This window comes from Nostoc parmelioides FACHB-3921 (genome assembly GCF_014696625.1).
Taxonomy (GTDB): domain Bacteria; phylum Cyanobacteriota; class Cyanobacteriia; order Cyanobacteriales; family Nostocaceae; genus Trichormus; species Trichormus parmelioides.
In genome coordinates this window covers 1-85,130 of the sequence record NZ_JACJQL010000032.1, presented here as the reverse complement: position 1 = coordinate 85,130, position 85,130 = coordinate 1, and the positions used below count along the sequence as shown (strand labels likewise).

The following is an 85,130-nucleotide window of genomic DNA, read 5'->3' as shown; positions in this document are numbered from 1 at the left end:
CAAGATTTAGGCGTAGTCAAAGCCCTACGAAAACCAGTCTTCAAGCTGGATCTATCCCCTTTTCCTGCACCCTCTTGACAAATGTGCAATTACTTTAACCTCTCACGGATGTGACAGTAGACAATGTATTTTTGTCGAAACATCATCATTTAAATATTTGAGTCACCAATAAATAATCTATTGATAGAGTAGACCATCCATCTGCTGATAGAGGAAGTATAAAACTAATTATTTCCTACGACCGATTTGCAAATCGATTAATAATTTAGAAAATACTTAATACTAGCATTTTATATTTTACTGATTTTTATGGCAAAGCCCATTGAATTTACTTTATTTGCACCCTATAACAAAGGAGCAGCATTAATTGCCTCATTTTCCGATTGGCAAGAAATTCCTATGCAAAAAGGTGATGATGGTTATTTTCGCACAACCGTTGAATTAGAAGATGGTACATATCAATATAAATTTCGTGTACAAACAAGATCATGGTTTTTTGAAGAAGATCAATGGGTCGATGTTACAGACCCTTATGCTACTGATATTGATGAATTAAGTGGTAAAGATAATGGCATCATCAAAATAAAAGATGGTGAAAAAATTGTTGATACATATGTTTGGCAACATGATGATAAACCTTTACCTGCTGACCATGAATTAGTCATATATGAATTACACGTAGGTGACTTTTCTGGTGGAGAGGATGACCCCTATGCACGGGGTAAATATAAGCACGTTATTGAAAAATTAGATTATTTGTGTGAATTGGGTATCAATGCTATTGAGTTATTACCAGTAAAAGAATATCCAGGTGATTATAGTTGGGGTTATAATCCTCGCTATTTCTTTGCTACCGAATCCAGCTATGGTTCTACAGCTGATTTGAAAAAATTGGTTGATGAATGCCATCAACGAGGTATTCGCATCATTATGGACGGGATTTATAACCACTCAGAAGCATCCAGTCCATTAACACAAATTGACCATGACTATTGGTATCACCATGAACCCCGCGACCCTGATAATAACTGGGGGCCAGAATTTAATTACGAACACTATGATGAAAATTTAGAGACTTACCCAGCAAGAAAATTTATTGGTGATACAGTCAGATATTGGGTCGGAGAATATCATCTAGATGGCATTCGCTACGATGCTGCAAGGCAAATAGCCAACTATGATTTCATGCACTGGATTGCTCAAGAAGCCAAGAACACTGCCGGGGCAAAACCATTCTATAATGTTGCTGAACACATCCCAGAAACCACCAGCATTACTAATCTAGATGGGCCTATGGATGGATGCTGGCATGATAGTTTTTACCACACCATTAAAGCTCATATATGCGGTGACACCTTCGATTTAGAAAACCTCAAAGATGTCATTGACCCTAAACGTCAAGGTTTCTTGGGTGCAACTAATGTTGTGAACTATCTCACCAACCATGACCATGACCATATTATGGTGGAGCTAGGTAATCGAGAAATTTTTCACGACGAAGCTTTTAGAAGGGCTAAACTAGGAACTGCGATTTTAATGACAGCTGTTGGTGTACCTTTGATTTGGATGGGAGAAGAATTCGGCGAATATAAACCCAAACAACAAGACCAATCTAAAATTGATTGGACACTCTTAGGTAATGATCTTAATCGTAGTTTGTTTGATTATTACAAAGGATTGATTGGGTTACGTAAGAATAATCACGCCTTGTATACCGAAAATATTGATTTCATCCACGAAAATCCAGAAGCCAAGGTATTAGTCTACAGCCGTTGGAATGATGAAGGTTCTCGTGTGGTAGTGGTGACGAATTTCTCCAAAGATTTCCTCGCCGGCTATCATGTCCCTAATTTCCCCTCTGGTGGTACATGGCATGAGTGGACTGGCGATTATGATGTTGAAGCTGGTGATGATGGTATCATCACTGATATCGGGCCTTACGAAGCCAAGGTATTTGTTTGGCATTGACATAGCACAGTATCTATAGGGTGGGCATTGCCAGCCAAAAGTATGATACCGTAGGCGATGCCCTACCTATATTTCAGCAATCAAATGCTCATCCTAAAAAGGATAAGTCAGACATTATACCAAGTGAAAATTCAAATGTTATAACCCCGACTTGTTAACAAGTCGGGGTTATAAACCCTATCAGAACTGCATCACATTACTTACTTAGATTTGCTTTCTGAAGTTGTAGCAATCATTTTTGCAGCATTTTCTTCACTTTCGAGAATACCGAACTCAATCAGCAACTCTTCTAATTCTTCCATTTCAATTGGGGTAGGAATCTTCAAGTTTTCGTTGTTGATGATTTTGTTAGCCAAAATCCGGTATTCGTTACCTTGGTTGCTGTCAGGTGCGTATTCGTTAACTGTCATCCGGCGCAACTCAGCGTGTTGAACAATGTTGTCGCGGGGTACGTAGTGAATCATTTGGGTGTTCAAACGTTTTGCCAGAGTTTCGATAAGTTCGATTTCTCTGTCAACGTTACGGCTGTTACAAATCAAACCGCCTAAACGTACACCACCAGTGTGTGCATATTTCAAAATACCACGAGCGATGTTGTTAGCAGCATACATCGCCATCATTTCGCCTGATGTGACGATGTAGATTTCTTGCGCTTTATTTTCGCGGATAGGCATTGCGAAACCACCGCATACAACGTCGCCTAATACGTCATAAGATACGAAGTCAACGTCTTGGTAAGCGCCGTTTTCTTCTAAGAAGTTAATGGCGGTGATGATACCACGACCAGCGCAACCTACACCGGGTTCTGGACCACCAGATTCCACGCATTTAACGCCACGGAAACCAGTCAACATTACTTCGTCAAGTTCGAGGTCTTCTACTGCACCACGTTCAGCAGCCAAGTGAAGAACGGTGGTTTGAGCTTTGGAGTGGAGCATCAAACGGGTGGAGTCAGCTTTAGGGTCGCAACCTACGATGAGGATGCGTTGACCCATTTCTGCCATAGCTGCCAAGGTATTTTGGGAAGTGGTAGACTTACCAATACCGCCTTTACCGTAGAAAGCAATTTGTCTAATTTTCTTGTCGATACTCATGATTTTTGTTTTCCTTGCAATGAATGTAAATGCAATGTTCTAGAGTAAATATGGGTCAGAGGTTGCGTAGATAAGGATTTGTATTGAAGAAAGATTGCAAGTATCACCAAAAGCACGGTCAGATAATTTCCTGAAATGAAGTCGGAGTTTTAGAGTGGCTTCTAGAAATTCCTATTCAGACAAGTTGTATCTGCTCATGCAGAGCAAAGCTTAGTTAAGCTGGACATATGTATTGCAGGTTATTGTGATAAATCACCATCGGTTGCTCAGGCCTTAAGAGTGGCTACAGTGGCAATTTAAATTTATCCAGGTTTTATTCCTGAACCCAACTAACCAAATTTGCCATCCACTCCGAATGGTTTTTACAAGTTTCCTGCACTTGTATATGTCATCAATACTTAGTAATTCTAAGTCTGCTCTTTTTTGGGTAATTTCTAGCAAATATTCCCTGCAAAATCACTCAGATGGCTTACTATTTATGCAGGTAAATAAATATCTACCTACAGCAGTCAAGCCGTACATCAGCAACCCCTAAAACTACGATTTGGGCAATGTATTGGTGATTATTGTCAATATGCTGAAATTCCTAAATCTTGGAGAACGGTTATCTACTATTTATTGAGTTTACTTGGCAAAATAAACAGTTTCCAGAACATAGTTGGCGGATCAAAAGAGTTAGTTTTTCTGGCGCTATGTTCAGTGACCGTTCTGATTTCTTTGGGATTGCCAGCTTTTACTAAGAGTCTTTCTTCCCAGGCTCCTAGAGTAATTTACACTGGCTTGTAATACTAGCAATGTGAGGCAATTTTCACTGGCTATTATTACCACAGCCAGTTATCATTGACTTCAAGTTTTTACTGAGGCTTCTATCCTTTTTACCTGGATAAGTTCTATCGCTATAAAAAATCATAACGATATTGAAGTGGATTTACCAGAGCAAAAGGACTTTATTGAGTTGCCCCAATATTTATCTTGAAGTCTTTTCGCTTGCTTACTTTTTTGATTCCTATTGTCAGCTTAACACAGGTTTATTAATTTATTGAATGAATATCAAATTATTTTTTATAGCCATATATTACGGCAGGATGATTTGATTTTCGGTAAGTATAATAAACTTAAAACCCCCTTACATAAGGATTACAGCTTGATTTTTAATTAAAAACAAAGGCGAAAATTTATATTTTTTTGAGAATTGAAGCTATCAATTAGTTCTAGGTTGACAGTTTTCGGATTGAAGAAAATCTTGCGGAACTTTTGATATTTAGTTTTTGTGAGATTTGAACTTAATATGTAAATTAAATTTTCTTATTTACCTGCAAATGGCTTACTTATCAAGGATAATATAGTGGACACCCGTATAGGAGATGATAATTGATATCTGCTTTTGTTATACTTATTAGCCTTGAGATTTACTTCTCAAGATTTACTTAATATTTGACTCTACGGATAGATAATACTAGGAATTTAAGTAAATACGATAAAAACCATAGTTATATTTTTTGGAAAATTTAACAATGGAACTCTATCCTAGCGATAAGACTGAAACCGCATATAATGGCAAAGATCGTAATGCTTTTGAGTTTGGATTTACGCCTCAGTCTTAACTTTGGAATGGTCGTTTAGCTATGCTTGGTTTTCTCGCGTATTTACTTTGGGATTTAAATGGCTATAGTGTAGTGCGGGATCTACTTCACTTAGTCGCCTACAATGCTGGCTAGGCTAATACTATTCAAGTAAACCTAAAGTAGTTTTATTGCTTTAGCCTAATGCACCGTATTATGTAGCGGTGTGTTGGGTACTCGAATTCTCTTCTGCATCAGCAATCATCTCGATATCTGCATTTAATGCACTAAAAATAGTGCATGATGAAGAGTGACTTCATTGTAGCAACTGGGGTTGTGCGATCGCCCGCCGTGAAAGTTACAAAACCACAGCCTTGACTAAGAAACTTGAAAACCAGCGTAAATGAGTATGTCCGCCGAGTAGCAGTGCCTTTATCCCTAGAGACTGTGTATTATACAGACGAAAAATGCTGTAACGAACGTTGTAACTGTTTTTGTTGAAGTTTAGCTTTCCATTCACGAATAGCGATCGCTGTTCTGGCTACGGATGGGACGTATTTCTCGGAAGTTTCTACTTTTGTTTGGCGTTTATTATTTAATGGTTGGCTAGTCAAACAATCTCTAAAGTTGGGTAAATCCCTTTCTTTATTCAAAGCCTCAATCACATCCTGTGGTTTTTGGAAACGCTCGTCTAAGGAAAATTTCACCATTTTGCGAATAATCTTGGCAAAATCATTGCTAACTTTGACGTAGTTATACCAGCATACTTCCCCAGTTTTGCTGTCATTTTCCATTTCTAAAGGTGCTTTGCCAGTTAACAGATAAATACAAGTCATACCCAAGGCGTAAATATCACTTGCATAAACCGGACGTAACGAAAACTGCTCCGGTGGTGCAAATCCCGTTGTCCCCACGAAGTTGGTGTGAGCATTTTGATTAAGCGAACTTATACCCACATCAGATAATTTTTCCTTAACTGCACCAAAATCTATTAATACTATGCGGCCATCGTCTGCACAACGCACTATATTTTGCGGTTTAATATCTCGGTGAATTACTTGATTTTGATAAAGATATTGCAAAATTGGCAGTAATTGGCGTAAAAATTGTTTAACTTCTGCTTCTGTTTTTGTACCATGATGTCTGACTTCTTGTGCCAAAGTATAGCCCCGCACATATTCTTGCACTAAATAAAGCTCCCCATCGCCTTCAAAATAGTTGAGGAGCATAGGAATTTGCGAGTGGCTGCCAAGTTTAGCGAGAGTTTTGGCTTCTTTTTCAAAGCGTTGACAGGCATTTTGCCAACTTTTAGCACTAGTAACTTTAGGACAAAGCTGTTTAATCACACACAAAGGATTTCCGGGTAATACGGCATCCCTAGCTAGAAATGTGATTCCGAAGCCGCCTCTACCTAATATCCGCAATATCTGATAGCGATCGCAAAATAGCTCCTTGGAACTACACATTTGCGCTAGCTGATTCTGCTGCAAATTGTACCGATGTAAATTTGTAATATTGCCCGAAAAACGATTCATAGCCTAACAATAGCTACTTTGTGATGTTATCAATCTAACCACAAAAGTTTTTCTGTGCCAGTAGCATTACGGCAACTTTGCAAAATTAATATTTATTGGATGGTGGAGAGTCTGGCAAGTGTAGGTTTTTTATAAAGCTATGGGTGATGACCATAAAACTCAGGACATCATCATAGTTTCATTAATCCCTACACTCTAAATCAGTGAGATTTTATACCCGACTCCCCATTGCTGTTTACGGCACCTCAATCGGAATCAAAGTATTTTCCGGTAAATATTTACTAAAACGTCCCTCATCAGCAAGTACTAAAATTAGCCGCAGAGGATAATCTGGCGGAACTTGTAAATCTGCCCAGGGTATTGCTACTTCTAAACAATTTTCTAAAGCGACTTGAGCGCGGCTGAAACGAGGATGCCATTGATAATTTTCTGCTGCTTCCCGAAATTGAATTGATTGGGTCAGCAAGTTAATTTCCAAATGATGATGGAATAGATAATTCAGTGGGGCTGTATCCGGTACATCAGCTAAAGGAATCGGACTATTGTGCATTGTTTGATCTGGATAAAACCACAACAGGTTTAACTCTGGGGGCAAACCATGTCCAGGGGTAACACCGCTTTTAAAATCTACTCGCAAATAGAAATTCAAGTGATCTACCCCATACCATAGGCGCTGAACTATGCTGCTGTTGTGCATCGTCCCCCTCGCCCCACCAATTTCTATCCGTCCCGCTTTGTCCCAATCTTGCTCATCTCCTCTGCCATCGATTACAGGATGAATGAAGCCTTCGGGGGAATGATCTGCTCTGGCTGCATGAACCTCCACTGGATGCTTGAGATATGCGGGTATGGGTTCATTCAAAGCTTTATAGATACCACACAAATGTTCTCGAAATAATTGGTCAAAAATGGCATCTTGATTTGAGGAATGTCCTTCCCCAAACCACCAAAACCAGTCTGAACCTTCGGCCGCATATAAAGCTTCCCAAGCTTCGGGGTTATTTTCTTCTGTTGCTTCGGGATGATTTGCCAGCATGATTCTTGCTTCGGTGAGGTAATCCCAAGCCCGATTTTTGGCAGGATCACCAATCCAGGTGGTAAAACTGCCATCAACCCAGGAACCGCTATGTAGTTGTTCTGCGGGAATGGTGGCTGTGGCGGGAAATTCCTCGATAAATTCGGAGACAGTAACGAGTTTGATATGGGGTTCGTTGCTTAAACTTTGATATAAAGCTTCTAGGAATGGTTTGCCATCTTGGGGGTAAAATTCCCAGCAGTTTTCGCCATCTAAGGCAATGGTCACTAACCAAGGCTGTTCACTTGGTCGCTCTCGTTGCATTTTGGCGATCGCTTGTAGGTGTCCCACTAAGTCGGCGGCTGCCTGTTTGGCGGGCATTGCCCCATAGGTAAAGCCAATTAAATCTGATAATCTGTGATCACGGAAGACGATCGCCAAATCTCCGGCTGGAGTTGCTAGGCGATAAGGTCGATACAACAGTTCTGGCTGCTGTACATTCCCTGCCCCATCCCGATGAAAGAAGTGTTTTAGTGTCCACCCCAAGACTGCTTCATCCGAGCAAATCCACTGGAATCCTTGTTTAATAATATACGGTAATATATCTGGACTAACGGACTGTTCAGACGGCCATAAACCCTTTGGTTCCTGCCCAAATCTTTCTGTATATAGTTCCCAAGCTTTTCTTAAATGACGAGGAATATCTTCTGACCACTGAAACCGAGACTCAGGTAAAGCCATATTTGGCACAGCCACCCGACCAGAATTAGTATCAGCTAACAAAGGCAAAATCGGGTGTGTGTAGGGTGTGGTGGTAACTTCTAATTGCCCCGATTCCTGCATTTTGCGGTGCTGAGGAATGATCCGGCTGAGAATATCACGTTGTTTGGAATAAATGCGCTGGCGATCGCCTAAGGTAAAGTTACGCCCCTGCTGTAACCAAGCCGCAATTTCTGGATCATCCCAAAACAGTGGGTCTATCCATGCCAAATTGTGCCACGCCAACAAATCGCTGTAATCTGCTAATTGCCAATTTGCCAAACACCAAGACGGCCCTTTTTCCTGCCTTTGATAGTACAACTCGGCATAACGAGGATGAGGGTCAATCAAGGTGTGGTGATTAGCATCAAAAAAGTGCTGAATGATAAACTCTCGTTGCGGCTGAGTTAGTTGGTCAGTTGGTGTCAGGCTCGCTTTGAGGTAAGGGTCAAACGCTGTACCAGCAATATAATCTTCCAGTTGCAGAATTAAGGAAGGAACTAAGTTTACTGTTTGATGTAATTTTGGATACTTTTCCAAAATTAGTATTAAATCTAAATAATCCTTTGTACCGTGTAAGCGCACCCAAGGCAGGCGATATTGCTGACTAGAAGGCGCTGAGGGGCTGCTACCAGGAGATTTATACAATGGCTGATGTTGATGCCAAATAAAAGCAACGTATAGCGGATGAGTCATAGGGTCTTAGGGATTGGGTGTTGGGGATTGGGTATTGGGGATTGGGTATTGGGTGTTGGGTGTCGGGGATTGGGTAAATTGCCTTTTTCCTAATCCTTCAGTCCTTGCCTAGTCCCCAGTCCCCAGTCCCTGTTCCCTAAATTACCTGTTCAACTTCGGCAATTTCAGGAATCATTTCCCGCAGACGGCGCTCAATACCCATTCTCAGAGTCATGGTAGAACTAGGACAAGAACCGCAAGCACCTTGTAAACGTAATTTAACAATAGGCCCATCGAGTTCTACAAGTTCCACGTTACCACCATCAGAAATGAGGTAAGGGCGCATTTCATCTAAAACAGTTTCCACGTTGTCAATTGTTAGTTCCATTGCTTGATACCTAGTAAATTAACAAAGTTTGTGAGATAGGAAACATTTGGCATCGGCTATTTTTCCTCTACCTATTTTTCTATATCCCACTCAAAATTTTATTTTGCAGCTTGATTAAATCGATCCTAGATCCAATTGTTGCCAAATTGTGTTTTATTCTCAGTTGCTTAATGCGATAGTCATGAACACATAATATTCCTGCATAGCAAATCTGTGATTGCTTATAGGGGTTCTGGGGTATAGGGGTATAGGGGTAGGGAGTGTAAATGTTTAAAACCCTTACACCCTTACACCCCTACACCCTTACCCCCAGCCTCAACAGACAAACTGGCTGCATAAGCCCTAGATTTAACCAATGCACTCAGCGTCAGTGTCGTTAGAAGAAAGCATAACTGGCTGTTGGTATAGAGGTACGGTGAATGTGACTGTCGAACCAAGTCCCTCACCAAGACTGTAAAAATGTACTTCCCCACCCATCGTCTCTACAAGTTTTTGGGATATTGCCAGTCCCAAACCTGTACCACCATACTGACGGGTGCGGGAACCATCTACTTGAGAGAATAATTGAAATAGTTTATCTTGCTGGTCTAAAGAAACGCCAATACCTGTATCGGCTATCCTCACTCTCACCATACCGGGAAAGTTCTGTTCTTGGAGTTTCCCTTTTTTCAGAACAACGTCGGCAGAAACGGTAATGCCACCTTCGTGGGTAAATTTAATGGCATTCCCGACTATATTTAACATGACTTGTAAAAGCCGTTGGTAATTGCCTTGCACAACGATTTCATCGGAGGTTGGTGGCAATTGCATTCGGAAGCTGAGGTTTTTGACCTCTGCTTGTGGGCGCATAAAATTATCTACATCAGAGAATAGTTCTTCCAGCTTGATGGGAGCGCATACTAACTCCATTTTGCCAGCTTCAATTTTAGCTATATCTAAGATGTCGTTAATAATGTTGAGTAGATGTAAAGATAATTGATGAGCTTCTGATAAAAACTGATTTTTTTCTTCGGCATCGTCTGCCATGCCTTCTAAAATCAACTTGAGGAAACCAATCATCCCATTCAAGGGGGTGCGGATTTCATGAGAGACATTAGCGAGAAACTCACTTTTGAGGCGGGAAGCTTCTTCAGCTTTTTGTCGTGCTGCTTCTAATTCTTTATATAAAGTAGCATGAGCGATCGCTGTTCCCAACTGATCTGCTACTTCTTTAGCTAGTTCTAGTTCGGCATTGGTTAAGGGATAACATTCGTGCCGTAAATTAATCGCAATTAAGCCATTAGCTTGGTCTTGGTAACAAGTGGCTACTACTAAAATTTTCTGTTGTGGGCAAAGTTTATAACCAGGAACTTCCATAATGATTGGTTCCAAGGTTGTCAACGCCTGAGCAAAAGCTGGTTCAGAAGTTACATCTATTTCTAAACCCAGCATGGAAGGACGGTCTGGTTGATGATATTCGGCAATTACTCGCACTTTGGAGCTAGAGGGCTGGTAAGGACAAATAATACAGCGCTCTAGTCTGAGTGCTTTACCTAGACTGTCAACTGTTTGTTGCCAAATAACGTCTAAATCTAGTGTCCGGCGAATATTTCTGGTAATTTTATTTACCAATTTTTGGTGTTGCTGCGATCGCGAAGCTAGGTCTGTTTGTGTAGGGGTAGTAATTGCTACGTTTACCTCTTGGTTATTCACTTTAACTTGTAATAACCTTCCCATTACCAAGACTGTAGTGGCAGCAGTTCCCAAAGGGGGAATAATCGGCGTGATAGCCAGTTCCAACTCAAATAGATTTTGATGGCAGCTAAACCAGCAAGAGAACTTTTCTGGAGCTGAGTTAGCCATAACATGGTGCAGTCTTTTCATGTAAGAAACTTTGTCCAATGGGACAAAAATTTCCTGTCCATTACCATCGCATACTATTTGCTCTTGGTTGAAACCCAAAAGTTCACTTTTCTGCCAATAAAAGGACAGGTAACGCCCCACTCCATCCTGCACATATACCAACTCAGCACCGAGGGTTGCTAATAATCCATCAGCCTTGTGGTTCATCGATTCTAGATTTTGGGGAAATCTATTTGGTAATTGGGAATTGGCAGTAATAGTCATTACGTTGAATCGAGTTGGATGGACTAATGGCAACTCAAAACAGTCTTACTAAGGCTGGGCAAAGCTTGGCGTAAAATTTGACCAATTTTACATACTGAGTATTGCGTATTGTAACTGTTCTGGTATTTAGATAGACAAACTTTACATTTTTAGACTTTATCTTTACAGCCTATTGATGAAAGTTAATCATTCCATTCTCCACGAGGTGGAACTGGTACGCGATTGGGACTGCGTGTCAGTTCATCATCTCTGAGAGCTTCACCCCGTAACCATTGACGAATGGCTACTTCAATCACTTTGCTGGGGTCGTTAGTTAGGTGCTGAATTTGCTCCAATAACTCCGAATCCAGTTGGACAGCGATTTCTACCTTATCGGCTTGGCTTGACTCCGCATCGGTAGCTCTTTCTTTCATATTCATAGGTTTATATACTCAGAAACTGTCTTGTCACAAGCTTTATAAAGCAGTTGCATTGACTGTTCGGGTATTTTACTGACAAATATTAAAAGTTTATAGTTACATAGTTCCCCGAAATTTCACTAAACTAACATCATTCAGATAGCCAGTGGCAATTTTCTTTGAACTTTCTAGACAATCAAGCTAGAAGTTTTGTCAGTAAACCAGAGATTCCGAGCAAATACGGGTGGTATTTGCCCATCATATCTACACTATGTACTTATATATATTCATTGTACGCTTCAGGTTGATGAATACTAGCAGAGAAAAATAGACTTTATAGAGATTCTTAAAAAGTCTGTGAGTAATCTTTAAATTCGGCCTGGGATTTGGGGAGGGAGGGGTCGCCAAAGTGTAGATTTTTGATAAAGTAACTGGTGATCAATGTAAAGTACCCGCAATAATTCCAGTTTTATCAACTCTTAAACTATGCAGTTCCTTGGGATTTTGGTATGGAGATGCTTGGTGGGGTCGTTGAATGCTGATACTTAAGGAGGTAAGCGCGATCGCCTAATTTGGAAGATGAGGCGATCGCTCAATCTAGTTGTATAAATCTCGCGTTCCTATGTCCGCTTCATGACAAAGCGTCAAAACATACATTTATTAGGGACTTCCAGAAAATAAATTATCCAATGTTGATAGCAAAGACGATGAGAAGATTCTTTCTGCTGCTGCTTGCTGCCCCTTCTCACCAAAGTGATGGAATCTTTTTTTAGTTGCAAGTCCCTTAGAGTCAGGAAACAAGGAAAGCCAAGGAGCCTGAAGAATAACTATTATCTCTCTAAGGCTGCGTATTTCATCAGATGAGACAAGAAATGTTGAGAACCGATCTGTAAATCACTACTATTAAGCGCTATCTTGTTCTGCCATTTTATTTGAGGTGGAAATTTTAGTAAATCTTTCACAGATTTATATAAATTTGATGCAGGTGAATATAATTTCATAAAAGTAGACACAGACTTTTGAATTTCAACTTCTATTAAACCTGAATTTTTTAATTTACTACCCTCAATAATGCCATCAAAACGTTTACTAATAAATGTTTTTATATGCTCTGTATACTGAATTTTATCGTAATCAAAAATAGCCTGTGAAATGGTAGTTTGCTGATCTAAATTAATCATCAATCCGACTAAGTAAGCAGCAACATTAGCGGTAAAATCCGAGTCACTAGCCAGTCCCATCAGTACTTTTTCCAGGGTCATGGCATTTCTTTTATCAGATTGAGAGCGATAAAATATAATAGCAGAGCCAATATCACCAGCCCATGAGGTATGGTCAGCAGTCCAACTGGTTAAGTCAGATTTTTGAATTCCTGGTTGGTTGATTTGGTCTGACAGTGAGGCGATGAAATGAGCAAAGTCAGTCATTTCACCACTTAATAATAAATGTTTGTTGAGTCTGCCTTGAAATTCTCCTACCATGTATTTTTGCTTATATCCCGTGGCTACAGTCCATAACTTACTTGTGTATTCTGATTTTGTATAACCACGTAAAAGATTAGCGATTTCATAAGCCGATTTGCCCAAATTTTCACTTTCAATTTTTTTAATAAAGCTTAATATTTCTTGTAAGTCCGTCATAAATGTCCCCTGTTGATTTCAGGAATGGTGATTTTTATAAAATAATCTACCCAGTCTGATTGTGAATTTCCGCATTTGTATTGAGTTAAGGGAGTCTCCCAAATAAAATCTAAGGACACCCAGTTTTATGTGAAAAAGTGTGAAAAGAGAAAAAGCCAAGGTTTGAACACTTCCTTTTCTTCTAGGGATTTTCAACTCATACCTTGAAAGTTATTTTGTGATGTAAATTACCAGCACTTACAGACAATATGGAAATTAAAGAAATTAAAAAACCTTACAAGCCAAGAACTCAAGACAACGAAACTAGAAACTTTCAACACGTTAAAATACTAGACTGTAATCAACCAGTCAGCAGAGTCATTTTTGAATGTTGGCACTGTAAACAAGGGTTATTAAGTGAGGTAGAAGGAATTTCTCCCCAAGTTTTAGAACTCACTTGTCCCAGTTGTGGTAGAACCGCAATCAGGTTGATGGCTAATAAGGTACTATCAACAACAGCTATCCCTTCACCCTGGAACTAAAAAGCACCTGCTTGTACAAGATAAAGACTCCCCTTACTTTCGGTAGGGGAGTTTTAAAAGTTTTTTCTCATAAAAAATCCATTTAACAGTTAATAACTAGCTTCTTTTGTTGTTTGCTTAGGCTACAGTCTACTTAATAGGAAAGAGTGTTTTAAGTTCATTCATTATTTCTTCTCCTGTTATTCTTATCTGAGCTTGACTACTAAGTAAGCAAATTTGCCTTCCTATTCATCGTAGGTTGTGAGTTCATATATTCAATAAAAAGGGAAGTCAGGGCTGCCATCGGCAGCCCTGACTTCCCTTCCCCTATAATAATTATCATTCTTATACATTGGGGATTTTATTGCTTGGAACTCCCTAAAACCGTTACTCACTTGCTGTTTCTACAGGTGTGGTAGATTCTGGGATGGGATTCGTGGATGAACCAAAGGCAACTCGTAAAAAAGGTGGAGCCAGAAAAGTTGTCAAAATTACCATGATAATAATTGACACCTCCAGAGGCTTATCTAAAATGCCGCTAGCTGAACCGATGCCGGCAAACACTAGACCTACCTCACCTCGTGGAATCATCCCAACCCCGATCGCCACTCGATTGATGCCGGGTTGTCCAAACACTGCCCAACCTGTGATCAGCTTACCAATAATCGCCACACCCATCAAAAAGACAGCAATCAATAGTCCTGCCCGATTCTCCGGTACCGCAGGGTTTAAAACACCAAGGTCGGCACGCGCTCCCACCGTCACAAAGAAGATGGGTACCAGTAAATCGGCGATCGGTTTGATTAATTCATCTAACTCGTTCCGGGCATCGGTTTCATCGAGAACCAAACCTGCTGCAAAGGCACCCAAAATCGCTTCGAGATGAATGGCGTTCCCTAAAAATGCCATAAAGAAAGCGAATATAAATGCGGGAATTACAATATTTCCACGGGTTTTGAGCTGCTCTACGATCGCCACAAAGCTTTTGTTAAAGACACCACCCAACAAAATTGATCCAATCAAAAATGCCGTAGCGCTGACAATCAAGTAAATGACATTGGCAACATCAATCTCACCTGTTTTGGCTAAACTGGCGACTACAGCCAGGACAATAATACCGAGGACATCGTCAATCACCGCCGCGCCAACAATGATTTGCCCTTCTTTGGATTTGAGTTGACCTAACTCTGACAAAACTTTAGAGGTGATGCCGATACTTGTTGCCGTTAACGCGGCCCCCGCAAAAATCGCTGGAATTGCTGCGACATGAAAGAGCAGCATTAACCCTGCCGTGCCTGCCGCAAAAGGTGCAGCGACTCCGACACAGGCAACAACAGTGGCTTGAATTCCCACTTCTTTCAGTTGCCGCAGATCGGATTCCAGTCCAATTTCAAACAGCAGAATAATCACGCCGATTTCAGCCAAAACCGAAATCACTTCACTTTGCGACTCAAAGATTCGGGTCAGCGCATCCGGTGCCAATTGATTCAACCCTTGCAGCGCCTTCATAATTACCGAGTCAGAGGCAGACAGCCCCCCTTCAGGAAAGATCACCAGGTGCAACGCCGAAACGCCGACAATCACACCGGCGACCAGCTCCCCCAGAACGGGCGGAAAATCCAAGCGTCTAGCTACCTCTGCGCCGAACTTGCTAGCCAGATAAATCACTACCAGCGTCAGCAGTACACCAGACAGAATAATGGGTGAATCCTCAGCAACAACGGTTGCCAGGAATGGTATCGGAGTCATGAGAGCGGACATACCCCCACTGAAAGGAGGCAGAATGTTGGACAAAATCATGAGTTTAAAGCAATGAAGGTTAAGGGTTTGAGGGAGTCATAAATTTAAGTAAGGGCTACCAAAAAGCCGGCGTTATGACCCAGTTTTTTAGGCTGCGTCGTCTCGATTCAACAGCCGTCTGGCCCACAGAAAGTTCTCCCGTAAAGTACCTCTGCTTCACAGATATAGATAATGCCCGCATAATCGGTGAAAAACTTGATTGCGACCTGATCCGCAATCTTCTCTGCCATCTCCCGTGTTTCGGTGAGTACCTCAAACTTTACATTGGAATCGGTATCGGCAGTGTTGGGTTTACCCGTAGAGCGCACGTTGCGACTGCCTTTACCGCCAGTATCCACCACCGTATAACCAGTCGCCCCGCATTCATCAATGATCTTGGCGACCTTTTTCATCAGCACCTTTTCCGTGACGATGACGAGCTTGTTGGCACGCTTGCCCATGTTGGTTACCTCCTGAAATGATGTAATTTATCTACTTGGTCTGCCCAGTCAAGGAAACGCCGACAGACCTCAATCCGTCTGGAATTAGCCGCCGAGAGCTTGGGCAAGTCCGAGGAAGAACGGTATACACAAGCCGATCGCAACTGGCGTACCGACGGCTGTGGACGCGCCTATATAGGCAGATGGATTGGCTGACGGGATACCAGCTCGCAATGTGGGTGGCCCTGAGATGTCTGAACTAGAGGAGGCGATGACAGCTAGGATCACAACACCGCCCATGCTGAAGTTCATGGTGTAGTGGGCAATCATGCCGAGACCGAAGGCGATTAGCCCATGTACAAACGGTGCCACCACACTATATACAACGTACCACTGGGCTACCTTACGCAGTTCGCCAATTCTTGACCAAGCTTCCATCCCCATGACCAGCATCAAGATCGAAAGCAAGCCACGAAAGGCGGGATCGTAGAAGCCTTTATAGACACTTTCCGGTTGGGTGAACAGTCCCAGAGCCAGACCTAGCAACATTGCCGATAAGGCAGGACCCCGGAGGCTTTCCTCGATGATCGGCCATATCTTGACCTTGTTATCCCCAGCATCCTGCTGTTGGCTGAGATACTCCTGCCGGGTGCTGGGATAATCTTTTTGATCGGGATAATCACCAGCCGCAACAGGCTGCTCAGTAGAGTAGGCTGCTTCTTTACGCTTCTTGTTGTTGAGGTAAATGTTGGCGATAACAATTGCAGTTACGAGGGCGGGGATATCCATGAAGGGATAGAGTGCGCCAGCCCATGCCTCGTATGCCATCTTTTGTTCTTCCAGTACCGTCAGACCGGCAGCCATTGTAGAACCACTCACGGCTCCAAACAATCCCCCAGTTGCGATCGCATCAACGACTTTGACCTTTGGCAGCTTGGCTAACGTATAGCGCGAGATGAATACAATCGTAATCCCTGTTATTACAGCAAAGATCATGGGTAACACCATCTCCGTCAGATTAGAATTGCGGATCGCAATTCCACCGGTCAGACCGATTTTGGTGAGCAGCATGAAGACGATGATCGTACAAATCGACTCAGGAATGACCAATTCGCTACCGAGGGCAGCAATGATCATGCCACCAATCAAAAAGGCGAGTGTTGGGGACTGCAATTGGGCAATGAAGTCCTTCACGAACAGCGACACAAAATCCACGAATACCTCCTTGTGCTTCCTCTGATGAGGAGTATTGCAATAAATGAACTATATGAACTTTCAAGAGTTACTCTGAGTAAGAGTGAGGAGTTTCACCTTTACAGCACAGGTGCTGTATGGGAACTTGTAGACAGGGCTGATAGTCATTAACCCAGTCGGTTCAGAAATTAACGTTGGCTACCGCCAAACAGCGCGGCAAAAAAGCCGCCACAAACTGCCCCAAGTCCACAGATGAACTACCCCAGAGGCAAGGACAGCCGTGTCACCGGCAAAGATATCGCCTCGGAGGTTATTAAACCGGATAAGATTGGTGATTGCCATAATTTTCGCCAAGCCAATGACTCAAGTTGACATTTGTTTGCTACAGACCAGATCAACCGCTTGTTCCAAGGCAACGGTGCGATCGCTCATCACGTGTTCTGGCTGGATTAGATCAAACAGCCCCAATTTTTGCAAGCGGCGCTGAATTTTGTCACTGGCACCGACTACATAAACCTGGAGTCCCTTATCGTGGGCATCGCGGATCACGTTTTCAACAGCTAGCGAAGCCGTCACCCCCAAAGAGGGAACTTCGGTGAGATCCACTACCAAGACATCGGCTTCTTTCATGGCGTTGTGTTCGCGGGCGATCGCCTTAGACAAGCCGAAAATCATCGGTCCACTTAAACAAAACAGCAAGACCCGTCCCCTTGCCTTATCCAAAAGTTGCTTGTGTTCATTGCTGAGTTTGACATCATCATCAATGTCAGAAATCAACTTTACCTCTGAGGATTGCATTTCACTCAATTTGTTGATGGTGAGGATATTGGCAATAAAGACACCAATGCCCACCGCCACGATCAAATCCACAAACACCGTTAATAGCAGCACCCCGTACATAATGAGGGAGCCTTTGGCGGAAATTTTGTGCGATCGCTTCAAGAAACTCCAATCCAGAATATCAATCCCCACCTTGAGCGCAATCCCAGCCAATACTGCCATCGGAATCGGTTGGGTTAATTTCGCCGCCCCCAACACCACTACCAGAAGCACCAACGCCCGCGTTAATCCAGATACCGCCGATGTTGCTCCAGTTTGAATATTCACCACCGTTCCCATCGTGGCTCCGGCACCAGGCAAGCCGCCGCACAGCCCCGACACAATATTGCCAATCCCCTGACCAATCAACTCTTTGTTAGAATTATGCTCCGTCCGAGTCAAGCTATCGGCAACCACTGCGGTCAATAGGGTATCGATACAGCCCAACATCCCCAGCATCACCCCATCCAACAACATCACCGTCAATTGCCCCACGCTAAAGGTCGGCAGTTGCAGGGGCGGTAGTCCCACAGGAATTTCGCCAATTCGGCGAATATCAGCATTGCCAAACACCGTCAGAGAAATAACTGTACCCACGATTAACGCGATCAACTGCGGCGGCACTAGTTTTTTGATCTTCTTGGGCATGAAGAAAATAATCGCCAAGGTTATCGCCCCCAAAATCGCTTCTGGTGGATTAACCTTGGAAATCAACTCTGGAATTTTCAGGAAAGTGCCTAACACTCCGCCCTTGGGCGCAGCCTGCCCCAGAAACGGCGCAATTTGCAGAATAATCAGAATCACCCCAATGCCCGACATAAAGCCCGAAATCACGCTGTAGGGCATCATGGTGACATATTTGCCCAATTTGAAAATTCCAAACACAATTTGGAATAATCCCGCTAACATAACAACAGTGAACGCCATTGCCAGACCATTTTCAGGATTAGCGGCTGTGAAACTGGCGACGATCGTGGTCATCACCACGGTCATGGGTCCAGTAGGTTCAGAGATCAGCGTTGGGGTTCCGCCAAACAACGCCGCAAAGAAGCCAACACAAACTGCCCCATAGAGACCACCGAGGGGACCCACTCCAGAAGCAACCCCGAAGGCTAGAGCCAGGGGTAATGAGACAACGGCAGCCGTGACACCGCCGAAGATATCGCCCCGGAGGTTATTAAACCGGATGAGATTGGTGATTGCCATACTTGTGGTGAATGAACGGTGGATCAAACTAAATAGAAGCACCCCCTTTCATAAGAAAAGATCGGCTACAAATAAGGATTCAGTCGGAGAATGAAGTCTGGCATCGGCAATCAGACGCTCAAAAAATTCTCAACAACAGACTGCTGTTGAGGATGATTGCCGAGCGGTTTCAAGCTTTAAAAAACTAAATCGTAATATTTAAATTATTTGGTTGTTTTTAACTTTACGCTACTATGGGTATTCGTGCTTAATGGGTGATTAGGATAAAAATATTGTTTGCATAGAATTTTTCTATGGTTGTTAGACCAATTTGAAAAAAAAATGCGACTCACATACAGACCCAAACCCTTGTCCTGTCTTTTCGTACTCCTGCGGGGAACCCGCACCCCTACGGAGAAGCAAGCTACGCAGCGCTACCGCGTAGCAAGGGGTATTTTGTTGGCGTACCCCTTCGGAGTTTTAGTGGTATAGCTGTTGACGGTTGACTGTTAACGGTTGACTGACTTGACAGCCTTGTGTTATCAGGGTTTTATCTTAGCTTGATGTCCTAATCTATCTGGCTACGGCCATAATAGGTAATTATGGGATTTTGATTACTCATTACCCATTTTCGTTGTCTTGCCAGTTGGGGTTAATGAGACTAGTTAAGATATGGTCTTGCCATTGACCATTAATTAATAAATAGTCCCTGGCGTAACCTTCCACAACAAAACCTAGCCTTTTGAGTACGTTACCACTACGCTGATTATGAGGCATATAATTAGCCATAACGCGGTGGAAATTTAATTCTTCAAAAACATAATCAGTAGCTGCTTTTAAAGCTTCTGTCATATATCCTTGGCCTTGTTCGCTTTCTGCCAAGCTATATCCTACATAACAAAAATGGGCAGCGCCTTTAACAAAATTATTAAAATTTATAGTCCCGATAATTTCTGTTGGTCGTTTTTTGGGAAATATAAATAGCTTTAAAGACTGGTCATGGATAAATTCTAAAAAATTATTTTCTAATTGATAATGCCAATATTCTGCTGTAAAGAACTGGTCAACCCAAGTAGGATAGAATGGAGTGAGATAATCTTTATTCTCAAGGAAATATTTGAGTATTTTAGGGATATCCTCTTTGATACCTATACGTAATATTAGGCGATCGCTAGTAATTATCGGTAGTTCTGACTTCATAACCTAGATGGGAAATTCTACACCTTCATCTATGTTAATAATTAGCGATCGCTTTCTGGTACATACATCGATGCGATGTATCTGATATTTGATCTTTTGATCTATCGTGTTTAAAATTTCTGCATAAACATTCATACTTAGGCTAAAACTGTATAATAGAATTCATGGTGTTCTGAACTAATAGGAATCACAAAACGTCTAAATGTAGAGAATTGTAAGCTTCTATGTTCTTTGATTGCAGCCAACCTAAAAATTCTTTCGTGCTAGTAAGATACTTGATACCAACTGCCTGCAATATTCCCTTGATTTCTCTTGTACCAAAATCTCTAGAGTTTGCAGTTAATAAAATTTTCTTATCATCTGGAGATGTGTTCTGATGAATCCGGGCGTGATCAAGAATACAATGTAAAATAAGATTATCTGTTTGATCAGCGATAAGTTGTTCTTGAAGACTGGTACTCAGTATATCTGGTTTTAATTGTATTAATTCTACATTCAGAGTAGCCCATTCAAGAACTTGAGCAAGGCGATTGTTTATTTCATTCAACCTCGCTTCATTTTTAATTTTTGCTTCTTGAAGGCATCTTTGGATTTCTCTGGAATATTGAGAGTTGTTATCTCCTTTTAGTTTCTTTCGTTCAAGATCAAAATTATCTTGAAAACGATTGCTTATGCTAATTTCGTCATTTAGTACAGAAAGAGATTACATACAACACACTGAAGGAGTCACAATTTTAATCCGTGTATCTCTGTCTGGCGATATGTTAGTGACTAATTTTTCAGAATCCTTATTTTGGCTTTTAGCAAAACCAATAAAGAAATTAGTTTCGATATAAAGCGTTATCACTAAAATTACTACCCTTTACTCTACCGCCGCATCGGCTAGCTTTTCCACGAAACCTATCTGCTTTAATTCTTGTGATTTAGGTGGATTATCAGTTTTCCAGTGTTCAGCTAAATCTCTTAACCATCCCTCAACTAATGTTTCTAGATAATACTCAAAAATTCTCTTATTACTAAATTCTGCATCGTACTCAGACATAATTTCATGAGTTGGGAAGGTGTAGATATCCTTGAGATTTTTGCCATCCCATTCAAAAATCTTAATTTCTTCACGAGTAGCGGTCATAGCATAAGGCACTATAACTCCGTTATGCTGATATTCAAATTTGAGAATTTCTGCCAATTTAGATTTAATATCTTCTTGAATGTCTCTGGCTCTAATTTTTGATACTAAAAGTTTTTGCCCATTTTTATTCCAAGCTGTAATATCTGATATCTCTATTGTTTCGTCACGGAGTTTCTCAACATCCATTTTTTTCATCCTCGTGACATTCGTCATGTTAATAATAAGTCAATTATAATCTGAAGATAATGCTTGCATAATTTCATGTTTGGTTTAGAGTATGAGCATTTTAAGGGACTTCGGCAATTCTTTCTTTTTCCCTGTAGTCAGCAACTACTGATCAATAATCTGAACCTTACTCGCTGCTATTGTCGCTTTCTCCCTAGCTGCTTCCACATTCTCGGCTTTCGCTAAAGCTACACCCATGCGGCGGTAAGGATGTGCTGTGGGTTTACCAAATAATCTAATGTCTACATTTGGCTCGGCTAAGGCTTCAGCTACCCCTGTAAAGGCGACCGCATCTAATTTTTCTGAGGCTAAAATTACTGCACTGGCGCAGAAACCTAACTGTTCTATTTTAGGAATTGGTAAGCCGAGAATTGCCCTAAGATGTAACTCAAATTCGTTCAAGTTTTGTGAAATTAATGTCACCATGCCTGTATCGTGGGGACGAGGTGATAGTTCGGAAAAAATTACTTCGTCTTTGGTGATGAAAAATTCTACACCAAATATGCCAGCACCGCCTAAAGCATCGGTGACGGTTTTGGCGATGGCTTGCGCTTCTAATATCTTATCTTCAGTAATCTCAGCCGGTTGCCAAGATTCTTGATAATCGCCTCGTTCTTGGCGGTGTCCGATGGGTGAACAGAAAATCGTGGGTGCATTCCACTGTTTAATGGTGAGGAGGGTGATTTCAATTTCAAAGTTGATAAATTCTTCGACGATGACTTTTTGACTATCACCACGCGAGTTAGCGATCGCATAATTCCAAGCTTTTTCTACTTCGTCTTTTGTCACTACTACCGATTGTCCTTTACCTGAGGACGACATGACAGGTTTGACTACATTGGGAAACCCGATCTTATCAGAAACAGCAGTCAATTCTTCTAAGGTAATAGCATAGCCGTATTTCGCGGTTCTAATACCTAATTCTTCATGGGCTAATTCCCGAATGCGATCGCGGTTCATTGTATAATTGGTAGCTGCCGCAGTGGGGATTACAGTGATCCCTCTGTCTTCAAATTCCTGTAGTTTCTCGGTTCTAATCGCTTCAATCTCTGGTATGATAAAATCAGGTTTATACTTAGTGACTACAGCTTCTAAATCATCAGCACTAAGCATTGATATAACTTCACAACAATCGGCAACCTGCATTGCGGGTGCATTGGCATAGCGGTCAACGGCTATCACATAATTACCAAGACGTTGAGCCGCAATGACAAATTCTTTGCCCAACTCACCTGACCCCAACAACATTAGTTTTTGGGGTAGCTTAATTGCCTTACTCATGCACCTTTCCCAGATAATTAAAACCCAGCAGCCTAATAATTAATGCTGCATTTTAATTATCATCTGCCAAATAGTTGAACTTAGCTCCACGCAGTTGTAAATCTTTACGTTGTTGCTTGGTTAAACCATTACCAATTCCTAATTGGCATTCATCCACAAGAGTATCTAACCAAACAGTTCCATTGAGAGTTGCACCTCTTAAATCAGCTTTTCTCAAGTCAGCTTTTGTGAAATTCACAAAAATTAGATCAGCATTTAATAGGCTACTTCCTTGTAAATTTGCCTCTGATAAATTACCTCGAATTAAACTTACTTCGTCTAAATTTAATTCAGACAAATCTGCGCCAGAGAGATTGGGAAATTTCATCTGTCCAGGATTTTGGAAGAAGCGAATCACACAATCAATGTTGCTGTCGTTCAGACGGATTTTAGATAAGAACTTGAAACGACCCAAGCCTAATTCTTGCAGAATTTGCAGGCGTTCTGATGGAGTCTGTTCTAAAAAATGAATGGACTGAGAGCGGATGTCTTGAGTATGAGGATTGATCATGATCATTGTTTGGCACTATATCTAACTATTGGATGCACGGCTAAAGTTATCAATAGCCCGATGAAAAGCACTAACCTGAAAACCTAGTCAAACTTCCACTCAGACAAAGAGTAACATCTGATTGTAAATAATAAGGCGAACTTTTGGTAAACTCAGTTGCCGAGTTTTTAAAGAATTGATTTGTGTTGGCAAGTCGGGCATCCTTTAATGCCAGGTCTGATAATGCCAGGTCTGATGGTAGATTCTGCTTTCGAGCTATCATTTTGCGCTCACCCACTCTCGGAAGACTCTATCTCCGCTAATTCTAACCAGCGCTCAGTCGCTACATCAATTGCTTGCTTCAGCGCTTCTATTTGTTCGTAGAGTTTTTGTACTTGGGTATAATTACCAGGAGGAACATGAGTTAGTGCTTGCTCGGCTTGGGTTTTTTCGTCCTCTAGTTGAGCAATTTTGCCTTCTAACTCGGTAAATTCCCGCTTTTCCCAATTGGATAGTCTACGGCGTTTTTTAGTTTCTACATCTTTAGTTTGCGATGTAACTTTTGTTTCTGGGGAATTTTTTGTCTTTTCTTTAGTGTTGACTGTTGCTTGTTGTGCTTCCTCGGCTTTTTTGTAGTCTAGATAAACTGAGTAATTACCTGGATATTGCCGCAGGTTGCCACCTTCTTCCAAGGCAAATATTGTATCAACAGTGCGGTCTAAAAAGTAGCGATCGTGGGAAACGACGATGACGCTACCGCTAAAATCTTCCAAGTAGTCTTCTAGCACTGCTAGTGTTTGCACATCTAAATCGTTTGTCGGTTCATCCAAAATCAAGACATTGGGGGCGCTGATGAGGATACGCAGCAAAAACAATCGGCGTTTTTCACCACCGGATAGTTTATGAATTGGTGCATACTGCTGATTCCCTGGAAAGAGAAAGCGTTCTAACATTTGGGAAGCAGTAATTTTTGTCCCATCGGCTATCTGAACAAATTCTCCCTCTTCTTTAATGTAGTCAATCACGCGCTGATTTTCATCTAAAGCTGTGAGTAATTCTTCAGAATGTTGGTCAAAATAACCAATGTGGATGGTAGAACCAATTTCTACTTTACCGGCATCGGGTGCTATACGCCCGGTGATGATATTCATTAAGGTAGACTTGCCAGCACCGTTACCGCCGATAATGCCGATGCGGTCTTCCGGGCTAAACTCGTAGGTAAAATCTTTGATTAAGATGCGGTCATTATAGGCTTTAGAAACGTTGTGTAGATCAATCACTTTTTTGCCAATGCGGCGGCTAACCGTGGAGATATCCACTTTACCTTGAGTTTGTTTAAACTCAGTTTCGCGCATGGCTTGGACGCGTTGAATGCGGGCTTTTTGTTTGGTGCTTCTGGCTTTGGGGCCGCGCTTGAGCCATTCTAGTTCTCGCCGCAGTACTCCTTGATGTTTGCGTTGGGTACTAATGGCTGATTCTTCGGCTAGGGCTTTCTTTTCCAGGTAGTATGAGTAGTTACCTGCATAGCTGTAGACATCGCCTCTGTCGATTTCGATGATGCGGTTGGTAACTTTATCTAAAAAGTAGCGATCGTGTGTAATTAGGAATAATGCCCCACGAAAACGATTAAGATAGCTTTGTAGCCATTCTACAGATAGAGCATCCAGGTGGTTTGTTGGCTCATCCATCAGTAAAACATCTGGTTCTGCAAGTAAGGCTGTTGCTAAAGCTATACGTTTACGATAGCCGCCAGACAAACTGCCAATGGGCGCATCAAAATCAGTAATCCCTAGTTTACTGAGGATAATTTTGGCATTGGTTTCTAATTCCCAGGCGTGAGTTGCGTCCATGCGCTGCATAACCACAGAAAGGCGGGACATGATTTGGCTATCTTCTGGGTAGTGGGCTAGTTTATCCGAAAGTTCTTCATACTCACGTACTAAGGTCATTTGTTCGCCACTATCGGCGAAAATTTGTTCTAAAACAGTACGGTTTTCATCTAAGTCTGGCTGTTGGGGTAAGTAAATAATTTTAGAACCAGAAGTACAAAGAATTTGTCCACTATCAATAGATTCTATGCCGGCGATCATTTTTAATAAAGTAGATTTGCCGGAACCGTTTGTACCTATTAAGCCAACTTTATCTGTAGCATCTAAACTAAAGCTAGCATCTTTTAAAATTTCTTTGATTCCAAAGTCTTTTTTAACTGATTGTAATGTGATGACGCTCATAGCAATTTTAAAAGATACTGTTTAGCTCACGCCCAGGCTCAAAGATCAGAAGATTTTAGGAGGAAGAGGCACGCTTATTGAGTGTAGCGTACCTCGGATTAAATCTAAACTTTTAAACAAATAGGTCGAGGGGTAGATGTCCATACATTTCGTTGATTCCTCCTTCATAGTAAGATTGGCATGATACTAGGACACCACGATGATGTCCAGCGTAGGAATCGAGATAACACAGACCATTTTTGCCATTTAATTTGATGTAGACTGGGCCTTCAACTACAGGTAGATCAATAGGCACTTCATAACCTAAGGCATGAGAATAGGTTTTCATCGCTAATAGTCCTTCTTCGGCTGTATCGGCGCAAATTCCTAATATTTGATAGTCAGAAAGTTTGGTGATCAAAATCAATGCCCGACGAACTGATTCTTTTTCTGATGGCTTGAGAATCGGGGCGATATCTAAGCAGTTGAATTTATTGAGGATTTTTTTCGCGTCGGCGGTGGTAAGATTGGGATGATTGGGCATTGACATAAACGACTTTATTATGTTCCTAAGTTGTGTTTGTGTGTGAGTAGACGATTAGTCTAAATTTTGGGTGTTCCCTAAATTAAAGATAAAGGGTACACTGCCCTGTGATTCTCCACCCATGACTAGAACTTTGGGCATTTGCGCGCCGCCAGTCCTCCAGGCTTCTATGGCTTCTTTTTGCAGTACTAATTGCCCACCTTGAGCTTTGAGTGTTTCTGCCAAGAGTCTTTGGGCTTCTGCCTTCCCTTTGGCTCGATTAATTTCTGCTTGCGCTTCTTGTTCCGCTTCTCGCGCTACGTAAACGGCTCTTTGAGCGCGTTGTTCTGCAATTTGTTTTTCTTCTACGGCTCTGGCAAATTCCGGCGAGAAGGTCAAGTCAACTACGCTAGTATCTAATACTATTATTCCATATTTATCTAAGCGATCGCCTAAGGCATTATCGAAGTCTTCCTTTAACTCACTCCGCTTGGTAATGGCTTCTTCCACCGTTCTTCTAGCGGCTGCAATTTTAAATGCTTCCTGTGTTTGGGGGGCGATGATTTTGGAGACTATATTTTCTAAAGTTCCTTGCTTTCTTCTCACATCTACCACCTGGATGGGATCTAGGCGAAAGTTAATGGCAAACCTAGCAGACAAATTTTGTAAATCCTTGGTAGAACTTTCTGCTGGTACTTCAAATTTTTGGACGGTGAGATCATAAACATCTATCACCGAAATCAAAGGCGGTTTCAAGTGAATCCCCTCTAATAACGCGCCATCCCTAGCTTTCCCTAAGATACTCAACACTCCTGCTTGCCCTGGATTGATAATAATAAAGGAATTTAACCCAATAATCACAATTATTGCCACCAAAATCCCGAACACAGTAGTTTGCCAATTTCCCAATTGCTGATTTTTCAAGCTTGTTTCTCCGTAGTCATTAGTTGATAGTTGACAGTTGACAGTTGACGGTTATCTCTGTCCCCAATTCCCAGTCCCCAACTCTGTGGTAATATCAGTTACACACAACTTGCAAAGGCTGTGGCTATAGCGTCTCCATCTCACAGGGTATTACAAAGGCCTAGACATTCTGCACATCCTCTACAGCGTCTGTTTGACTATGGATACCAGTGTCGTCAACAAATGTAGTTGGCTACTGGTTGCTCGATTCTAAGTAAACTTTTTGATTTGGCTCCACCAGCTTTAATTGCTATGGCGGTGAATGCGGTGGTTAAGCAGCAGGATTCTATCATTGCTCAGTTGGGAATAAAAGATATCTTTGGGCAATTTTTAATTGTGGTGCTGCTCACAGTCATCACTTGGATGCTAGTAGTTCACCAACCCAAAATTGCTGGGCTAGGGCAAGCAGGGGGAGCAGGGGAAGCAGAGAGAGCAGGGGGAGAAAGAGATTTTTTTTGCTGCTATTAACCTTGCAAAGTTCTCTTGGCAGACTACTAGAGTCATTTCTTGAATATCGCTATCGCGTGTCATAGCGTAACTTAGCATATAATACCAAGCATAACTTACGTTCAAACGCATACAGTTACCTACAAGAATTGGAGCTTGTTTTGAAGAACACAGTACAGGTGGTTTAACGTCTATCTTCAGTAACGAGTTTAACCAGCTAGAACGTTTTGTGGACGTGGGCGCTAACGATATTATCCAAGTAGTCATGACTATTGTAGTCGTTGGTGGTGCATTCTTTATTTTGGCTCCCAGCATTGCTTGGATGGCTATTTTAGCTTGAACAGCAAAAAGCCTCTCACCTACCCAAAGTGATGATATGAATTGCGCGTGAGGCTTGCGGTCAGCGTCAGCCGAACTGTTGACGACAGTCATCTAACCAACGCTAAAATCGTTCGCGGTAGCGTCTTGTAGAGAGGATCACATAAAGCAACCCCGGCATCGGATAATAAAACAGAAGCAGCTATTGAGCGATCGCTGATGTTGACTGTTGAGCAATGACTAATTATTTATGATGTTTGGTAGTACTAAGCCGGAATCAGGTGATAGTAAGTGGCGTGGCCAGTTAGATAGGTTTGTCAAAGAAAACCAGCAAGATTTGGCTGCACTTTTTTGGGGACTATGGTTAGAAAATGGTGATAGCCAAGGTACTATAGGTATCGATTTACAGCCTACACCACATTTTGTTTACTGCCCAAAAGAGGCTGTAGAAAAATTAAATAATAATGTAGAAAATCGACTCCAGGAACTTTTGGGAATTATTGAACATAATCAACCAGAAATTGAAGTCTTGATGATTGGTATTGGTAAAGGTGAAATTAAGTTAATTCAGTTTGCACCAGAACCCCCGCCACCAGTATGTTTTGAGCAAGTCGGGAAGGATATAGATGGATTGTTGGAGTTATTAGAACAGCGTATGATTGGAGAAATTGTGGTATAAATTTGCACCTTATAGAATAGGGAAATATGATCGCCTACCACATTATGGTAAAATTTTCTCTGACAAAATTAATTCTGTAGAAAATTTATCAGATGTCGATACCGGAAATTACGCAAACCCTCTTACAAGCGAAAAAAGATCAAAGACTCAGCTTTGCTGATTTAGAAGCAATTTTGGGGCGGGATGAAGTATGGATTGCTGCCCTATTCTACCGCCAAGCAAGCGCATCTGAGGAAGAAGCCAAGTTACTGGTGGAAGCATTGGGATTAGACCCCAGTTATATTCAAAATCTAACAGCATACCCAGTCAAAGGCTTGGGGCCAATTGTGCCTACAGATCCATTAATTTACCGTTTTTATGAGATTATGCAGGTGTATGGTTTTCCCATTAAGGAAGTCATCCAAGAAAAGTTTGGTGACGGAATTATGAGTGCAATTGACTTTACCTTGGATGTGGAAAAAGAAGCAGATCCGAAAGGCGATCGCGTTAAGATTACTATGTCTGGTAAATTTTTACCTTACAAAAAGTGGTAGTCTTTGACTCATCGCAATAGTTAAAATGTCGCTTGAACTCACAACAAACAACAACCATAGAATTAGCTAACTTTATACCTTCCTATATTCAGCAACACGGAGCAGCATATTTAGGCGACTGTTTGGAAATTATTAAATCTATCCCCGACAACAGTATTAACTTAATCCTCACTTCACCACCATTCGCTTTAACGCGTAAAAAAGAATACGGTAACGAAAGCGCAGAAAAGTATATTGAATGGTTTTTACCTTTCGCTGACGAATTTAAGAGAGTATTGACGGAAAATGGTTCATTTATTTTAGATTTAGGTGGCGCATATCTTCCAGGAAATCCTGTGCGGAGTATTTATCAATACGAACTACTGGTGAGATTATGTAAGGAAGTTGGCTTTTTTCTGGCTCAGGAATTCTATCATTACAATCCTGCACGATTACCTACCCCGGCTGAATGGGTAACAATTAGAAGAGTCCGTGTCAAAGATGCAGTAAATATTGTTTGGTGGCTATCAAAAACCCCCAATCCCAAAGCAGATAACAAAAAAATTTTAAAACCTTATAGCCAGAGTATGAAGCGATTACTCAAAAAAGGTTATAAAGCCCAAGTTCGTCCTAGTGGACATGATATTTCTGATAAATTTCAAAAAGATAATCAGGGTGCAATTCCCCCAAATTTGCTAGAAATTGCTAATACTGAATCCAACAGTACTTATTTACGACGTTGTAAAGCAGCAGGGGTTAAACCACATCCGGCTAGATTTCCTCAGGGGTTTGCTGAGTTCTTCATCAAATTCTTGACTGATGAAGGGGATTTAGTATTAGACCCATTTGCAGGTTCTAATACTACTGGGTTTGTTGCGGAAACTTGGCAACGTCGTTGGATTGCTGTGGAAATTAATCAGGATTATGTTCTGGGAAGTCGCTATAGATTTAGTGAATAGTCAGCCACTACAAAAAATTCCCAATTTAGAGTCCAGAACCACAATTCCCATAAACAATTTAGGGGTTTGTATCCTTATTCTTGTTTGCTTAATAGCCAATCAATGGAGTTATGAAATTGTGACTATTAAATAGAGCAAACAAATTTATATTTCACCATTAACCTGCATTTGATGAACCTTGTCTGCCAACTCTTGACGACCTTGATCGTCAAGTTTATCTATTGCTAACATTCCCATGAGAATTACCTCTTTTAGGGTTAAACGGGTAGAATGTGCCTGTTTCTGCACAATCTCTTTAATAATTGGACTAACACCAATTGCTGTACTAGCTCTAGCCACAAAATTACGGGGAATCATCAATCACTGCGACTAAATCTTAGCACTTTATCCTGGTTTCTTCTATACCAATAGAAATTTATTTAAATGGATAAAGATGAATATTTACAAGTTTTGATACGGAAGATATGCTGGAACTGAGTAGTATTTATTACATAAATCATGAGGCTGGTAATAATACTTAGCTAATGACTTATTAGTACAGGCTGTTAGCATCCGTGCAATCATCTTTACTAATTAAACCGCAAGATGTGCCTTAAAGAATTGGTGAATTGTTAAATATGATCTCGTTAACCTAGTTTACAGAACTATACGTTTTCAATAAAAATAATATTTTAACAACAGTAAAATTCCTGAATGTAGGAAATCAAAACTGTCATAGAACAAAAAAGTACACAGAGGAGACATAAAGCGATGAGGGATTCTTATCTGTTGGCAGTAGGTTTGTTAACAGGATTGACACTACCAGCATCAGCTCTACCACAGATATCGGATATCCTGCCAGATAATTCTAGTTTTGCCTCGGATCTAAAACAAAGCGCACCGGAGGTGATTACCGAGGATACATCTTTATCCCCATTCAGTAATCAACTATCGCAGGCGTTTGAGAGCTTACCACAGGATGGGGATGAAAAAAGCTTGCCTACGCTTTTTAACGTATCCTTCCCCGAATTTAGCAGTCAACCTTTGTCACCATCTAAGGCTTCTCAATCAACGAATGGCGAGAAAAATATTCCCGCTTCTCATACTCCTTTACTGCAATTTACTAATCAAGAATCATCAACACCCATAAACTCATTCTTTAACCTTAATTCCCAGCCGACTAACCAACTATTAACTTCTGGTAATCAACTTTACTATTACCGATTAGCTGCATTGAAAACAGGTCAGATTTACACACGTCAGGATGGTGATAGTGACCAATCATTACGAGACGCAACTCAAAAGCAGCAACTAACTTATGATGATTGGAAAAGTCTATTGGCTCTAGAAGCTAAAGCGATCGCTCAAGGTCAAGGTAAAAACCGTCTCAGTATCCTTGTCGGGGATTCCTTGAGTATGTGGTTTCCTAGAGAAAAGTTACCATCTGGTAAGTTGTGGCTGAATCAAGGTATATCGGGAGACACTTCCACTGGTATCGCCAATAGATTAACAGCGTTTTCATATACGCGTCCTGATGCTATCTACATCATGGCTGGGATTAACGACCTACGCAAAGGAACCAGCGATGAAGTAATTTTGCGTAATCATCGCCAGATGGTTAGGAGATTACGGCAGTCTCACCCCAGAACTCAGATTTTTATACAATCTATATTACCTACCCACCTGCCAACAATTTCTAATAGTCGGATTCGGGAAATTAATACAAAACTGGCTCAAATTGCTAAAAAAGAAAAAGTAAATTATTTAGACATCCATAGTTGGTTTGCAGACGGTGATGGCAATTTACGTTCTGATTTAACCACAGATGGCTTGCATTTGTCGGCTGATGGTTATGATGTGTGGCGATTTGCTATCCAACAGGTAGAATTCAAACTCTCTCAAAACAAAAATGTTGACCGTTAACAGTTAACAGTCAACAGTTAACAAAAACTACCGTAATTTATACATTTATGGAAGTTACTGACCAAGATTTTCTTACCATCCGATCTGTGATTGAAAGCCAATTAGCAGCTTTTCAACAAGATGATGCACCAAGTGCTTTTGCTTGTGCTACCCCAGCAATTCAAGAGCAATTCCAAAATGCGGAAAATTTCCTGCGGATGGTGAGTATGAGTTATCCGGCGGTGTATCGTCCACGCTCAGTTTTCTTTGAAAGAGTTACCACAATTCAGGACAATATCACTCAACCAGTGTTGCTTTTAGCACCCGATGGTGTTCCTCTCAGGGCTTTGTATTTTATGGAGAAACAACCAGATGATAGTTGGAGGATTAATGGTTGTATTCTTGTTTCTGTGGAAGCAGAGACTTTTTGATCACTGGTGATTAAACTTTTAGTGGTGTATTTGCCTGATTGAGGACTTGGTTTAATTTACCACTGCGATAACCTTCTAAATCTAAGGTGACGTAGATAAATCCCAACTCTTGGAATGCTTTGACTACAGAGGTTAAATCTGTGGTGAGGACAAAATCTTTGATTTTTTCTGGTGGTAATTCAATCCGAGCTGTATCTTCTTCAGAACGGACGCGTAAATTTTGCCAACCTAACTTCCTAAGATAAATTTCGGCTCTACCTACGCGTTGCAATTTGGCTATGGTAATTTCCTCACCGTAGGGAAAGCGAGAACTCAGACAAGGCTGGGCTGGTTTTTCCCACCAAGGTAAGCCTAATTGCTGAGAAAGCTGTCTAACTTCTAATTTAGTAACACCAAATTCGGCTAAAGGCGATCGCGCCCCTCTCTCCTTCGCGGCTTGAATCCCTGGACGATAATCATGCAAATCATCAGCATTGACCCCATCCACCACATAGGGGTAGCCCATTTCTAAAGCCAAAGGTTTGAGGGTGTCATGTAATTCGCTTTTACAAAAATAACAACGGTTGACGGGATTCGATGTGTAATTGGGGTTGTCCATTTCGTGAGTTTGGACAATTTTATGGGGAATACCAATCGTTGCGGCTTGAATTTTCGCGTCTTCAAGTTCCTCTGGTAACAACGAAGGTGAAACCGCAGTCACAGCCAAAGCGCGATCGCCCAACACATCATAGGCTATCTTCGCTACTAAGGTACTATCAACACCCCCAGAATAGGCAATTAAAGCCTGTCCCATTTCTGTAAATAAGGCTTTTAATTGCTCAAGCTTTTCAGTTAACATCATTCCCAAATCCTGCCAAAACCCTATAGCAATATTTTAGTCATTGGTCAGTTGTCAGTTGTCAGTTGTCAGTAGGGGCGGGTTTATGAATATCATTATCCAAGAGTGAGGATATCTATAAAACCCGCCCCTACAGTTGTCGGTTGTTAGTTGTCAGTGATAATTAGTTCTTCCTCCCAATCCCCAATCCCCAGTCCCTATATCTGACTATACTTAGCCACCAGACTGGCCAAGAGATTTAAATCTATGGGTTTAGAAATATAGTCGTTGACTCCAGCAGCTAGACAGATGGAGCGATCGCCTTTCATCGCCATCGCCGTTTGGGCAATAATAGGAATCTGTTGATATTGAGATTTTTCTCGCAACTGCTTGACTAAATCTAAACCGTCGCCATCTGGTAAGCGGACATCCATTAAGATAACTGCTGCTTGTTGTTCGTCAAGTTTAGCCCACATTTCATGGGCATTCTTGACCCAAGTAACGTTATATCCCAACTTAGACAAGTGAGTTTGCATCAATTCACCGTTGGGTAAATCATCTTCAACTAACAAAATTTCTTTTGAACCGTTAGGAGTCAAAGATGCAGGAGATGTGGTTTCCTCATCCTCAATATCTTCTCCTACTAATACTTGCCCATTCTGTTGTAACGGCAAGATAATAGTAAAGCGAGAACCATGATCAACTTGGGATTCTACTTCTACAAAACCATTGTGAATTTCTGCCAGTTTACGAGTCACCACTAAACCTAAACCAGTACCTTCATGTTGGGCAACAGAAGAATTGGGAATTTGGAAATATGGTTGAAACAGTAGCGCCAGATTTTCTGGAGAAATACCGCTACCAGTGTCCCAGACTGTAAAGTGGATAAATGAATCTTGCAGCGACACTTTTAAGCCAACGGTGCCTTGACTGGTAAATTTGAGAGCATTAAATAACAAATTCAAAAGCATCTGCTTGAGCCGCAAAGGGTCAGCAACAAAGGTCTTGATATTGGGGTCTAATTCCAAAGACAACTTCACCCCTTTATTTGCGGCCTTCTCCTTAATCAGCGTTAATACATTTTGACAAAGTTCTGGTACATTCACCTTTTCCCACTGTACTTCTAACTGATTTGCTTCAATTTTGGACAAATCCAAGATATCGTTAATTAGAGCCAATAGGTGTTTACCACTAGATTGAATAATATTTAAATATTCATGATGCCGTTCTCTGGTTGGATCGTAACCTTGTGCTAGAAGCAAGTGAGTAAAACCAATAATTGAACTTAGAGGTGTACGAATTTCGTGACTTGTATTGGCTAAAAACTGATTTTTCAGTTGATTAGTCCGCTCCAATTCCTGATTAGAAATACCTAAATTTTGAGATTTATGTTGCAAAGATTGTATTTTTTTGAGATGCACTAAGGCCTTCACACATTGTTCGGCCGATCGCTCCATTAGTTGCGTATTCAGTTGAGGATGTGGTGCGGTGAATGTGTTGTCGTGAGGCTTTAAGTTATCTGTCGCCAGCAGTAACCACCCAATCACATTATCTGAATCATCCCTTAATTGCCAAGCTCGTGGGGGTTGTTGCTTTTCCAGTTTTTGTAAATCTGTGATTTTGATCGCTTCTTGCAATTGCAACCGCAGTTTTTTTCCATCTGGGGATATTTCTTCTAAGAGTGGAGGTTGACAGCCTAGAGATAGAGGGCGAGAAATATAGTAAACTTTACCAACTGCTGCTTGCGGTTGCAACAGAGCAATACCCACAGCACACACAGGGAAACCCACATTGCTATTGTTTAAGGCAATGTCTAGTTCATTAACCACTGTTTGGAAAATATCCGCTTCTGTGGTTCTTGTGGGAACAGTGTTAAAAGCAGACTCTAAGCAATTAAGCAGGCGTGTCTGTAGCTGGTTCAAGCTGCGTTCCAGCCATAACTCAGCGCAAAGCTGCTGACTTTTTGCCAACAGAGTTGGCGTTGTGTCTATCGATGAGTTGTGTTCTGGTAAGCTTGAATACTGCTGCATGGTCAACTAGACCGTTTAACAACTTTAATTTTGCAAAAAATGCAACCACGATTCTATGTATATTAGCTCACAATTCTTTTTTGTCGATAAATCATAACTTATAGGACTGATTTTCGGTAATAAACTAAACATTTTTGTTGTCAATCACCACTTTCTAAATAACTATAGATTAGCTTATTTAATTAGCAATATGGAAATACAAACGATTCAACTGATTGTCAATGGTATTGCTGTAGGTAGCATTATCGCTCTTGCGGCTGTGGGACTGACTTTAACTTATGGAATTTTACGGTTGTCTAATTTTGCCCACGGTGATTTCTTAACTTTAGGGGCTTATTTGACTTTTTTTGTCAACACTTTTGGGGTAAATATCTGGTTATCAATGATAGTGGCAGTAGTAGGAACGGTGGGAGCAATGTTACTGTCAGAAAAATTGCTGTGGTCTAGAATGCGCTCGATTCGAGCTAATTCCACTACTCTTATTATTATCTCAATTGGGCTAGCATTATTCTTACGTAATGGGATTATTTTAATTTGGGGCGGGAGAAACCAAAATTATAATTTACCCATCACTCCTGCTTTAGATATTTTTGGTGTGAAAGTACCACAAAATCAATTGCTGGTATTGGCATTAGCGGTACTATCCATCGGCGCGCTGCACTACCTGTTACAAAACACAAAAATTGGTAAAGCGATGCGTGCTGTTGCTGATGATTTGGATTTAGCCAAGGTTTCTGGAATTGATGTGGAGCAAGTAATTTTTTGGACGTGGCTAATCGCTGGCACAGTGACCTCTTTAGGTGGCAGTATGTATGGCTTAATTACGGCAGTGCGTCCCAATATGGGTTGGTTTTTGATTTTGCCGTTATTCGCTTCTGTCATCTTGGGTGGTATTGGCAACCCTTACGGTGCGATCGCCGCAGCTTTTATCATTGGTATTGTTCAAGAGGTGAGTACGCCCCTGTTAGGTTCCCAATACAAGCAAGGTGTTGCCCTACTAATCATGATTTTGGTGTTGCTCATTCGTCCTAAAGGTTTATTTAAAGGCACGATGTGAGCAACACCATTCCACTTAGTTTGGGGACTGGGGATGAGGGATGAGGGTCTGGGGCTTGGGTGAAATTTTTCCCTATTCCTAGTCCTTATTCCCTACTTCCCAAGTTTAACTATTGAATAATGTGGAAATAATAGGCTGCTACCAGGAAGTTAACAGCTAGTAGCAACAACGCCCAACCTGTACGGAAAGTATAGGGGGGTTTAGCGCCGGTATTAGCAACTGGGGAAATTTTGGCCTTAGCCATAAATCGATTCTCCTTATGTCATGACTTTTTCAGAAATACCAAACAGAGGACACAATTGCCCATATTCTTTAAAAATATTTGTGTGATTCGGGAATTTGGGGAGTGATTGCTAAGTAGGGAGTGAGAATTTCTTTCCCCACACCCCCACACCCCTCAATACGGTTCGGATAAGCAGGGGAAGCAGAGGAGGCAGGGGAGGAAAGGAGGTTATTTTCATAATTTTTCTCTTCCCCTGCTTCTGTTCTCCCCTGACTTCCCCTGCCTGCCTTAACCAAGAAGTCCATTAACCGAACCGTATTGCCACACCCCTAACCCTTCACTCCTCCCCAGCGTGATAGGAACTGCGAACTAGTGGGCCCGAACGGACGTGGCTAAAGCCCATTTCTCTGGCTAGTTTGCCCAGATGCTCAAATTCTTCTGGTGTCCAATATTTTTGGACTGGTAGATGTTCTAGGGATGGGCGCATATACTGACCGATAGTTAGGCGATCGCATCCTATGTTCCTTAAGTCTGTCATTGCTTCGACTAGTTCGGCAACCGTCTCGCCATGTCCCACCATTAAGCCTGATTTGGTAGGAATATGGGGGTTGAGTTCTCTGACAAGAGACAGAACCCGCAAAGAGCGATCGTATTTAGCACCCCGGCGTACTGGCCCGGTTAAGCGACGCACTGTCTCAATGTTATGGTTAAAACAAGCTGGTTGTGCCTCTACAATCATTTTGATGCGCTGGCGTTGTCCGGCTTCCCCTGCACCTGCACCACCCCAAAAATCCGGTGTCAAAACTTCAATTTGAGTACCCGGATTTAATTGACGGATTGCCTGCATAGTTTGGACAAAGTGGCTTGCTCCCTGATCTTGTAAATCATCACGAGCTACAGAAGTAAGTACTACATAACGCAGTCCCAAAAGTTGTACCGCTTCTGCCACCTTTGCTGCTTCCTCTGGGTCAATTGGCATTGGTGCATGACCCTTATCGACTTGACAAAAAGCACAGGCACGGGTGCAGGTAGGCCCCATAAGTAAAAATGTAGCCGTTTTTTGGGCATAGCACTCACCCCGATTCGGGCAGCGACCTTCTTCACAAATAGTATGAATTTGACGCTGCTTAATAATGCGCTGTACTGTTGACAGTTCGCTAGCTTTGCCAATGGGACGGCGCAACCAACTGGGCATTGCCGTGATTTCCGACTTAAACTGAGCAGGTTGTGAGGCAGTCATAGGCTTGTAAATAAAAATAAATCTCTATTGGACTTACGCACTAAAATTGTCGCTTGAGACCGGGTGTGGGGGTGTGGGGGTTTAGGGAGATATAACTTTAAATCAATAAACTCTCTCTTCTATTTTCCCTCATTACTCCATCTCCTAAAAGTTTTGTTAAACACTGCCGACGACGACATTTATACCGAAATATACTATCCCCCAATTAATAACAATGTTGGATATAGTGGGGAGATTCTCACGGTCACTTGGAATTCACACAGCATCCCATAGGGAAGCCGCTATTTAAACTTCAATATTCTTTTAGAGTAATCAGTCGTGGCAAGTAACAAAATTTTAGTTATCGATGACACTACCGTTGTCAGGGTAAAAGTACGTGAAATGTTGCCCCCTGGCAATTTTGAGGTATTAGAAGCCAAGGACGGCTTGGAAGGGATAAATCTCATCCGACAAGAAAAACTGAGCTTGATTATGTTGGATTTCCTGCTACCTAAATTGAGTGGTTGGGAAGTATTCCAGCAAGTTCAAGCTCATCCTGAACTGAGAAAAATTCCCCTGGTAATTATGTCTGGGAGGAAGGAAGAGGTGACGGAAAAAATCACCGAACCTTTCGAGTATTTTGAATTTTTGGGTAAACCTTTTGATCAGAAACAGCTAATTAATGCGATTAAGTCAGCAATGACCAAGGCTAAACTACCGCGCCAAGAACCAGTAGGAGTAGTTGCCGCGAAGAATGGCAATACAGCCACTGCTACTATTACACATGGTGCTGTAGCAACTTTAGCCACACCCACAGTTGCTACAACTACGACAGTAGCAACGGCTGAAATAGATGCAGATGCAGCTGCTGAAATTCAAGCACTTAATGACAAAGTTGCTAAAATGCAGGCAGAAATTGAAGGTTTGAAGAAACAGCTTGCACAAGTAGTCACTTTTATTAAACAAAAAATTAAGTAGGGATGATGTGTGATCGGTTGGAGAGTATCTTTATGTTCTCTGTGACACGCTTAGGTTTGGTACAGCGTGTTTTATACAGAGGTTACACTATTGCCGACTGCGTACAGTAACGCTACACAGCATTTACAATACCTTAGGGTAAGGGCCGCAGAATTTTACTCGCTTGTCAGATCCATAGAGAATTTGCTTAAAGCGATCGCTATCGATTGTAAGTTGAGAGTCATAGTTGTTTTCTATTTAGCCTACGCTTTGCCGTAGGCTTCTGTTTTTTAAGTATAACTGTTGACGGTTGACTGTTGACAGACTTGAAAGCCTTGTTTTGTCAGGGTTTTATCTTAACTTGATGTTCTAATCTATCTGGCTACGGCTATATGACTATGAAATGCGTAAATCAAGACGAATAAAACAGCTATGGGATTTCGATTTGATTATTGAAATTATCTAAGTATTTGTATGGTGGGCGATGTCCACTTTATGATGGTTGTAGTGGGCATTGCCTAACGCCACTTGCGTGACTGCCGGGAAACCTGTAAGAGCGCAGTGGTTCCCCTAAGTTATATTTCAGAAATCAAATACTAGTCCTATATGCAGAACAACTAATCAAAAATTTAGCTAGACTTTACCGATCCATTTAAAACTGCTATTTCACCTGAAAAGTGCAGCTGATCATCAATTCTTCATCAAATAAAACAATAATGTTGTTTAACGACCATGAAAGCCTACGCTTAGAAGCACTTGAGCAATATTGTATTTTAGATACACCGCCAGAAGAGGTGTTTGATGATCTGGTAAATCTTGCTGCCGATAGCTGTAATACACCGATCGCTCTAATCAGTATTTTAGACTCTCAAAGAGAATGGTTTAAGTCAAAAGTAGGAATTACTGAATTGGAAATACCACGTCATATCTGTCTTGGTATTCATACAATTGGGCAGAATGACATATTGATTATTCCTGATACCTGGCAAGATGAACGATTTGTAGAAAATCCCCTAGTGAGGCAAAAGCCAACCGCTTTTCGTTTCTATGCAGGAGTTCCCTTAATTAACTCTGAGGGTTTTGCCTTGGGTTGTCTAGCTGTGATAGATTCTACCCCTCGTAACTTAAGTTTAAAAGAACAACAAATACTCAAACGTTTAGCGCGTCAAGTCGTCAGACAATTAGAGTTACACAGAAAGCAAATTAGTCATAAAAGCAACTTAGATGCTAATTTGTTGTTCACAAATAATCCTCGCCCTATATGGATATGTGAGCGGCAAACTTTACAAATTTTAGATGTTAATCAAGCTGCTATTACACAATATGGTTACTCAAGAGCAGAGTTTTTAGAAATGCAGCTTACCCAAGTTTTTATACCTGAGTTTGTATCAGAAGTAATTAGAGATGTAGAGCAGGAAAACTGTCAAATTCCCTTCCTCATGGAATGTCAGCATCGTCTCAGTAGTGGACAAATTATTGATGTTGAATTGGCTATTAATTATATAGAATATTCAGGTTATAAAGCTTGTTTAGTTGATGCGATAAATATTACTGAACATATTCAAATAGAACGGAATCTACAAAAAAGTGAAACCAGAGTTAGAACTATTCTGGAAGCAATTCCTGTGCCTTTGGTGATTTCCCGCGTTGATGATGACCTAATTTTATATACTAATTCAGGATTTTTGCAAACATTCCAGCTATCTGGAAACGATTTGATTAATCGCTATACCGCAGATTTATATGAAAATTCAGAAGACCGACAGCAGATATTAGAAGCTCTTAGTCAACATGGCTCGCTTCATAATTATGATATTCAATTCAAGAAAAGTGACGGAACTTCATTTTGGGCGATCGCTTCAATTCAGTACTTAAATTTTAACAACGAATATGCAGTTTTAACTGTCCTTTATGATATTACAGAGCGCAAAAATATCGAAGCCAAGTTACAAGAGCAAAATGCACTTTTACAAAGTATTTTTGCTGGTATCCCGTTGATGATTGGACTGATTAGTCCTGAAGGTCAGGTTCAATGGATAAATCAAGAATTAGAGCGTCTTTTAGGTTGGAGTTTGAGAGATTATCAAACCCTTGATATTTTTGCAGAGTTATATCCTCAGCCTGAATATCGTCAATTGGTCATCAAGTTTATGCAATCCGGAGAATGTATTTGGGGTGATTTTAGAACTCAGACACGATATGGGCAAGTATTAGATACTTCTTGGACAAATATCAGACTTGCCGATGGTCGAATAATTGGTATTGGTCAGGAAATTACCGAGCGTAAGCAAACTGAACGCGCTTTGAAGGGACAGATTGAGCGAGAACGGTTAATGCGTGCTGTTGCTCAACGAATTCGCCAATCGCTGAATCTACAAAATATTCTCAATGCCACGGTTCAAGAAATTAAGGACTTGCTTGGGGTCGATAGAGTTGTGGTTTATCAGTTTGCCCCAGATATGAGTGGTAAAATTGTAGCAGAATCGGTGAAGCCTGGATGGAAGATTGCTTTAGGGGCAGATATTCAAGATAATTGTTTCCAGTCAGGGGCAGGAGCAAGTTATCGCCAAGGATATAAAAGAGCGATCGCCAACATCTACACAGCCGGATTAACTGATTGCCATCTGCATTTATTAGAACAATTTCAAGTTAAAGCTAACTTAGTTGTACCTATTCTGTTAGAAGTGAGTGAAGGCAACACTGTGCCGCAGCTTTGGGGTTTATTAATAGCTCATCAATGTTCTACCCCACGGGACTGGGAAGCCCATGAACTAGATTTACTCGACCAACTTTCCGTCCCGATTGCGATCGCTATCCAACAGTCAAGCATACTTCAGCAAGCCCAGAATGAATTAGCTGAACGCCAAAAGGTAGAAGTGCGCTTGAGAAGCGCTTTAGCGGAAAAAGAGGTTTTACTCAAAGAGGTTCATCATCGGGTTAAAAATAATTTACAGATAGTTTCTGGATTATTACTACTTCATTCTCAAACACTCAAAGACCCAGAATTAATCAGAACTATGCAAGAAAGTCAAAACCGTGTTGAGTCTATCTCGATGATTCACAAGAATTTATATACTTCACCCAATATTGGACAACTTGATGTTGTTGATTATATCAATAACTTAGCTACGAGTATTTTAATATCCTATCAATTAGAGCCAGGGACAATCAGCTTAGAAACTCATATCCACCCGATTGATTTAAATCTTGATCAAGCCATTGCCTGTGGTTTAATTATCAATGAACTGATTTCCAATTCTCTTAAACACGCTTTTCCTCAAAAAACAGCAGGTGCAATAAAAATTTATTTACAGAAAGTCAATGACAAAATTGATTTGACTATTCAAGATAATGGTATCGGTTTACCAGATAATTTAGATTGGCGGTATACAGATTCTTTAGGTCTTTCGTTAGTTCATGACTTAGTAACAGAACAACTAGAAGGCACTGTTAGTATCGAACGTCAACCAGGAACTACATTTAAAATTCAATTTCCGCATTAACTGAACAACGTAGATTGACAATGGAGCCAGTCAAAATTTTAGTCGTTGAAGATGAAGTGATCGTAGCTAGAACCATTGCTAGCCAACTGAATCAACTAGGTTATATTGTTATCGGTACAGCCTCTTCTGGAAAAGCGGCGATCGCTAAAGCAATAGAGACTAGGCCAGAACTAGTTTTCATGGATATTATCCTCAAAGGTGAAATCGATGGTATCACCACCGCCAGTTACATTCGGGAACATTTAGATATTCCAGTGATATTTTTAACGGCGTATGGTGATGATAATACTATACAAAGGGCAAAGATCACTCAACCATTTGGGTATATTGTCAAACCATTTACCTCTAAAGACTTGCGTATTTCTATTGAAATGGGTTTGCTGAAACATCGCTTGGAAAGGGACATAAGAGAAAATCGTGACCGGTTAGCAACCCTTTTAAACTCAATTAGTGATGCTGTTATCGCCACTGATGAGTTTGGAAACGTCACATTTATGAACCCAGCCGCCGAGGAAATTACTGGTTGGCATCAAGCAGATGCTATCGGACATGAAGTATCCCGGATTTTTAATATCATCGATGAAGTTACAGAAAATGTTTTAGAAAATCCAGTTACAAAAGTTCTCAGAGAACAAAAAGTAGTTTATTTAGATGAATATACATCTTTGATTACCAAAGATGGCAGAAGGGTACCTATCGGTGATAGTGCTTCACCCATCATGGGACTACCAAACAAAATTAACGGTGTGGTAATTGTTTTTTGGGATCTCAGTGAACGAAGACAAACAGAATTACTAGAGCAAGCGCTGCAAAAAGAACGAGAACTGAATAATCTTAAATCCTTATTTATCTCTACTGTCTCTCACGAATTTCGCAATCCTTTGAGTGTAATTCAAACAGCAATAGAACTGATAGAGTTGCACGGACAAAATTTAACTGAAACCAAAAAAAGCACATACATAAAGAGAATTAAAGGCGCTGTGCAATCCATGAAGTTACTCATGGAAGATGTCCTGTTTATGGGGAAGTCTGAAGCGGCAAAGCTTGAGTGTAACCCTGTACTCTTGGATTTAAAGGCATATTGTCAAGAGTTAATAGAAGAATTCACGTCTGTAGAAATTAGCGGACATGAAATTATTTTCACTTGTAGTAATGAAACTACAAATGCGTTCATGGATGAACGACTATTGCATTACATATTTGTGAACTTACTTTCTAATGCCGTCAAGTATTCCCCCAAAAATGAAACTATTAGGTTTGACTTAACTTGTGATCAAACTAAGGGCGTAGCAATTTTTCGGATTCAAGACGAAGGTATTGGTATTCCTATTGCAGATCAAACCCATCTATTTGAATCATTTTATCGAGCGTCTAATTCTCAATCAATTCAGGGTACTGGGCTAGGTTTAGTGATAGTTAAAAGATGCGTTGAAGCCCACAAAGGAGAAATTGCTTTTAGCTCTCAAGAAGGTACTGGGACTACGTTTACAATTACTTTACCTTTAAATTATCAATAGTCAGTTGTCAGTTGTTGATCAAAAAAGGTAGTCTCCACTACTGACTCACACCACCGACAACTGGCCTAACTTCCGAAAATGGATCTGCACCGCCAGTCCAGTTAAAGTCACTAATTCGGATGCTAAAAGCGCCTAATTCCAGTACCGGATTGTAGCGCAAGGTGATTCCGTAAGTGCGTCGGCTATATTCAACAATGTAGTCCGTGCTACTTTCTTTACCAGTATCTAAGTTAATTGATGTTTGAAAACCTAAACGCCAAGGGCCGTAAATTTGTTGGGAAATGCCAGCACTGAGTACTCTTTCATCAACGTAGCGGTCAAACAAAAAGGGTGATAGTCCACTGGTTAAACCTTGGGAATAACGGACGTTAAAAGCTGTGTAGTCAAGGAAGGGGCGAGAAAAATGGCCAAGCTGCCCTACTAAGCCAACTGTGCCAGTCAGGCTGCTTTGGTTGTCGCCATTGGTGTAATAGCTAGAAGTACCAGTAATACCGGCGATCGCCTGTAAATAGGGAACTACAGGAGTAGCTGTATATCTTAAACCTTCTGTGGCTGTGGGTGGTAGTGGTTTTCCTTGCCATAGTAAAAACCCTTTACTCAAGGCGGCGCTACCTTGTAGACGACCAAGAGAGACTCGATCATTGGTTCTGATGGGATCTAGCAAGTCTTGACGGTCAGTGTTGGCGTTGATATATTGCGCGCCGGCTTGATAGCTGAGGTTAATTCCAGAGTTCCCTAGAGGAATAACTGGAGAGGTAATCACACCGCCCAAACTGCTTTGGACAGTTTGAAAGCCAAGTGTACCGTTATAGAGGCGATCGCGGTAACTATATTCCCAATTCACCACATGAGGATTGCGATCGCCTAAGGCTTGGCGTAAACGCAAACTCGCCTTTAAATTCTCGTCTATTTCGTCGAAATTAAAACTAGTGAGTTCTCCAATACCTTCCAGTACAGATCGAGTACCTAAAACAGAATTTAATCTGGCTTTGACACCAAATAACCCCGTCACATCATCACTGTCTTGTATGGCTTTCTGGACGAAAAACTGGGGTGTGATCTGCAAATTAGTACTATCTGTACTAATAGGTGTAAAACCGCGCTCAATAAAAACACCACCCCGCTTATCGCCATCATAGCCAGGAGAGACGATAAAGGGTGTGGCATCCCGTTCTCGACGGTCGATTTTCTGTTGATTTATGGGGATTGGTAAGGTCAATCCTTGGTCAAAGACTAAGCGCTGTCGCTGTGTGGTGACCCGATCAACTAAAGGGGCTTCCCGCGTTACGGTGACTGTATCTGCCCGTAACTCTAATTCTGGGGGTGAAAATGGATCATTTGTCAAGCGCACATTTCGCGCTTGCCAACCACGGGGATAAAACTCAATTTGCTCGGCTTCAAACCTAATACGCTTCACCTCACCCCCGGCTTTGGGAGGAGGAAGATTACTAGCTTGGCTCCCGCCACCAAATGTAAACTCAATGCCACCGGGGCTACTAACATTAGAGAGGGGTTGATTGGTGCGGATAGAATTGCTTGGTGCTTGTTGTGGAACGCCACCAGCTGTCACATCAGTGGGTAAAAAGGCAAAATCTCTCGATGCTGAGGGTACGTTAATTTCACCGCTTCCGTTTTCTAATTCCCCAGTGTCTTGGACAAAATTATAAGTAAAGCGTTGTCCTCGTAATAGTTGATCCCCTCTAGTTAAAACTACATCTCCCTCTCCTGCCGCAATCAAGTTATCTAAATTAACCTGCACGCGATCGGCATCCAGTAGCGCCCCATCAAACCGTACTAATACATTACCTTCGGCAGTAATAATGCGTCTTTGCTCATCATACTCCTGCCGATCTGAAGTCACTTCCACAATTCTTTGTCGGATGGGTAGTGTGTTGTTGGGTGTAGCAGGTGTTCTAGTTGGTATTGGTGACTGTGCTTGTAAGCTAACAGGTGGTGTGATGGTTTGTATTAATAGTTTATTTAATGAGTTACGCGACTTAAACTCAATAACATTTTGAATTGGTTGATTATTAACTACTGGGTCACTATCAGATACAGAGATATTAATTTTGTCCCCAGTCTGTTGTACAGTAACCTCGTCTTTCTGTTCTTGCTTAGTCAATGGCGAGGCGATTAGTTTTGTTTGAGGGGATACATCTGGCGGAATTGTCGCTGTAGGGAAGACTGGGGAATTAGTGGCTGTCTTGTTTTGGACAGATTGAGGAATTGTCGCTGTAGGGAAGACTGGGGAATTAGTGCTTGTATTGTTTTGGACAGAATAACCAATTGCCAAGGTTTGTCCTAAATTAACAGCGCTACTAGAAGGGGTAAGGGGAGAAAATTCTGAAGTGAAGATTTCTGGTGTACTGGGTTTGGCCAGAACAGGAGTTGCAATTAAACGATCTGTTTTATTGCTGGTGGGTCTTGGTAACTGCAAAGAATCTTCTGTTTTCTCTACAGTTGAACTTTGCAACTGTTTTTCTAGGGGTTTGGCGGTCTCTAGTTTGTTTTGCTTAGTGGTATCAATCTCACTCACTAAATGAAATCGACTATCACTAGCAGATGGGGTGGAATTTGCAGGTTGTATAGGTTCAACAAGGGAAGGCGGTGCAGGCGGCAGAACTGGATGAAGCATATTGGGACACAATCAACCTAACAAATAGCCAATTAATAGCCGGAATGAATTCACCTGTGCTTGAGTAAACTCCCTGAGGGAGACACTACACTGCAAAGGAAAATCTTTGACAGGTAGTGTTTTTCAGTCTGGTGTTTTCTAACTTCCGGCGCTCACGGATCAATTGTCTCGCTTTTACTCTAAATCCCGACGACCGGGGTTACGAGCTGGGTCATTAGACAAAAATCCGAAGACAAAGATAGCCACAAAGAAAGCAACAACAATATAAACAGCGATTTTTAAAGTGAGCATCTGCGATATCTCCAAAAGGTAGAGCTTCGTCCTCAGTATCTGCCATGCAGAAAAGGTAGTTTCTTTATATTACCCGCATCTCGTTACTTTTTGAGAGTGCCGCAGTGGTCGTTAAGACCATGTTTAGTTTCCTTAGGTAATGCTCAGTTTTTTCTGACCCAGTGGATGACCCTGAATAAGATTTAGTTGTTAACTAGTTCATCTTGTGACGTTTTCTTCAGCCGGAGGTTTCCTATTTTGAGGATAAATTGGTAAAAGTTAGGAATTATATCGATTTCGTTAATTGGTAATTGCTTCTTCCTTTGATACCCATCCCTAATCTCCAGATGCAACTAAATCCTGGGCAACACGGCTTTTAATTACTCGTGCAGGTGCGCCTACAGCTACGGAGAATGGGGGAATATCTTTGGTGACAACTGCCCCTGCGCCAATGACACTTCCTTTACCAATAGTCACACCATCCAATACTGTGACTCCATGTCCTAACCAACAATCATCCTCAATCACAATCCCTTTACGAGTCACACCTTGGTATTTGATCGGTAATATCGGGTCTGTAAAGTTGTGATTGTTGGCATATATACCGGAATGAGCAGCAATCATACAACGCTTACCAATTGTGATGTCTCCTGGCCCAGAAATACAAACATCAGAAGCAATGAAAGTTTCCACGTCAATGTGAATACACGTATTTTCCAGACAACCTATATCAACGTTGCGCTCAATTGCCACTCCATCTGCCAAATAAATTTTATTATTTGGATGCCCTTTCGCATCAAGACGTACACCTTTGAATAGATGCACACTATTGCCAATTTCAATACTAGAAGCGTTGGTAAATTCTACTCCATGTTGAATATATACAGGGCTGCCTATGCGGGCAAAAATCATTCGATATACGAGATTCCTTAATTTTGGGCCTAGCAGTAGTGTGGGAATATTACCGAAAACAGTGATTGCCAAAAGTTCCTGAAATCGCTGTAATTTCGCCGAATATCTCTGATGATTCATGATTAAGTTATCCGATAAATATTGTGAACAATGTGGCTGGTGTGTTGGATATGTATCTTTGGTTATGTAGTGCCAATTATCCTGATATTTATCCAGGCTAATTTTAGTGAGTATTGATCCATAAATACCCACTATGCTGGATATAATTCCCAGTATTTTTAAACCAAAATCCAGGTTTATAACATCTGTAATTCTTCCAAGATATGACAGAATAAATCTGCCGTTTTTCTGCATTCGATTTGATTAGCTGCGTTGCTGGCAACAACACACCTTGGTGGTATTTATCAATCAATCTTTCCAAGATTGTTGCTATTGTTATCTCCGACTAAACAAAAGCTAATGCTCAGATAATTACAGTGTCAAAACTCAGATTATTAAATTATGAGTTGATCTAGCTTGAGACAGACTAATTTCACTACTGTTAGACAATAGCAACAGATGGCTATAGTTATTTTTAGTCTGACATCCGCTATAGATGTAGCGAATTATTTTTCACAACCCGATTAAACAAGCTTTCGTCAACTCAACTACATTTTGCCCAGACTAAATAAAATTTTTGAGGGAATTTGTCTAGATATCAAAATGTAATTTGTGTTGAATAATACTTGGTATTCTACTGGAATATAACCAAGTTATGGTGGAGTATCTCCAACTTCAGCCATCACATTAAAATTCACCATCGGTGCAAACAAGTAAGCGCTTCCCCGATTGCTATGGCGACTCTCCGGCAACGAATTTTTAGAGTATGCTGCTCTCATCATGTTGCACACTGATGATTTACGAACTAACCTAATCACGTTTATAATCACATGAATGGTTTTTAATAATAATTGCTCACCAGCATAACACATTTTATTGTTTGTGGATCAACCGCAAGAAATAGTTTATTCAATGTTATTGAATTGTAATAAATTTGATGTGTTGTTAATAACGAAAATGAGTTTTATGTAAACAAAGCCACATATTTATAGTTAAGTTTCTCATGCCACTTACTGGTATTCTTGTCAGAAGATACCATGAAATATATCCGGAAAAAAGTAAATTGATATTTGGGGTTGAAGCAAATATTAAATCAAGATAAATTTAGCCATAAAAACCAATATATAAAATCGTGGTAGCGAAGTTTACTGTTTAATATTGAATGTTTTTGTTGCAGAAATATTTTTGGTTTTCGGTCTAATGTATATTAGATTTCACTGTATTATAATCAAACTACTAAGTAAAGCGATCGCTAGATATACAAGTCAGATGTGATTTATATTGGCTGTGGCATAGATAGGCGTGGTTATGTAGATAGGGATGAGTGAAAAGTCCTGATGGGGCTGTACTTAATTTTTGTCAAAAATGAAATTAAATATAGGTTCTATTTACCAAATTTGCATTAAGTCAGATTAAGAGACAATTTTGGATAAATCACTGGCAAATGCAACACACAATACTTTTTTAATTGTCAATACTAAAAATAGCCGAAAATGTGCAAATCCCCCAATCAGGTGAGCCAGTTGGGGGATGTGTTTTGGCTGTCAGTTGTTGTAGATTTTGGAAACAGTCCCGATATACTTCCCATTGTTCAACGTTCTACGATCGCCCAAAAATTGGCAGTATCAGGTATTACTATAAACTTACACGGTTGGCACGGATTATGGTTTTAATTCAGGATATCGCCCAACAAGCTTTAAATACTGGTTATTTGAGTATTGCTGATCAAAACCAAATTCAAGTGCTGCTAAAAACAAACTTTGATTCAGAAGATGTAGATGCGTTGATCATCTTACAACGGGCGATCGCCTCTGGTAAGGTCAAGCAGGAATTACCCCGCCATAAATCCTACACATCTAACAATAGCAGAGACAAGAAGTCTAATATTAAACTTGCTTATCAGATAGCCGCAGAGATGACGTTTGCCGCCGCAGTCGCGCTGACGATGCCCAAAAATTCACCAGATCAGCCTTCCCTTGGTACTAATTAGATCACCGACTGCTTTGAAGAAGTCGGTGATCTACAATAATCTTTAAGAGAATCTGGAGATTTTCACACCTGAGATACAAGTTTTTCCACCCAGTTATCTAATAAAAAGACTGATGACACGAAGTTTAGCAGGTATAGACGGAAAGATTTCCATTCCTTAACAAAGTCATGGCAATTTTACAAACATAGTATAAAGAATTGGCAACATTGGGGAAAGACAGTGAACAATATCCATAGCTAAACTGGGAGCTTTGCTAACCTATGCAGCCGATTCGTACATTCAATGTTTCTCCTTCCTTGCCGCCGCGACTTGAGCCGTTGCGGCGACTGGCGTATAATTTGCACTGGGATTGGAACGTTGAGACTAAAGATTTATTTCGTCGCTTAGACCCAGATTTGTGGGAATCTAGCCACCACAATCCCGTACTAATGCTGGGTACAATCAGTCAAGGGCGGCTTTTGGAAGTCGTGGAAGATGAAGGCTTCCTGGCACAGTTGGATCGTGCTAACCGTCAATTAGATGACTACTTACAAGAACGTAGCTGGTATCGCAAACAGCGCAATCAGCAGCCAAAGGAATGTTACGCCTATTTTTCGGCTGAATTTGGGCTGGTAGATTGTCTACCCGTTTATTCCGGTGGTTTGGGTGTTCTGGCAGGGGATCATCTGAAATCAGCTAGTGATTTAGGTCTACCATTGGTTGGTGTGGGTTTACTATACCAGCAAGGTTACTTTGCTCAGTATCTCAATGCCGACGGCTGGCAGCAAGAACGTTACCCGATTAACGATTTCTACAATATGACCTTGCACCTAGAACGCAATCCTGATGGTTCAGAATTGCAGATTGCGGTGGATTACCCCGGACGCAAGGTGTATGCGAGAGTTTGGCGGGTACAGGTGGGAACAGTTCCCTTGTATATGCTGGACACGAATATTGAACCGAATAACCCCTACGACCACGACATCACAGACCAACTCTATGGTGGTGATATCGATATGCGTATCCACCAAGAAATTATGTTGGGTATTGGTGGTGTGCAGATGTTGAAGGCTTTGGGTTATGAAGTCACGGCTTACCACATGAATGAAGGTCACGCCGCCTTCTCAGCCCTAGAACGTATCCGCTTGTTAATTCAAGAAGAGGGGTTGAGTTACGCGGAAGCTAAACAGGTGGTGAGTTCCAGTAACATCTTTACAACCCATACACCAGTACCGGCAGGAATCGACTTATTTCCTCCTGACAAGATTCTGTATTACCTTGGTTATTATGCAGACATCTTTGGCTTACCCAAAGAGCAATTTTTAGGGTTGGGGCGAGAAAATACAGGTGATTTATCTGGGCCGTTCAGTATGGCGGTGCTGGCGTTGAAGATGGCAACATTTTCTAACGGTGTAGCCCAGTTACACGGTGTGGTTTCCCGGCAAATGTTCCAAGGTTTGTGGAAAAAGGTTCCTGTTGAGGAAGTACCAATTGCGGCAATTACCAACGGTGTTCATGCCCGTAGTTGCGTTGCCAAATCAACTCAGGAATTATACGATCGCTACTTGGGGCCAAATTGGTCATCAGCACCACCAGACAACCAATTGTGGGAACGGATGGATGCAATTCCTGATGAGGAGTTGTGGCGGAATCACGAACGATGTCGCTTGGACATGATACTGTATGTGCGTGACCATTTGGTTAAACACCTGCGCGATCGCGGTGCTTCTGCTTCCGAAATTTTCCAAGCCCAGGAAGTTCTAGACCCCAACGTATTAACTATTGGCTTTGCCCGTCGTTTTGCCACCTATAAACGCGCTACTCTGTGGATGCGCGATGTGGAACGGATTAAACGCATCTTATTAGGTAACAAAGACCGCAAGGTACAATTTGTCATCGCTGGGAAAGCCCACCCCAAAGACATTCCAGGGAAAGAACTTATCCGCGAAATTAATCACTTTATCCGCGAACAACACTTAGAAAAACAAATAGTGTTTGTTCCCAACTACGATATCCATATTTCCCGGTTGATGGTTGCTGGTTGCGATATTTGGTTAAACACACCCCGCCGTCCCAGAGAAGCATCTGGTACAAGTGGAATGAAAGCCGCCATGAATGGCTTACCTAACCTGAGTGTGTTAGATGGTTGGTGGGATGAAGCCGATTACGTCCGCACAGGCTGGGCGATTGGACATGGGGAAAATTACGAAGATCCCAACTACCAGGATGAAGTAGAAGCCAATGCGCTCTATGATTTACTGGAAAAAGAAGTCGTACCCTTATTTTACGACCACCGCGATATCGATGGTTTACCCAGACCTTGGGTTGCCAAAATGAAAGATGCTATTCGGTTAAACTGTCCCTTCTTTAATACAGCGCGGATGGTCAGGGAATATGCTCAACGGGCTTATTTCCCAGCAAGCGATCGCTATCATACTTTAACATCTGATAATTATGCCCCAGCTAAAGAATTAGCAGATTGGAAAGCCAAACTTACTGACCACTGGTTTAACATCAAAATCAAAGACATCGATGTATCCGCAGGCGCAGATATTGAAGTTAATCAAACCGTTGCTGTCAAAGCCAAAGTAGACTTGACAACATTAAACAATGATGATGTGCAAGTTGAGCTATATCAAGGTTCCATTGATGCCAATGGCGATATTGTCAACGCTGTACCTGTAGTCATGGATTACCAAGGACAGGATACTGATAGTTTGAGTGTTTATACGGCTAATATCCTTTATACCACCTCCGGTTTACAAGGCTTATCCTTGCGCGTATTGCCAAAACACCCACACTTGTCTAGTCCTTATGAACCCAGGTTGATTGCTTGGGCGGAGTAAAACAAAACAGTGCTGGGAATTACAATTCAGGACTCAGCACTGATTTGGGGATGACAATGTAACCAGTAGTGCGATCGCCTAATACTAAGTTACGTTGTTCTCCCCAATACCACCAATGTGCAGCTACGTAAGCACAAATTAAGCTATCTAGCTTGTCTTCGGCGGCTTTCAGTTCTGCACCTGTGTGGGGAATCTCACCAAGAGACAACTTTTTTACACTCAAAGTAGGCTCAAGGGTGGGGAGGATTTCCACAATATATTGATAAAGTTTGATTAATTCTAAGCGGCGCTCATTGATGCGCCCTTTTTTATATTTAAGTATGCGTTCTAAGTTAAATAGGTGAACTATCGCCGGATGAGGAAAAACTTCTATTTGATATCTGCCTAATTTTTGCGCTTCTATTGTAGGCGCATGGATAAAACCGCGAGATTCTAATTCTAAGCCAAAATTTATAGTCCGTTCTGCAAAAGCTAGACTTTGGTTGGCGGGGTAACAACCGGCGTGATATTTACCGAAATACTTATGGGTGAGTTTGTCAGGGAGACGACTTCCCGTCAAGTTAGGTATAAGAGTGGGTGCATCTACGCCAATGATGGCGGGTTCTTCTGGTTGCACCAAGGTATCAATCCAGGCGAAAATGTGAGCGATCGCATCTTGACGATCTAAATCAACTATCTCTAACTTACCCTCAATTAATTGTAAGCAGCACAAGCCACTTGGTTGAGACTTCCAACCTAAATCGATACCAATAAATTTCATGATGATAAATTTTGAAGTCTGCTTATTCTCCCATTTTTTTGGATAGCTTCTATTCCCTGTTCACTGCTGTAAATATATTGCTCGTAAGAAATCAGCGTGTTACTGAGATGGTTTCTGGCAAACTTCCTGAAGGTGTAGTTAATAAAAATGCTTGGAAAGTCAGTAAATTGCTTTAAAAGGTTTGTCTATATTTTTCCAGTAACACGCTTTTAATAAATGATTTGTTGCACTTTCAAGACTTAAAAACTCAGCCTAAAAAACATAAATTTCTAACAAGATACTTGCTTTTTCTTCTTCGACATTGAACCTAGACCCAATGTACCAAATGCCAGTAAACCTAAAATAGCGGTAGGTTCAGGGACTGAGGATACTTGAATCGCACCAGAATTTTGATCTAGTGTGATTGAGGTTCCTGCTTGATCAACATCCTGACGTAATGTCAAAGAATTGCCAACCGTTCCCGAAAAGAAATATTCTCCAATTACACCAGTTCCACCGCCTATGTTCAAGGGGCCAAACAATGTCTGACTAGAAGTATCAAAGTTAAAAGCAAAGAAGTTAGATGCTGATACTCCACCACTGACAGTGTTATAAGTTCCCAAAAGATTATTAGATGGATCGAAGAAAGAGACACTCAGGGATTCTAAAACATTGGTGGCTCCACTACCACTTTCGGAAATGATTGTTGGTGCAGTAGCTTCGTCGTAACTGAATGAACCTGTTGCAGAATAACCACCATCACCTAGCCAGTTAAAGTTGAAATCAGCAGCTTGAGCCTGGTTGTTTACACCAGCCACAATTGTCATAGTAGCTGCACTGGTTGCAGCGATCGCCGCAATCTTGGTGAAAATACTTTTCATGTTTATGACTCCAAACTTGATAGACACAATTAATGCCTGAATTTAAGGAACAACCTTATTCTGAAGATTGACCATGCCTACTCTTTCAAACTTTTCAAAAAAGCACAAGGACAGTTAGAGTATTTAGGAAAAAAGTCAATAAACCTTCATATAACAGCTTAATTGCTTAATATTAGATTCATAATGTGTTTTTAGATACTTATATCTGATATAGAACTCATACTTGATTTTTGAAATACACTTAGGGTGGGCAATGCCCACCGGCTCAAATTATCTCAGTCTGATCAATTCAGCCAAAAGCATCTATTTTCTGTCAATAGCCTACCTTTAGCCCCCAATCCCTTCTAATATTAAGTATGTGAACTCAATATTTTCTCGTGGACTGTTTTGCCAAAGCTTGTGAACTTCTCCATTGGTTGTGCTGTTTGGGCTTATAAGGGTTGGGTAGGCGAACTTTATCCCCAAGGAAGTCGTGCTGGGGAATTTCTTCACCTTTACAGTCGTCGCTTTACTACGGTAGAAGGTAATACTACTTTCTACGCAATACCAAATCAAGAAACTGTCAGCCGTTGGGCAAAAGAAACACCACCAGGCTTTGAGTTTTGTTTGAAATTACCACGGGATATTACCCATCAAGGTTTATTAAAACCCCATATTCCCGCCGCTTTAAAATTTCTGGAGGGGATGCAGCCTTTGGGTAAGCGTCTTGGCCCTATATTTGCCCAGTTACCGCCAAGTTATGCACCAGCATTAATTGACGATTTGGTGAGTTTTTTGGAAGCTTGGCCGCGCACAACAGCACCCCTAGCCTTAGAAGTCAGACATCCTGACTGGTTTCGAGAACCCCATACAAGTAATTTGACACAGCTTTTAGAAACTCTGGGCGTGGGAAGGGTACTACTGGATTCACGCCCAATCTACACGGGAGATGATGACCCCCAGTTACAATCAGAACGACGTAAACCGAAATTACCGTTACAATTTAGCGTAACTGCACCTTTTAGCCTGATTAGGTTTATTTCCCATCCTAATTTGGCGGTGAATCAACCATTTATGGAAGAGTGGGTGCAACAGATTCAACAATGGTTACAAGCAGGGACAAGAATCTACTTCTTTGTTCATTGTCCCATAGAAGAGCGATCGCCTAACACTGCCCGTCACTTCCAAAAACTATTAGAACACAACGGTTTACCAGTCCCACCGCTACCGTGGAATCATCTGGATTATCCACCTAATCAATTAAATCTTTGGTAACTTTGAGGGTGTAAGGGTGTAAGTAAAAGAACTAAAAATTGAAATCGATATCCCAGCCATTCAACAAAGATTAGAGTTTTATTCACACCCCTACACCCCTATACCCCTAATTAACTAGCCTCAGCCAATTTGTTTTCTATTTCTGATAACTCTATGCCACCAGAGAAATTTTTACTATTCATGATGAAGAAAGGTGTGCCAGCAATAGCTAACTTTTGAGCGATTTGGATATCTTTACTAATTGCAGCATCAGCAAGCAGGCGATCGCTGTTAAACTTTTCTAAGTCCAGATTGAGTTTTTTGGCAATATCTAAATACAAAGTTTCACCAAGTTGCTTTTGATTAGTAAACAAAGCATCGTGATATTCCCAGAACTTACCTTGCTGAGTTGCTGCCCAAGCTGCTTTAGCTGCTGGCATAGCTTCATTATGAATAGGTATCAAAGGTAGATGTTTATAAACTAAGGTTATTTCACCCGGATGCTTGGCTAGTAACTGTTTCAATGTGTCATGGGCTTTCGCACAGTAAGGACATTGAAAATCAGAAAATTCTACGACTACCGCCTTTGATTGAGTGGCGTTGGTAGTAGGAGAATCGCCAATTACCGCTTGTGGATTAGTTTTTAAATCTTGAAGAAATGCCTGGCGTATTTGATTTACTTGCTCTTGTTGTTGCTGCTGGTAAACTTGAACAGAATCAATAATTACGTCTGGATGTTCGCGGAGAATTTGTAAAACCTGTTCTTCTAGTTTGGGACTGATGCGGCTGGCTGCTTGTACTGGCAAAGACCAACTTAAAACTAGGCACAATAGACCAACTATCACCCAATTACGTAGATCCTGAAATAATTGACGCATAAAAACATCTGGGAGAAAACAACACTTCCCCAGTATTCCCTGGAATTCTGCAAAGTAATAGATTTGTTGCAAAAATGCAAAATTTAAGAAATCATTACAAATCAATTACTTGACTATCTATCGGTAAAGAAAAGTCACGCGACCACTCATTCCAAGAGCCAAAATAATTCCTAGCAGCAATTCCCACTTCATGGAGAGCCATAATTGTATTAGCAGCCCTAGAGCCTTTAAAGCAGTAGACATATACAGTAGACTCGGAAGTAATACCGACGGATTGACAAATGTCTAAGATTTCTGATAGGGAACGGAACATGGGGATTCCCGCTTCGGATTTCATGAAAAGATGCCATTCCAACCAGATAGCGTTGGGGATTCGTCCTTTGCGGGGACAAAAATCAGCACCGTAGGGAGAAGAACTCAGTCCTTGCCATTCGGGGCGATCGCGCACATCTAATTTTATAATGGCTGGATTGTCCACTGCCTCTAACATCTGGCTTGTCGTCACTATCATCTCAGCTTGGGGACGTAATCTAAAGATACTGCTATCCCCTTCAGGAACTTCATCGGTGGTGGGTAAACCAGCAGCCAGCCAAGCTTGATATCCTCCATGTAAAACAGATACTTGAGGACAACCCAAATACTTGAGTAAAAAAGCAGATCGACAAGATTGTCCATAGCCTCTATTGAACGCATCTTCATAGACAATTATTCTCTCCCCCCCAGATATTCCCAGATTGCTCATAATTTGTGCAAAATATTCTTGCAAGTTCTTTAAGCCAGTAGGAGAAGAATCTTCTAAAAGATAAGTGAAAAAATCTCGAATATTGACAGCTTCAGGAATGTGAGCAACTGCATAATCTTCTGGAGCGCGTGTATCGATAATAACGGTTTTAAATGACTTTAGTGCTAATAAAGACGTGAGTTCTTGAGGAGTGATGAGGAGTTTTGTATTCACGCTTTCATACTTCTGTTATCGTGCTATTGGGCATTATCGCGCCCAGTTAATTTGCACTTTGAAGTAAAAATAACCGAAAAACAAGATCCCCGACTTCTTGGAGAAGTCGGGGATCTGGACACCTGGAATTCTCGCAATTTAATCACCTGATCAACAATACAGACAGGTTCGGAATTAGATCAAAATAGAAATGTAACTTGTTGTTTATCCTAACCCCGTGCGTAATCTCCAAGAAACTCATTTAAACCGCGCCCGTGCCAGCTTGAGACAAGCACTGTCTTGGTATGGATATCTTCGTAAATCGGGGCATTTATCATCTAACCCAGAGTTGGCTGGTTTGGTGAAACCAGAAATTGAAGCTTTAAACTCCACACTGAACAAGTTGGACTCAAATGTGATTAGAATTGCGGCTTTTGGTTTGGTGAGTCGCGGTAAGTCGGCGGTGTTAAATGCTTTATTGGGAAGCAAGATTTTGCAAACTGGCCCCCTCAATGGTGTGACTCAATGGCCGCGTTCTGTGCGCTGGCAGCCAGGGGGCAAGGTGATAGTGGAGTTAATTGATACCCCAGGACTGGATGAGATTCAGGGTGAGTCTCGCGCACAAATGGCGCGGGATGTGGTGCGTCAAGCTGACTTAATTTTATTTGTGGTGTCTGGAGATATTACCCGGACTGAATATCAAGCACTCCTGGAATTACGACAGGCACAGAAACCACTAATTTTGGTGTTTAACAAAATTGACTTATATCCAGATACAGACCAGGCGGCAATTTATCAAAATTTACAACAACTAGGCGCAGGAAACCCCCAAGCCAAGCCTTTATTACCTGACGAAATTGTCATGGTGGCGGCGGAACCTGCACCGATGGAGGTGCGAGTTGAGTGGCCTGATGGCCGGGTGAGTTATGAATGGGAAACTCCGCTACCCCAGGTAGACGAACTTAAGCAGACCATTTTAAATATTCTCAACCGAGAAGGCCGATCGCTCCTAGCTTTAAATGCCTTGATTCAAGCACGGGACGCAGAAGCAGCGATCGCTCAAAAAACTATTGACATCCGCCAACAAGAGGCGGAAGATATCATCTGGCAATTTACTAAATACAAAGCCCTAGCTGTCGGACTAAATCCCATTGCCTTTTTTGATATCTTGGGCGGAACCGTGGCTGATTTGGCTTTAATTCGCTCTCTGGCGCGGTTATATGGTTTGCCTATAACTAGCTACGAAGCCGGAAAAATTTTAAAAACAATCTTCATCAGTTCCGGTGGCTTATTGCTGGGAGAATTGGGTAGTAGCTTTTTATTAGGATTAGGTAAAAGTGCTGCGGCTTTAACTAGTGGCGATAATCCTACAAATGTTACTGCCTTTGCTGGTAGTGCGATCGCTCAAGCCGGAATTGCCGGTTATGGAGCTTATTCTGTCGGTAAAGCTGCCCAAGTGTATCTGGAAAAAGGCTGCACTTGGGGGCAGTTAGGCGCTAGTACTGTGATTACAGAAATCTTATCTCAAGTTGACCAAAATACAATTCTGTATCGGCTGCAACAAGAATTAGGCATGAAATATTGAGAATAAATAAATAATATTGCCCTAATTATTACTATTGTTGAGAAATTGTCAATTTCCATCAAATTCCTCTGATAAACGTGTTCAAATGCGATTTTCAGAGGCAACATAAAAGATATAGCAGTTATTTGCTAATAGTCCAGTTAGCACAGCACTTATACCTGTTTCCATTCAAGATGAAAAGAGAGGAATTCCCAATAAGATTGGCTCACAAAATGGCGGTGTTCACCACTACAATCTTGGGAAAGCCTATCTAAACTGGAAATATCTGCTCTGAAATCAGTTAACTGTTAACTGTTAACAGTCACAGCGTAGTCATAAAAAGGCGAAAAACCATGACAATGACCTTCAATGTAGCCCCAGCAGCCGCAAACTCCGACAACAACGGGACTACAAATTTAGAAAAAGCCATCCTCGCAGCGATCGCTGAAGCTCGTAATACTTGCGAACAAAACGGTGATGGTTCTCCCAACTGCGCCGTAGCTTGGGATATTGTGGAAGAATTACAAGCTGAAAAGTCTCATCAACAGCAAGCACAAAAACGTAAAAATTCTCTAGAAAGTTTCTGTGACCTCCATCCAGAAGCATTAGAATGTCTGATTTATGATGTTTAATTAATGCTAAAGATTGGAAATTTTGGATTTGAAATTGTCATTCAATCCAAAATCGCCAATCTCAAAATTACCCTACATTTTGTGTTGACAGTTAACGGTTAACAGTTAACAGTTAACTGTCAACAAACCATATAAGCGACTATGTAATTTGTAGCGGCTAATCGTAAAACATAATTACCAATTAGCCATTACCAATTTCTTGATAAATATTTAGCCCGACTTGATATCAGTCATGGCAGATTTAGTAACTTGTTGAATAGCATTTAGATCTGGTGATGGCGTTTCGCTTTCCATGCTTAACCATAAAAGATATTCAATATTTCCCGCCGGGCCAGTAATGGGTGACCAAGTTAAACCCTTATACTTCCACCCTAATTTATCAGCCACTTGCCACACCTGAAAAATAGCATCAGCTTGGTCATGGGGATCGCGAACAACGCCTTTTTTACCCACACGAGATTTTCCCACTTCAAACTGTGGCTTAACTAATAGCACGGCTTCTCGTGGGTGTTGAGTTAATTGCCATAAAGCTGGCAAAATCTTAGTTAAAGAAATAAAAGAAACATCCACCACCGCCAAATCGGGAATAGCATCCCCATCACCATATAAATCCTCAGGTTGCAATTGCCGTAAATTGGTACGTTCGCGCAAAATCACCTGAGGATTGTTTCGTAAACCCCAATCAGTTTGCCCGTAACCTACATCGATACCGTAAACTAGCTTTGCCCCAGCTTGGAGTAAACAATCAGTAAAACCACCCGTAGATATACCTCCATCCAAGCAAACACGACCGTTTACAGAGATGGCGAATAATTCCAAACCCTTAGCCAGTTTCTCACCACCACGGGAAACAAAGCGCGATCGCTCTTTAATTTTAATCTGAGATGCAACATCCACCTCTGTCCCCGGTTTATCAATTACCTGTTCATTAACGGTCACTTCCCCCGCCTGAATTAGCCTCTGTGCTAAAGTGCGAGAATTACATAAATTTAACTCTACTAATAAATTATCTAATCGCTGTTTAGCCAAATTTACCTTCCGCAAATATTCTGGAAATACTAATAATATCAATTCTGGCTAATTACTTACCTTATTCTTAACCTCGTCGCAGGCTATTACAAATTACCCAAGTCTGCTTAAAACATATTCACGAGTGCGAGAATCATGAGGGCTGTTAAATATTTTCTTAGTTAGACCAAATTCCACTAATTGACCAATTCGACTTTCATTGCCTTTAAAAAATGCAGTGAAATCTGATACACGACTAACCTGAGGTAAATTATGGCTGACTATCACCATCGTTAATTCAGAACGAAGACGTAAACTCTGAATTAAACTTTCTACTTTCATACTAGCTATAGGGTCAAGACCAAAACAAGGCTCATCCATTAACAAAACTTTTGGCTTAACTGCTAAAGCACGAGCAATACAAAGTCGCTGTTGTTGACCACCAGAAAGGTCTAAGGCGGATTTGTGTATTTTATGTTTTATTTCATCCCACAGATCAGCATCTTTAAGCGCGGATTCTACAATATCATCTATTTCTAATTTTGGTCGCCATCCAACTATTTTCACTCCATAAGCCACATTATCATAAACACTCATGGGGAAAAGATTCGGTTTGGGATGTACCATACTTACTTGTCGGCGTAGCCGATTCAAGTTAACTCGACGCTCATAAATATTTTGATTAAAAAACTCTACCCTGCCTTCTACACGCACTTCTGACTCTAGTTCATTCATCCGATTGAGACATTTAAGAAAGGTAGATTTTCCACAACCACTAGGGCCAATAATAGCAGTTACTTTGCTTTGATATATCTCCATAGACACCCCCTCAAGTATTTTTTGGGTGTCATAATAAAAGCTGAGATTGTTGACTTTGATGGCTGGAATTAGTTTACTCATAACAAGGCTGGCAATAAATATTGACTCGACAAAGTAGTAGAAATCAGTGCTGTTGTTTCACGATTTGTGAAGCCAATATTGAATAGTCATGCTTCCAGATGGGGAAGACTAGTATTCATTTATAGCTAGATAGCAGTATTTGTATTTATCAAACAAATATTTGCATCACAATTATTTCCCAAAGATATGTGGTATGATTCTATCAAGTCAAAATCAAGCAGTTAGCAACCATAACTAAACTTACACTTACTCATGAGTTTAAGACGAGGTAATTTTTTGTTTATCGTTTGAAATTATCTCATTCCTGTACCCCAATATCAGGAAGTATATTACTTTTGTTGTCGAAAGACTGAAAATACTAGTGTATACACTGAGTAAATCTTCTTTTGACACTCTGATAAATGGTAATAATTAATTCATGAGACAGATATGTAATGCAATACTTGCTTAGTCATTTATATCTCTGTATTTTACGAAGTATATAATAATTACTATTTTATAAGATATATTAAAAGTCTTGGTGAACTCGTTTGCTGATCAGCGATAAAGTTTACCAAGACTTTATAATATTCAGATACAAGAAGTTTACCCAAGAAACTAATTGATCGTTTTCATAAATATTAGGACTTATGCAATTGTCATAATCAAACTAACTGTAGGGTGCGTCAGACCCACTAATTTCGTACAACAAATTTAGAAATTTTCCACATCTGACGCACCCTACTTTTTTTGGTGTTCGCTAAATACTTCACTTTAACCAAAGCGACCGGAAACATAATCGCGGGTACGAGAATCGAGGGGGTTGCTAAAGATTTGAGTAGTTACACCAAATTCCACCATTTGACCAATACGACTTTCATCAGTACTAAAAAAAGCTGTAAAATCAGATACACGAGTTGCTTGCTGCATATTATGTGTGACGATCGCAATGGTCAATTCTGAGCGTAAACTATGAATCAGTTCCTCAACTTTCATCGTAGCGATGGGGTCTAGTGCGGAACAAGGCTCATCCATTAACAGAACTTTTGGCTTAATTGCTAAAGCACGCGCAATACAAAGCCGTTGCTGTTGACCTCCAGAAAGCCCTAAAGCTGACTTGTTTAGCTTATCTTTAACTTCTTGCCATAAAGCTGCACCCTTGAGGGCAGATTCAACAATTTCATCTAAATCTGCTTGTGGTAATTTAGCAGATATTCTCACACCATAAGCCACATTTTCATAAATGCTCATGGGGAAGGGATTAGGTCTTTGAAACACCATACCAATTTGGCGGCGTAATCTATTAATGTTAATACGCGGGTCATAAATATTTTGACCAAAAAAATCAACAATTCCTTCTACTTTGACTGGGCCTTCTAATTCGCTAATCCGGTTGAGAGTTTTGATAAAAGTTGATTTACCACAACCACTAGGGCCGATAATTGCTGTTACTTTATTGCGGTAAATATCCATTGAAATTCCTTCAATGGCTTTCGATGTATTGTAATAAAAGCTCAGGTCTTTAACTTTAATAGCAGGGATTAATTGTTGATTCATATGTTTTGAATTAGATCAAGTTAAATAATTTACTTTATACCAATTTTAGTTGAGGCTGCACATAATATAAAATCCGTTGATTTATTGGGAGAAGTTAGGTTTAAAACTTCGCCCCTTGTGGGCGATAGCTCCCCTGCTCTCTCGCTCCCTTGGTTGAAGCCGAACTACGTTCCGCTTCGCTAACACCCCTTGTGGGTGGTTTTTCTCCCCTGCTCCCTGCTCCCCTGCTTTTTTACCCGCGTTTCTCCGCGTACATCTGCGTTCAATTATTTTCGGCATATCATGCTATTTAGCTTCATATTAATTTTGTATTAGTTTGGTTTAGATTTTTTATTTAATCTTTTTCTTACGAGTAACTAAACGGGAAAGCAAACTAACGCTCAAAACTAAACCAAGTAAAATGATAGAAGTTGTCCAGACTAGTTGATTTTTTTCAGGGTTAGGATCGTTATAAAGGTTGTAAATTAAGACTGGTAAGGAAGCTGTGGGGCCGAGTAATCCGGCTGACCAATCTAGACTAAATAAAGCTGTAAAAATTAGGGGTGCTGTTTCACCAGCAGCGCGGGCTACAGCTAGTAAAATACCTGTGGTAATTGCGGGTACAGCAGCAGTGACAACGATACGGAGAGTAGTTTGAAAGCGTGTTCCTCCCAAAGCTGCTGAGGCGAGGCGTTGGTCTATGGGAATAAGTTTGAGGGCTTCTTCGGTAGTCAGAGCGATAATAGGTAACATAATTGTGGCTAAGGCGAATCCACCAGCGATCGCGCTAAATTGTTTAGTAGCCAAAACTATCAAACCATAAGCGAAGATCCCAACAACAATTGAGGGAACACCAGTCAGGATACTAACGATAAAGCGGACAAAGCGAGCTAACGGACTAGTTTGGCCAAATTCTGCTAAAAATATGCCCGTGAGTAATCCTATCGGAATACTGAATAAAGAGCCAAGAGCGACAACTGTCATGGTTCCTAAAATGGCGTTCCCAAATCCGTTATCGATGACAGATTTAACGAACATTTCCGTTTTTAAACCGATGATTCCTCGTGTAATAATTTCCCAAAGAATCGAAAATAAAGGAATTAATGCAAATGCAGAGAATGCAAAAGCGATCGCATTCATGGCATAAGTAAATAAAAGTCTTCTTGGTGGTAGAGGACTGCATAATTCTGAGGCTAGAAGTTGATCAATTTCTGATGGCTGGGAATTGGTCATATTGTTGACTGATGACTGATGACTGTTAACTGTTGATTATTTATTTTTACTACCAACCCACTGCACCAATAACCTAGCGCCAATATTTACCGCTAGAGTGACAGCAAATAAGACTAAACCTAAATAACATAAAGCGCCAATATGCAGTCCTGGTTGTGCTTCGGCAAATTCATTAGCTAATACAGAAGGAATTGTATAAGCTGGATCAAGTAAGGAAAGACTAATTTGCGCTGAGTTGCCAATCACCATCGTTACAGCCATTGTTTCGCCTAAAGCTCTGCCTAAAGCCAGCATGGCTGCACTGACAATTCCCGAAAATCCCGCAGGTAACAATACCCGAAAAATTGTTTCCCAACGAGTACCACCCAAAGCCATAGAAGCACTGCGTAATTCTTTAGGGATGGCTCGCAATACATCACGACTAATTGCTGCCATTGTTGGCAAAATCATAATGGCTAAAATAATCCCAGCCGTTAACATATTTGTGCCAACTGGAAATTCGGAATTAAATAATGGTATCCATTTAAAATTATTGGCTAGCCACTGTTGCACAGGTTCTAAAACCGGAATAAAAATAAAAATTCCCCACAAACCAATGATGACGCTGGGGATAGCAGCAATTAACTCAATAACAAAAGCTAAAGTTGTTTGTATCGATGGTGGTAGAAAGTTTTCACTAGTGACTAAGGCAACAGCTATACTCACAGGGACTGCGAAAAAAATAGCGATCGCACTACTTACCAAAGTGCCGTAAATATAAGGTAATGCTCCGAAAATCTCATTAGCTGTATCCCAATCTTGACCCCAGAGAAAACCAATACCGAACTTATCTATGGCTGGTTTAGCTTCGAGAAAGATAATCCAACTCATCACAAATAATACAGCAACGGCGATCGCTGCAAAGACATATACTAACCATGTGAATCCTTTGTCTAACCAAAAATTTGCGCCATCATTAGCTGTTAATCCGAGATTTTCATTATTGGGTGGATCTAAATTTGTCATGTAAATTTCAGCAATTATATTCATCAATATTTTGGGACTCGTAAGGGTGGACATATAGCCCACCCAACTTAGAAAAACCAGGATCAAAATTCCCGACTATGGTTTGACGTTGTTATTGACTGTTTGCAACACGCGATTAGCTACAGCATCAGGAATTCTGGTGTAATTAAGGTCATCATTAAATTGTTGACCGTCTTTTAGAACCCAGTTGATCCACTTTTTGATAGCTTGAGATTTAGCAGCATCAGCATACTGTCTATAAATCATCATCCAGGTGAGTCCCACAATGGGATATCCTTGGGCTGGATCTCCTACAAAAACGCGGAAATTATCTGGAAAAGTGACAGCTGATAAAGCAGCGTTAGCAGATTGGAGAGAAGGCGCTACAAATTCCCCTCTTCTGTTTTGAATCTGGGCTGATCTGAGTCTATTTTGGGTAGCATAGGCATATTCTACGTAACCAATAGAGCCAGGAGTCCGGGCTATTAAAGCCGCTACACCAGGATTTCCTCTACCTCTGAGGACGTTTGGCAAAGTCCATTTGGGTGCCGTGTTAGCACCAATTCTGCCTCGGAAATAGGGACTGATAGAACTCAGGTGGTTTGTGAAAATGAAGGTTGTACCACTACTATCAGCACGCACAGCAAATCTAATAGGCTGGTTTGGCAGATTTACACCAGGATTATCAGCTCTAATTTTGGCATCGTTCCAGTTTGTAATTTGACCAGAAAAAATTGCTGGTAGTGTAGTACGGGATAATCTCAGATTGTTGACACCCGGAACGTTATAGACGACAGAAACAGCACCACCGGCTGTGGGAACAAGGATGACACCATTTTTGACTCTAGCAATTTCAGCATCTGTCATTGCTGCATCACTACCGCCAAAGTCAACAGTTCCAGCAATTGTTTGCCGAATACCACCACCACTACCAATTGCTTGGTAGTTAATTCTCAGTTCTGGATGCTTCTTTCTAACTTCACGAGCATACCGTTCGTATAATGGAGCAGGAAAAGTCGCTCCTGCACCGTTGAGAGTTTGAGCTTGAGCGATCGCTGTAAAAATAGGAGTAACAACAACAGCAGATGTTACCACAGCAGTAGTAAATACACGCTGTAAAACGGTGGTGGAAAAATTCATATTACCTCGTAACGTAGCGATTACTTTCGACTTTCATCACAGCAATCAAAAGGTTATATTTATTACCTTTAATTCAAGTTAAGTCTAGGTAAACAAGAAGTTAAGATATATTTAAACTATGCAATTTTACTCTCTATGTTTTTGAATAAACTTTTGACATAATTATTGGCAGCGATGATACGTAAAATTTCAGTGCTTACGGAAAAGGAGCAAATCTAATTATTCGGATGTCCAAAAATAAATAAACCCAGCAGGAGGTAAAGCAGCAGACCACTTGCTGGGAAGGCACGGTATATTCTCGCCATGTTTGATCGGGGTAGAGCTTATTTATGAGAAATAATGCCTATCCGTAGTTAGCATAGTCGAACTAGTTATAAATAAGGGTTAAGAAAATTCAGTGATATGGTTAATTTAAAGTTAAAATATACAACTAAGCTAAGACACTTTTAAATTACATAGTCACTTGTATAGTTTCTTGACTACTGATGGTTAACTGTCAACTGTCAACTATCAAAAGGCAACACGAAAAGATGTGCAAGTTAAATTTTCAAAAATAATTAACATCCAAGTTAAAAGACTCAATACATAATACAAATTATTTATAATTATCGTTAGAAAGAAAGGTCATATTTTCAAGTTTTTAATTTTAAAATATAGTAAAAAGTTCAGCAAGAAGCAATGTTGATCATATTTCACTTTGAGGAAATTCAGAACTAAACGTATACCAGATAGGAGCATAATATTTAAATTAGAGCAATCCCCTCAAGGAAAGATAATTTTAGATTTTTGTATATTCATATCTCATTTTTTGAGATTAAAGCTAAATATATTTAGTAGTAGATTAAACTAAAGCAAGGCAGTTCCCCCGAAAATCCCAGGGTGAATTTATGCGGGTTATGTGTCTAAAGAAAAAACTAAGTTATCCCAGCTAGAAAATATGACGGCGGAACTAAAAGTGGCTAGTATTGATAATCACATCTCCTCCTTATCAGGCGAAGTATCAATCCCCCAAGCTCCACCTGAATTTAAATCAGGGTTTATCGGCATTATCGGCCGTCCCAATGTCGGTAAATCTACTTTGATGAATCAATTAGTAGGGCAAAAAATTGCTATTACCTCACCAGTAGCGCAGACAACACGCAATCGTTTGAGAGGAATTGTCACTACACCAGAGGCGCAGTTAATCTTTGTTGATACACCAGGAATTCACAAACCCCATCATCAATTAGGTGAAGTACTGGTGAAAAATGCCAAACTCGCTATTGAATCAGTGGATGTAGTACTGTTTGTTGTCGATGGTACAGTGGCTTGTGGTGCAGGCGATCGCTTTATTGCTGATTTATTGATCCATAGCAAAACTCCAGTAATTTTGGGCATCAATAAAGTAGACCAACAACCACCCGATTCCCAGAATATAAATGATAGCTACCAGCAATTAGCAAGTGCTTATCAATGGCCGACGGTAAAATTCTCGGCTAAGACTGGTGCAGAGTTGCCCCAACTACAAAAATTATTAGTAGAGCATTTAGAGCATGGGCCGTACTATTATCCCCCAGACTTGGTAACAGACCAGCCAGAACGATTTATTATGGGGGAGTTAATCCGTGAGCAGATTTTGCTGTTGACTCGTGAAGAAGTACCTCATTCAGTAGCGATCGCCATTGATTTAGTCGAAGAAACACCAACTATTACCCGCGTCCTCGCAACAATCCACGTCGAGCGGGATTCCCAAAAAGGCATTCTCATCGGGAAAGGTGGCTCAATGCTCAAATCCATCGGTAGCGCAGCCCGCGAGCAAATTCAAAAGCTCATCGCTGGTAAAGTCTACCTAGAGCTATTCGTCAAAGTCCAACCAAAATGGCGACACTCCCGCGTCAGACTAGCAGAGTTAGGCTATCGCGTGGAAGAATGAATCAATTCAAAATTCAAAATTCAAAATTCAAAATTCAAAATAAAAAGTTAGTCATTAGTCATCTCTTACAAAGTTCTGTTCGGAGGAAACCTCCGCTCAACGCCACTTGCTTTCCGACGCAGCGCGACAGGAACGCAGTGGCTCGACTTTGCGCTTAATCAGCAGTCAAAACAGTTTTGGACTCTGAACTATAGACTATGGACTATGGACTATTAACTACTGACGAAATAAAAAATGTCTCCCAATACCGGCTATTTTCTCAATCTGCCAAGTAATGCTCCCCAGTTGCGAATTTTGATTGTGGAAGATGATCCGATGATGCAACTGGGGTTGGAACAGTCGTTAATGGCTCATCCTCAATTAGAGATTGTGGGACAAGCAGAAGACGGCTATTTAGGTGTACAAGCAGCACTAGCACTGAAACCGGATTTGGTAGTCATGGATATTGGCTTACCGCGACTTGATGGGATTGCAGCGACACAGCAAATCAAGGCCGCACTACCAGAAACTCATGTGGTTATGCTGACATCACACAAAACAGAAACGGAAATTATTGCTGCACTTTCTAGCGGTGCGGATGCTTATTGTATCAAAGGTGCAAGCATCGAGCGATTGTTGAGCGCGATCGCCGCCGCCGTTGATGGTGCAACCTACCTCGATCCCCAGATTGCGCGACAAGTAATTGAAAATCTCAAACCCCCCTCAGCAAAGGGAAATACCGCCAATCTATCTGGACGGGAGTTAGAAGTATTAAAACTCATGGTAGAAGGACTGAGTAACCCAGAGATAGCCGAGAAACTTTATCTCAGTCCTAATACTGTGAAAACTCACGTCCGGGGAATTATGAATAAATTAGCGGTTGACGATCGCGTCCAAGCTGCTGTGGTGGCGCTACGTTCTGGTTTAGTGTAGTTTGTGTAGTATCAGCAACAACGGCTGCTCCTGGTTGGATCTGACCGATGGGTGCTGGCTGCATATCGCGGTAATCTAATATTTGGACAACGATCAGATAGGCGATCGCTAAAATAATCGAAATAGCCCCTGTAATAATTGCCACAATTTTTTTGCGATCCATCATGATTGCCTACAATGTAAGTTATGGGTATATACCTATATTCACATTGCCAGCTCGTTATTTCATAATATAACCGTAGCCAGATAGATTGGCACATCAAGCAGGCTTTCAAGTCAGTCAACCATCAACAGCAATATCTTTACCCTGTATAGCCACGATTTCTCATTTCCCAGGTTCTTGCAGAGAGGAACTTTTTGACAAACAAAATAGTACAAGCAATTCGTTCCGTCTGGCGAAAGCCCAAAATATCTTGTAACAACCGATAAAATCTTCTTTTACTATTAGCTTTAAACTCTGGAAACATCACCAAAGACTCTTCTAAGAACATTAAGTATTGCTTATAGTCAAAGAATAAAGCTTCTCTTGCTAAATCAAAATACGATTTTGCTAAAGCATGACGATACTTCATAGAAAATTGGTTTTTCTGTAATAATTGCTGTTCAGCTTTCTTTAATACTAGATGATGGCTTTTTAACCAACGAGCTTTAGAAGAAGTAGAAACTGTGACAGAACCATATCGCCTGTATACAGCGTAGCAACCTGGTTGATAAGCAACTTTAGCTTCATTCATGACTACAGACAGAAAAAAATCTCTATCTTGTGCGGCGGGTAAAGTTTCATCCCATCTATCACTGTTTTCTACTGCATTTCGCTTATACATTAAAGCAGCTAAAGCAACCCACCAATTAGCTAGTAAAGCCGCTAAAATATCTGCTTGCACTCCAGAAATTTCTATCTTATCTAGAAAACTGGAACCGTCAGGTAAATGACGCTGATGTCTCCAATCACCATAAACAACATCTGCACCGGTGGCTTCTAGAAAACTAACTTGCCTTGCTATTTTTTCAGGTAGAATATAATCATCTGCATCTAAGTATTGAATATATTCTCCCTGAGACAAATCAAATCCTTTATTTCTCGCATAATTACCTCCTTTGCGGGGGTAACTCCGCCAAATAATGGCATCTCCGTAACTTTTGATGATTTCTAGAGAATTATCTGTAGAACCATCATCAATTACAATGATTTCCACATCAGAATAGGTTTGTTGTAAGCAACTATCAATTGCTGAGCCTATCCATTGTTCAGCATTAAAACAGGGTATAATTACCGAGACTAACTGAGGCATATAGAACTTCTCTAAATTTACGCTATCAAAAAATTTTCAAATACTATAGCTCCTTACTAATGACGTTCCATGTCCGAGGTTGGTAAAATAGAGATTTACTACTGACTTTGCTAGCTTTAACAGCAAATCTATATGATTCCACAATGTCAAATGAACACACACCTTCTTTAATATATATTTTGGTGTTGTACATACCAGGTAATAAGCAACAATATGGCATTTGCATTTGAATTTCAACTCTGCCAGGAAGTAGATTTAATGTTTCATGATCACTGGCGGAAGTTATATATAAAACACGTTCATTTTGACCAGATAAAGTGGAAATTAATACACCTAGATTAGCAGATTCGACTGGTCGATGAACTTGACACTCTACACAAAAATAAGCAGGTTCACCACAACGAGGAGCCTCAATTATTTTTCCTTGTCCGTCTTTAAAATAAATAGAAGCAATATCTACGCCTAAGCTTTGGGGCTTTTCTGGTAATATCATTACCCCTGGAGGAGCATCCCTTCCGCCCAAAGATAAATCTTCCTCATATTGGCACACTACTGTTTCTGTTTCACCAGAACTGATCAATTCACCTTTAGCTAAATAAATAGAGTTTTCGCATACATTTAATATGACATGGGGGTTATGAGAAACTAATATAAAAGCTGTACCAGATTCCCGTAATTTTGCTAGCTTTTGATAACACTTCATCCTGAAGCTAATATCACCGACAGCTAAGACTTCATCAATCAATAAAATATCTGGTTCGATATGAACTGCACAAGCAAAACCCAATCGAGCAGCCATTCCTGAACTATAAGTTTGTACTGGTGAGTCAATAGCATCCCCAATTTCGGAAAACTCTATAACTTCTTCAAATCTTTCTTCTATTTTTTGCGTAGATAATCCCAAAATAGACATATTTGCATAAATATTTTCCCTCCCAGTTAAAATAGGGTTAAACCCTGCGCCTAATGCAATTAAGGGAGCTAATCTACCTCTAACTTTTACACGGCCAGTATCAGGTTTAATCAAACCACTGATGATACGTAGCAGCGTACTTTTGCCAGCACCATTTGAACCAACTAACCCCAGTGCTTCTCCCCGTTTTAATTGAAAACTGACATCTTTAAGCGCCCAAAACTCTTTTCGACGCAAAGTATCACTCTTTCTATTACCTCCTGATAACTCTGCGGCAATATCTTGAAGACCATATAATAAAGACTGTTTTAAGTCTCTACAGAATTTTTTAGAAACGTTATCAACTGAAATTAAGATTTCAGTATCTGGGGAATTTACAGAAGTTTCTGACTCTATTAACTTAATCATTAAGAACCAACTCTCTCAACCACAAAAGGCATAGCAAGTCTAAATCCAACCCAAGTTATAAATAATGCCACAAGAGTAATTGCACTCACCACCCAAAAGCCATGAGGATGAGATACTACTCCTGTTGTGGCTAATTCTCTGATTGTCACTAGTAAAGGAGTAACCGGATTGAAATTAACCAACCATCCAAAGGTTCCCGCTTTAGGAACTGGATAAATTACAGGAGTGAGGAACAGCCAAAATCCCGTAACAAGGGATAGTGCTTTGGAAACATCTTGATAGAGTACTCCTAATGGAGCTAATAAAATACCGATAAATGTTCCCAATAGAACTAAGTGAATTAGTGGAACTGGAGTTAAAATCACAGTCCAATTGGTGGGAATGCGAAACCAGATAAACAACCCCACAATTAAAATTAGCTTGATGGCAAAGTTAAAAAACACTTCGCCTACCTTTGCTAAAATCAGTGCTTCTCGTGGAAAGTTAACTCTGGCTAACATGGGTCTGGCTGCTGATACTGCTTGTACAGGCCCGTTTAAAGCTTCAACAAATGTCTGCCACAATGCAGTGCTGAACATGACATAAGCTGGGTAAGGTAAATCTGTGACACCAATATTAATTACTTTGGCTTCATTAGCTAGGGTAAAACTAGTAGCCATAACAATTGGTGGTAAGAAAGCCCAAGCAATTCCTAAAAACGATTGGCGATATTGAGCGCTGATATCCCTGACCATCAATCGCCAAGCTAGTTCACGAGAAGCTAGCAAGTCTCGCCACATGAGTTTGAACAATTGTATCGGATGCCTAAGCATACTCTCAGGCTGATAAACTATCTCAGGCAGCATGATTGTGGAACCTCAAGATTTGTAAGGTAATGATTTAAGTAGTAATTCAGAGATCGTTTTTGACTTTTTGTTCTGAAAATACTTGTTTTGGGGTATGGGAGTTGATAAAAGTTTGATGTTGTATCGTATCGTTTATCAATCACGAAAAGATAATATTATGACAAATTTTGCAAGTGTTTTTGAGCGTAACGGGTAGTAATATAACGGTTAACAACCTTGTCTATGGTTAGCAGCAGTTTACCTACTACTCGCCAGCCAAACTTGCCTATAGGTAGTTTACGGACAAAAGGGCTGATAATTGCCATTTGTCGCCGCCATCCCAAGCGTTTGTACTTATTTTTAAAGTACTCGTCTTCCGTGAGGTTCCACTTTTCACTCAAGCGTTTGAGGCTGGCTAATTCCCAAGCATCACTCCAACGCAGCATATAGTAATTAATGTCTGTCTGCTCTAGAGGTTTGCTGGTTATGTAAGTCATGACAGATTCTGGTTCCAGATAGACTGTACCACCAGCGTCAGCTACTAAGATACATAAATCAACGTGTTCTTTGGTGTTTAGCAGCGCTTCATCTAACAGACCAATTTGTTGAAATATTTCTGTGCGTACCATCATGCAGTGAAACTCTGCTAGTCCGGTTTGTTGGCGTTGCAGATGGGGAAGGACATCAGCTACCTTTCGACCTTGTTTATAAATCTTCTCAATCATCTTGCGTCTGGTGATGTCGCCTTTAGTTTCTACCTTAATTCTTGATTCCCCACCTGCACAATGTACTTCTGTGTGCAGAGGAGAACCTTGGCAAATCAAGGGACTAACTATAGTTGCGCCTGTTTCTTCGGCACACTGCACTAAAGGCTTGAGCCAGCCAGGGGTTACTACCACATCGTTATCAATAAAGACTACATATTTAGTAGTTACTTGACCCAGACCAAGGTTGCGAGCATGGTTTGGTGAGAGATAGTAATCTGTGCGAATCAGATGAAATTGCTTTTGCTGTGCTTGTTCTGCCAAATATTTCTGGATATGCCTGGGGGAAGCACCATCTATATAAATTAGTTGGAATGGATAATCGCTATTTTCGTAAATGCTTTCTAAGGCTTCACGGGTGCAACTGAAACGTTCCCGTGGAGAAACAATGATTGTTACGTCGGGAGTGGCTGATGAGTTTGTCATCTCCATCAATATCCTTTGGTATTATGGGTTGGAAAATCAAGGCTGATAAGTTTTGTAAGCTTTATTGCAAAGCCACGACTGAAGCTAAAACTGGCTCTTGAGTAGGGAAATTATTCATCATTACTTGACGATAAATTTCTACAAGCTCATCATTAAGCTTGTTCATGTCATAGTGTGATTCTACATAAGCACGACCAGCACGACCCATTGATGACCAAATTGCTGGATGCTCTATCAAATCAATGAGTTTTGTAGCTATAGCCTCAGCATCTCGTTCCGGTACGAGAAAACCAGAAATCCCGTCTTCAACTAGTTCGGGAATACCACCGTGAGTGGTAGCTATGACTGGTAAACCCATAAGCATAGCTTCTTTTAGGGTATTAACTGGAGCATCCTGATTGCCATCTTTAGCTGTCACACTGGGAGCTATGAAAATGTCTGATTGATTTAGAATATCAATGATTTCTGGCTGTGTTTTCCAGCCTAATAATTTGACTTTATCTGTAATATCTAATGACTGGATTAGTTGTTGTAAAGTTTCTTTTAACTCTCCATCCCCAATAATTTGGTATTCGATATTGGGATAAAATTGCAAAACCTTAGCTACAGCACAAATGCCATATTCTATGCCTTTTTTTTCGATGAGACGACCAGTGGTGGCAATGCGAATTTTTTGACCTGGATGTAAATATCTATCTTTAAAAGGAAAGCGACTGCAATCTATTCCTGAACCATGTACGACGATTTTTTTGGGGTCGCAACCTAATTGGATAGACCTGCTTTTAAAATATTCACAATTTGTTAAGAAAAAATCTCCTTTAGCAAATAGTTGGTCGTAAACATTATTACCATATTGTTGCACAAACCAACTGATATCATAGCCCCGAAACGACGTCATCAACTTACCTTTGATCGCACCAATATCACGCAGTATCATGCCATCAATTGCGAGTGTGCCAAATTGACAGTGAATAATGTCATAGGCTGGAGCTTTTATCAAATCGAGCGCTAAGTATAGTAAACGTAAGGAAACTGCTCGTCTACCATACTTGAAAAAGTTTAGCGATCGCAGAATTACTAAAGGTGATATATGAAAATTAATAGATATTAATCTTATAGCTTGCAAAACACGCGAAAAATAATTTTCAGGAATTTGTGGGTGATTGCGCGTTATATCAAGTAAATGATAATTTTCTACATCTGGATGTATTTTGTGAGAATCATTTGGATTGATATTATTACTACTATAAATATCAACTTTATGTCCACGTAAAATCAAACCAACAATTTGATTGACAACAAATGTTTCTGAAATAACTGGGAATTTGTCAACTAAAACAGCAATCTTCATGTTGTTATCTCAACTCTTCATCACCATAAGCTTGCATTAATTTACCTAAGTAAACCTGAAAAGTTGCACCCAAATCAAAATATTTAATTGCTCGTTATTCGACACGAATGAGTATATATCATGATTTATGATTGTTCAATAGAAAAACAGAGAATCTCTCTGGAGATAGATTTTTAAATATCAGTAGAAAAATCATACAATGTATGTTTTTTGATGAACATTAATTACTAGCGTATTACGTATATATTCAGTGTTAGCTAAACTTGCTGATTTATTGGTAAGATATTTATAATCTTTTTTTAACCAAAATGTATCAATTTCATAATGTATTCTTAACTGCACTGTATTGGTTTATATTGCATAGATAAGAACTTCTGGAAGAAAGATAAACTTGATAATATTTATATGTCCCTAACCGAAGAAATTCTCTCCCAACTACCAGGGGATGTTTTAGGAAATTTACGTCGTGCTGATGATGTACTCAAATCTATTCGAGAAAATACTGCACCGACACCCTGTGTAGTTAAAGAAAGCCCAGCAACCTTAGGTACTGTAGACTGGGACGCAATTATTTGTGGTGGTACATTAGGCATTTTAATTGGTTGTGCCTTAGCAGTGCGGGGATTGCGGGTGGCGTTACTTGAGAGGGGTACTTTGCGGGGTAGGGAACAAGAGTGGAATATCTCCCGTAAAGAGTTAGAAGTCTTTGTGGAGTTGAATCTGCTGACACAAGAGGAGTTAGAGAAAGCGATCGCCACTGAATATAATCCAGCCAGAGTCCAATTTAAGGATGGTGCAGAAGTTTGGATAAAGGATGTCTTGAATATTGGTGTAGATCCAGTTTATTTACTAGCTACCTTAAAACAGAGATTTTTAGATGCTGGTGGTCAGTTATTTGAACATACACCTTTTAGTGAAGTCGTCATTCATCCAGATGGAGCGATAGTCAATCAGCAATTTACAGCTAAATTATTGATAGATGCAATGGGACACCTTTCCCCCATCACCAAACAAGCACGCCAAGGCAAAAAACCAGATGCACTTTGCTTAGTGGTGGGAAGTTGCGCTCAAGGTTTTGCTGAAAATCAAGCTGGAGATTTAATTTTATCTTTTACATCTTTGCAAAACCAATGTCAGTATTTTTGGGAAGCCTTCCCCGCTAGAGATGGTAGAACAACATATTTATTCACCTACATGGATGCTCATCCCCAACGCTTGAGCTTAGAAGACTTGTTTGCAGAATACTTGCGCCTCTTACCAGAATACCAAGGTGTAGAATTACAGCAGTTAAAATTTCAAAGAGCCTTATTTGGGTTTTTTCCGAGCGATCGCCAAAGTCCATTAAAAACACCCTGGAACCGCATCCTACCAGTAGGAGACAGTAGCGGTAATCAATCACCCCTAAGTTTTGGCGGTTTTGGTGCAATGGTACGTCACCTGAAGCGTTTAACATTGGGTACAGAGGAAGCTTTGCAAACTGAGCAATTATCAGCCACTGCACTAAAATTACTGCAACCATATCAACCAAGCCTCAGTGTTACTTGGTTATTTCAAAAAGCCATGAGCGTTGGTATCAATCAAAATATTGCACCAGAGCAAATTAACCAACTGCTATCAACAGTGTTTCAAGAAATGGAACAGCTAGGAACACCAGTATTAAAACCCTTTTTACAAGATATAGTCCAATTTTCGGCATTGACACAAACACTAGCAAAGACTGGCTTATCTCATCCGGCATTGGTTGCCAAAATAATTCCCCAAGTAGGTTTAGTCAATCTATTAGATTGGCTAGTGCATTACACCAACTTAGGCATTTATACTGCGTTGTTTGCACTAAGTCCAATCCTAGAAACCTGGATCAAAAATTTCCCACCTACGCAACAATACTATTGGCATCGTTTAATTGATGCGTGGAAATTCGGTTCTGGCGCTGATTATAACGTTTAAATCCCCACCCATAAAAGAGTGGGGATTTGGTAACGGGTAGTAGACCAATTACCTATGATTGATTCTTTGATGGAGTATGGCGATCGCTACTTTGCTAGACTTACATACCTACCCAAATGCTGCCTTCTTCCACACGGGTAGGAAAGACAGATAATCCCTTTTCTTTAGAAATCATACCCATCACTTTCCCAATACCGGGAGGAAAGGGAGTCCACTCAGTAGGATTACCACTAGTCAGGTCAAAGGCGCTCCGGTGAAAAGGACAAACAATGGCTCCATCATCTGTAATTTTGCCCTTTTGTAAAGGTAGCTTCAAGTGGGGACAAGAATTTTCCACCGCAAACACTTGGTTGTTATGGTTCAGTAGCAAGATGTTCCGTTGTTCAACCTTGACCACTTTACGCCCATTGGGTGGTAATTCATCTTGGCCAATAACTTTAATCCAGTTCATTGATACCTCTCTTATCGATCAGCCTGTTAAGTACATCATTTCACAAGTTTGTGACTGTATATAGTAATGAGGGGTAGATAAGAGCAATGGGGGTTAAGTCCTCAAATATCGATACCAGTATCATATTCATAAAATCCCATCAAGAAATCCAGTAAATTTAATAGTTATTCATGTACTTGCTGTGTATTAAATTTCGCATATTCTTCATTTAACATGAGCAAGATAAAGAATATACAAAGATATTTTTCTATCAATATAATACTTTATAAAACTCCTTTAATAAGAAGCTTAATTAAAGCTCATATCTTACACGAATTTTAAATAAATTCTATATACATAAAAGAATTTACTCCATATTTTCCTGAAACTCAATCTGATAAAACGTTAGCGATATTCACACAAAAAATAAACTTACTTTCAGGATATTTACGGGTCACTGTCAGTATTTTCATGGAACATAATGGATGACATAGCAAGTTAATCAAAGTAAAAACCATGAAAACTAAAAACTTATATATAACTGCTGGATTGCTTTTCAGTACAATACTAGCTACAGCTAATTCAGCTCAAGCAGCTAGTTTCACAAGCAATGTCAGTCAGAACACTAATCCCAAGGCTAATGTTTTCTTGAATTCCATTACTCAAAATGGCAAAACCTTCAGCAATTTCTCCTATGTAAATAGCGCCAACATATTGTTCAATACTGACAGAAGTATTACTATCGCACCACTGAATGAAGGTGGCGCTAGCACTGATAGAGGAGATAATGCCAATGCTCCCCTACCAACTAACGAAGAGCCTACCGGCGCTGAGATTGCTGCATATTTAGGTAACAACAACCTGAACAATATTATTGACACTGAAGACACAGGTTCTTTTGAGATTGATATCTTCTTCGAGCATAAAATAATCAAAGATAACTCAGGACTAGATAATATCTTCTATTGGGAACGTGGTCAGAATAGCTCCATCGGTATTCAGGCTATTGATCATCTGGGAAATACTATTGGTAATTTCATCACTATTACCAAAAATGATCTTACTTATGCTAATTTCGACATTAACACCAGAGAAATTGCTAGCGCTCAACCTGTCGGTTCTGTAGGTATCAGTCTCGACTTATTGGGAGTAACTAGCTTAAGTGGTTTAAAACTTACAGCACATGGTAGCTATCATGGCCCTGACTTCAAATTCATTGCCAGAAAAACAACACCAGAACCAACAACTGTTCTGGGTTTAGGTGCAGTAGCAACCCTTGCTTTCTTACGTCGTCGCCAATTCAAGCTTAATTCTGTTAAATAATTATGATGAGATACTCATAGCAAGACTGATACAACAGTGAAGAAATTAGTTAAGCTAATGTGCGTCTCAATTGCACTATTACTAATAAGGTCTGTTAATAGTTGACAGTTGACAGTTGACTGTCAACTGTCAACATCCCTATACCCTTACACCCCTATACCCTTACACCCCTATACCCGGTCTCAACAGAAAATTTGAGTGCGTAAGTCCTATATCTAATTCACGGACTGTAATCTGTTTTGAATGATGGCATTAATTGCTGCATAGTGTGTTTTATAGTTGGGAAGTGTAGCTTGAGCCTGTCGATAAGTAAAGCTATTTTGGGGAATAGATTCTAATAATGTAATAGCTTGTAGCCATTTATCCTTTGATTGTTGCCAAGCTAATAATGAATTTGGCGAAGTTTTGATAAAAAATGCAGCTTCTGTAGCTAGCTTTTCGGCTGCTTCTAAGTTCATTAATGCTTGTTTTTCAGATGCTGCCCTTTTATTAATTGCATCATAATTACGTCGGTAACGAATCAGTCTGTCGTGTGCCTTTATAGAAACAGATGTTCCTTCAGGAATCAAGGTTAAGAATTTTATTGCCTGCTGCCACTTGCCTGCGGCTTTTTGCCAAACTGTCACAGGATGGGGCGGATTTTGAGCTATGGAAGAAGCTTCCATTCCCAGTTTTAAAGCAGATTTGAAGTTACTAGCAGCTTGTGTTTCTGGGTCAACATTTTGGGTAACTTGCTGAGGTTGATTGATTTTATCTTTGATAACCCCAATCCCAAAGATGAAAACGACTAAACTTGATGTGACAAATAGAGTTGTACTTGATATTGGTAAAAAATCATTAGTTAGTTTTTTTGAACGCCGATTTCTATAATTATTGTTGGTTAAGCTTTTTTCGGCTTGCTCTTTTAATTGTTGGCATTTGGCTAAGAAAGCAGTGAGTCTTTCCTGATATTTTTCACAATCGTTGAGAATATCTGTTAATTCTTGAAACTTATTTTCACTGGATATAATCAATTCATGAGTATCATCTAACCATTCTATGGCAAATCCTGCTTGACCGCAAAATGATGATATTGCCAATAGAATTGTTAATAATCCCTGACTATTTTTAATAGTGTTGACAACATAAAATAATCTGTCTTGAGCTTTCGATACTTCCTCTTCAATGTTAATAATCTGCTGAATTTGCTTTTCTAAAGTTTTAGGATTACTAAAAGCTAATTTAATATCAATACTCTTGCTTAAATGTTCAATATGAGTGCTTAAACTGGGATGATTAATATCTGCATTCACTTTATTGACTAGATGAGAATCACTTAAAATATCTGCGGCGATCGCCTGTAATAAATCACCCCATTCCAACCAGTAATTTATTTTCGATTTTAAAGTATCTAAAGATATTTCTATGGCGGGATTGCCAAATTTTTCAGTAATCAGTCTTGTGTTACCAGTGATAGTTGGTTCTACCCGCCAAATACTAGGTACTAACAAATATCTTGTAGCACTCAGATAAGGTGGAATAGCAGTACCTTTATGGGTAGCAAAACTTAATGGTTGAGTAATTGCCTCCGCCAGCTCGTAGTTAATCGCCTGTTGAATATTGTGCAGCTGTTCTTGAGCCTGATTAATCAGGACAACTTGTTGTATGATCTCCTGAGAATTACCTAAAGTAAGTCTTAGACCATAAACAATTTTTGGCAAATTATTAATCAGTATTTCCAAATCTGTCATAGCTATCCCTGGGGGATGGAACAAAAATTTATGTAAGACCGTGAAAATAACAATTGGGGATAAGGGACTGGGAACCGGGAAAAGGAATTTTTACTTCCTTGTCGTGTGAGTGATTACATGACTACGGTGAAAGAGTTCTGAGTAAAAACCACTAGCCCAAGTACCTCTATTGTTTAAACTTTGAGAAAATGTCTAATAGCACTAGTGAAACTGCTTAATTGTTAAATCATAGGAACGATAGATTTATATTTCCCAGAAATTTTGCTAAAGTAACGAGTCCAGTTTTTGAGTTAAATATCGGGCATTTCTCCTCTCACTTTATGAATGAAACTGATTTAGCTTTTACCCCAGCACTAGAGTTGGCGCAGTTAATTCGCCACCGGGAAGTATCGCCGTTAGAGTTGGTGGAAATATATTTACAAAGGATTGAGCTGTTAAACCCGGAATTGGGAAGTTACTTTACTGTGACGGCAGAATTGGCAAGTGCTGATGCTAAAGCCAAAACAGAATTACTCACAACAACCTCAGAACTGCCCCCATTTTTCGGCGTACCAATTTCCATCAAAGACCTTAACGCCGTGGCTGGTGTCCCTTGTACCTACGGCAACCCAGCTTTGTTAAACAACATTCCAGAATTCGACGATGGTGTAGTGACACGCATTAAACAAGCTGGGTTCACAATTTTAGGTAAAACAGCCACTTCCGAACTAGGTTCATTTCCCTACACAGAACCTACGGGATTTGTCCCAGCCAGAAATCCTTGGAACTTAGAATACACTCCTGGCGGTTCTAGTGGTGGGGCAGCTGCCGCAGTTGCGGCCGGTCTATGTGCGATCGCCCAAGGTTCCGATGGTGGTGGTTCAATTCGAGGGCCTGCGGCTTGTTGCGGTGTGGTAGGCATTAAACCAGCAAGGGGTAGAGTTAGTAAAGCGCCAGTAGGCGATCGCTTGGCGGGTATTTCTACTAATGGGCCAATTGCCCGTACTGTCGCCGACGCAGCCGCCCTATTAGATGCTATGTCTGGTTACGTGACGGGTGATCCTTATTGGCTACCAGATCCTCAACCGTCGTTTTTAACCGCCGCACAAACACCACCCACTCAGTTACGAATCGCATTTGCCACGGATATTCCTCCCTTGGGTGAAGCCGACGCTAATTGCCAACAAGGTGTGTTGACAACAGTTAAATTATTAGAACAACTAGGACATCACATAGAACAAAAGTCTTTAGACTTGAGTGGGTTAGTAGAACCTTTCCAAATCGTTTGGCAATCTGGTGTAGCGGGATCAGGTTTACCACCAGAAATATTACAGCCAGTTAATCGTTGGCTATTAGCGAGAACTGGTACTGTTGCTGATTACATCCAAGCCGTCTACAAAATGCAAATAGTAGCACGGCAAATTGTTGCATTTTTCGACAATATAGACGTATTGGTATTGCCAGTATACTTGCACTCACCTATCCGTGTTGGGGAATGGGCTGCCTTGAGTCCAGAAGATACATTCCAACAAATTATTAACTGGGTAGCCCCTTGTCCACTAGCCAATGCTACCGGACAACCAGCGATCGCTTTACCAGCAGGTTTTGACCGTAACGGTTTACCTATTAGCGTTCAGCTAATTGGCAGACCTGCGGCGGAAGCTACTTTAATCAGCTTGGCAGCACAAATAGAAGCGGCTAATCCTTGGAACAAAAATCGTCCAGCCTTTGCCGTCTTCAGCTAAATTAGCTCACACGACACCTGGCAGAAAGCCGAGGATTTCTTGTCGCAAAGCTGATTGTTCTCAGATCAAAACTATGAGCTTATCACCCAATAATATTTATGGCTGTTGACTATTGACAGACTGGAAAGCCTTGTTTTTTCATGGTTTCATCTTAGCTTGATATCTTAATTTATTTAGCTATGGCTATAAATCCCATATCTGAAGCTGATGTATTAATTACACAAGTCCCGAAAAATCAACAATTAAAACATCGGCTGATGTTCACTATCCCAACATTGGTTATCACGCCAATAACGTCCAGTGTATTCGCATTCAGATTTAGTGTTTAACCAAGGTATGGATGTAGACTCAAATCTACTACCACTGGCAGCAGAGAAAAAAGATGATAGGGAGGGATAAAGGGCTTTAGCTGTAGCGTATGTACAAAATAGCATGGTTATGGTCAAACCAGTGTATAGCAAATTGCTCGAAATTGGCAGTTTTTTATGATGCTTAGTTTGACGAAAAATTTTTGGAGATTTTGAATTTACTGAAGTCATATCTAAATCCCTATGAATATTAGTGGGTTCATGGGATGCACCTTGTTGTAATTCAATCTTGTTCTGTAATTAAGATGATTACTAGGGAAATATTACTGGTTTTATTTGTTAACTCAATTAATAGTCTCAATAATTAAGAAAAGATAACAAAACCTACTAGGTAAGTTTTTAGGCTGAGAGAAAAGTAAAGTTATCATATACCCTTTATATATTTTTTTTAATCTCCAATGATATTTGGGGCTTTGGTAGGAGCAATCCTTAAATTTGGATAAAAAAAGATTGTATTGAAAAGTACATTGAATATTTATTGCCTAGAACCCATGATTTGATAAGGCATATCAGGCTCTTAATCTAAAAAACGAAGTTAAAAATACTGCTATGGTTTGTATAAAAAAGTACCTGTATTTAGTAAGGATACTTGCTGATTCATAGTTTCTCGTCGCCATTGTCTTAAAAATAGTTTTGAACTAATACCAATTCTCTATGAAGTTGCGCCAAATAAATGATGTAGAGACGTTGCATACAAAGTCTCTACTTAATCAACGTGTGAGAGAGTATCTCTAAGTTTTGCATTTTGATAGCCTTGCTCTCTGGGCTTTACCTCCTCTTCCTAGTTTTTTGCTTCTTTCTTAGCAACTTGTGGTGGCTACTTGTGTTGTTTGATATTGCTCACTAAATTGTCTAACTCATGTTGCATTTTTGCATAGACTAATTCATAGCAACTATTTACATAATCACGATCCTTAGCTGCATCCTTGCCATAACGTTCAAAAATAATCGGACGACAGACACGAGTGTGAATCTGCACAGGTAGGGGAATATTTGGTAGAGGGCCTATAGACAAACCCCAAGGTAAACCCAAATATATCGGGAAAACGCCTGGATCTACTTGATAAAACCACGGTAAGCCCCATTGATGGAATTGTTTGACTAAATCATAGCAATCACATAAAACAATCAATGTATCGTGCGCGCCTACAGATACGAGGGGAATAATGGGGACTTCTTTTTTCAAAGCTAGCTTGATAAAACCTTGGTGTCCGGCAAAATTAATTTTGTGGCGTTGGCTGTAAGGACGGAACATATCATATTGTCCTCCAGGGTAAACAAGAACACTAGCACCCAGATCAAAAGCATTGCTAGCTATTTTTGGATGTGCCACAATAGCGCCGATTTTCTGTGCTAGATGGGCTATTTGAGGACTTACTTTCCAAGCATAAGAGTGCATCAGCCCGTACACCAAACGCTTAGTCCCAAATCGAGAAAACCAATCATACATCATCATTATGAGGTCAGGGGAAGCCATTCCACCATTGTGAGAACCAACCAGCAGTACTTTGCCTTCTGTTGGGATATGATGCCATCCGTCAGTTGTGACTCGAAAGTAGTAACGATAAAACCATTCCCAAACTGGCATCAATAATTCAATAACCTCAGGATCTCGCTCTATTAATGATGAACCGGGGAGTGAGGTATATGTAGGCATTATTTGATTACTTATAAACATACTTGTAAATAACGTAAGTTCGACGAACTAAAAAACGGCAGGTAACTCTTACCGTGGCGATCATCTACTTTAATGTTTACAAGTATTAGAGCTGATTCGTAAAATAAATATTAAATAGCCAATCGCCTAACCATAAGACGAAGCAAGGAGCCATAAATCATAGCTTCACTTACCTCTGAATACACTTCATAATCTTTACTCAAGCGTCAAAATCGATTCAGCCATCCAAATGTTCCTCTAAGTATAATTTCTGAGACACGTTGGGGGAAAGCTTCAGCTAAATTGCTATCAAGCCATCAAGCCATAACTCATACCAATCTAAAAACGTTGCTGATGATTCAAAAGTAGGTGGACCCCAATCACCTAGAAACCAACCAATTCGCCCTTTCAGCGATCCATTCAAGACCATAAACCCAAATGGTCCACATTCATCCTTACAAACAGTAATTGTTCCAAATTGTGGTGACCAGAGTTCTTGCCCGTACTTCTGTTCCCAATGTTCGCCAGCGATCTCGACAAGCCATCGCTCCCATGCTTCATCGCTTTGGTACTCTTCAAGCAAAAGGCAAGGCTGACTTGGAGCTATGAGTGCTTTGTCTTCATCACCGAAACACAGACCAATAGCCCAATCTTCTAGCCGCAGCATTTCCATCCCATGAACTTCCCCGCCTCCATTCCCAATTTGTTCAAGAAAACTTCGGTACTCTACTGGAAGAAAGGTGTTATACTTGGTCTCCCAAGCATCAATTTTATGCGAACTGAGTGGAGGATTGAATTTAAAGCTATAGTTCAATGGATCGGTTGAGGGGTAAAACTCTTGGTAAAGTTGATTCTGAACACTTTGAAGTTGTCCACTCGTGAGGGGTTAGATTAAAGTGTATTTTGTCAATGAGCTAAAATACTTAAACTTATCTAAATAAAAATGATAATCATGTGGTGGGGAGGGGGAGGAGGCGAGCGACGCTCGCCTCCTCCCCCCTCTTTTCGATTATCATTATCATTAAAATTTTTAGCAGATAAAATATGGAACGAAAAAGCATTGTAACAACACAATAACTTGGGAAGAAT

General features: G+C 40.6%; 72 protein-coding genes and 6 pseudogenes. 25 read left to right on the top strand and 53 right to left on the bottom strand.

All coding sequences use genetic code 11. The features are described from left to right. The first annotated feature begins 309 nt into the window (after positions 1 to 309). Positions 310 to 1,968 carry an alpha-amylase family glycosyl hydrolase gene (locus H6G14_RS19975; RefSeq protein ID WP_190569054.1) on the top strand — a complete coding sequence of 553 codons (1,659 nt, stop codon included), beginning with the start codon at positions 310 to 312 and terminating at the stop codon, positions 1,966 to 1,968. Between the two features lie 200 nt (positions 1,969 to 2,168). Here the strand turns inward: H6G14_RS19975 and nifH are convergent, their stop codons facing one another. Continuing rightward, the gene (gene nifH, locus H6G14_RS19970) at positions 2,169 to 3,062 is read right to left on the bottom strand and encodes a nitrogenase iron protein (RefSeq protein ID WP_011321148.1); all 894 of its coding nucleotides are present in this window, start codon (positions 3,060 to 3,062) and stop codon (positions 2,169 to 2,171) included. Positions 3,063 to 4,576: 1,514 nt separating this feature from the next. Here nifH and H6G14_RS19965 point away from each other — a divergent pair. Then, positions 4,577 to 4,780, top strand: a pseudogene (locus H6G14_RS19965) (high light inducible protein). A gap of 296 nt (positions 4,781 to 5,076) precedes the next feature. Here the strand turns inward: H6G14_RS19965 and H6G14_RS19960 are convergent. The 6 genes from H6G14_RS19960 to H6G14_RS19935 all read right to left on the bottom strand — a co-directional run bounded on the left by H6G14_RS19960 (position 5,077) and on the right by H6G14_RS19935 (position 13,140). After that, entirely contained in the window at positions 5,077 to 6,159 is a 1,083-nt protein-coding gene (locus tag H6G14_RS19960) for a serine/threonine-protein kinase (RefSeq protein WP_190569053.1), read from the bottom strand. Between the two features lie 235 nt (positions 6,160 to 6,394). Then, a complete protein-coding gene (locus H6G14_RS19955; protein WP_190569052.1) occupies positions 6,395 to 8,629 on the bottom strand; it encodes a glycoside hydrolase family 57 protein in 2,235 nt (744 codons plus the stop codon). A 136-nt stretch (positions 8,630 to 8,765) separates the two neighbouring features. Next, positions 8,766 to 8,996: a NifU family protein gene (locus tag H6G14_RS19950; protein ID WP_010995481.1), complete on the bottom strand. Its 231-nt coding sequence runs from the start codon at positions 8,994 to 8,996 to the stop codon at positions 8,766 to 8,768. Between the two features lie 348 nt (positions 8,997 to 9,344). Next, positions 9,345 to 11,102 (bottom strand): sensor histidine kinase, encoded by a 1,758-nt coding sequence (locus tag H6G14_RS19945; protein ID WP_190569051.1) that lies wholly within the window; start codon positions 11,100 to 11,102, stop codon positions 9,345 to 9,347. A 182-nt stretch (positions 11,103 to 11,284) separates the two neighbouring features. Continuing rightward, a complete protein-coding gene (locus tag H6G14_RS19940) occupies positions 11,285 to 11,521 on the bottom strand; it encodes a hypothetical protein (RefSeq protein ID WP_010995479.1) in 237 nt (78 codons plus the stop codon). A gap of 809 nt (positions 11,522 to 12,330) precedes the next feature. Continuing rightward, positions 12,331 to 13,140, bottom strand: a complete 810-nt coding sequence (locus tag H6G14_RS19935; RefSeq protein WP_190569050.1) for a hypothetical protein — start codon at positions 13,138 to 13,140, stop codon at positions 12,331 to 12,333. Positions 13,141 to 13,388: 248 nt separating this feature from the next. On the opposite strand from H6G14_RS19935, the gene H6G14_RS19930 reads away from it, so the two are divergent. Beyond that, positions 13,389 to 13,661 (top strand): hypothetical protein, encoded by a 273-nt coding sequence (locus H6G14_RS19930; protein ID WP_190569049.1) that lies wholly within the window; start codon positions 13,389 to 13,391, stop codon positions 13,659 to 13,661. A 366-nt stretch (positions 13,662 to 14,027) separates the two neighbouring features. Here H6G14_RS19930 and H6G14_RS19925 read toward each other — a convergent pair whose 3' ends face one another. The 14 genes and pseudogenes from H6G14_RS19925 to H6G14_RS19865 form a co-directional block, all read right to left on the bottom strand. Continuing rightward, positions 14,028 to 15,389 carry a cation:proton antiporter gene (locus tag H6G14_RS19925; RefSeq protein ID WP_422394086.1) on the bottom strand — a complete coding sequence of 454 codons (1,362 nt, stop codon included), beginning with the start codon at positions 15,387 to 15,389 and terminating at the stop codon, positions 14,028 to 14,030. A gap of 158 nt (positions 15,390 to 15,547) precedes the next feature. Then, positions 15,548 to 15,880 carry a P-II family nitrogen regulator gene (locus H6G14_RS19920; RefSeq protein WP_190569047.1) on the bottom strand — a complete coding sequence of 111 codons (333 nt, stop codon included), beginning with the start codon at positions 15,878 to 15,880 and terminating at the stop codon, positions 15,548 to 15,550. A gap of 84 nt (positions 15,881 to 15,964) precedes the next feature. After that, positions 15,965 to 17,074, bottom strand: a complete 1,110-nt coding sequence (locus H6G14_RS19915) for a sodium-dependent bicarbonate transport family permease (protein WP_190569046.1) — start codon at positions 17,072 to 17,074, stop codon at positions 15,965 to 15,967. A 138-nt stretch (positions 17,075 to 17,212) separates the two neighbouring features. Further along, a pseudogene (locus tag H6G14_RS19910) lies at positions 17,213 to 17,395 on the bottom strand (sodium-independent anion transporter); the annotation flags it as partial. A gap of 21 nt (positions 17,396 to 17,416) precedes the next feature. Next, positions 17,417 to 19,078 (bottom strand): bicarbonate transporter BicA, encoded by a 1,662-nt coding sequence (gene bicA / locus H6G14_RS19905; protein WP_190569045.1) that lies wholly within the window; start codon positions 19,076 to 19,078, stop codon positions 17,417 to 17,419. Between the two features lie 600 nt (positions 19,079 to 19,678). Continuing rightward, positions 19,679 to 20,257, bottom strand: a complete 579-nt coding sequence (locus tag H6G14_RS19900; RefSeq protein WP_190569044.1) for a GNAT family N-acetyltransferase — start codon at positions 20,255 to 20,257, stop codon at positions 19,679 to 19,681. 3 nt (positions 20,258 to 20,260) lie between these two features. Further along, positions 20,261 to 20,392 (bottom strand): hypothetical protein, encoded by a 132-nt coding sequence (locus tag H6G14_RS34050; RefSeq protein WP_277884321.1) that lies wholly within the window; start codon positions 20,390 to 20,392, stop codon positions 20,261 to 20,263. A gap of 52 nt (positions 20,393 to 20,444) precedes the next feature. Further along, a pseudogene (locus H6G14_RS19895) lies at positions 20,445 to 20,942 on the bottom strand (PIN domain-containing protein); the annotation flags it as partial. A 177-nt stretch (positions 20,943 to 21,119) separates the two neighbouring features. Next, a complete protein-coding gene (locus tag H6G14_RS19890; RefSeq protein ID WP_190569043.1) occupies positions 21,120 to 21,572 on the bottom strand; it encodes a hypothetical protein in 453 nt (150 codons plus the stop codon). Positions 21,573 to 21,716: 144 nt separating this feature from the next. Continuing rightward, a complete protein-coding gene (purT, locus tag H6G14_RS19885; RefSeq protein ID WP_190569042.1) occupies positions 21,717 to 22,892 on the bottom strand; it encodes a formate-dependent phosphoribosylglycinamide formyltransferase in 1,176 nt (391 codons plus the stop codon). Between the two features lie 52 nt (positions 22,893 to 22,944). Further along, positions 22,945 to 23,448 (bottom strand): pentapeptide repeat-containing protein, encoded by a 504-nt coding sequence (locus H6G14_RS19880; RefSeq protein WP_190569041.1) that lies wholly within the window; start codon positions 23,446 to 23,448, stop codon positions 22,945 to 22,947. Positions 23,449 to 23,711: 263 nt separating this feature from the next. After that, on the bottom strand, positions 23,712 to 25,652 hold the full coding sequence (locus H6G14_RS19875) for an ABC-F family ATP-binding cassette domain-containing protein (protein ID WP_190569040.1): 1,941 nt from the start codon (positions 25,650 to 25,652) through the stop codon (positions 23,712 to 23,714). 112 nt (positions 25,653 to 25,764) lie between these two features. After that, the gene (locus tag H6G14_RS19870) at positions 25,765 to 26,181 is read right to left on the bottom strand and encodes a DUF1824 family protein (RefSeq protein ID WP_190569039.1); all 417 of its coding nucleotides are present in this window, start codon (positions 26,179 to 26,181) and stop codon (positions 25,765 to 25,767) included. A 48-nt stretch (positions 26,182 to 26,229) separates the two neighbouring features. Beyond that, positions 26,230 to 27,078, bottom strand: a complete 849-nt coding sequence (locus H6G14_RS19865) for a prohibitin family protein (RefSeq protein WP_190569038.1) — start codon at positions 27,076 to 27,078, stop codon at positions 26,230 to 26,232. A 120-nt stretch (positions 27,079 to 27,198) separates the two neighbouring features. On the opposite strand from H6G14_RS19865, the pseudogene H6G14_RS19860 reads away from it, so the two are divergent. The 5 genes and pseudogenes from H6G14_RS19860 to H6G14_RS19845 all read left to right on the top strand — a co-directional run. Further along, positions 27,199 to 27,480 (top strand): annotated as a pseudogene (locus H6G14_RS19860) (ABC transporter); the annotation flags it as partial. 128 nt (positions 27,481 to 27,608) lie between these two features. Further along, positions 27,609 to 27,898: pseudogene (locus H6G14_RS34250) on the top strand (ABC transporter transmembrane domain-containing protein); the annotation flags it as partial. A gap of 234 nt (positions 27,899 to 28,132) precedes the next feature. Next, positions 28,133 to 28,561, top strand: coding sequence for a beta-carboxysome assembly chaperone CcmS (gene ccmS / locus H6G14_RS19855; RefSeq protein WP_190569037.1), 429 nt, complete (start codon positions 28,133 to 28,135; stop codon positions 28,559 to 28,561). Between the two features lie 92 nt (positions 28,562 to 28,653). Next, entirely contained in the window at positions 28,654 to 29,094 is a 441-nt protein-coding gene (cynS, locus tag H6G14_RS19850; RefSeq protein WP_190569036.1) for a cyanase, read from the top strand. 32 nt (positions 29,095 to 29,126) lie between these two features. Then, positions 29,127 to 30,032 carry a DNA-methyltransferase gene (locus H6G14_RS19845; protein WP_190569035.1) on the top strand — a complete coding sequence of 302 codons (906 nt, stop codon included), beginning with the start codon at positions 29,127 to 29,129 and terminating at the stop codon, positions 30,030 to 30,032. Between the two features lie 144 nt (positions 30,033 to 30,176). Here H6G14_RS19845 and H6G14_RS19840 read toward each other — a convergent pair whose 3' ends face one another. Further along, positions 30,177 to 30,389, bottom strand: a complete 213-nt coding sequence (locus tag H6G14_RS19840; RefSeq protein WP_010995461.1) for a hypothetical protein — start codon at positions 30,387 to 30,389, stop codon at positions 30,177 to 30,179. 393 nt (positions 30,390 to 30,782) lie between these two features. On the opposite strand from H6G14_RS19840, the gene H6G14_RS19835 reads away from it, so the two are divergent. Both H6G14_RS19835 and H6G14_RS19830 read left to right on the top strand, forming a co-directional pair. Further along, positions 30,783 to 31,934: an SGNH/GDSL hydrolase family protein gene (locus H6G14_RS19835; RefSeq protein WP_190569034.1), complete on the top strand. Its 1,152-nt coding sequence runs from the start codon at positions 30,783 to 30,785 to the stop codon at positions 31,932 to 31,934. Positions 31,935 to 31,981: 47 nt separating this feature from the next. Then, positions 31,982 to 32,344: a DUF4864 domain-containing protein gene (locus tag H6G14_RS19830; protein ID WP_190569033.1), complete on the top strand. Its 363-nt coding sequence runs from the start codon at positions 31,982 to 31,984 to the stop codon at positions 32,342 to 32,344. Between the two features lie 10 nt (positions 32,345 to 32,354). On the opposite strand, the gene larE is transcribed toward H6G14_RS19830, so the two are convergent. Both larE and hrmK read right to left on the bottom strand, forming a co-directional pair. Next, on the bottom strand, positions 32,355 to 33,185 hold the full coding sequence (gene larE, locus H6G14_RS19825; RefSeq protein WP_190569032.1) for an ATP-dependent sacrificial sulfur transferase LarE: 831 nt from the start codon (positions 33,183 to 33,185) through the stop codon (positions 32,355 to 32,357). A 194-nt stretch (positions 33,186 to 33,379) separates the two neighbouring features. Continuing rightward, the gene (gene hrmK / locus H6G14_RS19820; RefSeq protein ID WP_190569031.1) at positions 33,380 to 35,191 is read right to left on the bottom strand and encodes a hybrid histidine kinase/response regulator HrmK; all 1,812 of its coding nucleotides are present in this window, start codon (positions 35,189 to 35,191) and stop codon (positions 33,380 to 33,382) included. A 190-nt stretch (positions 35,192 to 35,381) separates the two neighbouring features. On the opposite strand from hrmK, the gene H6G14_RS19815 reads away from it, so the two are divergent. Beyond that, the gene (locus H6G14_RS19815; protein WP_190569030.1) at positions 35,382 to 36,248 is read left to right on the top strand and encodes a branched-chain amino acid ABC transporter permease; all 867 of its coding nucleotides are present in this window, start codon (positions 35,382 to 35,384) and stop codon (positions 36,246 to 36,248) included. A gap of 109 nt (positions 36,249 to 36,357) precedes the next feature. Here the strand turns inward: H6G14_RS19815 and psaX are convergent, their stop codons facing one another. From psaX to lipA, 3 genes are all read right to left on the bottom strand, one after another. Continuing rightward, on the bottom strand, positions 36,358 to 36,492 hold the full coding sequence (psaX, locus tag H6G14_RS19810; RefSeq protein WP_010995455.1) for a photosystem I protein PsaX: 135 nt from the start codon (positions 36,490 to 36,492) through the stop codon (positions 36,358 to 36,360). A gap of 68 nt (positions 36,493 to 36,560) precedes the next feature. Beyond that, complete coding sequence (locus tag H6G14_RS19805; RefSeq protein ID WP_190569029.1) at positions 36,561 to 36,776, bottom strand: hypothetical protein; 216 nt, start codon at positions 36,774 to 36,776, stop codon at positions 36,561 to 36,563. Between the two features lie 32 nt (positions 36,777 to 36,808). Further along, a complete protein-coding gene (gene lipA / locus H6G14_RS19800; RefSeq protein ID WP_190569028.1) occupies positions 36,809 to 37,711 on the bottom strand; it encodes a lipoyl synthase in 903 nt (300 codons plus the stop codon). Between the two features lie 318 nt (positions 37,712 to 38,029). Between lipA and H6G14_RS19795 the strand changes: the two genes are divergently transcribed. From H6G14_RS19795 to H6G14_RS19785, 3 genes are all read left to right on the top strand, one after another. Then, positions 38,030 to 38,668, top strand: a complete 639-nt coding sequence (locus H6G14_RS19795; protein WP_190569027.1) for a response regulator — start codon at positions 38,030 to 38,032, stop codon at positions 38,666 to 38,668. 695 nt (positions 38,669 to 39,363) lie between these two features. Then, a complete protein-coding gene (locus tag H6G14_RS19790) occupies positions 39,364 to 42,150 on the top strand; it encodes a GAF domain-containing protein (RefSeq protein ID WP_199326230.1) in 2,787 nt (928 codons plus the stop codon). A gap of 20 nt (positions 42,151 to 42,170) precedes the next feature. Beyond that, entirely contained in the window at positions 42,171 to 43,667 is a 1,497-nt protein-coding gene (locus H6G14_RS19785; RefSeq protein ID WP_190569025.1) for a hybrid sensor histidine kinase/response regulator, read from the top strand. A gap of 37 nt (positions 43,668 to 43,704) precedes the next feature. On the opposite strand, the gene H6G14_RS19780 is transcribed toward H6G14_RS19785, so the two are convergent. From H6G14_RS19780 to H6G14_RS34045, 4 genes are all read right to left on the bottom strand, one after another. Further along, positions 43,705 to 46,302: a DUF3769 domain-containing protein gene (locus H6G14_RS19780; RefSeq protein WP_190569024.1), complete on the bottom strand. Its 2,598-nt coding sequence runs from the start codon at positions 46,300 to 46,302 to the stop codon at positions 43,705 to 43,707. A 174-nt stretch (positions 46,303 to 46,476) separates the two neighbouring features. Further along, a complete protein-coding gene (locus tag H6G14_RS19775) occupies positions 46,477 to 46,593 on the bottom strand; it encodes a photosystem II reaction center protein I (protein WP_010995449.1) in 117 nt (38 codons plus the stop codon). A gap of 315 nt (positions 46,594 to 46,908) precedes the next feature. Further along, positions 46,909 to 47,604 (bottom strand): acyltransferase, encoded by a 696-nt coding sequence (locus tag H6G14_RS19770; protein ID WP_190569023.1) that lies wholly within the window; start codon positions 47,602 to 47,604, stop codon positions 46,909 to 46,911. Between the two features lie 632 nt (positions 47,605 to 48,236). After that, positions 48,237 to 48,365, bottom strand: coding sequence for a hypothetical protein (locus H6G14_RS34045; RefSeq protein ID WP_255449162.1), 129 nt, complete (start codon positions 48,363 to 48,365; stop codon positions 48,237 to 48,239). Positions 48,366 to 49,076: 711 nt separating this feature from the next. On the opposite strand from H6G14_RS34045, the gene H6G14_RS19765 reads away from it, so the two are divergent. From H6G14_RS19765 to glgP, 3 genes are all read left to right on the top strand, one after another. Then, the gene (locus H6G14_RS19765) at positions 49,077 to 49,256 is read left to right on the top strand and encodes a hypothetical protein (RefSeq protein WP_190569022.1); all 180 of its coding nucleotides are present in this window, start codon (positions 49,077 to 49,079) and stop codon (positions 49,254 to 49,256) included. Next, positions 49,247 to 49,573 (top strand): hypothetical protein, encoded by a 327-nt coding sequence (locus H6G14_RS19760; RefSeq protein ID WP_190569021.1) that lies wholly within the window; start codon positions 49,247 to 49,249, stop codon positions 49,571 to 49,573. Before H6G14_RS19765 ends, H6G14_RS19760 begins: the two co-directional genes overlap by 10 nt. Before the next feature lie 260 nt (positions 49,574 to 49,833). Continuing rightward, positions 49,834 to 52,398: an alpha-glucan family phosphorylase gene (gene glgP, locus H6G14_RS19755; RefSeq protein WP_190569020.1), complete on the top strand. Its 2,565-nt coding sequence runs from the start codon at positions 49,834 to 49,836 to the stop codon at positions 52,396 to 52,398. A 19-nt stretch (positions 52,399 to 52,417) separates the two neighbouring features. On the opposite strand, the gene H6G14_RS19750 is transcribed toward glgP, so the two are convergent. Both H6G14_RS19750 and H6G14_RS19745 read right to left on the bottom strand, forming a co-directional pair. Beyond that, on the bottom strand, positions 52,418 to 53,158 hold the full coding sequence (locus H6G14_RS19750; RefSeq protein ID WP_190569019.1) for a DUF429 domain-containing protein: 741 nt from the start codon (positions 53,156 to 53,158) through the stop codon (positions 52,418 to 52,420). A gap of 269 nt (positions 53,159 to 53,427) precedes the next feature. Further along, the gene (locus H6G14_RS19745; RefSeq protein ID WP_190569018.1) at positions 53,428 to 54,018 is read right to left on the bottom strand and encodes a PEP-CTERM sorting domain-containing protein; all 591 of its coding nucleotides are present in this window, start codon (positions 54,016 to 54,018) and stop codon (positions 53,428 to 53,430) included. Between the two features lie 399 nt (positions 54,019 to 54,417). Here H6G14_RS19745 and H6G14_RS19740 point away from each other — a divergent pair, with 399 nt between their 5' ends. Beyond that, positions 54,418 to 55,272, top strand: a complete 855-nt coding sequence (locus H6G14_RS19740) for a DUF72 domain-containing protein (protein ID WP_190569017.1) — start codon at positions 54,418 to 54,420, stop codon at positions 55,270 to 55,272. A gap of 110 nt (positions 55,273 to 55,382) precedes the next feature. On the opposite strand, the gene H6G14_RS19735 is transcribed toward H6G14_RS19740, so the two are convergent. Both H6G14_RS19735 and H6G14_RS19730 read right to left on the bottom strand, forming a co-directional pair. Next, positions 55,383 to 56,129 carry a DsbA family protein gene (locus H6G14_RS19735; RefSeq protein WP_190569016.1) on the bottom strand — a complete coding sequence of 249 codons (747 nt, stop codon included), beginning with the start codon at positions 56,127 to 56,129 and terminating at the stop codon, positions 55,383 to 55,385. A 94-nt stretch (positions 56,130 to 56,223) separates the two neighbouring features. Further along, a complete protein-coding gene (locus H6G14_RS19730) occupies positions 56,224 to 57,084 on the bottom strand; it encodes a rhodanese-like domain-containing protein (RefSeq protein WP_190569015.1) in 861 nt (286 codons plus the stop codon). A 217-nt stretch (positions 57,085 to 57,301) separates the two neighbouring features. Between H6G14_RS19730 and H6G14_RS19725 the strand changes: the two genes are divergently transcribed. Together H6G14_RS19725 and H6G14_RS19720 are read left to right on the top strand one after the other, a co-directional pair. Further along, positions 57,302 to 58,648: a DUF697 domain-containing protein gene (locus H6G14_RS19725; protein WP_190569014.1), complete on the top strand. Its 1,347-nt coding sequence runs from the start codon at positions 57,302 to 57,304 to the stop codon at positions 58,646 to 58,648. A gap of 332 nt (positions 58,649 to 58,980) precedes the next feature. Then, positions 58,981 to 59,259 carry a Calvin cycle protein CP12 gene (locus H6G14_RS19720; protein WP_011321179.1) on the top strand — a complete coding sequence of 93 codons (279 nt, stop codon included), beginning with the start codon at positions 58,981 to 58,983 and terminating at the stop codon, positions 59,257 to 59,259. A gap of 210 nt (positions 59,260 to 59,469) precedes the next feature. On the opposite strand, the gene H6G14_RS19715 is transcribed toward H6G14_RS19720, so the two are convergent. The 6 genes from H6G14_RS19715 to pstS form a co-directional block, all read right to left on the bottom strand. Further along, complete coding sequence (locus tag H6G14_RS19715; RefSeq protein ID WP_190569013.1) at positions 59,470 to 60,288, bottom strand: TlyA family RNA methyltransferase; 819 nt, start codon at positions 60,286 to 60,288, stop codon at positions 59,470 to 59,472. Positions 60,289 to 60,381: 93 nt separating this feature from the next. Further along, the gene (locus H6G14_RS19710) at positions 60,382 to 61,167 is read right to left on the bottom strand and encodes a phosphate ABC transporter ATP-binding protein (RefSeq protein WP_190569012.1); all 786 of its coding nucleotides are present in this window, start codon (positions 61,165 to 61,167) and stop codon (positions 60,382 to 60,384) included. 753 nt (positions 61,168 to 61,920) lie between these two features. After that, positions 61,921 to 62,703 (bottom strand): phosphate ABC transporter ATP-binding protein PstB, encoded by a 783-nt coding sequence (pstB, locus tag H6G14_RS19705; RefSeq protein ID WP_190569011.1) that lies wholly within the window; start codon positions 62,701 to 62,703, stop codon positions 61,921 to 61,923. 330 nt (positions 62,704 to 63,033) lie between these two features. Continuing rightward, positions 63,034 to 63,915: a phosphate ABC transporter permease PstA gene (gene pstA, locus H6G14_RS19700; protein WP_190569010.1), complete on the bottom strand. Its 882-nt coding sequence runs from the start codon at positions 63,913 to 63,915 to the stop codon at positions 63,034 to 63,036. 36 nt (positions 63,916 to 63,951) lie between these two features. Further along, positions 63,952 to 64,920 carry a phosphate ABC transporter permease subunit PstC gene (gene pstC, locus H6G14_RS19695; protein WP_422394087.1) on the bottom strand — a complete coding sequence of 323 codons (969 nt, stop codon included), beginning with the start codon at positions 64,918 to 64,920 and terminating at the stop codon, positions 63,952 to 63,954. A 96-nt stretch (positions 64,921 to 65,016) separates the two neighbouring features. After that, a complete protein-coding gene (gene pstS / locus H6G14_RS19690) occupies positions 65,017 to 66,060 on the bottom strand; it encodes a phosphate ABC transporter substrate-binding protein PstS (RefSeq protein WP_190569008.1) in 1,044 nt (347 codons plus the stop codon). Positions 66,061 to 66,997: 937 nt separating this feature from the next. On the opposite strand from pstS, the gene era reads away from it, so the two are divergent. Both era and H6G14_RS19680 read left to right on the top strand, forming a co-directional pair. Further along, complete coding sequence (gene era / locus H6G14_RS19685; protein ID WP_190569055.1) at positions 66,998 to 67,972, top strand: GTPase Era; 975 nt, start codon at positions 66,998 to 67,000, stop codon at positions 67,970 to 67,972. 234 nt (positions 67,973 to 68,206) lie between these two features. Beyond that, complete coding sequence (locus H6G14_RS19680) at positions 68,207 to 68,884, top strand: response regulator (RefSeq protein ID WP_190569007.1); 678 nt, start codon at positions 68,207 to 68,209, stop codon at positions 68,882 to 68,884. Here the strand turns inward: H6G14_RS19680 and H6G14_RS33665 are convergent. The 6 genes from H6G14_RS33665 to H6G14_RS19650 form a co-directional block, all read right to left on the bottom strand. Continuing rightward, positions 68,814 to 69,047: a hypothetical protein gene (locus H6G14_RS33665; RefSeq protein WP_242053489.1), complete on the bottom strand. Its 234-nt coding sequence runs from the start codon at positions 69,045 to 69,047 to the stop codon at positions 68,814 to 68,816. The genes H6G14_RS19680 and H6G14_RS33665 overlap by 71 nt on opposite strands. 139 nt (positions 69,048 to 69,186) lie before the next feature. Next, positions 69,187 to 70,176: a glycosyltransferase family 2 protein gene (locus tag H6G14_RS19670; protein ID WP_190569006.1), complete on the bottom strand. Its 990-nt coding sequence runs from the start codon at positions 70,174 to 70,176 to the stop codon at positions 69,187 to 69,189. A gap of 43 nt (positions 70,177 to 70,219) precedes the next feature. Then, the gene (locus tag H6G14_RS19665) at positions 70,220 to 71,497 is read right to left on the bottom strand and encodes an ABC transporter ATP-binding protein (RefSeq protein ID WP_190569005.1); all 1,278 of its coding nucleotides are present in this window, start codon (positions 71,495 to 71,497) and stop codon (positions 70,220 to 70,222) included. After that, positions 71,497 to 72,342 (bottom strand): ABC transporter permease, encoded by an 846-nt coding sequence (locus H6G14_RS19660; protein ID WP_190569004.1) that lies wholly within the window; start codon positions 72,340 to 72,342, stop codon positions 71,497 to 71,499. Before H6G14_RS19660 ends, H6G14_RS19665 begins: the two co-directional genes overlap by 1 nt. Before the next feature lie 155 nt (positions 72,343 to 72,497). Continuing rightward, entirely contained in the window at positions 72,498 to 73,511 is a 1,014-nt protein-coding gene (locus H6G14_RS19655; RefSeq protein WP_190569003.1) for a glycosyltransferase family 2 protein, read from the bottom strand. A 61-nt stretch (positions 73,512 to 73,572) separates the two neighbouring features. Further along, the gene (locus tag H6G14_RS19650; RefSeq protein WP_190569002.1) at positions 73,573 to 74,862 is read right to left on the bottom strand and encodes a colanic acid biosynthesis glycosyltransferase WcaL; all 1,290 of its coding nucleotides are present in this window, start codon (positions 74,860 to 74,862) and stop codon (positions 73,573 to 73,575) included. Between the two features lie 405 nt (positions 74,863 to 75,267). Between H6G14_RS19650 and H6G14_RS19645 the strand changes: the two genes are divergently transcribed. Beyond that, positions 75,268 to 76,809: an NAD(P)/FAD-dependent oxidoreductase gene (locus H6G14_RS19645; protein ID WP_190569001.1), complete on the top strand. Its 1,542-nt coding sequence runs from the start codon at positions 75,268 to 75,270 to the stop codon at positions 76,807 to 76,809. 100 nt (positions 76,810 to 76,909) lie between these two features. On the opposite strand, the gene H6G14_RS19640 is transcribed toward H6G14_RS19645, so the two are convergent. Then, entirely contained in the window at positions 76,910 to 77,260 is a 351-nt protein-coding gene (locus tag H6G14_RS19640; protein WP_190569000.1) for a Rieske (2Fe-2S) protein, read from the bottom strand. 495 nt (positions 77,261 to 77,755) lie between these two features. Between H6G14_RS19640 and H6G14_RS19635 the strand changes: the two genes are divergently transcribed. Then, a complete protein-coding gene (locus H6G14_RS19635; protein ID WP_190568999.1) occupies positions 77,756 to 78,562 on the top strand; it encodes an exosortase-dependent surface protein XDP2 in 807 nt (268 codons plus the stop codon). Between the two features lie 215 nt (positions 78,563 to 78,777). Here the strand turns inward: H6G14_RS19635 and H6G14_RS19630 are convergent, their stop codons facing one another. Continuing rightward, complete coding sequence (locus tag H6G14_RS19630) at positions 78,778 to 80,292, bottom strand: hypothetical protein (protein ID WP_190568998.1); 1,515 nt, start codon at positions 80,290 to 80,292, stop codon at positions 78,778 to 78,780. 320 nt (positions 80,293 to 80,612) lie between these two features. Between H6G14_RS19630 and H6G14_RS19625 the strand changes: the two genes are divergently transcribed. Continuing rightward, on the top strand, positions 80,613 to 82,016 hold the full coding sequence (locus H6G14_RS19625; protein ID WP_190568997.1) for an amidase: 1,404 nt from the start codon (positions 80,613 to 80,615) through the stop codon (positions 82,014 to 82,016). 242 nt (positions 82,017 to 82,258) lie between these two features. Here H6G14_RS19625 and H6G14_RS19620 read toward each other — a convergent pair whose 3' ends face one another. From H6G14_RS19620 to H6G14_RS19605, 4 genes and pseudogenes are all read right to left on the bottom strand, one after another. Beyond that, complete coding sequence (locus H6G14_RS19620) at positions 82,259 to 82,555, bottom strand: hypothetical protein (RefSeq protein ID WP_190568996.1); 297 nt, start codon at positions 82,553 to 82,555, stop codon at positions 82,259 to 82,261. 646 nt (positions 82,556 to 83,201) lie between these two features. After that, on the bottom strand, positions 83,202 to 84,041 hold the full coding sequence (locus tag H6G14_RS19615) for a lysophospholipid acyltransferase family protein (protein ID WP_242053488.1): 840 nt from the start codon (positions 84,039 to 84,041) through the stop codon (positions 83,202 to 83,204). 131 nt (positions 84,042 to 84,172) lie between these two features. Beyond that, a pseudogene (locus tag H6G14_RS19610) lies at positions 84,173 to 84,301 on the bottom strand (IS5/IS1182 family transposase); the annotation flags it as partial. A 38-nt stretch (positions 84,302 to 84,339) separates the two neighbouring features. Then, the gene (locus tag H6G14_RS19605; RefSeq protein ID WP_242053487.1) at positions 84,340 to 84,855 is read right to left on the bottom strand and encodes an SMI1/KNR4 family protein; all 516 of its coding nucleotides are present in this window, start codon (positions 84,853 to 84,855) and stop codon (positions 84,340 to 84,342) included. Positions 84,856 to 85,130 lie beyond the last annotated feature (275 nt).

Coding starts and splice junctions, on each gene's coding strand:
- H6G14_RS19975 (WP_190569054.1), top strand. CDS start 310: ATGGCAAAGCCCATTGAATTTACTTTATTTGCACCCTATAACAAAGGA.
- nifH (WP_011321148.1), bottom strand. CDS start 3,062: ATGAGTATCGACAAGAAAATTAGACAAATTGCTTTCTACGGTAAAGGC.
- H6G14_RS19960 (WP_190569053.1), bottom strand. CDS start 6,159: ATGAATCGTTTTTCGGGCAATATTACAAATTTACATCGGTACAATTTG.
- H6G14_RS19955 (WP_190569052.1), bottom strand. CDS start 8,629: ATGACTCATCCGCTATACGTTGCTTTTATTTGGCATCAACATCAGCCA.
- H6G14_RS19950 (WP_010995481.1), bottom strand. CDS start 8,996: ATGGAACTAACAATTGACAACGTGGAAACTGTTTTAGATGAAATGCGC.
- H6G14_RS19945 (WP_190569051.1), bottom strand. CDS start 11,102: ATGACTATTACTGCCAATTCCCAATTACCAAATAGATTTCCCCAAAAT.
- H6G14_RS19940 (WP_010995479.1), bottom strand. CDS start 11,521: ATGAATATGAAAGAAAGAGCTACCGATGCGGAGTCAAGCCAAGCCGAT.
- H6G14_RS19935 (WP_190569050.1), bottom strand. CDS start 13,140: ATGACGGACTTACAAGAAATATTAAGCTTTATTAAAAAAATTGAAAGT.
- H6G14_RS19930 (WP_190569049.1), top strand. CDS start 13,389: ATGGAAATTAAAGAAATTAAAAAACCTTACAAGCCAAGAACTCAAGAC.
- H6G14_RS19925 (WP_422394086.1), bottom strand. CDS start 15,389: ATGACTCCGATACCATTCCTGGCAACCGTTGTTGCTGAGGATTCACCC.
- H6G14_RS19920 (WP_190569047.1), bottom strand. CDS start 15,880: ATGGGCAAGCGTGCCAACAAGCTCGTCATCGTCACGGAAAAGGTGCTG.
- bicA (WP_190569045.1), bottom strand. CDS start 19,078: ATGGCAATCACCAATCTCATCCGGTTTAATAACCTCCGGGGCGATATC.
- H6G14_RS19900 (WP_190569044.1), bottom strand. CDS start 20,257: ATGAAGTCAGAACTACCGATAATTACTAGCGATCGCCTAATATTACGT.
- H6G14_RS34050 (WP_277884321.1), bottom strand. CDS start 20,392: ATGAATGTTTATGCAGAAATTTTAAACACGATAGATCAAAAGATCAAA.
- H6G14_RS19890 (WP_190569043.1), bottom strand. CDS start 21,572: ATGGATGTTGAGAAACTCCGTGACGAAACAATAGAGATATCAGATATT.
- purT (WP_190569042.1), bottom strand. CDS start 22,892: ATGAGTAAGGCAATTAAGCTACCCCAAAAACTAATGTTGTTGGGGTCA.
- H6G14_RS19880 (WP_190569041.1), bottom strand. CDS start 23,448: ATGATCATGATCAATCCTCATACTCAAGACATCCGCTCTCAGTCCATT.
- H6G14_RS19875 (WP_190569040.1), bottom strand. CDS start 25,652: ATGAGCGTCATCACATTACAATCAGTTAAAAAAGACTTTGGAATCAAA.
- H6G14_RS19870 (WP_190569039.1), bottom strand. CDS start 26,181: ATGTCAATGCCCAATCATCCCAATCTTACCACCGCCGACGCGAAAAAA.
- ccmS (WP_190569037.1), top strand. CDS start 28,133: ATGATGTTTGGTAGTACTAAGCCGGAATCAGGTGATAGTAAGTGGCGT.
- cynS (WP_190569036.1), top strand. CDS start 28,654: ATGTCGATACCGGAAATTACGCAAACCCTCTTACAAGCGAAAAAAGAT.
- H6G14_RS19840 (WP_010995461.1), bottom strand. CDS start 30,389: ATGATTCCCCGTAATTTTGTGGCTAGAGCTAGTACAGCAATTGGTGTT.
- H6G14_RS19835 (WP_190569034.1), top strand. CDS start 30,783: ATGAGGGATTCTTATCTGTTGGCAGTAGGTTTGTTAACAGGATTGACA.
- H6G14_RS19830 (WP_190569033.1), top strand. CDS start 31,982: ATGGAAGTTACTGACCAAGATTTTCTTACCATCCGATCTGTGATTGAA.
- larE (WP_190569032.1), bottom strand. CDS start 33,185: ATGATGTTAACTGAAAAGCTTGAGCAATTAAAAGCCTTATTTACAGAA.
- hrmK (WP_190569031.1), bottom strand. CDS start 35,191: ATGCAGCAGTATTCAAGCTTACCAGAACACAACTCATCGATAGACACA.
- H6G14_RS19815 (WP_190569030.1), top strand. CDS start 35,382: ATGGAAATACAAACGATTCAACTGATTGTCAATGGTATTGCTGTAGGT.
- psaX (WP_010995455.1), bottom strand. CDS start 36,492: ATGGCTAAGGCCAAAATTTCCCCAGTTGCTAATACCGGCGCTAAACCC.
- H6G14_RS19805 (WP_190569029.1), bottom strand. CDS start 36,776: ATGGACTTCTTGGTTAAGGCAGGCAGGGGAAGTCAGGGGAGAACAGAA.
- lipA (WP_190569028.1), bottom strand. CDS start 37,711: ATGACTGCCTCACAACCTGCTCAGTTTAAGTCGGAAATCACGGCAATG.
- H6G14_RS19790 (WP_199326230.1), top strand. CDS start 39,364: ATGTTGTTTAACGACCATGAAAGCCTACGCTTAGAAGCACTTGAGCAA.
- H6G14_RS19785 (WP_190569025.1), top strand. CDS start 42,171: ATGGAGCCAGTCAAAATTTTAGTCGTTGAAGATGAAGTGATCGTAGCT.
- H6G14_RS19780 (WP_190569024.1), bottom strand. CDS start 46,302: ATGCTTCATCCAGTTCTGCCGCCTGCACCGCCTTCCCTTGTTGAACCT.
- H6G14_RS19775 (WP_010995449.1), bottom strand. CDS start 46,593: ATGCTCACTTTAAAAATCGCTGTTTATATTGTTGTTGCTTTCTTTGTG.
- H6G14_RS19770 (WP_190569023.1), bottom strand. CDS start 47,604: ATGAATCATCAGAGATATTCGGCGAAATTACAGCGATTTCAGGAACTT.
- H6G14_RS34045 (WP_255449162.1), bottom strand. CDS start 48,365: ATGATGAGAGCAGCATACTCTAAAAATTCGTTGCCGGAGAGTCGCCAT.
- H6G14_RS19765 (WP_190569022.1), top strand. CDS start 49,077: ATGTGCAAATCCCCCAATCAGGTGAGCCAGTTGGGGGATGTGTTTTGG.
- H6G14_RS19760 (WP_190569021.1), top strand. CDS start 49,247: ATGGTTTTAATTCAGGATATCGCCCAACAAGCTTTAAATACTGGTTAT.
- glgP (WP_190569020.1), top strand. CDS start 49,834: ATGCAGCCGATTCGTACATTCAATGTTTCTCCTTCCTTGCCGCCGCGA.
- H6G14_RS19750 (WP_190569019.1), bottom strand. CDS start 53,158: ATGAAATTTATTGGTATCGATTTAGGTTGGAAGTCTCAACCAAGTGGC.
- H6G14_RS19745 (WP_190569018.1), bottom strand. CDS start 54,018: ATGAAAAGTATTTTCACCAAGATTGCGGCGATCGCTGCAACCAGTGCA.
- H6G14_RS19735 (WP_190569016.1), bottom strand. CDS start 56,129: ATGCGTCAATTATTTCAGGATCTACGTAATTGGGTGATAGTTGGTCTA.
- H6G14_RS19720 (WP_011321179.1), top strand. CDS start 58,981: ATGACAATGACCTTCAATGTAGCCCCAGCAGCCGCAAACTCCGACAAC.
- H6G14_RS19710 (WP_190569012.1), bottom strand. CDS start 61,167: ATGAGTAAACTAATTCCAGCCATCAAAGTCAACAATCTCAGCTTTTAT.
- pstB (WP_190569011.1), bottom strand. CDS start 62,703: ATGAATCAACAATTAATCCCTGCTATTAAAGTTAAAGACCTGAGCTTT.
- pstA (WP_190569010.1), bottom strand. CDS start 63,915: ATGACCAATTCCCAGCCATCAGAAATTGATCAACTTCTAGCCTCAGAA.
- pstC (WP_422394087.1), bottom strand. CDS start 64,920: ATGACAAATTTAGATCCACCCAATAATGAAAATCTCGGATTAACAGCT.
- pstS (WP_190569008.1), bottom strand. CDS start 66,060: ATGAATTTTTCCACCACCGTTTTACAGCGTGTATTTACTACTGCTGTG.
- era (WP_190569055.1), top strand. CDS start 66,998: ATGACGGCGGAACTAAAAGTGGCTAGTATTGATAATCACATCTCCTCC.
- H6G14_RS19680 (WP_190569007.1), top strand. CDS start 68,207: ATGTCTCCCAATACCGGCTATTTTCTCAATCTGCCAAGTAATGCTCCC.
- H6G14_RS33665 (WP_242053489.1), bottom strand. CDS start 69,047: ATGGATCGCAAAAAAATTGTGGCAATTATTACAGGGGCTATTTCGATT.
- H6G14_RS19670 (WP_190569006.1), bottom strand. CDS start 70,176: ATGCCTCAGTTAGTCTCGGTAATTATACCCTGTTTTAATGCTGAACAA.
- H6G14_RS19665 (WP_190569005.1), bottom strand. CDS start 71,497: ATGATTAAGTTAATAGAGTCAGAAACTTCTGTAAATTCCCCAGATACT.
- H6G14_RS19660 (WP_190569004.1), bottom strand. CDS start 72,342: ATGCTGCCTGAGATAGTTTATCAGCCTGAGAGTATGCTTAGGCATCCG.
- H6G14_RS19655 (WP_190569003.1), bottom strand. CDS start 73,511: ATGACAAACTCATCAGCCACTCCCGACGTAACAATCATTGTTTCTCCA.
- H6G14_RS19650 (WP_190569002.1), bottom strand. CDS start 74,862: ATGAAGATTGCTGTTTTAGTTGACAAATTCCCAGTTATTTCAGAAACA.
- H6G14_RS19645 (WP_190569001.1), top strand. CDS start 75,268: ATGTCCCTAACCGAAGAAATTCTCTCCCAACTACCAGGGGATGTTTTA.
- H6G14_RS19640 (WP_190569000.1), bottom strand. CDS start 77,260: ATGAACTGGATTAAAGTTATTGGCCAAGATGAATTACCACCCAATGGG.
- H6G14_RS19635 (WP_190568999.1), top strand. CDS start 77,756: ATGAAAACTAAAAACTTATATATAACTGCTGGATTGCTTTTCAGTACA.
- H6G14_RS19630 (WP_190568998.1), bottom strand. CDS start 80,292: ATGACAGATTTGGAAATACTGATTAATAATTTGCCAAAAATTGTTTAT.
- H6G14_RS19625 (WP_190568997.1), top strand. CDS start 80,613: ATGAATGAAACTGATTTAGCTTTTACCCCAGCACTAGAGTTGGCGCAG.
- H6G14_RS19620 (WP_190568996.1), bottom strand. CDS start 82,555: ATGACTTCAGTAAATTCAAAATCTCCAAAAATTTTTCGTCAAACTAAG.
- H6G14_RS19615 (WP_242053488.1), bottom strand. CDS start 84,041: ATGCCTACATATACCTCACTCCCCGGTTCATCATTAATAGAGCGAGAT.